This is a genomic window from Streptomyces sp. NPDC015346 (assembly GCF_043078785.1).
Taxonomy (GTDB): Bacteria; Actinomycetota; Actinomycetes; order Streptomycetales; family Streptomycetaceae; genus Streptomyces.
In genome coordinates, this window is the sequence record NZ_JBIBTW010000013.1 from 1 (window position 1) to 109,858 (window position 109,858).

General features: G+C 69.2%; 84 protein-coding genes and 10 pseudogenes. 45 read left to right on the forward strand and 49 right to left on the reverse strand.

The features are described 5' to 3' along the window. The first annotated feature begins 143 nt into the window (after positions 1 to 143). On the forward strand, positions 144 to 890 hold the full coding sequence (locus tag ACF06X_RS32700) for a hypothetical protein (protein WP_392291026.1): 747 nt from the start codon (positions 144 to 146) through the stop codon (positions 888 to 890). A 287-nt stretch (positions 891 to 1,177) separates the two neighbouring features. On the opposite strand, the gene ACF06X_RS32705 is transcribed toward ACF06X_RS32700, so the two are convergent. Together ACF06X_RS32705 and ACF06X_RS32710 are read right to left on the reverse strand one after the other, a co-directional pair. Beyond that, entirely contained in the window at positions 1,178 to 1,360 is a 183-nt protein-coding gene (locus tag ACF06X_RS32705; RefSeq protein WP_392290948.1) for a hypothetical protein, read from the reverse strand. Positions 1,361 to 1,479: 119 nt separating this feature from the next. Continuing rightward, positions 1,480 to 1,998: a hypothetical protein gene (locus ACF06X_RS32710; RefSeq protein WP_392290949.1), complete on the reverse strand. Its 519-nt coding sequence runs from the start codon at positions 1,996 to 1,998 to the stop codon at positions 1,480 to 1,482. Between the two features lie 587 nt (positions 1,999 to 2,585). Between ACF06X_RS32710 and ACF06X_RS32715 the strand changes: the two genes are divergently transcribed. Continuing rightward, positions 2,586 to 3,659, forward strand: coding sequence for a peptidylprolyl isomerase (locus ACF06X_RS32715; protein ID WP_392290950.1), 1,074 nt, complete (start codon positions 2,586 to 2,588; stop codon positions 3,657 to 3,659). Positions 3,660 to 5,095: 1,436 nt separating this feature from the next. Here the strand turns inward: ACF06X_RS32715 and ACF06X_RS32720 are convergent. Together ACF06X_RS32720 and ACF06X_RS32725 are read right to left on the reverse strand one after the other, a co-directional pair. Beyond that, positions 5,096 to 5,323 (reverse strand): annotated as a pseudogene (locus ACF06X_RS32720) (transposase); the annotation flags it as partial. 2 nt (positions 5,324 to 5,325) lie between these two features. After that, positions 5,326 to 5,911, reverse strand: a pseudogene (locus ACF06X_RS32725) (IS21 family transposase); the annotation flags it as partial. Positions 5,912 to 6,786: 875 nt separating this feature from the next. Between ACF06X_RS32725 and ACF06X_RS32730 the strand changes: the two are divergent. The 3 genes and pseudogenes from ACF06X_RS32730 to ACF06X_RS32740 all read left to right on the forward strand — a co-directional run. Then, positions 6,787 to 7,266, forward strand: coding sequence for a hypothetical protein (locus ACF06X_RS32730; RefSeq protein ID WP_392290951.1), 480 nt, complete (start codon positions 6,787 to 6,789; stop codon positions 7,264 to 7,266). 6 nt (positions 7,267 to 7,272) lie between these two features. Then, entirely contained in the window at positions 7,273 to 7,416 is a 144-nt protein-coding gene (locus tag ACF06X_RS32735) for a hypothetical protein (RefSeq protein WP_392290952.1), read from the forward strand. Positions 7,417 to 7,460: 44 nt separating this feature from the next. Then, a pseudogene (locus ACF06X_RS32740) lies at positions 7,461 to 7,731 on the forward strand (hypothetical protein); the annotation flags it as partial. Between the two features lie 383 nt (positions 7,732 to 8,114). Here the strand turns inward: ACF06X_RS32740 and ACF06X_RS32745 are convergent. After that, positions 8,115 to 8,390: a hypothetical protein gene (locus tag ACF06X_RS32745; protein WP_392290953.1), complete on the reverse strand. Its 276-nt coding sequence runs from the start codon at positions 8,388 to 8,390 to the stop codon at positions 8,115 to 8,117. Between the two features lie 32 nt (positions 8,391 to 8,422). Next, on the reverse strand, positions 8,423 to 8,593 hold the full coding sequence (locus tag ACF06X_RS32750; protein WP_392290954.1) for a hypothetical protein: 171 nt from the start codon (positions 8,591 to 8,593) through the stop codon (positions 8,423 to 8,425). A gap of 260 nt (positions 8,594 to 8,853) precedes the next feature. Between ACF06X_RS32750 and ACF06X_RS32755 the strand changes: the two genes are divergently transcribed. After that, positions 8,854 to 10,194, forward strand: coding sequence for a PQQ-binding-like beta-propeller repeat protein (locus tag ACF06X_RS32755; RefSeq protein ID WP_392290955.1), 1,341 nt, complete (start codon positions 8,854 to 8,856; stop codon positions 10,192 to 10,194). A gap of 70 nt (positions 10,195 to 10,264) precedes the next feature. On the opposite strand, the pseudogene ACF06X_RS32760 reads toward ACF06X_RS32755, so the two are convergent. The 9 genes and pseudogenes from ACF06X_RS32760 to ACF06X_RS32800 form a co-directional block, all read right to left on the reverse strand. Then, positions 10,265 to 10,408: pseudogene (locus ACF06X_RS32760) on the reverse strand (transposase); the annotation flags it as partial. Continuing rightward, a pseudogene (locus ACF06X_RS32765) lies at positions 10,408 to 11,551 on the reverse strand (transposase); the annotation flags it as partial. The pseudogenes ACF06X_RS32765 and ACF06X_RS32760, both read right to left, overlap by 1 nt. Before the next feature lie 5 nt (positions 11,552 to 11,556). Further along, the gene (locus ACF06X_RS32770) at positions 11,557 to 12,165 is read right to left on the reverse strand and encodes a hypothetical protein (RefSeq protein WP_392290956.1); all 609 of its coding nucleotides are present in this window, start codon (positions 12,163 to 12,165) and stop codon (positions 11,557 to 11,559) included. 109 nt (positions 12,166 to 12,274) lie between these two features. Next, positions 12,275 to 12,472 carry a hypothetical protein gene (locus ACF06X_RS32775; protein WP_392290957.1) on the reverse strand — a complete coding sequence of 66 codons (198 nt, stop codon included), beginning with the start codon at positions 12,470 to 12,472 and terminating at the stop codon, positions 12,275 to 12,277. Positions 12,473 to 13,036: 564 nt separating this feature from the next. After that, on the reverse strand, positions 13,037 to 13,519 hold the full coding sequence (locus ACF06X_RS32780) for a hypothetical protein (protein ID WP_392290958.1): 483 nt from the start codon (positions 13,517 to 13,519) through the stop codon (positions 13,037 to 13,039). Then, positions 13,516 to 15,375 (reverse strand): glycoside hydrolase family 15 protein, encoded by a 1,860-nt coding sequence (locus ACF06X_RS32785; RefSeq protein WP_392290959.1) that lies wholly within the window; start codon positions 15,373 to 15,375, stop codon positions 13,516 to 13,518. Before ACF06X_RS32785 ends, ACF06X_RS32780 begins: the two co-directional genes overlap by 4 nt. 224 nt (positions 15,376 to 15,599) lie before the next feature. Beyond that, complete coding sequence (locus ACF06X_RS32790) at positions 15,600 to 16,832, reverse strand: NAD(P)/FAD-dependent oxidoreductase (RefSeq protein WP_392290960.1); 1,233 nt, start codon at positions 16,830 to 16,832, stop codon at positions 15,600 to 15,602. 195 nt (positions 16,833 to 17,027) lie between these two features. Continuing rightward, a complete protein-coding gene (gene tal, locus ACF06X_RS32795; RefSeq protein WP_392290961.1) occupies positions 17,028 to 18,143 on the reverse strand; it encodes a transaldolase in 1,116 nt (371 codons plus the stop codon). A 130-nt stretch (positions 18,144 to 18,273) separates the two neighbouring features. Further along, the gene (locus ACF06X_RS32800) at positions 18,274 to 18,711 is read right to left on the reverse strand and encodes a hypothetical protein (protein ID WP_392290962.1); all 438 of its coding nucleotides are present in this window, start codon (positions 18,709 to 18,711) and stop codon (positions 18,274 to 18,276) included. Positions 18,712 to 18,794: 83 nt separating this feature from the next. Between ACF06X_RS32800 and ACF06X_RS32805 the strand changes: the two genes are divergently transcribed. From ACF06X_RS32805 to ACF06X_RS32815, 3 genes are all read left to right on the forward strand, one after another. After that, complete coding sequence (locus tag ACF06X_RS32805; protein ID WP_392290963.1) at positions 18,795 to 19,496, forward strand: helix-turn-helix transcriptional regulator; 702 nt, start codon at positions 18,795 to 18,797, stop codon at positions 19,494 to 19,496. Positions 19,497 to 19,549: 53 nt separating this feature from the next. Beyond that, entirely contained in the window at positions 19,550 to 20,233 is a 684-nt protein-coding gene (gene folE, locus ACF06X_RS32810) for a GTP cyclohydrolase I FolE (protein WP_392290964.1), read from the forward strand. A gap of 365 nt (positions 20,234 to 20,598) precedes the next feature. Further along, positions 20,599 to 21,618, forward strand: a complete 1,020-nt coding sequence (locus ACF06X_RS32815; RefSeq protein WP_392291027.1) for a hypothetical protein — start codon at positions 20,599 to 20,601, stop codon at positions 21,616 to 21,618. Positions 21,619 to 21,645: 27 nt separating this feature from the next. On the opposite strand, the gene ACF06X_RS32820 is transcribed toward ACF06X_RS32815, so the two are convergent. Continuing rightward, positions 21,646 to 22,542, reverse strand: a complete 897-nt coding sequence (locus tag ACF06X_RS32820) for an alpha/beta fold hydrolase (RefSeq protein ID WP_392290965.1) — start codon at positions 22,540 to 22,542, stop codon at positions 21,646 to 21,648. Positions 22,543 to 22,791: 249 nt separating this feature from the next. On the opposite strand from ACF06X_RS32820, the gene ACF06X_RS32825 reads away from it, so the two are divergent. From ACF06X_RS32825 to ACF06X_RS32860, 8 genes are all read left to right on the forward strand, one after another. Continuing rightward, positions 22,792 to 24,339 (forward strand): class I adenylate-forming enzyme family protein, encoded by a 1,548-nt coding sequence (locus tag ACF06X_RS32825; protein ID WP_392290966.1) that lies wholly within the window; start codon positions 22,792 to 22,794, stop codon positions 24,337 to 24,339. Between the two features lie 212 nt (positions 24,340 to 24,551). Further along, positions 24,552 to 24,848, forward strand: coding sequence for a hypothetical protein (locus ACF06X_RS32830; protein ID WP_392290967.1), 297 nt, complete (start codon positions 24,552 to 24,554; stop codon positions 24,846 to 24,848). 1,813 nt (positions 24,849 to 26,661) lie between these two features. Continuing rightward, a complete protein-coding gene (locus ACF06X_RS32835) occupies positions 26,662 to 27,201 on the forward strand; it encodes an ArsR/SmtB family transcription factor (RefSeq protein ID WP_392290968.1) in 540 nt (179 codons plus the stop codon). Beyond that, positions 27,198 to 28,505 (forward strand): MFS transporter, encoded by a 1,308-nt coding sequence (locus ACF06X_RS32840; RefSeq protein ID WP_392290969.1) that lies wholly within the window; start codon positions 27,198 to 27,200, stop codon positions 28,503 to 28,505. Before ACF06X_RS32835 ends, ACF06X_RS32840 begins: the two co-directional genes overlap by 4 nt. Before the next feature lie 632 nt (positions 28,506 to 29,137). Then, positions 29,138 to 29,479: a phosphatase PAP2 family protein gene (locus ACF06X_RS32845; protein ID WP_392291028.1), complete on the forward strand. Its 342-nt coding sequence runs from the start codon at positions 29,138 to 29,140 to the stop codon at positions 29,477 to 29,479. Between the two features lie 11 nt (positions 29,480 to 29,490). After that, positions 29,491 to 29,712, forward strand: a complete 222-nt coding sequence (locus tag ACF06X_RS32850) for a hypothetical protein (RefSeq protein ID WP_392290970.1) — start codon at positions 29,491 to 29,493, stop codon at positions 29,710 to 29,712. A gap of 86 nt (positions 29,713 to 29,798) precedes the next feature. After that, positions 29,799 to 30,089, forward strand: coding sequence for a hypothetical protein (locus ACF06X_RS32855; RefSeq protein ID WP_392290971.1), 291 nt, complete (start codon positions 29,799 to 29,801; stop codon positions 30,087 to 30,089). A 652-nt stretch (positions 30,090 to 30,741) separates the two neighbouring features. Further along, positions 30,742 to 31,125, forward strand: coding sequence for an STAS domain-containing protein (locus tag ACF06X_RS32860; protein ID WP_392290972.1), 384 nt, complete (start codon positions 30,742 to 30,744; stop codon positions 31,123 to 31,125). Between the two features lie 1,308 nt (positions 31,126 to 32,433). On the opposite strand, the gene ACF06X_RS32865 is transcribed toward ACF06X_RS32860, so the two are convergent. Next, the gene (locus ACF06X_RS32865; RefSeq protein WP_392290973.1) at positions 32,434 to 33,351 is read right to left on the reverse strand and encodes a LysR family transcriptional regulator; all 918 of its coding nucleotides are present in this window, start codon (positions 33,349 to 33,351) and stop codon (positions 32,434 to 32,436) included. Positions 33,352 to 33,422: 71 nt separating this feature from the next. Between ACF06X_RS32865 and ACF06X_RS32870 the strand changes: the two genes are divergently transcribed. From ACF06X_RS32870 to ACF06X_RS32885, 4 genes and pseudogenes are all read left to right on the forward strand, one after another. Continuing rightward, positions 33,423 to 34,073 (forward strand): maleylpyruvate isomerase family mycothiol-dependent enzyme, encoded by a 651-nt coding sequence (locus tag ACF06X_RS32870; RefSeq protein ID WP_392290974.1) that lies wholly within the window; start codon positions 33,423 to 33,425, stop codon positions 34,071 to 34,073. A gap of 37 nt (positions 34,074 to 34,110) precedes the next feature. Then, positions 34,111 to 34,629 (forward strand): anthrone oxygenase family protein, encoded by a 519-nt coding sequence (locus ACF06X_RS32875; RefSeq protein ID WP_392290975.1) that lies wholly within the window; start codon positions 34,111 to 34,113, stop codon positions 34,627 to 34,629. Between the two features lie 31 nt (positions 34,630 to 34,660). Then, positions 34,661 to 35,280: pseudogene (locus tag ACF06X_RS32880) on the forward strand (IS5 family transposase); the annotation flags it as partial. 5 nt (positions 35,281 to 35,285) lie between these two features. After that, a pseudogene (locus ACF06X_RS32885) lies at positions 35,286 to 36,191 on the forward strand (tyrosine-type recombinase/integrase); the annotation flags it as partial. 60 nt (positions 36,192 to 36,251) lie between these two features. Here ACF06X_RS32885 and ACF06X_RS32890 read toward each other — a convergent pair. Beyond that, the gene (locus ACF06X_RS32890; RefSeq protein ID WP_392290976.1) at positions 36,252 to 36,494 is read right to left on the reverse strand and encodes a hypothetical protein; all 243 of its coding nucleotides are present in this window, start codon (positions 36,492 to 36,494) and stop codon (positions 36,252 to 36,254) included. Positions 36,495 to 37,542: 1,048 nt separating this feature from the next. On the opposite strand from ACF06X_RS32890, the gene ACF06X_RS32895 reads away from it, so the two are divergent. Continuing rightward, a complete protein-coding gene (locus ACF06X_RS32895) occupies positions 37,543 to 38,127 on the forward strand; it encodes a DinB family protein (protein WP_392290977.1) in 585 nt (194 codons plus the stop codon). A gap of 46 nt (positions 38,128 to 38,173) precedes the next feature. Beyond that, a protein-coding gene (locus tag ACF06X_RS32900) for an IS5 family transposase (protein WP_392290978.1) occupies positions 38,174 to 38,993 on the forward strand; the annotation gives its coding sequence in 2 pieces (ribosomal slippage) (positions 38,174 to 38,520 and positions 38,519 to 38,993; 822 coding nt in all). 378 nt (positions 38,994 to 39,371) lie between these two features. On the opposite strand, the gene ACF06X_RS32905 is transcribed toward ACF06X_RS32900, so the two are convergent. From ACF06X_RS32905 to ACF06X_RS32920, 4 genes are all read right to left on the reverse strand, one after another. Beyond that, positions 39,372 to 39,620 (reverse strand): hypothetical protein, encoded by a 249-nt coding sequence (locus ACF06X_RS32905; RefSeq protein ID WP_392290979.1) that lies wholly within the window; start codon positions 39,618 to 39,620, stop codon positions 39,372 to 39,374. Between the two features lie 1,573 nt (positions 39,621 to 41,193). Further along, complete coding sequence (locus ACF06X_RS32910; RefSeq protein ID WP_392290980.1) at positions 41,194 to 41,640, reverse strand: immunity 26/phosphotriesterase HocA family protein; 447 nt, start codon at positions 41,638 to 41,640, stop codon at positions 41,194 to 41,196. After that, the gene (locus ACF06X_RS32915) at positions 41,637 to 49,841 is read right to left on the reverse strand and encodes a SpvB/TcaC N-terminal domain-containing protein (protein ID WP_392290981.1); all 8,205 of its coding nucleotides are present in this window, start codon (positions 49,839 to 49,841) and stop codon (positions 41,637 to 41,639) included. Before ACF06X_RS32915 ends, ACF06X_RS32910 begins: the two co-directional genes overlap by 4 nt. Positions 49,842 to 50,003: 162 nt before the next feature. Then, positions 50,004 to 60,311, reverse strand: a complete 10,308-nt coding sequence (locus ACF06X_RS32920; RefSeq protein WP_392290982.1) for a neuraminidase-like domain-containing protein — start codon at positions 60,309 to 60,311, stop codon at positions 50,004 to 50,006. A 567-nt stretch (positions 60,312 to 60,878) separates the two neighbouring features. Here ACF06X_RS32920 and ACF06X_RS32925 point away from each other — a divergent pair. Continuing rightward, a complete protein-coding gene (locus ACF06X_RS32925) occupies positions 60,879 to 61,067 on the forward strand; it encodes a hypothetical protein (RefSeq protein ID WP_392291029.1) in 189 nt (62 codons plus the stop codon). A gap of 539 nt (positions 61,068 to 61,606) precedes the next feature. Here ACF06X_RS32925 and ACF06X_RS32930 read toward each other — a convergent pair. The 3 genes and pseudogenes from ACF06X_RS32930 to ACF06X_RS32940 all read right to left on the reverse strand — a co-directional run. Further along, positions 61,607 to 61,998: pseudogene (locus ACF06X_RS32930) on the reverse strand (transposase); the annotation flags it as partial. A 35-nt stretch (positions 61,999 to 62,033) separates the two neighbouring features. Further along, entirely contained in the window at positions 62,034 to 62,981 is a 948-nt protein-coding gene (locus ACF06X_RS32935) for a hypothetical protein (RefSeq protein ID WP_392290983.1), read from the reverse strand. A gap of 289 nt (positions 62,982 to 63,270) precedes the next feature. Next, positions 63,271 to 63,837 (reverse strand): hypothetical protein, encoded by a 567-nt coding sequence (locus ACF06X_RS32940; protein WP_392290984.1) that lies wholly within the window; start codon positions 63,835 to 63,837, stop codon positions 63,271 to 63,273. 302 nt (positions 63,838 to 64,139) lie between these two features. Between ACF06X_RS32940 and ACF06X_RS32945 the strand changes: the two genes are divergently transcribed. After that, the gene (locus ACF06X_RS32945) at positions 64,140 to 64,538 is read left to right on the forward strand and encodes a hypothetical protein (RefSeq protein WP_392290985.1); all 399 of its coding nucleotides are present in this window, start codon (positions 64,140 to 64,142) and stop codon (positions 64,536 to 64,538) included. A gap of 129 nt (positions 64,539 to 64,667) precedes the next feature. Here the strand turns inward: ACF06X_RS32945 and ACF06X_RS32950 are convergent, their stop codons facing one another. From ACF06X_RS32950 to ACF06X_RS32995, 10 genes are all read right to left on the reverse strand, one after another. Further along, entirely contained in the window at positions 64,668 to 65,045 is a 378-nt protein-coding gene (locus tag ACF06X_RS32950; RefSeq protein WP_392290986.1) for a peptidase inhibitor family I36 protein, read from the reverse strand. Next, positions 65,042 to 65,689 (reverse strand): hypothetical protein, encoded by a 648-nt coding sequence (locus ACF06X_RS32955; RefSeq protein ID WP_392290987.1) that lies wholly within the window; start codon positions 65,687 to 65,689, stop codon positions 65,042 to 65,044. The genes ACF06X_RS32950 and ACF06X_RS32955 overlap by 4 nt, the downstream gene beginning before the upstream one ends. 330 nt (positions 65,690 to 66,019) lie before the next feature. After that, positions 66,020 to 66,232 (reverse strand): hypothetical protein, encoded by a 213-nt coding sequence (locus ACF06X_RS32960; protein WP_392290988.1) that lies wholly within the window; start codon positions 66,230 to 66,232, stop codon positions 66,020 to 66,022. Between the two features lie 669 nt (positions 66,233 to 66,901). Next, on the reverse strand, positions 66,902 to 68,368 hold the full coding sequence (locus ACF06X_RS32965) for an NAD(P)/FAD-dependent oxidoreductase (RefSeq protein ID WP_392290989.1): 1,467 nt from the start codon (positions 68,366 to 68,368) through the stop codon (positions 66,902 to 66,904). Beyond that, positions 68,365 to 69,279, reverse strand: coding sequence for an oxygenase MpaB family protein (locus ACF06X_RS32970; RefSeq protein ID WP_392290990.1), 915 nt, complete (start codon positions 69,277 to 69,279; stop codon positions 68,365 to 68,367). The genes ACF06X_RS32965 and ACF06X_RS32970 overlap by 4 nt, the downstream gene beginning before the upstream one ends. Then, on the reverse strand, positions 69,276 to 71,294 hold the full coding sequence (gene uppS / locus ACF06X_RS32975) for a polyprenyl diphosphate synthase (protein WP_392290991.1): 2,019 nt from the start codon (positions 71,292 to 71,294) through the stop codon (positions 69,276 to 69,278). Before uppS (ACF06X_RS32975) ends, ACF06X_RS32970 begins: the two co-directional genes overlap by 4 nt. Positions 71,295 to 71,667: 373 nt before the next feature. Beyond that, positions 71,668 to 72,267: a hypothetical protein gene (locus tag ACF06X_RS32980; RefSeq protein ID WP_392290992.1), complete on the reverse strand. Its 600-nt coding sequence runs from the start codon at positions 72,265 to 72,267 to the stop codon at positions 71,668 to 71,670. A 15-nt stretch (positions 72,268 to 72,282) separates the two neighbouring features. Beyond that, on the reverse strand, positions 72,283 to 74,439 hold the full coding sequence (locus ACF06X_RS32985; RefSeq protein ID WP_392290993.1) for an MMPL family transporter: 2,157 nt from the start codon (positions 74,437 to 74,439) through the stop codon (positions 72,283 to 72,285). Between the two features lie 597 nt (positions 74,440 to 75,036). Then, the gene (locus ACF06X_RS32990) at positions 75,037 to 75,333 is read right to left on the reverse strand and encodes a DUF3759 domain-containing protein (protein WP_392290994.1); all 297 of its coding nucleotides are present in this window, start codon (positions 75,331 to 75,333) and stop codon (positions 75,037 to 75,039) included. A gap of 217 nt (positions 75,334 to 75,550) precedes the next feature. After that, positions 75,551 to 76,033: a hypothetical protein gene (locus ACF06X_RS32995; protein ID WP_392290995.1), complete on the reverse strand. Its 483-nt coding sequence runs from the start codon at positions 76,031 to 76,033 to the stop codon at positions 75,551 to 75,553. A gap of 219 nt (positions 76,034 to 76,252) precedes the next feature. Between ACF06X_RS32995 and ACF06X_RS33000 the strand changes: the two genes are divergently transcribed. Further along, positions 76,253 to 76,867, forward strand: a complete 615-nt coding sequence (locus ACF06X_RS33000) for a class I SAM-dependent methyltransferase (RefSeq protein WP_392290996.1) — start codon at positions 76,253 to 76,255, stop codon at positions 76,865 to 76,867. Here the strand turns inward: ACF06X_RS33000 and ACF06X_RS33005 are convergent. Continuing rightward, positions 76,839 to 77,711: a DUF6454 family protein gene (locus ACF06X_RS33005; protein ID WP_392290997.1), complete on the reverse strand. Its 873-nt coding sequence runs from the start codon at positions 77,709 to 77,711 to the stop codon at positions 76,839 to 76,841. The two genes, ACF06X_RS33000 and ACF06X_RS33005, sit on opposite strands and share 29 nt — an antisense overlap. Before the next feature lie 170 nt (positions 77,712 to 77,881). Here ACF06X_RS33005 and ACF06X_RS33010 point away from each other — a divergent pair, with 170 nt between their 5' ends. The 8 genes from ACF06X_RS33010 to ACF06X_RS33045 all read left to right on the forward strand — a co-directional run bounded on the left by ACF06X_RS33010 (position 77,882) and on the right by ACF06X_RS33045 (position 86,028). Continuing rightward, the gene (locus ACF06X_RS33010) at positions 77,882 to 78,307 is read left to right on the forward strand and encodes a hypothetical protein (protein ID WP_392290998.1); all 426 of its coding nucleotides are present in this window, start codon (positions 77,882 to 77,884) and stop codon (positions 78,305 to 78,307) included. 125 nt (positions 78,308 to 78,432) lie between these two features. Next, the gene (locus ACF06X_RS33015) at positions 78,433 to 79,296 is read left to right on the forward strand and encodes a hypothetical protein (RefSeq protein ID WP_392290999.1); all 864 of its coding nucleotides are present in this window, start codon (positions 78,433 to 78,435) and stop codon (positions 79,294 to 79,296) included. A gap of 115 nt (positions 79,297 to 79,411) precedes the next feature. Continuing rightward, positions 79,412 to 79,603: a hypothetical protein gene (locus ACF06X_RS33020; RefSeq protein ID WP_392291000.1), complete on the forward strand. Its 192-nt coding sequence runs from the start codon at positions 79,412 to 79,414 to the stop codon at positions 79,601 to 79,603. A gap of 509 nt (positions 79,604 to 80,112) precedes the next feature. Further along, positions 80,113 to 80,388: a hypothetical protein gene (locus tag ACF06X_RS33025; protein ID WP_392291001.1), complete on the forward strand. Its 276-nt coding sequence runs from the start codon at positions 80,113 to 80,115 to the stop codon at positions 80,386 to 80,388. 51 nt (positions 80,389 to 80,439) lie between these two features. Then, positions 80,440 to 80,877, forward strand: coding sequence for a hypothetical protein (locus tag ACF06X_RS33030; RefSeq protein WP_392291002.1), 438 nt, complete (start codon positions 80,440 to 80,442; stop codon positions 80,875 to 80,877). Positions 80,878 to 81,284: 407 nt separating this feature from the next. Further along, a complete protein-coding gene (locus tag ACF06X_RS33035) occupies positions 81,285 to 82,808 on the forward strand; it encodes a flavin-containing monooxygenase (protein ID WP_392291003.1) in 1,524 nt (507 codons plus the stop codon). Between the two features lie 45 nt (positions 82,809 to 82,853). Further along, a complete protein-coding gene (gene uppS / locus ACF06X_RS33040) occupies positions 82,854 to 84,674 on the forward strand; it encodes a polyprenyl diphosphate synthase (protein WP_392291004.1) in 1,821 nt (606 codons plus the stop codon). A gap of 52 nt (positions 84,675 to 84,726) precedes the next feature. Beyond that, positions 84,727 to 86,028 (forward strand): cytochrome P450, encoded by a 1,302-nt coding sequence (locus tag ACF06X_RS33045; protein ID WP_392291005.1) that lies wholly within the window; start codon positions 84,727 to 84,729, stop codon positions 86,026 to 86,028. Between the two features lie 117 nt (positions 86,029 to 86,145). On the opposite strand, the gene ACF06X_RS33050 is transcribed toward ACF06X_RS33045, so the two are convergent. Both ACF06X_RS33050 and ACF06X_RS33055 read right to left on the reverse strand, forming a co-directional pair. Beyond that, positions 86,146 to 87,702, reverse strand: coding sequence for an MFS transporter (locus ACF06X_RS33050; RefSeq protein ID WP_392291006.1), 1,557 nt, complete (start codon positions 87,700 to 87,702; stop codon positions 86,146 to 86,148). After that, the gene (locus ACF06X_RS33055; RefSeq protein WP_392291007.1) at positions 87,699 to 88,085 is read right to left on the reverse strand and encodes a hypothetical protein; all 387 of its coding nucleotides are present in this window, start codon (positions 88,083 to 88,085) and stop codon (positions 87,699 to 87,701) included. Before ACF06X_RS33055 ends, ACF06X_RS33050 begins: the two co-directional genes overlap by 4 nt. Before the next feature lie 196 nt (positions 88,086 to 88,281). Here ACF06X_RS33055 and ACF06X_RS33060 point away from each other — a divergent pair, with 196 nt between their 5' ends. Beyond that, the gene (locus ACF06X_RS33060) at positions 88,282 to 88,650 is read left to right on the forward strand and encodes a hypothetical protein (protein WP_392291008.1); all 369 of its coding nucleotides are present in this window, start codon (positions 88,282 to 88,284) and stop codon (positions 88,648 to 88,650) included. On the opposite strand, the gene ACF06X_RS33065 is transcribed toward ACF06X_RS33060, so the two are convergent. Then, positions 88,647 to 89,342, reverse strand: coding sequence for a hypothetical protein (locus ACF06X_RS33065; protein WP_392291009.1), 696 nt, complete (start codon positions 89,340 to 89,342; stop codon positions 88,647 to 88,649). The genes ACF06X_RS33060 and ACF06X_RS33065 overlap by 4 nt on opposite strands. Positions 89,343 to 89,636: 294 nt before the next feature. On the opposite strand from ACF06X_RS33065, the gene ACF06X_RS33070 reads away from it, so the two are divergent. Further along, entirely contained in the window at positions 89,637 to 90,209 is a 573-nt protein-coding gene (locus ACF06X_RS33070; protein WP_392291010.1) for a GNAT family N-acetyltransferase, read from the forward strand. A gap of 243 nt (positions 90,210 to 90,452) precedes the next feature. On the opposite strand, the gene ACF06X_RS33075 is transcribed toward ACF06X_RS33070, so the two are convergent. The 3 genes and pseudogenes from ACF06X_RS33075 to ACF06X_RS33085 all read right to left on the reverse strand — a co-directional run bounded on the left by ACF06X_RS33075 (position 90,453) and on the right by ACF06X_RS33085 (position 92,826). Next, positions 90,453 to 91,370, reverse strand: coding sequence for an RCC1 domain-containing protein (locus ACF06X_RS33075; RefSeq protein ID WP_392291011.1), 918 nt, complete (start codon positions 91,368 to 91,370; stop codon positions 90,453 to 90,455). 119 nt (positions 91,371 to 91,489) lie between these two features. After that, a pseudogene (locus ACF06X_RS33080) lies at positions 91,490 to 91,709 on the reverse strand (transposase); the annotation flags it as partial. Between the two features lie 112 nt (positions 91,710 to 91,821). Continuing rightward, the gene (locus ACF06X_RS33085) at positions 91,822 to 92,826 is read right to left on the reverse strand and encodes a LysR family transcriptional regulator (RefSeq protein ID WP_392291012.1); all 1,005 of its coding nucleotides are present in this window, start codon (positions 92,824 to 92,826) and stop codon (positions 91,822 to 91,824) included. Between the two features lie 89 nt (positions 92,827 to 92,915). Here ACF06X_RS33085 and ACF06X_RS33090 point away from each other — a divergent pair, with 89 nt between their 5' ends. From ACF06X_RS33090 to ACF06X_RS33120, 7 genes are all read left to right on the forward strand, one after another. After that, on the forward strand, positions 92,916 to 93,836 hold the full coding sequence (locus tag ACF06X_RS33090; RefSeq protein WP_392291013.1) for a zinc-binding dehydrogenase: 921 nt from the start codon (positions 92,916 to 92,918) through the stop codon (positions 93,834 to 93,836). Continuing rightward, on the forward strand, positions 93,833 to 94,807 hold the full coding sequence (locus ACF06X_RS33095) for an alpha/beta hydrolase family protein (protein WP_392291014.1): 975 nt from the start codon (positions 93,833 to 93,835) through the stop codon (positions 94,805 to 94,807). Before ACF06X_RS33090 ends, ACF06X_RS33095 begins: the two co-directional genes overlap by 4 nt. Positions 94,808 to 94,820: 13 nt before the next feature. Continuing rightward, on the forward strand, positions 94,821 to 95,474 hold the full coding sequence (locus ACF06X_RS33100; protein WP_392291015.1) for an SDR family NAD(P)-dependent oxidoreductase: 654 nt from the start codon (positions 94,821 to 94,823) through the stop codon (positions 95,472 to 95,474). Further along, the gene (locus ACF06X_RS33105; protein ID WP_392291030.1) at positions 95,398 to 95,637 is read left to right on the forward strand and encodes a peptidase inhibitor family I36 protein; all 240 of its coding nucleotides are present in this window, start codon (positions 95,398 to 95,400) and stop codon (positions 95,635 to 95,637) included. Before ACF06X_RS33100 ends, ACF06X_RS33105 begins: the two co-directional genes overlap by 77 nt. 247 nt (positions 95,638 to 95,884) lie before the next feature. Then, positions 95,885 to 96,334: a transposase gene (locus ACF06X_RS33110; RefSeq protein WP_392291016.1), complete on the forward strand. Its 450-nt coding sequence runs from the start codon at positions 95,885 to 95,887 to the stop codon at positions 96,332 to 96,334. Between the two features lie 851 nt (positions 96,335 to 97,185). Beyond that, on the forward strand, positions 97,186 to 97,278 hold the full coding sequence (locus ACF06X_RS33115) for a putative leader peptide (protein WP_392291017.1): 93 nt from the start codon (positions 97,186 to 97,188) through the stop codon (positions 97,276 to 97,278). Between the two features lie 127 nt (positions 97,279 to 97,405). Then, positions 97,406 to 98,806: a sulfatase gene (locus tag ACF06X_RS33120; RefSeq protein WP_392291018.1), complete on the forward strand. Its 1,401-nt coding sequence runs from the start codon at positions 97,406 to 97,408 to the stop codon at positions 98,804 to 98,806. Positions 98,807 to 99,123: 317 nt separating this feature from the next. Here the strand turns inward: ACF06X_RS33120 and ACF06X_RS33125 are convergent, their stop codons facing one another. Further along, complete coding sequence (locus ACF06X_RS33125; RefSeq protein ID WP_392291019.1) at positions 99,124 to 99,357, reverse strand: helicase associated domain-containing protein; 234 nt, start codon at positions 99,355 to 99,357, stop codon at positions 99,124 to 99,126. Between the two features lie 734 nt (positions 99,358 to 100,091). Between ACF06X_RS33125 and ACF06X_RS33130 the strand changes: the two genes are divergently transcribed. After that, positions 100,092 to 100,817: an abortive infection family protein gene (locus tag ACF06X_RS33130; RefSeq protein WP_392291020.1), complete on the forward strand. Its 726-nt coding sequence runs from the start codon at positions 100,092 to 100,094 to the stop codon at positions 100,815 to 100,817. A gap of 2 nt (positions 100,818 to 100,819) precedes the next feature. Here the strand turns inward: ACF06X_RS33130 and ACF06X_RS33135 are convergent. Continuing rightward, positions 100,820 to 101,574, reverse strand: a pseudogene (locus tag ACF06X_RS33135) (helicase associated domain-containing protein); the annotation flags it as partial. Between the two features lie 236 nt (positions 101,575 to 101,810). Then, positions 101,811 to 102,134 carry a hypothetical protein gene (locus tag ACF06X_RS33140; protein ID WP_392291021.1) on the reverse strand — a complete coding sequence of 108 codons (324 nt, stop codon included), beginning with the start codon at positions 102,132 to 102,134 and terminating at the stop codon, positions 101,811 to 101,813. Between the two features lie 205 nt (positions 102,135 to 102,339). Between ACF06X_RS33140 and ACF06X_RS33145 the strand changes: the two genes are divergently transcribed. Further along, complete coding sequence (locus ACF06X_RS33145) at positions 102,340 to 104,037, forward strand: DUF6119 family protein (RefSeq protein ID WP_392291022.1); 1,698 nt, start codon at positions 102,340 to 102,342, stop codon at positions 104,035 to 104,037. A 128-nt stretch (positions 104,038 to 104,165) separates the two neighbouring features. Here the strand turns inward: ACF06X_RS33145 and ACF06X_RS33150 are convergent, their stop codons facing one another. The 4 genes from ACF06X_RS33150 to ACF06X_RS33165 form a co-directional block, all read right to left on the reverse strand. Next, on the reverse strand, positions 104,166 to 105,848 hold the full coding sequence (locus tag ACF06X_RS33150; protein ID WP_392291023.1) for a DUF3732 domain-containing protein: 1,683 nt from the start codon (positions 105,846 to 105,848) through the stop codon (positions 104,166 to 104,168). Between the two features lie 285 nt (positions 105,849 to 106,133). After that, positions 106,134 to 106,613: a three component ABC system middle component gene (locus ACF06X_RS33155; RefSeq protein ID WP_388700938.1), complete on the reverse strand. Its 480-nt coding sequence runs from the start codon at positions 106,611 to 106,613 to the stop codon at positions 106,134 to 106,136. Then, positions 106,606 to 107,790, reverse strand: a complete 1,185-nt coding sequence (locus ACF06X_RS33160) for an ABC-three component system protein (RefSeq protein WP_392291024.1) — start codon at positions 107,788 to 107,790, stop codon at positions 106,606 to 106,608. The genes ACF06X_RS33155 and ACF06X_RS33160 overlap by 8 nt, the downstream gene beginning before the upstream one ends. Positions 107,791 to 107,836: 46 nt before the next feature. Beyond that, on the reverse strand, positions 107,837 to 109,858 hold a 2,022-nt coding region (locus ACF06X_RS33165), incomplete at its 5' end, for a helicase associated domain-containing protein (RefSeq protein ID WP_392291025.1).

A 109,858-nucleotide genomic window follows, 5' to 3' on the forward strand; every position in this document is an offset into this window, starting at 1 on the left:
AACTCACCCCGGAGCCGTTCCACCTCCCCAAGCCTCATACCGAAGAAGATGCCCACCACCAGGCGAGATCACCCGACGTAACGAAGCACTACTAGAGCGTTTCTTTCGGATCTTGCGAGGCTTGTCATACTTCCCGAGTGGAGATGCAAGCCGAGGAGGCAGCGCGGCGTTGGCTGGCTGATCAGGGTGTCAGCCAGGTGCGCGACGGGTGGGTGAGCGACGAGAAGCCGGACGCGTTGCTCACCGCCAGCCAGGTAGCGCACTCCCGGGCTGGTGATGTGTTCGCCGAAGACCTGGATGCAGCCGACCAGGTGCGGTTGGCTTTCGGGCTGTTGGACCTCCTCGACGAGTACTGGGTCACGTGCGAGATCCGGTTCGCGAACGAGGGTGCGGAGGGTCCCCTGCCGGCCGACGTCCTGTGGGACGGCTACCGTCAGCGGCTGGAGGCGGACCGGGACGCCGAGGCCGTCACCTACTCGCTGTGGGTGGACTGGTTCGAGGACCACGCCACTTCCGCGATGGCCTTCGCCGAGGTTCTCGGTAACGACATCGACCGGGTGGTGGCCGAGCGATCGGAAGCCCTGTTCCGCCGAGCCCGTCGGGTTCTGGAGTGTTCGGGACCGGTGCGTTGGACGGTGAAGGAGCTGACGTACCGCACCGCCATGCGGCTTCCTGCCCTGCACTCGGCCGTCTTCCGCGGCCTCCTGGCGAGCTTCCACGACGTCTACGGCGACCTGGAGCCGGCTGCCGCGCTGGCCCTCCTCGGCCGGTTGGATCTCCCCACGAACACCCAGCACCTTGCCGAACTGCGCCACGTACTTGCCGCCGGGCACAAGAACCACTACCGCAGCCCTGGTGCCTGGGACGATGCGCTTCGCTCCTGCTCCTGAGTCGTTGGCCTGGCAGACCAAAGAAAGATGCCGGCGACATAGAGTCCGGCCAGGTAGATGGTTGCGGTCTTCTCGTAGCGGGTGGCGATGCCCCGCCACTGCTTCAAGCGGTTGATGCAGCGTTCGACGGTGTTGCGCTGCTTGTATGCCTCCTGGTGGGGCTGCCGGACCGGGGCCCAACCACGGTGACGGTCCGGCAGCCCGGGGGCGCGGCGCCGTACGGCGCCGGCGGGCTCCTTGGGTGTGCGGTGCAGGCGCACGGTGGGGGCCATGCCCGCACCGCGCGGTCAGCGCCCGGGCCAGGGATACCGGCGGGCGAGGAGCGTCCACTCCTCGTGCGGTCGGCCGGGCACGGCCCGGCCGTCGCTGGCCCACCGTGCGACGAGTTCGGTGAAGATCGGCTCCAGCTCGGGGCGCGGAACCGTTTCGCTCCCGCCGCGCTGTACGCCGATGACGGGTGTGAGCCGCATCGTCGTTCTCACGCCGGGTTTAACGGAGGCTGAGCTGTCCGGGTTACCCACGGGGGCGGCAGACTTCATTGATGTGACTGAGCGCTCTGTTTGCCACTTGAGCGCGCGGGGAGGATGCCCTAGCGGCCGACGGAGGTCCAGTCGGTGGGGGCGGGCGGTACCGAGCGGCCTGCGGCGTGCTCGCGGAGGCGTCGGGTCAGTTCCAGCAGGTCGTACGCCGGGAAGCTCACCTGAAGTAGCTGGAGGCGAAACCGCGATGGCAGCTTCTCCTGGAACATTGCGGCGTCCATCGGCTTGACGTTCACGTCCCATGCGTCCGGGGCTGCCCAGTGCGTCATCCGGACGTAGAACGCGTCCCGCGGGCCGGCGTTCGCCACGGCCGAGAGGAAGGCCAGGCCGCTGTCGACCGGAAAGTCGATGAGGACCCAGCCGCGCCTGGACTCCACCCACTCCTTCATGTGCGGCAGCTTCTGTGGCCAGTCCGCGTTGCTCTCGCCGATGTCCTGGCAGCAGGTGAAGGTGTCGAACCCGCACTCCCAGATCGCCTGGATCACGGGTGCGAGCTGCTCGTCGATCTGTGCGTGCCGATCGCCCACCTGGACGAGAACGGTGGGATGGGTGCCTTCGTAAGACGTCATCGAGCGAGCATACGAGCGGGGTACGACACCCATCCGGGCAGGTGTCGACCGACCGAGGTGTGCACCGTGTTCTAAGGTCGCACCCGCCGTGCTCACCCTGGCCCACTAAGACGCTCGATGGCCAACGAGAGCGCTCAGTCACAATTGAGGGCGGCGCGAGCTTGGTCGGCGTCCAGGAGTAGGTTGAACTCTTCGAATGCCACGGTCATGACCGCGTCTGGGGTGGCCTCTTGGCCCTCGGGTGCTCGGCGGGCAGTGAGGTGGGCAGCGCCGCGGGCCACGATTTTCTCGCGCTCGGCGTCGTCGAGGGTGTCGTCGTTGAGCGCGGCCAGGACCTGCCGCTACAGCGTCACCGTTCGCTCCCGTACGTCGCGGCGGGCACCGTGGCGGCCGGCTCCGCGGCGCCCAGGCCGGTGTCGTCGTCCTCGCCCGGCGCGGGCCGGCGGCCAAAGGGTCGGCCCTGTCCAGGCAGCAAGGCCCCCAGCGCGTCGCGCCCTTGGCGCGGTGGGGTGCGTAGTTCATGAGCTGATGCTCCCCGCCATCTGGCCCGGGATGCTCCCGGCGCTCTGGAGCGCGGCGAAGTCGGCGTGCGCAGCCGCGGGTTCTATCTGCAGCGTCAGCTGGCGCAAAAGCTGCACAGCAAGCTCATGGAGCGCCCGGACGTGCAGCAGGCGGTGGACTACCTGGCCCGGGACTACGGCATCGACGCCACCGCCGGCTGGAGCTGGTCCGAAGCCCACTGGGCGGGCGGCGTGCCCCTGGTCAACGGGGAGGACTGGACGCCGGTCGCGGTCCTCGACCCGGCGCCCGGCCATGTGGGCGGTGACGCGCTGCAAGTCCCTCATTCGCAGAACATCGGGGGTATTTGTCTCGTCTGCTCCCGCGGATGCCGATATCGAGATCAAGAACTCTGTATCCGCGATGAACGGACTTACATGCTCTCGACTGCTCTGCGCGCTGTGGCCGGCACCGCGATCGCTGCCAGACTCGTCACCTGGGTCGCCATGCCGGCACCCGCTACCGGGCTTGTCGCCGAGGCCTCCAAGCCGTCGACCACGCCGACACCCACGGCCAGGCCTGGGGAGTGCCTGTACGGGGACAACAAGGAACAGGGGGCCAAGGAGGTGGGCAAGCCGCCGGCCAAGCCTCCTTACGCGAGCACTGTGAAGGCCGTGGTCAAGACGAACGTGGGCGACATCAAACTGGATCTGGACGGCAAGAAGGCGCCCTGCACCGTCAACTCTTTCACCTACCTGGCCGGGAAGGACTTCTTCGACCGGACCAACTGCCACCGCCTCACCACTGGGGCCCTGAAAGTCCTGCAATGCGGCGACCCGACCGCCAGCGGCTCGGGCGGGCCGGCCTACAAGTACGGGGAGGAGAACCTCCCCAAGGCCGCCTCCGGCAAGGAGACCGCCGAGTACGCCAAGGGCACCCTGGCCATGGCCAATGCGGGGCCGGGCACCAACGGCAGTCAGTTCTTCATGGTCTACGGCGACAGTGAGCTGCCCCCCAACTACACCGTCTTCGGCAAGGCCACCAGCGGCATGGACCTACTGGAGGAAGTCGCGGATGCCGGATCGGACGATGCCAACGGCGAAGGCGACGGAGCACCCAAGAAGAAGGTCACCATCCAGGACGTGACCATCGCCCAGCGGTAAACCAGCAGTCCGTATGCGCTGCGACCAGCGGCAATCACTCCACTGAGTGGAGTCCACCGGCAGGGAGTGGACGCCATCGACTGGACGATGCCGTGCATCCACCCAGTGCGCACCCGCCGCATTTCCCCTTGACCGCGGCCCGGGTCAAGGAGATACGCGCCGTCCGACCGGCCCGCTCCACCGCGCCGACCCCACCCGATGCGCTCGGCGTGATGTGACCGGTCGCACGAGTGAGCCCTCCCGGTTGGGGGAGGGCTCACTCGTGTGACGGGCAATCTGGGCGCCGACGAACAGGCTCAGGTGGTGGGCCGATGGTGGTCGGAATAGCCGTCTGGTGTTACCACCAGATCACGGTGTACCCGTCGCCGCCTTCACCGCCGGGTCCGCCTGGGGCGGGGACAAAGCCGGGGTTTCCGCCGTCGCCGCCGGTTGCGCCACCGGAGGGCGGCTCGACAATACCGTCAGGAGCCTCGCCGCCCTCAGGGCCGGACCCTGTTTCACCGGCCTCGCCGTTTCGGGTCACACCCCCGGTGGAACAGAAGCCGTTGCCGCCCGCACCGCCTGCTCCATCAGCGCCTCCTGTGCCGCCTCCCTGGCCGCCGGAACCACCGGTCGCGGAGAGCAGCTCGGTAGCGTCCGGGGCGGTCAGCGTCGTCGTACCGCCAGAACCACCGGCGCCGCCGGGAGCCTCGTCGGGGCCGCCAGAACCACCGGCGCCGCCTTCGCCGATATCAATGACGTAGTTCTGCTGAGGGGTGACCGGGATGGCGCACCAGGTGAAGCCACCTGCGCCCCCACCGCCGCCCCAGCCGCCCTGCGTATTGGAGATCCCGCCGCCTCCGCCGCCACCACCGCCGCCGGCCCCCCAGGCCTGGACGAATACCGTGGTGACACCCGCGGGGGGTGTGAACGTCCCGTCGTTGACGAACTCCTCCAGATCGTGGGGGGCAGCGCCTGGCCCAGGAGGCCCAGCGGGGCCGGTAGGTCCAGGAGGTCCAGGAGGTCCAGGGGGACCGGCGGGGCCTGCGGGGCCCCCAGGGCCATTGGGGGGTCGTCCGCCCTGGTCTTCACACCAGGGCTCCCAGTGTTCCCGGCACTTGTCGGGGCCGGCTTCTGCCTGGCGCATCGCTGCCGCCTGCTGGCCGGTGGTCGCCAGCGCGGGGCTGTTGGATCCCAGCAGCGCCAGGGCCAGCGCTGCCATAGCGCTTCCCGCAACCAGTTTTCCCCGCCCGGGGAGTGGGCCGAGCGTTGACCGCGGCCCATGCTCAAGGCTCATGACGTCCCTCCTTGAGGAACTTGAACGGGTGTCGTCCCGAAAGGAATTCGATTCCTGGGAAAGCATCGACCCGCAGACCCATCGCCTTGAGCACCCTGCGAAGAGATCGACCTCTTGGCGGACAGAAGTCCGCTTGCACAGCCTCTACTAACTGATCGTTTCAGAATGCGGTCCGTAGGCGGCGGAGGCATATGAGGCTGCAGGCCAGTTCGAGCGGGCCCTGGTGGAGTTCGGCGCGTCGTTCGTATCGGGTGCGGAGCCGCTTGAACCGGTGCAGCCAGGCGAAGGCGCGCTCGACCACCCAGCGCACCTTGCCCAGTCCGGAGCCGTGGGCGACGCCGCGTCGGGCGTTCACGGGTTTGATGCCGCGCTTCCACAGCAGGCGGCGGCATGCGTGAACGCCTGGCGGTGGCAGTCGAAGAAGGTGGCCAGGTCCTGGCTGGTGGTGAAGCAGCAGAACGGATCGCGCGAGTAGGACAACGTCATATGGAACGAGTAGACCTTCGGGATGCCGACATGGGCGAGGATCTTTCCCTCGTCACCCCAGTCGACCTCGGCCTGGGCCCCGGGCACCACCTCAAACCTGCGGTGAAGGCCCGCCAGTTCACCCGGACTGATGCCCAGTTCCTCCGCGACGCGGGGTCTGGCTTCCTGCAAGTACATCTTGATCCACTGGTAGCTGCCGGTGAACCCGTACTGGGCCACCAGGCGCTCGTGAACACGGCCCCCTTGAGCAAGGTCTCGGCCCGCAACATCGCGTCGATCAGCGGCGCGACCTCAGCCACCACCGCCGGTATGGCTGACTATTGGGAGCCCGCCGCGGTGGCGCGACCGGAGTCTCACCCGACAAGTACTTGCCGACCGTGCGCCGGTTCAGCCCCGTCTCCTTCGCGATCTCCCGCAGGCTCATCGCACCGGACTCATACAGACCGCGAAACCGCCTCAACTCCAACCAGCGATGCGGATCCAAGACCACCCTCGCCGCCCTCCGCCAACCCTGAACAGGACGACAGAAGACTCGCGCGACACCGACCTCACCGCATCAAGAACGGTGCACGTTCATCCGTACACGGTGGTGCTCGTTCACTTGTAGGCTGACAGAGGTCGTCCCACCGAGCACGGTCCGCCCGCCGCTGCCCTTCGACACGCTCCTGCTCGATCTCCTCCGTGCACGGGACGCAGTGCCAGTCGGCCATCGCCTGCTCGGGCTCGCTCATCACCGCCCACACCGTGAGCGGGAACAGCTGCACCAGAACCGCCGGCAGGAGCGTTCCACCAGCGACAGCGCCACCCGCCGTCCGCGCTCGATCCGTTCGTCGCATGTCAGGCACATCCCATCGCCGAAGCTCCTGGCCGGTGCCGGGGCCTCTGGAAGACGGTGCCGCAGTCCTGACACGTACGCCGTCGCAGATCCGTCCGTCGCTGCACTTCCCGGTCGTCACACCGGCCGTATATCCCCCACACCGGGCGTCGGAAGGCGTCGCCGCACGCCGTGCAGGTCCGCCGCGCCTGCATCTGCCGTCGCTGCAGGGCCGACAGCGGCCGCATCTTCGACGATGCCTCCGGGCCCCACAGGGCGACCCGGTCCCCGCACCAGCGGGTGTAGATGTACGCGACCGGACGCTGTCCCGGGCGGGCTTGCGCCGCATGCGGCGCAGCTGGGTCTGCGTCTGCAAGAAGGCTGGCGCCCGGCCGGTGTCGAACACCGAAACCAGCGGGTTCGCGGATTCTGACGGTTCACCTGCCAGGAACCTGCTGGTGGGGTGTGGGTTCTGGGGCGGGGAGTCACGTGGGTTGGTGCGCGATGTGTCAGGCAAGATGAGGGCTCCAATCGGTTGGGGAGGCCGCGGGATGGGTTATGCATTGCAGGCAGTGATCGCGGCAGACGAGTTGCTGCGCGCGGCGTGGCGGGAGGTGCCTGGAGCCCAAGTGGTGCCTCTTGGCCAGGGCCTGTCGCTGATGCCAATGACCGATGAGGTCTTCGACGCCGTCACGGACGGCAGCGACGGAGGAGACCTGGGGTTCTGGCGGTTGCCAGGAGGCTTCGACACGCTGCTGGCTGAGTGGTCCGCTGCGGGGCCGATCGCCTATGTGGAGGCCGAATACTTCGGGGGAGTCGGCGAGCAACGAGCCGCCGTCTGGGCCGACGGCTCGCTCGCGCTGGGGCCGCTGGATGAGCCGACGAAGAAGCGGTTCTCGCGAGCAGTCAGCCCTATCTCCCAGGCCCTGCGGCGGCTCGGCGCACGAAGGAGCCTGGGCGAGGACGAGTTCGAGGCCGTGGGACTGGACCGCCACCGCACCAACGAGGACTGGATCTCCAGCGCCTGCTAGGCCTGGGTGTCTCTGTGCGGGCACTGCGACCAGCGGTTCGTCACCGGCGTCCAGCAAGCCCGGTCGGACGAGCTACCGCACGAGGAGCAGGGCCAGGCCGTGCCCGAGCAGAAGGCCGGCGGAACCTGGCTCTCGCGCTTCCGCAGGTGACGCGACCGGACCCGGCTGTCAGTGGCGGCTGTCAGGCTGAACGGATGGACCGTGATGAGACGGGCAGCTGCTGCGCGGACGGGTCTACGGCGCCGACCACGACCACCCGGGCCCGCGGCCGGACCGGGATTACGCCGAATTGGTCGGCGGCCCGCTCATGGGCTGCTGCTCGACATCACCGGCTGGACAGCGGACGAGATCCAGACCGGCGTCGCGCCGATGACCGAGGTGGGGCAGTTCGGCGCCGGCGGCCGGGCGATGTACGACCCGCGCACCTGCGAGCGGAACCGCTGGGACTGGTCCGGCGACACCCCTGGCCCGCACACAGCGAGAGGCCGTGCCCGAGGTGCCCGAGCAGAAGGCCGGCGGCTGGCTCTCGCGCCTTAGTACCTAGGAGTTGTCCGGTCGATTATGTACGGAGCCAGATGGCGAGGGCTGCTGCGGTCACGGTGCGGCCGCTACAGCTTCACCGCCTCCACCCCAGCCGTCGGTGCCCTGTGCCCGCTGCGTGATCCGGATGCGGCCGGCATGGGGCTCGATGAGGACGACGAGGAGTAGACGCCTTTGGGGCGCCTCCTGCCGGATGCCGGAATGACGGATCGTTGTCCGCGGGCGGCACCGGCCCGGAGCGGCATCTCGGCGGTGTCGTTCCGCGGGTCAGACGGCCAAGGGCGGGCGCGTCGTGCGTGCGGCCATCGTCAGGCTTCGGTCTGCGCCTTGAACCTTTCCATCTCCATTTCGTACCTGGACGCGTCCGTCGCCGCCTGCTCCACGTACGGCCTCCTACCCCTCTCGTCCAGCTCCTTCCGCCTGGCGGCCAGGAGCTTGCCGACCTCACCGAACGACAGAGAGGGGCTTTCGGTCTTGATGCGCTCGCGCCAGTCATGGCTGAAGAACATGTAGGCGCTCAAGGCCCTTCTCGGGGCCCCGGCACGTCGCGGCTTCTTGCCGGACTTCATCGGTGTCGAAGTCATGGAAGTGCTCCGCTCTGCGGTCGGGTGGGCGATCAGTCGGTCTCGGCGCAGGCCAGGACGCTGTCCAGGACGTCGTCGACCGTCTCCCAGTCCTTGACCTCCTCGTACAGGCCGTCGATGTCCAGTTCCATCTCCAGCGCCGAGGCGATGTTGGACAGCGCCGTGTCGTCGGCACCCAGGTCCACGACCAGCCTGCTCTCCATGCCGAGCACGGGAGGGTCCGCCGGTTTGGTCGGTACGGACCCTTCGTTGCGCAGACAGCAGGCCGAGCACGCTGCTAGGTCCTGTCGTCGAATGCCAGGCTCACTGTGCTGTAGATGGTGCGGCCCCTGCGCCTCAGCGTCCTCGGGTGGCAGGGGGTGCTCCTTCCCTCCGGGCGGACCGGCTCTCTATGATGATCGCCGCCGAGGAACGCGGGAGGTCCTGTGGACCGTCGACGGCGACACGCTCGGGGGGAACGGACATGACCGCGCAGGTGGACGACGTGCCGTCGGGCAGACGGACCAGGCGCAGCCTGGCCACGAGGGCGGCTGCCCTCGTCGCCCTGTGTTCACTGACCGCCGGGTGTTTCCTTTTCGGGGACGAGGCTGAGGAGATGGGCGTCGTCTGGGACACCATCGCGGATCCCAAGGCCGAAGAGCAGGGCAACGGAGCCTGGTTGTCGGGCGACACGCTGGTCCGTAGCCGCTTTGACGCGGTCAGCGGGTACAACGCGCGCGACGGCAAGCGGACGTGGGAATACGTGCCGCCCGGCCGCTCGGCGATCTGCCACGCCGCCGCCGACACCAAGAGCTCGGTTCTGGTGCTCACCCGCGACGGGGACGGTGCCACCGCTTCGGCCAAGGGCAAGAGCTGCGCCACCGACGTCGCCCTCGACATGAAGAACGGCCGGGAGCTCTGGCGGGCCCCCCACTCCGTCGCCGAATCCCGCCTCCACTACCTCCAGAGCTCCGAGGTGTCCGTGGGCGGCGGCATCGCCGTAGACGTCAAGGGGGCCGACCTGCGGGCAGTGGACGTGCGCACCGGGAAGCCCCGCTGGAAGGCGGCCCTGCCCAAGGGCTGCGTACCGGGCACGCCCGCGGTGGCCGAGCGGCAGGTCGCCGCCCTTCTCGCCTGCGGCGGTACCGCCGAACCCCGCTACGGCGAGAAGATCCCCACGGACGCCGAACTGCAGGTCGCCGCCTTTGCGCCGGGCAGCGGCGCGCTCCTGTGGTCCACCCCGCTGGGGGGTCGGCTCACCGTCCCCTGGGACGCCCGTGCGGAGTTCGTCTCGGCCGACCCGGTGGTCGTGGCGGCCTCGCGATCCGGGGACTCGGACTCAGGGGCCTACTTCTCCTTCAGCGGCAACGGCCGCCCGAACCCGCCGATCGATTTCAGCGGTCCCTACGGCGAGATCCAGTCGGGCGATCGGCTCACAGCGGCGGTGGACGACAGCAGGCTCTACACCCTGACCTTCCACCGGGTGCGGAACAGCCGAGTCGACGCCCACCGCTTGACTGCCTTCGACCTGGCCACCGGAGAACTTCTCTGGGGAGGCACCGTCGACGACGACCGCCTCGGCCGCCGCACCGCCTACCGCATCCTCCCCCAGGACGGGAAACTCACCGTCCTCACCGTTCCCACCACCGACCATCGGCTCTATGTCCTGGATGCCGCCACGGGCGATCAGCGCGACGCCCACAGCTTCCCCGAGGGCAATGACTCCGTGGACACGGTCTTCGCGTACGAGGACTGGCTCATCGGCGCCCGCCACGGGTCCGACATGGCACCGTCCAAGCCCTTCACCGCCTACAAGCGCCCCTGACCGCCGAGCTCGGAGCCATTACCCCTCGCATGCTTCTGAGGACAACCCTTGATGGTTCTGTCGTCGAATGTCACGCCCACATGAGGAGTGCAGCGAGGGTGACCGCTGCTTCGTAGGAATCGGCGGTCTTGTCGTACCTCGTGGCGATGCCTCGCCACTGCTTGAGACGGTTGAAGCACCGTTCCACGACGTTGCGCTGTTTGTAGGCCTCGCGGCGACGAGTGGCCGGGCGAGGCGGAGCTGGGTGTGGGCGGCGATCACAAGCCAGGTCCAGCGATCGGACGCTGCCGAGTCGCGAAGGCGCGGGCGGGTCCAGCCGACTGCCAGCAGCGGTCCACCTCGGCCGGGGTAGCGCCGGTACGTGACCACCAGAGCCAGACCGGCCGGTTCACCCCGCCGCTGGGCAGCTTCTCGACGGCCAGGCGGATCACGGTGCCCTCGATGATGGGCAGCGGTCCGTCGTGGTCGAGCCAGGCTGCACGGCGGGTCAGCCTGGGGTGGAGCCGGTCCCACGCCTGGGCGGTGGTGGTGCCGTAGCAACGGGTGGCGGTGATGGTCACCGCCTGCTCGGTGCCCCAGGTGGCGATGTCGCCGAAGACGAACTCGCCGCCGTGCTTGGGCGGCCGGCCTCCGGCCGGGTTGGCAGCGGCGAACTCCGCGCGGGTCGGTGCCGAGCGGCGCATCACCCGGTCCGAGCGAAGCCGGCCGAGGACCTGCACCGGCAGGTCGGCCAGCAGGTGGACGATGCGCGGGGCGTCGTAGCCGGCGTCCATCACCACCAGTACCTCCGGATCGCTCGCCTTCCACTGCCCGGCGGCGATCAACCGGCCTATCCTGTCGTGGAGTTGGGTGGTGATGACGGCGGCCAGGCCGGCACCGGGCTCCAGCCGTACCGAGTCCAAGACGGCGGTCCACTAGGTGCGGCCGGTCTCCAGCGTGCCGACGAACGAGTACGGCCAGCCGGGGATCACCTGGTGCTTGGCGTCGCCGCGGCCGTGGGTGTGGCAGAACGACCGGTCCGGGCAGGTCCCAGCGTCCGGCCGCAGCCACGGCGAGACATCCACCGCCAGCATCAAGCGTCCGTCAGCGGCGCGCGGCAGCGGCAGGACGGCCAGCGCGGTCGGCAGCCGACTGGTGTCCAGGCGACCCCGGTTCAGCGCGCGTACAGGGCTCCGTGCCCGCGCCGGTGCTCTGGAGCGACCGCCAGGTCCAACAGGGTCCTCACGGGACCGTCGGTGCACAGCACTGCGTCAGTGAGCTCGAACAGCGCGTCGCGCCTGCCGGTAAGACGGTCGTAGAAGACTCCTCGGAAGAGCGACAGTTCCGCGAGCGGATCGCATTGCACGCCCTGTTCCATCACGCTCACCAGCACGGCCTCTGCGTCAAGTCCTGTACCTCTTTGACCGGCCATTGTTCGGCCCCTGGTTCGCTGTCGTTCCATAGGTGAAAGACCGCCATCGGCTGCTGCGGATCCTCTGTGAGGTAGCCGAGCGTCTTCCCATACAGCGGATTGTTCCCTCCGAACAGCACAGAGGGAGGCCCGAACTCCGCTGTCACGTCAGCCCAGGTACGGTCAACCGCAGCCCACTGCCGGACTTTGCCTGTGAGGGCCTCGTACTCCTCCCCAGTGAGAACCCGATCGGGCTTGAGCCAGCCGCGTCGCTGTGCGAACTCCGCGTACACCGAGGCGACCTCACAGCAGTCGACCGCGGGGAGCACCGCACGGAAGGCGCCGGTGGGGCCTATGGAGGTCCACAGCCCCCGCTCTCCCCAACCCTGCTGCAGCTCGGCCCACGCTTCGGGCTGGCGCTCCACGAACAGCAGGTGGTCAATCAGGATCCGAAAAGCCACCTCACCCCCGAACATCCCTGGCCGACGAAGGGCGAGGTTGAGCTGATCAATGAGATGAGTGTGGATCTCTTCAGCAGCGGCAAGTGGAGTAGGAAGCGTCACTCGCACAGTCTTCCGCATGATGATCACCACGGACCACGTATTCCAATGACGATCACGAGTGGTCAAACGCCAAGCTGAAACCCCGAGCACTGCCATGGCGGCCCCCGGGGTCTCACCTTCGGTTGATTCAATGCTCGCCGGCGCTGTCACGCACAGCGGCCTCCTCCGCGAGGTCGAAGGGGTTGGGGTAGGCGGCCATTTCCTCCAACCGCGTGGCGGCCTTCCGGTAATCCCCAAGGGTGCGGTGGCGGCCGCTCAGGGGCTGCCAGGTGTAGCTGCCCCAGTAATCGTGCCAGTTGCCGTAGAAGGCGGCGTACTGCTCCATCGCGCACTCCTCCCACGCCCTGCGCGTCCAGCCGGCCCGTGCGGCCGGTCGCCGTAGCGGGAGTGCTTGGTCATGTCGACCGGGCCGTGGGCGAGGTGGTGCAGGTGGAGCTCCCACAGCAGCCGTCCGGTGTCGTACTCCCGGTTGTAGATCACGATCCGGCGCCTGGCGAGGGCCTCGGTGAGGCGGGGAAGGACCTCGGATGGCATCGGTGATGCCGCGCTCCTGGGCCGACTGTGCGACAGCCTGCATCTGAAGCAGCAGATCAGCGGTGGCATTGGGCAGGATCCCGCGGGTTTCGGCCGCCCGCTGCCACCGGCGCCGGGCATGCCAGACCGCCTGCCGGTGCGCGGGCGGGCAGTACCGGCGGTCAAAAACAGGCCATGAGCTCCAGCAGGGCACGCATCAGCCATACCTCACCCATATTCGAACGATACGTCCGCCGTTCGGTGACGGCATCCGTCTCTCTGCGGCACGTGCAACACGGGTCGGTGGGCACCTCTGCGCGATCTGCGTGCCCGGGCGACGCACGACCAAGCGCACCGGGACGGCACCACTCGTGCGTCAGGCGTCGAGCGCGGTGAAGCCTCCGACGATCGCGCCGTAGCCGATGTGGGCGCAGACAGTGACCAAGGGTGTGCTCGGTCCGTAGTTGAGCATCAGGAACCCGGGCGGTTCCAGCAGCGCTGTCTGTGGGGCGCTGGTCAGCGGACTGCCCATGCGCGGGTGGACAAGCGGCAGCAGGATGTTGACCAGTGCGGTGCCGGCGAACAGGCCGTGGCCGAGCCCGAACACCGCACCCAGCCACCAGCCGGCCTGGTCGATGGCCACGAAAACGGCGAAGTAGACGAACGCGAAGATCTGGCCGTTGAGGAAGTGCATCAGGTAGCCGATGGCCTTGGCGCGGGTGCGGTTGACGGTCACCGCCGTGCCGAGCAGGAACGGCAGATCCATGCGGGTCAAGCGCAGCTCGCTGGCCGCGCGCAGCGCGGTCGTCAGTGCGAGGGTGCCGACGAAGGCGCCTGTGGCGGTTCCCCACGCGTTCACCGTGGTGCGTCCTTGCTCGCGGCGGTGATGGCGCAGGCGGCGCTGATCAGTGCCAGGTGGCTCAGTCCCTGGGGCAGGTTCCCCAGGAAGTCGCCGGTGGCGGGGTCGATTTCCTCGCTGTAGAGGCCGACGTCGTTGGCGAGGTCGATCAGCTCGTCCATGAGCTCGATGGCCTGCGGGAGGTGGCCGGTGCGGGCGAGGGCTTCGGCGAGCCAGAAGGAGCAGGCGAGGAAGGCACCTTCGCCGCCTGCGAGCCCGTCTTCCCCTGAATACCGCTCGACGTAGGGCCCGTGCCCCAACTGGCGGGCCAGGGTGGTGATCGTGGTCCGCATGCGGTGATCATTGCCGCTGTATCCGTAGAGGTGGCCCAGCAGAACGGCAGCGTCCAAGTCGTCGCCGTCGGCGGCGCGAACGTAACTGTTGCGGCGCTGTGAGAAGCAGCGGGTCTCGATGAACGTGGCGATGGCGTCGCGTTCGCTGTGCCAGCGGGGCAGGTGCCGGTTGGGTATCAGGCCGCGTTCGGCGAGGTCGGCGGCGCGGTCGAGCGCCACCCAGCACATCATCTTCGACTGGGTGAAGTGCCGCGGCGTGCTGCGGACCTCCCAGATGCCCGCATCCGGTTGCTGCCAGGCCGTGCAGACGAGGTCGGCGAGCTCCGCCAGGCGGCGTGCGACGTCCGCATCCAACCCTCCCATGGCCTGGGCGTAGAGCCAGGCGGTTTGCATCAGCTCACCGTAGGTATCCAGCTGGACCTGGCCCACGGCGGCATTGCCGACGCGGACAGGCCCCGAGCCGCGGTAGCCCTCCCAGGGCAGGGTCTTCTCCGGGGTGCGGTGGCCACCGTCCAGCCGGTACAGCACGTTCAGCCGGGGGTGGGTGAGCTGGGAGGCGTGCATCAGCCACCAGAAGTAGGCGTGGGCCTCCGCCGGGCAGCCCAGCCGCAGGAACGCGGCCAGGGTGAAGGCGGAGTCGCGCACCCAGGAGAAGCGGTAGTCCCAGTTGCGCTCGCCGCCGATCTCCTCCGGCAGCGAGCTCGTCACTGCCGCTGCGACCGCACCGGAAGGAGCGTAGACCAGCAGCTTCAGCACCAGCAGGCTGCGCATCACCGCCTGCTGCCACCGCCCGGTGTACAGGCGGTCGTGCGCCCAGCTCTGCCAGGCCGTACGCGTTGCCTCCAGGCGCGCCTCGCACTCGGAGCGGGCGGGCAGGACGAGAGGCTCCTGATGGGCGAAGGGCATCGCAAGCAGTGCACGACGGCCCGCAGCAAGCTCGAAGCGGCCGCTGACGGCATCCCCGTCGCACACGGGCTCGCCTGCCTCCCAGGCACAGACCGCGAGTGCATCGCGTCCGGCTGTCGCCACCGGGACACCGGCGCGCCGGGCGAGCCGGGTGCTGCGGGTGCCGTAGCCGAAGCGGGGCTGCACGCTCCAGGCCAAGGGCACGGAGCCGGACAAGCCGTCCACGCGTCGCAGCAGCTCCCGCATCGGCGTGAGCGTCGCGTCGTCGTGGAGGGTGAGTGCGTCGGTGACCCGCACCGTGCCACCGGCGGTGACGAAGGTCGTCTCCAGGACGTTGGTGCTGGGCGAGTAGCGGCGCTCGGCCCGGTAGGGCACAGATGGTGCGAGCGTGAACCGTCCGCCGCGGGCGCCGTCCAGTACGGCGCCGAACACCGCGGGCGAGTCCAGGTCGGGCAGGCCCAGCCAGTCCACCGCTCCGTCCCGGGCGACCAGAGCGGCAGTGCGGCCGTCACCGATCACCGCGTACTCCCGCAGCGGAGCGTAACCGGCCAGGCGCACACCCCTGGCCGACGGGTCTGGGTGGGTTGCTGTTTCCGCCCAACCGCCGATGCTTCCCATGACTCAACCTTCTCCCGCGGGCTGCTTACGCGCATGGTCCGTACAGCCCAATGGCTCGGGGCTGGGGGGACACGGCACACAGACGGGTGGGAGCTCTCTGCGGAGCGGCTGAACCTGCGGTCGTAGCCGCAGTACCTGGGTCCTCGTACAAGCTGAGAGATCGAACGGAGCTGCGTCTTGGCCCTGGCCTGGCGAACCGATGGCCAACCAGGGGGGGCAGTACGTTACTTGGGGAACTCGTCCAGTGACATATCCGGGTCGCTGAGCCTGCCGGGGTCGACTTGGACCCTCGTGCGGACCAGGTGTTGAATCGACTCGTTGACGTCCCAGACGTTGACGTTCATGCCGGCCAGTACACGGCCCTCGGCAAGCCAGAACGCGATGAACTCGCGGGTGTCTGTTCGGCCCCGGAAGACGACCTGGTCGTAACCGCCGGGCTCGACGTAGCCGGTGTACTCCATGCCCAGGTCGTACTGGTCGGTGAAGAAGTACGGCAGGCGGTCGTAGGTGACGTCCTGGCCCAGCATCGCCTGGGCCGCGACGTGCGGCTGGTTGAGGGCGTTGGCCCAGTGCTCGACGCGGATGTGGCTTCCGAGCAGCGGGTGGAAGGCGTTTGCGACGTCTCCGGCGGCGTGGATGTCCGGGTGGGAGGTGCGAAGGTGGGCGTCGACGCGGATGCCGTTGTGGACGTCGAGGCCGGCGGCGGTGGCGAGCTGGGTGTTGGGGGTGATGCCGACCCCGACGATGACGGCGTCGGCGTCGATGCGGCTGCCGTCTGCCAGCAGCACTCCGTTCGCGTGCCCGCCGATTCCGGTGATCTCGGCGACCTTCACACCGCAGCGAAGATCGACCCCGTGATCGGTGTGCAGGTCGGCGAAGATCTGGGACACCTCGCGGCCCAGCACTCGCAGCAAGGGCAGTTCCGCCGTCTCCAGGACCGTCACCTCCACGCCGGCCGTACGGGCGGCGGCTGCGGTCTCCAGACCGATCCAGCCGGCGCCGATCACCGCGATGCGGGAGGCGGCCTGAAAGGCTTCCTTGATGCGGTCGCTGTCGGAGAGGCGGCGCAGGTAGTGGACCCCGTCGAGGTCGGCTCCGGGTACGGGCAGGCGGCGCGGTGAGGAGCCGGTGGTCAGCAGCAGCATCGCGTAGCCGACCCGACTGCCGTCAGCGAGCGTCACCTGTTGTCCGGCCGGGTCGATCGCGGTGACGGCAGTGCCCAGGTGCAGGTCGACGTCGTGTTCGGCGTACCACTGGGGAGGGTGGACGTAGACCGTCTCACGCTCGTCCTTGCCCAGCAGGTAGCCCTTGGACAGCGGCGGCCGTTCGTAGGGGCGCTCGCTCTCTTCTCCGAGCAGCGCGACAGGGCCGCCGAAGCCCTCTTCCCGGAGGCTCTGTGCTGCGTTGGCACCGGCCAGGCCAGCTCCAACGATCACGAATGCTGAGTTCGCGGTCATGTCCTCTCCTACTGCGTTGGCTCTGCAGGCAGACCGATGGCGGTCCCCTCGGCGAGCCGGCCCCCGTCGGCACCGCATGTGGCTGGCCCCTGCCGGAGTCGGCGCTGCGCTGCGGGTAAGTGAGGTGCTTCCCGGCGTGTCTGCCGATCTGTGGCCGCACGGGGCTGGGGGCCTCAGGTCGGCGGCACGACTGCATCAGGCTGCGGCGCGCTCGGCGTGCAGTTCGGTGTCCAGTTGCTCGAACAGCTCGTTGCCGGAGGCCGTGAACTTGGCTATGCCCTCATCCTCCAGGACACGCACCACCTCGTCATAGGACACGCCGAGCGCCTCCAGGTCATCCAGTACCTGCCGGGCCTGCGCATATGTGCCATGGATGGTGTCCCCCTGAATGCGGCCGTGGTCCGCGACCGCGCGCAGAGTCTGCTCCGACATGGTGTTGACCACGCCTGGCGCCACCAAGCCGTCGACGTAGCGGGTGTCGTCGTAGGCGGGGTCCTTCACCCCCGTGGAAGCCCACAGCGGGCGTTGCGGACGCATCCCGGCCGCCTCCAGGGCTCTCCATCGGTCTGATGCGCGGGCCTGCTCGAAGCGCTGGTAGGCCAGACGTGCGTTGGCGACCGCGGTCTGCCCTCGCAACTCCCGCGCTTCGCGCGTGCTGATCTTGTCCAGCCGGCTGTCGATCTCGGTATCCACCCGGCTGACGAAAAAGGAGGCCACCGACGCGATGGACGCCAGGTCACGTCCCGCCGCGTGTGCTCGGCCTATGCCGTCCAGGAAGGCGCGAAGCACCTGGTCGTAGCGGTTCAGGGAAAAGATCAGCGTCACGTTGATACTGATGCCCTCGGCGAGCGCGGTGCCGATCGCCTCCAGGCCCTCCTGCGTCGCGGGGATCTTCACGAACAGGTTCGGCCGGTCCACCAGCCACCACAGGGCCCGTGCCTCGGCGACCGTTGCCGCCGTGTCGTGGGCGACGCGCGGGTCCACCTCGAGCGACACCCGCCCATCGGCCCCGTCACTCGCCTCGTACACCGGGCGCAGTACGTCGCAGGCCCAGCGCACGTCGAACGCGGTCAGCAGCCTGACGGCTTCCTCGACCCGCACCCCGCGCCGTGCCAGATCGCCGATCTGCTCGTCGTAGCTGGCACCTGAGCGGATCGCCTTGGCAAAGATCGTCGGGTTGCTGGTGATGCCCACCACCCGCTGTTCTCCCACCAGGTCGGCCAGCCGGCCGCCGGCGAGCCGCTCCCGGCTCAGATCATCCAGCCAGACCGCTACACCTTCGGCGGCCAGGCGATCCAGATTCTCACTCATGGCCTTCTCCTTTCGGGCGATGCCCTCTACGTGCTGCCCGCGTCAGTGCTGCCCGGGTCATCTGGGCCATGCGGGTGGGTCGATAGAGGGGCCCACCCGCCTCTCCGCCTTCTGAGGCTGCTGCCTGCCGTCAGTGCGAGGGCCGCTTGCCGTGGTAGCGCTGGGCGAGCCGGGCCAGGGCCACGGCGCCGAGCAGGAGGCCGAAGTCGCGCAGCGCGATGTCGTAGTGCCCGGGAATGGTCAGCAGGCTGATGATGATGCCGGCGAGCCATCCGGCGACCAGCCAGCCCCCGAAGCGCGGGACCACGGCGACGACGATGCCGGCCACGATCTCGATGACTCCGACGGCGTACATGGCCGCCTGGGCGCTGCCCGGAACGATGTCGTTGATCCACGGCGCGAGGTAGACGGGCCAGTCCACGAGCAGGTTCGTGAACTTGTCCAGCCCGAACAGGAACGGCGCCACGGTGAAGCCGGTGCGCAGGATGACGAACGCCTGGTAGCCGGGGTCGGTGAGCGCGGCCCGCCGCGGGGTGACGGACGTGGCGGTGGTGGTGGGGGACGACATGACGCCTTCCTTCTATCGATAACTCTTACTAGCAATAGAAGTACGCGAACCTTCTTTAGTCAATGGTTTTGTGTTTTACACTGATGTTCGTGGACGACTCGAAAGAAGCACCCAGCACCGATGTCTCCGCGGTGGCCGCGCTCGACGAGCCGACCCGCAGGAGCCTCTACGACTACGTCGTGCGCCAACCGGGACCGGTCAGCCGCGACGAGGCCGCCGAAGCCCTCGGCCTTGCCCGGCCGACCGCGGTCTTCCACCTGGACCGCTTGGCCGAGGAATCACTCCTCGACGTCGTCTACGAGCGGCGCAGCGGACGCACCGGCCCGGGAGCCGGCCGGCCGGCCAAGCTGTACAAGCGCTCCGCCAGGCAGGTCACCGTCAGCCTTCCGGAGCGGCACTACGAACTCGCCGGACGGCTCCTCGCCCAGGCCCTGGAGGAATCCGAGGCCACCGGCGAACCGGTGCGGACCGTCCTGCACCGAAAGGCCGAGGAGCTGGGCAGACAGCTCGCCGGACGGAAGCAGGCGGGCGTCTTCGACCTGCTGGAAGGCAACGGGTTCGAACCCCGCTACGACGGTGACGCCATTGTCCTGGGCAACTGCCCCTTCCACGCGCTCGCCCGCGACCACACACAGACCGTGTGCGGCATGAACCTCCACCTGCTCCGCGGCGTGCTGGAAGGACTCGACGAAGAAAGGCTCCAGGCGTGCCTGGAGCCCAGCCCCGGCCGCTGCTGCGTCCGCCTGCAGCCTTCGTCACCGCCTACGAGAGCGCGGCGCCCCTGAGAACGGCCGCCCCTGCCTCCTGCAGGACCTTGCCTACCTACGAGGAGTACGTCATGGACTTCGCCACACCGGCCCCGGACACGGCAGTGGATGAGGCCAGCCGCTCCCCCAGCTTCGCCGCCATCCCCGCGCCCCAGACGACGCCGTCCGTCACCCCGTTGCGCGTCGTTCGCGACACCGGCGGCGTCGATCTGGCCGAAGCCGAACGCGCCGCCACCCAGTTCCTTGATGCGCTCGGCATCGACACCGGCACCGAAAGCCTTCACAACACCCCCGGCCGCATGGCACGCGCCTACGCCGAACTATTCAGCCCGCGCCCCTTCGACCTGACGACTTTCCCCAACGACGAGGGCTACGACGAGCTGGTGCTGGCGCGCAGCATCCCTGTGCGATCGGTGTGCGAGCACCACATGCTGCCCGTCGTCGGCACCGCACACGTCGGCTACCTGCCCGGCCACCGCATCCTCGGCCTGTCCAAACTCGCCCGTGTCGTCGAACACTTCGCCTGCCGCCCCCAGGTTCAAGAACGCCTGACCAAGCAGGTCGCCGACTGGCTGCAGACTCAGCTGGAACCCAAAGGCGTCGGCGTCGTGATCGAAGCCGAACACACCTGCATGACCCTGCGCGGCGTCCAGGCCACCGGCTCCAGCACCCTCACCTCCACCCTCCTCGGCACACTCCGCCACGACGCCCGCTCCCGCGCCGAATTCCTCTCGCTGACCGGCCTGACCGCCTGACAGGTCGCCATGCTCGCGCTCAACGGCTTCCCTCTGGCGATCGACCTGCGCGCGCCGTCCACCGCAACGTCCAGACGGATCTGTTCCGGCCGGGGGTGACGGTGCAGGCGAAGAACGAGCAGCAGCCGGGTCTCGCAGCCCAGATCGCGCCTCCTGTCCCCACGCCCGCAGCCCAGTGAGTACCCGCAAGGCAGAGCCGCAGTTGGCTGGTTCAGCGGTGACGCGGTACGAAATCTTCGACTTCCTGCGCGGGATATCGAGCCCTTGGTGGGGGAGATTGGGCGAGGTCGCGTTCCTGGAGGGCCTCTACGACCTGGACCGACCTACGTCCGAGAACAGCTGGCTTCCGACTGTTCCGCGCTGACATCCAGCAGCACCGGAATAACAACGAAGACCTCGACGACGACTGGATCGTCGAGGACCCTCGGTTGGAGCTCTCCGCAGGACCGGACGAGGTGCTGCTCGCCTTCCTGGCGCGAACCGTCCATCCCGAGGTCGCGGCTGGTGTCGAGGAGGCGACGAAGCGGGTCGAGGAGCTGCACCGCCTGCTCGCACCGGACGGATGGGGTCTGCGTCCACACAAGTTCCTCTCCGGTCGCCCTATCTACACGCCGGTCCGGCTTCCGCCCACGGGCCCGCTGGTCCCGCTGCCGCTGAACGACGACGACACGAGCAAGCTCGATCCGGTCCTCGGGCAGACCTACAGCCTCCTGGACTGCGCGGGCGAGGAGACCGCACGTGACCTGTTGCGCATGGCTGTCCTGACCCTGCGCCGCGACGGTGGCTTCTTCCACCCCATGCCTGGTGACGATTGGACAGAGGAAACCTACGCGGCGGTCCTGACCGTGGAGCGCGAGCTCCAGCCCCACCTGCACCCCGGAGATGAAGGAGGTGATCTGGCGGACACTGGAGTCGCGGGTGAACACGGCGAGGACCGGGAGCACATCGCTGAACCGGCGCGGCCGCCGCTGACCGCGGCCCGCGTCGGGGAGATGACGGTTGGGCTGCGCGAGGCGATGGACGATGTGCGGCGCTCGGTGGCAGTGCTCGCCGCCCGGGTCCGCGACGCGCACGCCGCCCGCGTCTGGGCAGCCGCTCGGCCATGCCTCGTGGGAGTCGTACTGCGTCGCGGAGTTCTGCATCTCCCGCGCGCAGGCGTACCCGGCCGCTGGACGTCGCCCGCGCCCCAGGTGCGTCCACGCCGGTACGCGGCCGGCACCGCGGTGTCTCGCACGCGAGACACCCGCCCGGCCGTCGCGGCCGCGCTCGACTATGGCCTGTCCCGGCGCGCCCTGATCGCAGTTTCCGGCCGTACGGGCGGCGTTGGGGAGCTGATCACCCGCCGCCTCGCCACCCTCGCCCAGCGCCCTGAAGGCACTGGATGAGCCGACGGGACCGGTGTGGCGCCGGGTTCACGCGACTCCGGCGGGAAGCGGTCTCGTGGGCCGCTCGAGCGGGGTGAGGAAGTCCAGGTCGTCCAGGGGCTGGTCAGTGAAGAAGCGCAGGAGGAGTTCGCCGACCTCTCGGCGTCGTTCGAGTGCCGGCAGATGGTCGGTGTCGCGGATGAGGGTGAAGACGCTGCCGTCGATGGTGGCAGCGGCTTCACGACCGAGGTCGGGGCGCGTGAGGGTGTCGTGCTCGCCGGTTGAACAGAGGGCCGGGACGCCGCTCACGCCGCCGTCGGGCAGCCCCGGCCAGTCGATCACACGACGGATGGACGCCAGGTGACGGTCGAAGTCGGGCCCCGTGATGGCCGCCATGTCACGGGCCAGGACGCGGGTGACGGCGGCGCGGTTGCGCACCGTACGGTCGGCCGGGGCCATGAGCGCCTCCACGCTGCGGCGGGCATAACCGTCGGCGTCCCCCGAGGCGAGCGCGTCCGCCATGGCCCGCAGCCCCTCCAGCCCCTCCGGCGGGTAGACGGAGGCGGCTCCCATGAGGGCGAGGCGGGCCAGGCGGCCGGGGTCGCGCTGGGCGAGGTGGTAGGCGACCGGCACTCCGTAGGAGACGGCGAAGAGGTTGACCCGGTCGAGGCCCAAGCGGTCGAGGAGGTCGGTCAGGGCGTCGGCGAGAAAACCGAACCCGTACGTCGCCGGCAGCTGGTCGGCGTTCCCGGAACCGGGCAGCTCCACACTGATGACGGGAGCGGTTTGCGCCCAGGGCCCTTCCAGCCGCCGGTAGGAGTACATGTTCTGGAAGGCGCCGCCGATCACGACGATCGGCTCCGTGCTGGGGGCGGGGCACTGCACGAGACGGCACTGGTAGCCGAAGCCGGAGAAGAAGAAACGGTGCACCTGATCGACAGCCACGAGGACGAACTCCAGACACGGGGACGCGTACCGTGGATCAACGACGTGCCCCTGACATGGTTCTTGCCGCCGGCCCCCGCCCCACACCAACGTGTGGAGCCCTCACCCCCGGTCCGGAAACGACACGCGTGATGACCAGGGCGCGACGGAATCCGGCCGCACCGCTCGCGGGGACCGGGTCGTTGTCCTCGTGCATGGCCCGCCGATCCGCAGGCTGTGCACGACGCACACCGACCCACCGGAGCAGACATGTCACAAGACGAGCGGAACACGGGGACCGGCCGCGGCTTCATCGGTTACGCCGAGGACCTCCTGCAGGTTCTGGCACGGCACCCCGACCGGCCTGCCGTCCTCACCGATGACCGCGGCCCCGTCTCCGCGGGCGAACTGTCCGCCCTCACCTGCCGTCTGGCCCGCGCCCTGCGAGCACGCGGGATCGGACCGGGCCAGACAGTGTCCCTGCTCACCGGCAACACACCGCTCGCCCTGGCCGCCCGCTACGCGGTACCCCTGGCCGGCGCGCGCCTCGTCTACCTCTACGACATCATGCCGCCCAAGGCCCTCGCCCACATCGTCGCCGACGTCGACACGCGCCTGCTGCTCGTCGATTCGAGCCGGCACACCGACCTGGGCCCCCTTCTGTCCCTGGTCGGCGTCCCCGCGGTGGCGTCACTCGGCCCGGCCCCCGGCTGCGACGATCTCGTCGCCACGGCCGCCCTCCACGCTCCCGGCCCCCTGGGCGGACACACCGACCCCCACGCCGACTGGTGCATCCGTCACACCAGCGGCACCACCGGAGTCCCCAAGGCCCTCCAGGTCGCCCACGGCCAGTACAAGCGCTGCCTGGACAGCCTGCACGTCGACGCGGGCGATCCGCCGCGCTTCCTCGCCAACACCCCGCTGTCCCACGTCGCCGGCCTGTGCGCCGACCTGACGCTCCTCCAGGGCGGCAGCGTCGTCCTGCAGCCCGACTTCGACGCCGGCGCGACCCTGGCCGCGGTCGAACGCGACAGCGTCACCCACCTGTGGCTGCTCCCTCCGCTGCTGCACCAGCTTCTCGACCACCCGTCCCTGGCCACCACCGACGTCTCCAGCGTCAAGCGCATCACCTACGGCGGCAGCCCCGCGTCAGCCGCCCGGCTCGGCCGCGCCGCAGAGGTCTTCGGCCCCGTGCTGCACAGCTGGTACGGACAGAGCGAAACGCTCGGCCTCACCGAGGTCCGGCCCGAGGAACACTCCCGCGTCGGCCGCCACGGTCAGATCACCGTGGGCCGCCCCATGCCCGAAGTCGAACTCGTCATCCGTGACACGAACGGCCTGCCTCTTCCTGCCGGCGGCCAGGGCGAGATCTACGCCCGCTCCCCCGGAATGATGCGCGGCTACTGGAAGCAGCCGGAACTCACCGCACAGATCATGCGAGACGGCTGGATCCGGACCGGGGACGTCGGATACCTCGACGACGACGGCTACCTCTTCCTCGTCGGCCGCTGCAACGACCTCATCAAGATCCCGAGCGGTGGCGTCTACCCGAGCGAGGTCGAAGCCGTGCTGCTGACCCACCCGGCCATCGCACAGTGCGCCGTCTTCGGCGTCTGCGACAAAGACGCGGCGGAACACATCCACGCCGCCGTCGTGCCGGCCGCGGACCACCGGATCACCCCCGAGGAACTGCGCGCCCACGTCACCACCCACCTCACCCGCCGATACGCACCCAGCACCGTCCACTTCGTCGCGGACATCCCCCGGACCGCCATCGGCAAACCGGACAAGAACCAGCTCCGAAGCCTGCTCACCTGACGTCGGCCCACCCGTCACAATCGAGCCGGCCCGCTGTTCCACCTGCGCGTCATCTCGCGCTTCTGCGGCACGACCAGGCGCCTGGAAGCAGGCGGCCGTGGCGCCGAACGAACTGCGGCTCCAGCTGGACCCACTCTGCGGTCGTCACATCCTCGCGCCCCATGCTGGGAACCACGAGTCGGCACTGTGACAGTCACATGATCGCCGGACGCATGCCCATGTCCTGGGGAGCGCGCGGCGGCTTCACCGCCACCTTCGAGCACGGTGTGCTGGACGCCACCTCCACCATGGGCTTCGACGGCAAGCCGTCCGGCACCGTCATCGCCTACACCCCCGACGGCCCGCGCGAACTCCAGCTGTCGCCCTCGGACCAATACACGGCCATGATCGAACACGTTATGGACGTGCTGCACGGCAGGGCGGAGAACCAGATCGCTCCGGACAGCGTGCTGGACGCACTCCAGCTCACCCTCGACATCGAGCACAAGGTCAACGCCACCCCGAGATGACCCCTCCACCAAGCTGGAAGGTGCCTTGACCGCCTCATCCCAGTGAAGTGCAGAGAAGGCTTGTTGACTGCACTAACGGTGCTCATGCCCCGGCGAGCCGTGATCCGGGGCAGGGCGGGCGGTCAGACCCTGACCGCCCGTTCTCGATGGCGAGGCCACACCCGCTCGCGCCAGGCGTTCGGGGCCCGGGAAGCGGATCGCCGCGTCGGAAACCCCGAGGAGCGATGGAGGGACGAACTACGCCTGACTATGGGACAGTTCATGATGAGGCGTCACCGGCTGCTGGGGGAAGGGCGGAATATGACGGACGAGGGGGACGGCTGGCTGACGGAGCGCCAGGTGAGCACCTTGTGGCCGGGCGTGGGTACTCGCTCGGTGTATGTGAATGCGCTGGCCCATGGGGTGCGGGTCCGTTCGGAGAGCTGGATGACCACTACGGGCTATGCCGGCAAGAGGTTGTATCACGCCGACGACGTACGCCGAGTAGCCCCGCAGATAGCAGCACAGCCACCCCTCAAGGGGCCGTCCCCGGTGCCGTGCTGTCTGCTGCTGATCGTTCTGGCAGCGGGACCGATCGTGTGGCTGGTGATGGCTATACGAAGCGGGCAGTAGAGGTCAAGTTTGTGGCTGCGCGGGCGGCTCCGAGCCTCAACGTGATGAGGTCTTCGGCCGGCGCTTCGATCACGGCCTCGATCTCCCTGTCGGTCAAGCCCAGATCTTCCAACGCTTCAGGATCGAGGGAGACGCGGAGGACGTTGCCGTCAGGACAGCTTCCCGCACACAGTCATATGAAGTCCCTTTCCCGGCTGTGACCAGGCAGTGCGTGTCCCTTCCCGGGCCGACCTCTTGGGGATCAGGATCTTCCTTTCCCGCCATGAACATCGAGATGAAGCCGCTTCCGTTCTCGCCCTGGGACAAGGGCGGCTTCGGTGAAGTAGCCGTGGGGGTCGGTCTCGGTTCTGGCGGCGCGGGTGGTTAATCGGTAGGTCATGACGGGGTTCCATCAGCGTGTCCGGCTGAGCCACAAGGTGGGAGCGGGCCGGACATTCCACCGCCACACCGAAGCGGTTGGCGGCGACACCAGACGGGACTCGCCTGGCGGGGATCGTGAACTTAGGTGGGGCACGGCGTGGGCATCCACACCGCCCCGCACCGAGCGCAACTGACCCAGACCACCCCATCCGAATGAAGTGCAGAGAAGTCATCGAACTTGCTGTCGATATGGGGTCGGTGGGAACCCGCTCTGCCAGGAGTGCCGTGCCCGCCTTCTGGAGTCGCAGCAGAAGCCGGCCCGTTCCGGAGCCTGACGCCGCATGTTGCAGGAGAGAGCGGTGTCGGGGCGCGGCCCCCGTCGCGGCCCTGATGACCTGAGCCGCACTCCGTACAGCCGAACGTACCCGCCGCTGAGGAGTGAGGCGACTGCTGCGGCCCTCCAGCCGGAGGCGGGAACCGGAGGGCCGCCGACAGGCACGGGTTCCGCGGGTCCTTCTGCGGCCCGTGCACGCGTCGCTTCCTCTACGTCCGCAGGATGTCGCGGGTCACGCGGCACGCGGGTGACCTGAAAGCGCCGCAGCCAGAAGCCGTCCCGGTTGGCCGCCATCGCCCGGCGCCGGGCGGACCGGCTGTATCCGGTGTCCTCTTGTTGTTCTCACATAGCCAGTCGAGCCGCCTTCGGCCCGTTCCGCATTCTCGTCCCCCACACCTCTGACCTATGGAAGTTCGGCCCCGAGGCATAGGGGCTGCCCCAGCGGATTCTGGAGGTCCGCGTGAAATCCGCTTGCTCAATGGTCAAGGATCGTTGACCATTGGTCGCATGGCTACCGATGATCTTCCCGAGACGCTTCACGTCACCACTGACGAGCAGTTGCGCGCCGTCTCCAATCGCACGCGTCACCGGATCATGGCCGTGCTCCGCTTCGAGCCGGCGACGATTACGCAGATCGCCGAGCGGGTCGGCCTCGCGAAGGGGAGTTCCAGCTATCACGTGCGGCTGCTGGAGCGGGCCGGCCTGGTGAAGGTGGTGCGGACACGGAAAGTGCGGGGGGTCACCGAGCGGTACTACGCGATGGCCGCACGCTCGATCGAGCTGCCGGACCCCGGGGTGGGACAGCCCGATGTGCTGATGCGGCATGCGGTGGCGGACCTGGAGGCGTCGCCGGTGGAGGGTGAGCGGCACGTACGGATGGCGCATCTGCGGCTCACCGAGGAGCAGTTCGCGCAGCTGGGGGCGCGGCTGGAGGCACTGGCGGACGAGTACCGGGAGCTGTCCGATCCGTCGCTGCCGGACGCGTCACTCGTCTTCGCACTGTTCCACCCGGCACCGCGCGAGCATGCCGCAGGAGACGCCAAGTGACCTCAAACCTACAGAAGTTGCCGACCGGGTTCGGACGGCTGTGGACTGCGCAGACGGTGTCCTCGCTCGGTGACGGGGTGTCGCATGCCGCGCTGCCGCTGATCGCGTTGACGTTGACGCGAGATCCGATGGCGGTCGCCGTCGTCACGGCCGCCGGGACGCTGCCGTGGCTGCTCTTCGGGGTGCTCGGCGGTGCGCTGGTGGACCGCTGGGACCGTCGGCGCACGATGTGGGGCGTGGACGCGGCGCGTGCCGTGTTGCTCGCGATACCGGCGGCGGCGGCCGCGCTCGACGGCTTGAGCATTCCGCTGCTCGCGGCCGTCGCCTTCCTGCTCGGCCTCGGCGGACTCTTCTTCGACACGGCCGCCACGGCCTATCTGCCGGATCTGCTCGGTCGCGACCCCGCGCTCCTGGAGCGAGCCAACTCTCGTCTGCGCGGCGCCCAGACCGCCATGTCCGGCTTCGCGGGTCCGCCTGCGGGCAGTGCGCTGCTCGCGCTCGGGCGGGCGGTTCCGCTGCTCGCCGACGCGGTGTCGTTCCTGATCTCCGCACTGCTCGTACGGTCGCTTCCCGCCCTACCCCGGCCCGTGCCGGAGACCCGCGAGTCGCTGCTTCGGCAGGCGCGGGCCGGGGCCTCGTACGTCTTCCGGGACCGGTTGCTGCTCGGACTCGCGCTCCGCCCAGCGGTCGGGAACGTCGCCTTCCTCGCTGTGGAGACCGTCCTGGCCCTCTTCGCGCACGACCGTCTCGGCATCGACACCTACGGCTTCGGCCTGCTCCTCACCGCGGAGGCCACCGGCGGTCTGCTCGGTGCGGGCATCGCCTCCTACCTTGGCCGGCGACTCGGCACCGGCACCGCACTGACCTGCACGGCCGCCGTCGAAGGGCTTGCCATTCTAGGCCTGGCCGCCGCCCCGAACCCGTACGTGGCCGGAATGGCGCTCGCCGTCTGCGGGGCCGGCATGGGCGCGACGATGGTGCTCGGACCCTCCCTTCGGCAGGCGATCGTCCCGGCCCACCTGATGGGCCGGGTCGCCTCCACCTCCCGCATGCTGGCCATGTGCGCCGCCCCCGTCGGGGCCTTCCTCGGCGGCTGGCTGGCCACCACGTACGACGTCCGCACCCCGCTCTACGCAGCCGCCGTCCTCCTTCTGGCGATGACGGCCGTCACGGCGTCCATGACCAACAACCGCCGGGTCGAGGCGGCGCTGCGTGCCGCCGCCCCGGCCGGCGGTCCGGCCGGCGGTCCGGATCACCCGGCATCCAAGGATCCCGCCCAGGAGAGTGCACGCGACGTGTCGTGACGCCTGCCGCGAAGGCGTCACAACCATGTCAATGTGTGCCGGCGCAACCGGTGGCCGAGGTCGGCATTGCGAGCTTTCGCCGCCCGGCACGCAGCCGCCCACGCCAAGGCAGCCACCGTCCGCCCCAACGCGTCCTGCCACTGCCGGGCCCAGCGCTGCGAGGCACACGCGGACATCAAAGGGCACTGCGCCGGCGGCGTCGTACTGCTCCTGCGCCATGATCCCAGCATCGGTCGGGTCGGGAAGGTCGAAGAAGTCTGTGAGACCTGCGCCCCGTTGATCCCTCACGCCGCGGTCCTTGCCCGGGCTGCGAACCGTCGGGTAACTGCCGAGCGGCCACCCGGCCCGATGCCGGGCCCTACTCGGCTCAGCGTCCCCAGCGGATTCTCCTCCGCAGGCGCCGCAGCCGATAGCGGTCGTGAATCCGTTCGGCAGCCGCGCCGTGACTTGTTCAAGCCTCGCCGACGCACCGGACAGAGTCATTGACCCGATCCGACGACGAGGAGGTGTGATGAGTCAACCCACGGGCTGCTGGGGTCCGGGATCGCCGCCGGGATGTGGGCCCTCGACGGCCGCGGGTGCGGCGAACGGCAGTGCGCGGAGTGGCTTCCCTCGCGCTGACGTCGGCCACTGTGAACACCCTCGCCAAGGGAGCCGTCCGCCGTGAGCGTCCGCTCATCAACGCGGTGTCACTGGTGCGCCGAGTGCCCCGTCAGCCGTTCTCCAGTTCCTTCCCCTCTGGTCACTCGGCATCCGCGGCGGCCTTCACCGCCGGTGTAGCGCTGGAGTCGCGCGGCTGGGCGGCTGCCGTGCTTCGGGTGGCCGCGTCCGTCGCCTTCTCCCGCCTCTACACCGGAGTCCGCTACCCCAGCGATGTGCTGGTGGGTGCTGGCCTGGGGGAGGGGCGGCCTTTGCGGTCCGGGGTCTCGTCCCGACCCGCGATCTGGTCGCGACGCCCGCGCGGCCGCGCGTGAAGGGGCGAGCGTTGCCCGACGGCGAGGGCCTGGTCGTCGTGGCCAACGCAGCCTCTGGCGCCCAGCCGCAGCTCGTTGATCCCGTACGCCAGCTCAGGACGCTCCTGCCCCGGGCGGAGATCGTCCTGTACGAGGAGAAGATGGGTCCGCTGGCAGAGGTCCTGGAAACGGCCGCGGCAGACGCCGCCAGCCGTGGGGCGGCCTGGGCGCCTGCGGCGGTGACGGAACGGTGAACGCGGCGGTTGAACCGGCCCTCCGACACCGCCGCTGCTGGTCGTGCCCGGGGGCACCTTCAACCACTTCGCGGTGGACCTCGGTCGTGGACACCGTCGCCGAGGCCTGCGCGGCGCTGACCGAGGGCCAGAGCGAGACGGACGGAGCATGCTCGTACTTCCTCAACACCTTCAGCCTCGGTGTCTACCCGGAGCTCGTACGGCTCCGGGAGCGCTGGTCGCCCCGCCTCGGTGGACCCCTGGCGTCGGTGCTCGGCGTGGTGCACGCCCTGCGGACGTCGCGGCCCTGCTCGCCGAGATCAACGGCAGACGCGAGTCGCTGTGGCTTCTATCCGCCGGAAACGGCGCCTACCGCAGCGTGGGTCTCCCCCCACTGAGGCGACACGACCCCGCGGACGGTGTCCTCGACGCGCGCGTCGGGCACGGCGAACGGTTCGCCCGCACCCGGCTGCCCGCCACAGCGGCGGCCCGGGGGACTGGCCCGGACGAGGCTCTACGCGGCTGCCCGGGTCACGTCTCTCCGTGTCTCCGGGCTGCCAGACGGCACGCACATGGCCTACGACGGCGAGGTGGTCCCAGCACCGGGCGCCTTCGGACTCGACTAGCTGCCCTATGCCCTGACCGTCTACCGCCCGCTCACCGACTGAACCGCCCTGGTCATTCGGCGTCACGAAGATCTTGACGATGTGCCCCGGCAGGAGAGGGCTTCCCCGCGTCACCCCCGACCTCATACCGCGCCAGGCGGCAGCAGCGGACCGCGACGGGTCACCAAGGCGGCATGGGGGAGTGGCCTGAGCAGCAGATAGAGGAAACAGTTGACAGGAGGAAACAGTCCTGTGAGATGCTGAAGAGACGCCAGCCTGGTTGCGTGGGAGGCCCCGCGCCGTCCCTGCTGGGCCACTGAGGGTGGCCCGGGACGCGGTACGGGTAGTCTTGCTCGGCTGTGTGCGGCCGCATGCCGCACGCTTGACGGCGCTGATCCTCTCCTGGACGCCGTGATGGGCCCGACCCCCGGATTGAGGGGCGACCGTGCACGATTTCACCGTAACCGTCGAACAGCACCCCGACCTGACCCTGATCAAAGTCGCCGGGGAGATAGACCTCGACACCGCCCCCGCAGTCGACGAGGCCGCGCTCGTGGTCCCACTCGGAGGCAAAACCCTGAGCTTGGACCTGTCACGGGTGCCTTTCATGGACTCCAGCGGCTTGAACCTGCTGCTGCGCCTGCGTCGGCGCATGCTCACAGAAGCCGGCCACCTGGTGGTGACGGGTCTCCAAGAACAGGCGGCCAACCTCCTGCGCCTGACCGGAACTTACGATTTGCTTACCGCGGCTGACGAGGGTGGCCCGACGCTGCCCAACCAGCGAAAATCGCCACTCCAGCGTCGTACGAACCCCACGCCGTCGTGGTGATGTAGATCGAAGTTCTGACGCCAAGCTCGTGTCTACGACCCCTCTGGAGTAACGGCAGCTGTCCCGGAGGGCGGCCGGCCCGCTGCCATTAAGACCCTTCCCTTTCCGATCATCGGAGCGCTGATCCGAGATGAGGGAAGGGAAGATCTGATACTCATGGGCGGTAATCACGCCAGTGCCATGCGTAGGACACGCTCGGGACCAGTGCCGGGATCATCGCCAGGCCCTCGAGAGCATCGTGTTCTCGTTGCGATCGACTCCACGATTGTGCCGGCCTACCCCAGGCAGCCGCTAAGGGCGGGAAAACGCGGACTCGGAAGCCTCCGCGGCGGAGCGATCTACGTCGGCGGCATGGAGGGACGCTGCGCCTACATCTCCGGGTGGATCGAACGCGACGGCCGCAGGTACTCCAACGGTGAGACCTTCTGCCCCTGACCCACATGTCCGTCGCGTTCACCCGGGGATGGCCGGCGGGCCATGCCAACCAGCCTCGGTGTTTCCCCGTGGAGCCCTGCGGTGGTGAGGGATTGGGAAAGGGTGCTCCGTCACGTGCGATGATCCGGCTGTCCAGGGCTCAGATCTCGACGCAGAGAGCGGTGCACTCGGCTGCCTTCGACCGAGTGCACTGCCCCTGCATGTGAATGTTTCTCGGCGGACTCAGCTGCACGCTCCGTACAGCGCACGGCCAAGGCTCACAAAGCCGCTCGATCTCCATCCGCTGGGCGGCGATCTGCGAAAAGCTCGCTCCCATGGCGTGCCCGGGCGGCAAACTCTGAGGTGGGCGGCTTCTTGGTGAAGCGGGCGAGCAGTCGTTCGATGCGGTGCCGGGCCCGATTCACAGCAGATCGCCCTGCAGAACGCGATCCGCGACGCCCGCGCTGCGCCCGCCGCCGCGCGGGACGGAGCGCCGGCCGCGACCGCATCGGCCACCGCGCGCACTGGCGACCACGACCACAACCACGACCAGACGGCGGCCGCGCCGCACGTCATGGACCACCCGGACCGGGACGCCGCTCTCACTCCGGCGCGGCGCGGCGCGCCGCAGCCGTCCACGTCCATCAACAGGCCGCGATGCCCGAGGAGTACCTGGAGGGCCGTACAACCGATCCCGCGACGTGGCTGCCGGCTACGTAGGCGAGCCGAGAGCGCTTGTGGCTCAGCCCGGAGAGCACTCGCTCGTTGCGGGCGCCTGAAATATCGGCGAGTTCTGAGAGCACCCTTTCGGCGTGTCGCGTCGGGTCTCTCTATTGGTTCTTGCCTGAGCGGACAGCCTGGCAAGAACGAAGAGTGACGGCCTGGGCCCTCGCCCTACGGCGTCGCGGCCTTCGGCAGGGCCTCGCCCAATCGGTCGAGGAGCGCCTGGGCCGCAGGGCTCGCGGGTCCGGCGGCGGGCCAGGCGAGGACGATACGGGCACGCATCCGGGGTTCGACGATCTGCAGGGTGCGCAGCGGTCCGCCGAGGTCCGGTTCCTCCTCGCCCAGGGGCAGTACGGCGACGCCCAAGCCTCGGGCGGCGAGTTGCGCGAGGACGTGGGGGGATGCTGCCTCGAAGGCGACTCGGGGGCGGAAACCGGCCTGTGCGCAGGCGCGTTCGAGGGTCGCGCGGACTCCGGTTCCGCGCGGCAGGCAGATCAGCGGGCGGTCCCGCAGATCTGCCAGGGGGACGTTGGGGCGGTCTGTGGGAGTGAGGAGCGGGTCGCCGGGTGCGACGGCGGCGGCGAGCGGAGCGTCGATGACCGTGCGGTAGGCGATGCCGGGCGGGGGTGCTTCCCCGGTGGGTCCGAGGAGGGCGATGTCGATCTCTCCGGACAGGAGTGCGGCCTGCATCCGCTCCGAGGTGTCCTCGGTGAGTGCGATCTCCAGTGCGGGGTGGGCGCTGTGGAAGTCCGCGAGGAACGAGGCGACGTCGAAGGCGTGGCTCGTGGCGCCGGAGACCAGTGCGAGGGTGACCCGGCCGCGCAGCAGTCCGGTGTGCTCGTCAACGGTCTGTCGCACCGCTTCCGCGGCCGCCAGTGCGGCGCGCGCGTACGGCAGGACGGACCGGCCCACCTCGGTCGGGGTCACCGACCGGTTGGACCGGTCGAGCAGGGGCTGACCGAGCTCTTTCTCCAACTGGCGGATCTGGGCGCTGAGGCCGGGCTGGGCCAGATGCAGCCAGGCGGCGGCGCGGGTGAAACCGCCTTCCTCGACGACGGTGACGAAGTAGCGCAGCTGGCGAAGCTCCATAACCAGTGATTCTAGATCGCAGCACATCAATCTATTGGACGTATGTTTCAGTTGGCTGCAGGCTCGATCACATGGAGAACGCGACATCACGCAAGGGCAGGAACGCGAAGGCCAGGGCGTGGATCGCGGCGGAACGCCACGAGCTGGCCGACCTGCTCGACGGCTTGGGGGACGATCAGTGGGACGAGCCGAGCCTCTGCGCGGGATGGCGGGTCCGTGAGGTCGCGGCCCACATGTCGATGGGGTTCCGGCTCTCCCTGCCCGCGACGCTCGGCGAACTGGCCAGGGCGCAGGGGAACCTGCACCGGATGACAGACCGTGTCGCGCGCAGGGACGCGGCCGTACGTTCCACCGCCGAGCTGGCCGCGTTCTTGCGGGAGGGTGCGCACCACCCCTGGAGGCCACCGATCGGCGGGTACACGGCGGCGCTCGGCCACGACGTGGTGCACGGACTGGACATCACCGTCGCTCTCGGCCTCGACCGGCGTGTTCCCAAGGACCGGCTGCGCCTGCTGCTCGACGGGATCCGGCCCAGCGGCCTGAGGTTCTTCGGCGCCGACATCTCCGGAGTGCGGCTGTGCGCCGAGGACCTGGACTGGTCCTACGGATCCGGCTCTCCCGTGTACGGTGCCGCCCAGGACCTCCTCCTGCTCGCCTTCGGACGCAGGCTTCCGAACGGTTGGCTCCGGGGCGAAGCGAGCGGCCGCTTCACCACCGTCTGAACCCGAGTACCGCTCACTCTCGCAAGGAGGCACCACCATGCGCGCCCGTCTGCTCCAGGGACTGTCCCTGCTTTCCACCGGGCTGCTTGCCGGCGCTTTCAGCTACGGCGCCGCGAATCTCGTGCCGACCTTCAACGCCGTGCCACTCGACATGAGACTCGACTTCCACGCCGAGCTGATGAAGATGAACGGGATCACCGTGCAGGGAACCATGGCGATCTCAGCCCTCAGCTCCCTCGCCCTGGCCGCCCTCACGCGCGGCCGGACACGAGTCCTCGCGGCCACGGCAGGGGCCCTGACCGTCGCATCCTTCCTGATCACCCGGTTCGGGAACGTACCGATCAACGGCCGCATCAAGCAGTGGGCCGCCACCGCACCGCCGGCCGACCACGCAGCCATCCTGCACCGCTGGGAACTGTTCAACTACGCTCGCACCCTCACCGCCGTGGTGGCGTTCGCCCTCCTCACCTTCCTGGCCCTGCGAGGGACCGCTCCTTCCCGAGGCTCGCTTGGACGCGAGAGCAAGGCAGCTGATCGGGTCCCTCGCGACGCATGACGAACGTCCCGTGGCAAGCACCCTGACGTTCCTCAAGGGGGTGACGTGCTGGCGGCGCCTGCGGGACTGGACCGAGGCCGGCGTCTGGCCGCTTGCACGCAGTCCTCCTCGCCGAACTCCGCAAGGCAGGTCTGCTGGACATGGACGACGCCGCAATCGGCGCCTCGCACGTCCGGGCCCTGAAAGGGGGGCTCACACCGGAGCTTCGCCGGTCGACCGCGCCCGCCCCGGCAGCAAGCACCACCTGATCACCGACCTCCACGGAACACCCCTTGCCGTCTCCTGACCAGCGGAAACCGTCACGACGTCACCCAACTCATGCCCCTGCTGGATACGACCCCCCGCATCCGTGGCCTGGTGGGCCGGCCCCGTCACCGGCCACGACGGCTGTTCGCCGACCGCGGCTACGCCTACGACAAGTACCTACGCCTCCTGCGGGCCCGAGGCATCACACCGAAGATCGCCCGCAAGGGTGCCGCCCACGGATCCGGCCTGGGAAGGACCAGATGGGTCGTCGAGCGCACCTTCGCCTGGCTCCACCAGTTCAAACGCCTCCGGATCCGCTACGAGACACGAGCCGACCTCCACCTCGGACTGCTCCAACTCGCCTGCAGCATCATCTGCGTGCGACACCTCCCAACCTCATTCTGAAATGGTCTAAGGACGTCCGCACCTTCCTCGACCGGCTCCGCACCACCTGCCAGTGCTGCACCCAGGGACTCGATGCTGTGCGGAAGGCGTGCTGTGCCATCGGCGAGTGTTGCCGGAAGCAACTGTCCGCTTTGACCGTGGCCTACGTGCACTCGGTGCTCAAGTCGGCACTGGAACGCGCCGTCCGCGAAGACGAGTTGCCCCGGAACGTCGCCCGCAACGTCAAGACCACCACGCATCAGCCCAGGCGCTTCCAGCCCCTCACCGCGACAGCCCGCCAGTTCCTCGACGCAGCCCGCGCCGACCGGCTCCACACGCTGTACGAACTCGCCCTCCGCACCGGCCTCCGCAAGGGCGAACTCTTGGGCTTCCGCTGGGAAATCCTCGACCTCACCACCGGAACAGCCAGCATCCGCCGCTCCCTCCAGATCACCCGCACCGGCAGCCTCACGCATCTGCCCACCAAGACCCGGGGGCCCGAGCGCCGTATCGCCCTCCCAACCGAATGCCTCCACTCCCTCAAAGAGCTCAGGGGACGGCAGGACAAGGAGCGTGAGACCGCAGGGTCGGACTGGAGCGACAGCGGGCTCGTCTTCACCACGCCGGCAGGCCAGCCCCTCGACCCGGCCAACTTCCCCCGCCGCTTCCGCGGCTTTCTCAATTGGGCCGGTCTCCACCGCACCCGCTTCCACGACCTGCGTCACTCGACCGCGACCCTGCTCCTGAAGCAGGGCGTGGACCTCGTCGTCATCAAGGAGCTGTTGGGCCACGCCCACATCGGCGTCACTGCCGGCGTCTCCGCCCACGTAAGGCTCCGTCTCCAACACCAAGCCATCGACACCCTGGACGGCGCCCTGGGCCCTGTCAACGGCGACCGCGACCACCCACCCATCGCGGCAGGCGTTCGCTGACGTTGCCGTCAAACGGCGCGAGGCCCTCCCGAGAAACTCGGGAGGGCCTCGTCTCCATGGCTACGAGATTTCCGTCAGCCATTCCCAGTCGCCGGGCCGGGAACGCAGCCGGGTGAATCCCTGTTCGAGGCAGGCGCTCAGGCTGGAGGATTCAGCGCGGATGAATCCTTCGGGTCCCAGCCCCGGACCCGACATCACCAATGTCCAGGGCTCGCCACCTTCCGCCATTCTCTCGTCGTCGACCTTAAGGATCACGGTGACGCCTGAGCGGCCCAACTTCTCCATGAGCTGCTCGATATTCATTCCCTGCCCTCCCATCAATAGCCCCTCAAGGCCGCCGAGATGTCACTGACGTCGTGTAGCTGACCTTTACCTACTCTGTCGATGACACTTCGCAGGTGGGCAGAAGTGGGGCCACTCGTAACGTTGTTTCGTTGCATTAACTGCTCTACGACAGCCTGGGCAGTGCGCTTGTTTCCGTTGTTGAACATGTGACCACCGGCGATATCACGGATCACGACGGCCGTGCGGCGCGGCCTGGCCCTGCGAACGGACCTCATCGCCTACGAGGGCGCACTCCACCTCGCAGCCATCTTGATCTGGATGCGGGTCAGCGTGAGCTGTGCGCTGCCTGGAGGGCCGCCCACTCCAGGGCGGGAAACTCGTAGCCCCAGCGCCTCCGGTACCCACCTATCCCGTGCTCGGAGAGAAGCTCCTCAATCATGGCCATGAAGGCCCCTGCAAATGCCTCTGTTGGCAGCCGACCTGCCCAGACCAGTCTTGCGTCCGACCACCAGGACGACGGCTCGTTCAAGTCCGCGAACTCTCCGATCTGAACGAAGACCTTTTTCTGCTTGGTTAAAGAGGACGCTCGTCCCGCTCGGCTCGTCGAAGAACGTCACGAAGGTCGCACTGCACTCAAGCAGCAGATACCGGACAGCGTTCATGAACCCGGCCAGGACCTCGGGTTCTACATAGGAGGCGTGCACCTTCTGTTCCGCAGCGTTCACGGACCACGACCAGGTGGCCCACCCAGACCCACCGAGCTTCCAGTGCATGCTCTGGCCATGGGCCAAAGAAACGTCGAATGGGCTGTGAAGCATGCCTTCCCCTGCGCCAGGCGGTGCTGGCCCTAGAAATCGCCGAGCCAACCAGGACTCGCTCATGAGCATGACGATGCCACAGGCGGGTCTGAGAGACAGGCTCTAAGACGTTGTCTCACGTGGCAAGTTCCTCGGCTTCTTGTGGCAGCTCAGGGTGCTGGCCATGGCCAGACTTCGGCTGTTCCGGTCGTTGCGGTCCACGCACGGGATCTCGAGGCCGCGAGTAGCCCATGGCAGGCTCATGCCGCATGATCGATGAATTCGCGAAGGACAACCTGCACGGGAGACTGCGGCGGGACTGCGAGGCGCTGCTCTGGAAGCTCGACGGCTTGTCCGAATACGACGCCCGCCGACCGTTGGCAGTGACCGGGAGCAACCTCCTCGGCCTGGTCAAACACGTGGCCAGCGTCGAGGCCAGGTACTTTGGCGAGGTCTTCGACCGCCCTTTCCCGGAACCGCTGCCCCGGTGGCAGGACCACGACGGCAGCGATCTGGGGGCGACTGAGGGCGAGACCCGCGATCAGATCATCGAGTTCTACCGGCGCACGTGGGAACACTCGGACGCGACGATCAACGAGCTTCCCCTCGATGCCCCCGGCCACGTGCTCTGGTGGCCGGATTCCCATTCCAACACGAATCTGTTCGCCGTCATGGTCCACGTCATCGGCGAGACCAACCGGCATGCCGGGCACGCCGACATCCTGCGCGAAGGCGTCGACGGTCGAACCGGGATGCGCCCCGAACATGAGATGCAGATCGATGAGGAAGCCCGCGCCGCCTACTACGCGAAGATCGAGCAGGCCGCCACATCGGCCGCATCGGCCAGAGCATAGAGGTCTGTGCCACGTGACTTGAGGTTCGAGCGGCATGATGGCGGCCGTGAGGGCTGATCTGTCGAAGCGTCTGGTTCCTGATGAGCTCTGGGAGCTGGTCGCCCCACTACTGCCGTCGTTCGCGGCTCGACCGCAAGGTGGCGGGACCGCTCCGCGTGACGAGCGGGCGGTGTTCACGGCTGTGGCGTACATACTGACGAGTGGGTGTGCGTGGTGGCGGTATCTGCCGGAGTCGTTCGGTGTATCGCCGGCCACCGCGCACCGTCGGTTCAGCGTGTGGACCGAGGCCGGACTGTGGCGCAGACGGCATCCGGCAGTGCTGGACGAACTCGGCGTCAGGGGTGAGTTGGACTGGTCGTCCGTGATCGTCGATGCCGCGTCGGTGCGGGCAAAAAGGGGGCTCGCTGACCGGGCCGAATCCGGTCGATCGCGGCAAGAAGGGCAGCAAATTACACGTGCTGTCCGAGGGGCAGGGCCTGCCACTGGTCGTGGCGGTGTCGGGTGCGAACCTGCACGACATCCAGGCGTCCAAGCCGCTCATCCTGAGGATACCGGCCGTCCGCTCCCGGCGCGGACCCAGCCGCAGCCGACCGGTGAAGGTCCGCGCGGATAAGGCGTATTACTCCGCGGAACACCTGCGCTGGCTCCGGGGTCGCCACCTCGTTCCTCGGATCGCCCGGCCCGGCATCGAGTCCGGTGAGCGCCTTGGCCGGCACCGCTGGGAGAGCGAGCGGTCGATCGCCTGGCTCTTTGGCTACCGCCGCCTCACTGTCCGGTACGAGCGAAGAGGCAGCCACTTCATTGCCTTCCTCGGCCTCGCCGCAGCCCTCACCTGCTACAAGAGATTCGCCAAACTCACCACGTGAGACATCCTCTAGAGGCGGTGTTCGTCGCCGCTGCCTACATTCTGATCTTCATTCAGCTCGGTGGTCGACTCGTCGTGACCTAAGTTCTCATTGCCTGCAGGGCTCACGGACAGCTGGAGACGGCCCGTCTGAACTTGACCACGTCGGATGACGCCACCGGTTTGGCGAGCTCAGGTAACCCAGGCCCGCTCCGGGTACGGTTACGACTGCGCCATCCTTCGGTTCGGCTTCGAGCCCCCTTCGGAAAGCGCGAAACCACGGCCTTTGGTCATTTCACGATCAGGTTTGAAACCCACCGTGCAGTCTCTGGCAGCGGCGGCACCGGCGCGGACAGTCTGAGCCCCAAGAGTCGCTGGCCACACCTTTCCGCCTCGTCGGTCAGTCCGGGATCCATCGGACGCGATAGCGCGCCTGGAGCTCGTCGGCAGTCATGCCCCGCCGCTGCGCCCGTTCCTGCTGTTCGGCGGCCTGCTGCGCAGCATCTGGCCCGAGTCCATCGGGGGGAGAGGCGTCGTCGAGGGCGAGCTCGGGTGCCTCCCAGCCTGCCTCGATGTCGGGGATCGGACCGAACGGGGCCGGGCCCAGGCCGGAGACACCGACAAGGTCGGGCGATCCGCTCGTAGACATGAACGTTCCTGTGCGGCCATCGGGGAGAGCCAACCGGCCTGGTGAAGCGTCCCAAGGCCGTCGTCGGTGTCTGTGTGGAGGATCCCGACCCAGGTGGTGTGCCTTTCGTAGGTGAAGTCCGGCACGGTCTCGGGATGAAGCTTGAGTACCAGGGCGGCGATGACCGGTACATCGCGTCCATCGGCGAGTGTGACCGTGCCCTCACCTACATAACGGGTCTTCCCGTCTTCCCACGGCATTGCGCCCCCTTTTGCGTATGCACGGACGCAGATCGTTCCGCATCAGCGTGAAGCAGGCAACCTTACTGGGGTGTGTGGGACCGACGGGTCGGTCGCGTCCGTCTCCGGCTCGGCGGCGGCCTCGTTGAGCCGGTCAGAGAGCCGGTTGCCCTTCGGCATGGGCAGGAGGGACTGCGGCATCCCGTGACCAGGTGTTCCGGACGCACACTGAAGATGTTGAGACGGGCCAGCGCACGGTTGTTCCCGGTCACGACGGCTAGCCGCCACAGTTTCGACATCGTGCCGTCGGGGCGGGTGATCTGCGTCTGCTGCAGGACGTTCATCCCATTGGAGAGATGACCTGCGTCCACGAGGGACTCGGCCAAGTCGTCGCCGCGGGTCTTGCCGGCACGCTCCAGATTCTCGGCGGTGTACCGCTGCATATGGACGGCCACCTCGTACGGCTGCTCGGCGAGAGCGAGTGCCGCCTTGGGCTCGCCGTCCTTCTCCGCAGCCCGGACCACAGGACGCGGCCGCCGGCCGCCGAGGGCGGTGAGGAGGGCCAGGCGCTTGCCTTCGAGTTCCATCACGCAGCGCTCGGCGTCCGCGTGCTTCTGGTGGCCGTCTCCAGGGCTTGGGCGGCGTACGTGTCGTTGGCCAGCCGTGCGGCGGCAGGTCTCCCGCTGGGATCGGTCGCCGGACGAGATGGACCGGGAGGTCCGGGCCGTCCCCATGGTTGGGCCAGCGCCCCCGCTCAGGCGGCGATGGAGGGCTTCACCGGTTCGACGCCGGTCGGGCTGTGCCGCCCAGCCCAGCTCTCCAGCGCCGTACAGCCAGCGTCGCGAGTGGTGCTCGGGTTCGACCGGCGGTCCTGCGGAAGGACGATGTCGAGGACTTGGGCGCGCGGACGGATGTGGTGCTGCCGCCAGTTACGTCTGGATGGGGCCAGCCCCCTTGTGACCCTCGTTGCGCTTCCCGGCGAACAGCCGGCCGACCACGACGACCAACGTCGATGACGACCTGGTGGTTCGTGGAGTATCGGTTGGTTCTTCATCGGTCGGCTGTCAGCTTCGATGCCTCGACACGGCGGCGCGAGCCGGCGCATGGCAGGTTCGTTTTCCGGTCCAGGCTGCGATGGGAGGCCCTGGGACGCCGCCGCGCTCATGCTGACCTCTTGCTGACCCCCGGCCGCGGGGCATGTCCAGGGCCTCAAGCCGGTCATCGCCCCCACGCGGCGGGCGGCACGGGTCGGCTTCGGGGTCCAGCGGTGGGGCGTCGAGGTGACGATCGCCTCGCCGCATGGTTTCCGGCGCCTGCGCATCCGGTGGGAACGGCGCGACGACATCCACGAACGCCTACTCCAGCCGCACCCGCGCGTTCACCTCGTCCTCGTTCGGGAGGCCCAGGAACGTGTCCAGGAGCCGCCCCTCGATGTGCCGCGCGTCCCAGACGGCGGCGCGCTCCAGGCCGACGCACTCCTCGGGGGTGGCGGGGCGTTCGAGGCCCTCTGAGTCGTAGATCAGGCACTCGCGGAAGTCGGCGGCGTCCTGGACGAAGCGGACCACTGGGCGGGCCGCCTCCCCTTCGAGCGGGCGGTGGCCGATCTCCTCCCATCGGTCGCCGGGGCGCAGCCGGACGTTCTGGGTGAACAGGAACGTCGTGGCGTCGAGGGCGTCCAGGTCGTCGGACGGCTCCGTCGTGCGGTAGTCGTAGAAGCCGGTGTACGGCTCTGAGAGCTCCCTGCCGTATCCGTACGAGCCGTCGGGCAGGGGGATCCTGAGGTACGTGCCGGGGCCTGTCATCGCAGCCCCGCGAAGTTCTGCACAAGGTTCTTGAACGGCGTGCCGGTGAAGGGGGCGTACTCGCCGAACTCCAGGACCGCCGCGTGGTGGAACAACTCGCCCATGATGCTGTCCTTGTCTACCCCGCGCTTGTCGTTCTCGGTCAGCCGGGGGCCCGAGTCCGTGTCCGACCACGCGCCGCCCTTGAAGTCCTTGACGCCGAGCCTGGCGGCCTCTTGCATGCCGTGGTGGTCGATGAGCTGCTGCTCCCTTCCCCGGATCGCGAGGTAGCCCAGGTCACGGTAGCGCTCCCCGTAGTTCACCGCGTAGCCGACCGCGAACTGGTCCAGCTCCGCGGGGCCGAACCCCGGGTCCTCCGGCTCGGCACGCTCGTCGACGTGGTGGTTGACGTCCCGGGCCTTCACGGCTGCTTCCGCCTGCGGACGCCAGGGCTTGTTGAGGTCGATGACGGCGCTGGTGCGGCCCGAGTACACGCGCCCGTTCTTGTGCTTCTTCGTGTACGTCACGTACACGCGCCCCAGCCTCGGCTCCCGCCGTTTGCGCTCCGCCTCGGTGGCGGGCTGCGGGATCGGGAACGGACTGTGGATCAGACGCTGGGCCTCCACGGTGGGGAACGCCGATGCCTGGGCGGGAACGCCGAGCGGATTGCCGGACCGCACGATCGCCGCCGACCGCTGCATGTGCAGCTTCACCATGAGCGCCATCGCGTACGCGGCGAGGGCCTGCGCCGCGACGACCGCCGCCACGAGCCCGGCCGCCTCCCCGGAAACGGCGGCGGGCGCGGCGGCAGGCGCGGCTTCCGGGGAGGCGGCCGCGGCGGCCGGCGCCGCCGCCGCGGCAGCGGTCCCGCCGCCGGCGAGGACGGCGGCGTTGCCGCCCCACGCCACGTACGCGCGTTGCAGCGCCGAGGCGGCCACGAACACCGTCTCGGGGTCGATCTGCTCGCGCGCGAGGCGGCCCGAACGGTCGGTGAGGGCGACCGGATTCCCCCGGGCGTACTCGTAGAGGTTCGGTCCGTCGACGAGTCCGGCGGGGTCGGCACTCGTCCAGCGGCCGAGCCAGCAGGCGTAGTACCGCGCTCCGTGCCGGGCGAGCCCCGTCTCCTCATCCCGCTCCATGCCCGTGTAGCGGTACCGCTTCGGTGTCTCCGTACGGCTGCGCACGGCCTGGTACGTCGTGGAGCCGTAGGGCCCGTACTCCTCGTACGAGATGATCCGCGCCCGGTCGTCCAGTTCGAGGCAGGCGGATCCGAGGTGGTTGCCCGCCTGATAGCGGATCAGCAGGGCCGGAGCCGGATCGTCGCCCGCCAGGTCCCGGGTGCGGAGCTCGGTGAGGGCGAAGCGTTCCCGGCCGCCACCGGAGCTCGCCTCGGCTCCGGTGTGGATCGTCTCCCGCTCGAAGACGGCGGTGTCCGGTCCGATTGGGCCCCGGTGCTGCCGCAGCAACTCGAAGTCGCCGAAGTAGATTCGCTCCTCGATCAGTCCCGGCGCCTTCTCCCAGACCTTCCGCACCCGTGCGCCCTCGGCGTCGTACACGGCGTAGGAGACGCCGCCTCCGCCGAGGTCCGCGCGCCGCAGCCGGTCGGTGTGGTCCCAGTGCAGGTTGGGGCCGGGGTCCGCCCCGCCGAGGTGGGGCATCCGGACCATGTTGCCGTGGCGGTCGTGCAGGTAGGGCTCTGAGGTCGGCGGGTTCGCGCCGCCGGCGTTCACGGTCGTGGAGGTCAGCCGGTTGCCGGTCTTCGCGGGTGTGCCGCCGGTCCCGTCCTCCAGGAGGCTGGTCTCGGTGTACGCGTGATCCCGCGTCCAGCCGGCGTTGGCCGGGTCGCTGCCGTGGTGCCGTACCCGCAGGAGGTTCCCGACGAGGTCGTGTACGTGCCGCTCGACGTAGGTCCCCATGGTCTGCCGGGTGTTCGGGTGGTCGAGCCGGCCGTGGAAGGTTCCGTGGGCGTCGGGGGCCGTGGGGGCGTTGCGGGTGCCGTCGGCCCGCTGACCGAGGTGCTCGCGGCCGGTGGCCTGGATCAGGCGGTAGAGGGCGTCGTAGACGTAGTCGTTGTCCGGTTCAACGCGCTGGTTGCGGAAGAACACGGTCTGCTGGGCGTCGTCCTGGATGTGGGTGATGTTCCCGGCCGGGTCGTAGGTGTAGCGCAGGTTCTGCAGGCCGCAGGCAGCGTCCTCCGGAGGCTCCTCGGGTGCGGCGACCGTAGCCGGGGGCGGCCGGGGGTTGTCGCGGTCCTCGGTGAACGTCGGGGCGCGGCTGGTGTAGAGGCGGGTCAGCCGGAAGGTCAGGGGGTCGTACCGGTAGCAGGTCGTGGCGCCGTTGCGGTAGGCGACGCGGAGGCGTCGGCCGGCCGCGTCGTGATCGACGTCGGCGACCCCGACAGGGGAGGGGGCCTCGGTGGCGGGGTCGAGCAGCCCGGTGGGTTTTTCCTCGCGTTCCAGCCAGACGTCGACGCGGTGGAGGAGGCCCGCCTCGTCGAAGGCGGACTGGACGACGTGGTGGCGGTCGGGGCCGAAGCCGCTGTGCGGCAGGACCGCCTGGACGGTCCGGTTGAGCGCGTCGTACCGGGTGCTGTTCGTGAAGGCCTCGTCCTCCAGTGCCGGGTCGGCCGACCAGTCGGGCAGGTCCTGGTAGGCGGCGGCGAGGCGGCGGGTGTGGTGGAGCGGGTTGCCCTTGAAGTCGTAGGCCTCCAAGGGGGAGCCGACGGCGTCGAGGAGGGCGTGGACGGCGACGCCGGCGCCGTCGAAGACCCGCAGGACGCGAGTCCGGAGGTTGAGCCGCCGGGCGCGCTCCTGCTCGGCCTCCGGCGCGTCCGGGGCCGGTTCGCCGTACTCGACGCGCTCGATGAGCACGTCACGCCCGAGGGTGCGGGGGTCGGAGGCGGACTCCCCTTCCGTCACGGTCCCGCGTACGGTCCTGGTCACACGGCGGCGCAGCGCGTCGTAGCCCGTGACGAAGGTGTGTCCGCGGCTGTCCCAGTCGCGGACGGGGTTGCCGAGGACGTCCGGCAGGGTCCACCTGGCTCCGGCCTCCATGCCGCGGTGGTGGAGCCGGTTGCCGAGCATGTCGTGGTCGTAGCGGACGACGACGCGGCCGAGCGGGTCGCCGGCCTGTGCCAGCGCGTCGCGCACCGACAGTTCGTTGCCCTCGACATCGAGTTCGGTTCTGGTGGCGGCGGTCTCCTCGGTGCCGTCGAGGTCGTGGCCAGGGCAGACGACCCGGTTGCGCCGGACGGTGAGGAACGGCCGGCCGTAGGCGTCGAGGTGGGTGGTCGTGGGGGTGTCGACGTGCGCGGCGGCGCGGGTGGCGGCCGCCTGTTCGTGCGGCCCGAGTGTGCCGCCGATCCGCCGAGCGTGCCAGGGCTCCCAGTCGGCGGGTGGCCCGGCGGGCGGCGGGGCAGCGAAGTGGCGTGCCACGAGGCCGCGGACGTCGGGGTCGGTGCGCGGGTCGCCGGTCTGGGTGCCGTGCGGCGCGCAGGTGTCATTGGTGTCGTAGTCGGTGCGGTCCCAGGGGCCGAAGACGGCCTTGTCGTAGGTGTGCTGGGGGTGGAGCGTGGCGACGACGCGGCCGACGGGGTCGTGGAAGAGCACCGAGCTGACGCCGGCCGTGACGTCCGCCTCGAAGGCGGGGGTGGCGGTGAAGAAGGGTTCGTAGCGGCGGACCGGCCTGCCCTTGTTGTCGAAGACCGTCCAGCCGGTGCCGACCCATCGCGGGGTGACCACCGGGCCGCCCTCAGTGAGAGGGCCCGGTTCGGCCCGGGTCTTGTGCTGGACCTCTCGCCCGAAGCCGTCCGAGTAGACGTACGCCGTGCGGATCCGCAGGCCGTGTGGCGGGAGCGGGGCACGGACGTGCGTCTCCCGCTCCAGGGTCACCACGACGGCGGGCCCGCCGAGCCGGCGGAATCGGTCGAGGTCGTGGACGACGCGGGTGGTGGCGCCCGCGAGGAGCCCGACCGCCGTCGCGTCCGGGTCGGGCGCGGTCAGCAGGGCATCGAGCTGGTCCGGCGTCGGGTCGGTGACGAAGCCCTCCAGGGTGTCGCCCTCGGCAGGCGCCGGCGCGGCCTTGCCCAGGAGGGCGCTGCCGACGACCAGGCCGAGGGCGTCGAAGGCGACCTCCGTCCGGTTGTGGTTGGCGTCGGCGACGAGCCGCGGCTGGAGGACGCGGTAGTCGTTCGCCTCCACCGTGGTCGAGTTACCGAGGGCGTCGCGGACCGCGACGGCCAGCAGGTCGTCGCCGTCGAGGTCGACGAAGGCGTCCTGTCCGAAGGGGTCGCGGTAGCGGCGCGCGGTGAAGTAGTGCTGTCGCGCCCGGGCGAGTTCGGTCGCGGCGGAGTCCTGGGGGTCAGCGGAGAAGTACGACCGGCCGGAGGGCAGCCACCAGTGACCGTCGGGGTCGGTCGCGGGAAACCGGCCGTCGTCCGTCAGTGTCCGGCTCGCGAGGTAGCCGCCCCGGTCGCCTCCGGTTCCGGCGAGCACGTCCGCCGGTTCCGGGAGCAGCGCCTCCGCCGATTCGCCCGGGCGCGGCCGGCTGAAGACGCCGGCCAGGAGACCGGGGGTGAAGGCGAGCCTGTAGGTCTCTCCGGCGAGGCCACGCGGTTCCAGGTGTCCCAGCGGCAGCAGCCGGGACAGGTCGTCGCTCCGGAGTAGGGTGCGGACCTGAGCGACGGGCCGCCGGCAGGGGCCCGCGGCGGGCGGCTCCTCGTACGCCACCTCGCGGGCGAAGCGGTGGCGCAGCCGTCCCCCGGCCCCGGGATCGGGCTCCACGAGGTCGTCGGCGAGGAAACGCCCGCGCGGTCCCGTGGGCGCGTATCCGGTCAGTTCGAAGGTGCGGGTCTCGCACACCACCGGTGTGCGTCGCGCACCGGGGAGGTCGACCGCGTTGGTGACGGATCGCTCGGTGTACGTGATCAGCGGGGTCGTCTGCTTCGCCCGGTCGTCGGGGTGGAGCGTTGCCAGGCCGGGGTGGGGGATCTCGCGGGGGGTGCCGTCGTCGTCGACCGTGAGGAGGTGCGTGCGGCGCCCGTAGCCGATCACGGCTTCCTTGAGGACGGCTCCGTGCGGGTCGACCTCGAGGGTGATCGTGTGCCGAGTGCGCGGGTCGGCGGGTTCCCGCTCGTAGTGGTGGCCGAGGGCCTCGCGGAGGTGGACGTCGAAGACGGCGTGCGCGTGCGCTCCGCGTGGTTGCAGGCGGCGCACGGTGAAGTTCTGCTCGGTGACGGTGTACGGGGTACGGGCGCGGGCCGCCTCGGCCGGGGTGGCCCCGGGCGGGGCGTCGTCGGCGTAGATCTCGCGGCGCAACAGGGCGCCCTTCAGCGCGCGGCACGCCTGCCGTTCCTCCTCGGCGTCGAGACCGGGGGGCAGGGGGGTGTCGTCGAGGAGGATCTCTCGGGCGGCCTCCGGAGTGAGGCCGGGTTCGCGGTAGTACTCGTCTTGGTGGTGGCGGGAGACCTCCTCCCGGTCCGGCCGCGCGCCGGTGTGGAACCAGGACGTGACGCGCACGGGCGGGACGTCCGACGCGTCGCCCGTCTCGTCCGCCTCCGCTCCGCCGAGCGCCGCGAGCTCCTCGGTGTCCCACTGCTCGACCATGCCGAATCCGCAGAACTCGCGCTCGGTGCCGTCGTAGTGACCGTGGTGGTAGCGGTAGCGCGTGGTGAGCCGGTTGCCGCTCACGTGGTCGTACGTCTCCACGCGGGCGATCACATGGACGGGGAACGGCAGCCGGCCGATCCACGGCCGGCCCTCGTACTTGTCCCGCAGGTAGAAGGCGGTCGAGGGGGCGTAGCTCAGCCGTGTCTCGGCGCCGAGGTTGTTCACGATGCCGGTGAGCAGATGGGGTTTGGCACCGCCCATGAGGTTGACGAACCGCAGGGGGCGAGCGGCGTCGCCGGCCAGAGGGGAGGACCAGACGAGGCAGGTCGTGCCGTTGCCGAGGAGATCGGTCACGGAGACGTGCGTGGTGTCGTCGATCCGCGGGAAGACGCTCAATTCCCGTGGCGCGCTCCAGCCGTTGCCGGACTGGTTGAAGCAGAGTCTCACGCCGTCGCGGTGCAGGTAGACGAGGTCGGCGGTGCCGGATCCGTCGATGTCGGCCAGGTGCAGGCGCCGGTAATCGAAGGCGTCCGGGTGGTCGAACCAGGGTGCGTTCTCCATCGTGACCTTCGCGCCGAAGCGCCCGTGACCGAGGCCGGGCCAGTAGCAGACCTCACCGTTGCGGACGCGGACGAGGTCGGAGAGGCCGTCGCCGCTGAGGTCGGCGAGGTGGAGGGAGGCGGCGTCGTCGCTGAAGAGGGCCCTCGGCCCGTGCTCCTCGTCGAGGGCAGCGGCGATCCGCCCGGCGGCCTCGAAGCCGTCCTCCCCCAGTGACCGGTACCAGACGAGTGCCCCGTCCTCGGCCGCGAGGAGGTCGGCGCGGCCGTCTCCATCGAGGTCGGACAGTCGGACGTTCGCGCCGTTCAGGGGGACGCCGGGCAGGGCGGCGAACGGCCGGAAGGGCTGCCAGTCCTCACCTTCGTCGTGCTCGTACAGGCCCGGCGCCGTCCCGCCCGTGACGACCAGGTCCATGAGGCCGTCGCCCGCGAGGTCGACGAAGTCCGCACCGCTGCCGGGCGGCACCGCCGGCATGGTGCGGACCAGTTCGAGCGGGGCGAAGCGGACGCGGGTCCCGTGGCTCTCCATGGTGGTGGGATCCGGTAGCGGGCTGATGAGGCGCTTGTAGTACCACGCGTCGGATTGTTGGGTGAGCACCCCCGCGATTCCCTCGCCGTGGAGGTCGGCCCACCGGTACGTCGTACCGTCGACGCCGGCGGGGAGGTTCACCGTCGACGCCGGGTCGACGGTCTCGACCGTGTCCCGCACGGCCGGCTCGGCATAGGTGAACTCCACCGGGGGCATGCTGCGGCCGGTGTATCCGGTGCCGTCGCGGCGGTAGCCCAGCTGTGTCACGCTCCGCAGGTACGAGTAGACGGGGACGTCCACCGCGGCCGGATCGCCCGCGCCTCCGTAGGCGAGGTCGGTGGAGCGCACGAGGCAGTCGACCCCGACGCCGCTCGCCTCGGTGCCCGGAAAGTGGTGGAACATCAGGACGCGCCGGCACCGTCGGGCGGTCCGCACCTCGAACCCGGCGCGGTACGAGGAGAAGGGGTCCGGGCGCACCGGCCACGGGTGGCGCAGTGCGCCGTCGGCGTCGGTGGACGTGTGGTCGCGGGGGCCGGGAGCGTCGGGGTCGTGGTCGCCGTAGTCGAGCACGACCTCGAACATCCAGCCGCCCTCGGCGACGGCGGGGTCCAGGAAGTGCGGGCGCTCACCGGCCGCGTCGAGGGCGGACCGCCGGTTGCCGTAGAGGACGCGCTTCACGTACCGGTTGGCAGTACGGCGGGGGTCGTCGCGGGGGCCCCGGTTGCGCTCCTGCGGCGCGGCCAGGTCGACGCCTGTGCCGTCCTCGGGCCTGTACCGGAAGAGGACGGCGTTGCCCGTGTCGTCGCGGCTCTCGCAGATCAGCCAGCTGAAGATGCGTCGCGGGTCGCCGGGGTCGGCGATCCGGTGCGCGGCGTCAAGCCCGTACACGGTGAGGACGTTGTCCTTCGAGACCGAGCGCCAGTGGACGTCGCCCTCGGGGGCGCCGCCCTCGGCCGAGGCGAGGGCGGTCCAGCGCTCGATGCGAGCGTACGCCCCCTCGATCCGGGGCCGGTAGCGGCGGATCCGGTAACCCGCGATCTCGTCCTCGTGGACCACCGGCCGACCGGCCGGGTCGCGCACCCAACCGCCGTCTGGGTCCCGCGCGTGGCCGGGGTGGGCGGCCACCCAGCTGCCGTCGGGGTCCTGCCGGTGGACCGGCACCAGGTCCTCCGCGCCCGAGAGGGCGAACACGTCGGAGTCGGTGGCGTCCTCGTAGGTCGGCAGCCTCTTGTCCGTCCTCCGCGTCACCGACGGGGCCGACAGGCTCCAGCCGAGCCCGAAGGGGCCGTTGCCCATGCCGGAGTCGTAGGAGAGCGCGAGTTCGGGGCCGAACCCGTTGCGGCCCGGGCTCGTGGCGACCGGGACCAAGACCGATCCGGTGCCCGTCGCTGGGTGGGCGGTGAACCGCTCGCCGATGCCCCGGATGGCTCCGCCGCCCTTGGGGAGCGCCACTTGGGGCGCGCTGACGACGAACCGCCGTGCGTCCGGACCCTCACCAATCCCGGTGCCCTCGCTCTTCTCGTCCGTCATGCGCGCTCACCTCCCGGCAGTGTCACGTCGTCCTGCCACACGGGCAGCAGGTCCACGAAGGCGTCCAGGGCCGAAACATCCGCTTTATGCATGGTTACCCCACTTCCAGGGGAAGGAGACGGATTCCGGGCGATGCTCAGGGAGCTGGGTGCGTCATGGGACCTACGGGGTCAGCGTGAAGCGATAGTCGCAGAGCAGGATCAGGTCGTGGGGCGGGGTGAACGTCTCGGCTGGGACCGTCACGGCGATCTCCCACGGGGCGTCCTCGGCGTCGGTGATGGGCTGGTCCAGGTCTCCTTCGTGGCGGTGGACGGTCAGGTCCGGAGCGTCCGGGCTACCGCCCGCGGTGAGGGTGAAGGTCCGCTCCGGTCCAGCGCCGGCCACCGGGTCCTTGATGGAGAGCCGGAATTCCGGCAGGGCGGTGCCGGTGGAGAAGACGGAGAGGCGGGTCACGCTCACCTCGCCGCGGGCGGCGAAGTAGGGGAACCGCCGTTTCGAGACGGGCAGGGAAAGGAGGCGCTCGGCTCCGGCGGGGGTGTTGAGGAAGCGATGCCAGGCGTCCGGGAACTCGTGGCGCACGCTGATCATGCGGGTGAGGACGGCGGGCGTACCTGGCTCCGCTCCTTCGCCCGAGAAGGTCTCTCGCAGCGATTCGACGGCCCTCTCCCGGAGCGGAGCGCCGCCGTCGCGGGCGGTGTAGCGCACATGCATGATCAGGTCGGAGATGCTGTCGTAGTCGAACTGGCGGAAATCAGCGGGAAGTTCGAAACGCCAACGGGAGATGGCGCCGGCTCCCTCGAAGGGGAGGTACCGGTCGTCGCGGAAGTCGAGCTCGAACATCCCGCCGTCGTTCTGCCCGCCGCTCGTGGCGATCGACTGGATGGGCACGAGGTCGCGGACGAAGCGGGGATCGTTCTCCTCCGTGCGCTCGGCGTACGTGCTCCCGCCCGTCGCCCTGGCCCGGAGCCGGTTGGCCAGGAGTGTGAGGGTCCCGGAGACTCCCGTATAGGGACCCGCGACGCAGGGGACGCTGAGCGAGACTGTCTTGACCCGGCGGAAGTAGTGGCCGGGGAAGTCCAGGTCGAAGAGGGTCTCCGGCACCTCGAACTCGCAGGACCCGGTGGCCCGAAGCCGCAGCAGCGCCTCGGGGTCGAGCTGGAGCAGGGAGATGTGCCGGGTCAGTTCCAGCTCCCGGGTGCTCTGCTCCTCGTACGCCCGCTCCAGCCGGCGCAGTGCGAGGTGCAGCCGGTCCCCGGCGAGGAGGCCCTTGCGCAGGCTGTCCCAGCTTCCCGCCTCGGCGACGGGCGAGGGCGACTGCGGGCCGGTCGCGTCGGTGATGCCCAGCTCGAAGCGGTAGCTCCGTTCGGCCTGCTTGGCGAGGTCCTGGGCGAGCTGGAAGGCCCGCAGGTACAGGGCGGCGCTCTCGCGTTCCATCCAGCCGTAGAGCTCTTCGTCGGTGTACTTGTCCTTCAGGAACCGTTCGGCTTCGGCGGCTTGCTCGATCTGGAGGGTGTGGACGTCGCGTTCGGCCTCGCCGAGCGCCTTGCGGATCTGGGCGGCGATCATCTCCCGGTCGGTCTGGGCGATGTGATGCACGGCGGAGTTGCGCTGGTAGGCGTGGTCCTGTTCGCGCCAGACGACGCCCGCGAGCTTCTGCGCCAGGGAGGACTTGAAGGCGTGCCACCGGCCCACGGCGTCGAGGACCTTGGCCACCGAGGTGGCACCGGCGGCGAGGGCCATGCCGCCGAGCACCGCGCCGCCGCCCACGCCCACCGGCTTGACGGCGATCTCGAACTGAGGAATGAGGTTGAGGAGGGGCGCGATGCCCTCGGCCACGGCACCCGCCATGGCGTGCGTCGTGGCGAGGAAGGCCTGGAACAGCTCGTCCTGTTCGTAGGTGAGCATCTTCGCGCCGCTCTGCAGCGAGACCACGTCGACGGACCCGGCGGCGGCGCCGATCGCGGCGCCGACGGCCGCCCCGAGCGGTCCGGAGACCAGCCCGCCCGCGGCTCCGATCGCCTCGCCCGCGATGGAGATCTTGCCGCCGTCCGAGAGCTCGAACCGGCCCGTCGGCGTGTACAGCGGTGTCCCGCCGACGGATGGGCGCGTCTTCGGGGTGTCGGGCGGCTGAGGCTCCTCCGCGACCGTCGGGGGCTGCTCGCCGAGGAGGCGACTGTAGTGGAAGAGCTGGTGGATCGCGGTGTCTCGGGCGGCTCGGAGCGCCCCGACGGCCGCGTCCGCCTCGGCGATCTGCCAGTCCTTGATCACGGTCATGGCTTCGAGGAGGGAGTTCTCGTGCCGGGCGCGCATCGCGGCCAGGGCCTCGCCGTCCTTCTTCTCCTGGGCGGCCAGCATGGCCGCGCCGAAGGTCTGGACCTCAGCGCACATCTCGATGGCGCGGCGCAGCAGAACGCGGAAGCGGTGCCGAGGCGCGGGGGCGGCGAGGTCCGCGACCACATCGGCGATCTCGACGCCGGCCGCTGCGGCCCGGACCAGCAGGGCCGGGTCGAGGGGAGGTTCGAACAATGGCAGTTGGCGCACGACGCCACTGATGTTCATGCAGTGCCGGATCTTGAAGAGCCGATCCTCGACGACGTCCCAGTATCTGAGCACCTTGTCGTTCTGCGGGATGCAGAAGTACAGTGCCCGCCCCATGCCGAGGAGGACCGACACCCCGGTCGGCGCGCTGCCGGGTAGAGGCGGGATCAGGGAGGCGAAGGGCAGCCGGTTCTCGAGGTCGGCGAGGGCGTTGCCCGCCTCGTCGAGACGGGGCCGGAGTTCGGCGAAGCTCTGCGCGGCGCTGCGGGCGGCCCGGTCGACGGTCTCGGGGCGCTTCCCGAGGAGGCGGGCGGCGAGGACGTACAGCTGGGTGGCCTCGTTGATGGACTCGATGGTGTCGCGGGTGAACAGTTGGTCGCCCCAGGCGATCAGGTTGTCCAGGTACCTCATCACCACGTACTTCTGGTACGCGGCGGGCCGCAGACGCGCCACGCGGTGGGGCTGGAAGGGATGCTCGGCCAGCGCGCGCAGCTGGTCGACGACGCGCTGTTCCTCGGGGCTGTTCCGCTCTCCCGGTGTGATGCGGGCGAACAAGTCCTCGAGGGACTCCGGGCCGGTCTCGCGCAACGGCTTGACGCGCCAGAAGCGGCGGGAGCCGCCCTCGGGCGAGTCGTCCGTGGGGTCGAAGACGTAGTGGAACCAGCGCTGCGCCTCAGCGAAGCGCTGGTGCCGGCTGAGTCGAGTGGCGAGGAGCAGCGGCACGTGAAAGAAGAGCTCCCAGTTGTAGCCGGAGTAGGCGCCGCCGGGATCGAAGTCGACGCCGTGCCCGGGGTGCGGCTCCAGGACCCGCCCGGCCACCGGCCGGAAGGCGTCGGCGAACGGAGGCGTGGTGAGGGACTGGGTGTCGAGGCTGAACAGGCCCGCCGGGCCCTGGCGTTCCAGCCGCTCGACGAAGGTGCTCAGGTGGGGATGGAAGAAGGTGACCCAGCGGGTGTCCACCGTCAGCGGCAGTTTCAGGTCGCCGATGACCGCACCGGCGAGCGCCGCGCGCGCTGCGGGGCTCAGGCTCTCCACGACGCCCGTCGGGACGGGACGGAGGAGCCCATCGGTGCGGGCGGCGTCGGTGAACGGGCCGAGCAGCGCCTCGCCCACGACCGGTAGGGCGGTGAGGGCCATCAAGGGGCGGACGGCCGCCGTCGGGGTGGCCGGCGCGGCTGGCTCAAGCCGGGACACGGCCTTGCGTACCACTCCGGGGAGCAGCAGACGGTCGGCGGTCCGCCAGGGGGAGGAGTCGATCACGAGGTCGTGCGGACCGGGCAGTACGGGGCGGGGACGGTGGGCCTCGCGGCGGAGCAGTTCGCCGAGCGACCGGCGGACACCGGGGTCGAGCCCCACCCTGGGGATGCGGAGCAGCGGGAACTCGGTCCGTTCCCGCAGGTGGACCAGATACCCGTGTCGGTCGTCCTGGTAGAAGAACATCGTGTCGAGCGGCGGCAGGTCGTGCTGGGCGGCGGGGGTCACGCTGAACAGGGGGGCCTGGTCGAGGACGCGGACGGGCGGGATCATCCTGCGTTCGGTCGATCCCAGGTTCAACGCCCCGCCCGAGTGCTGCCGCTGGAACCTGCCGGTCCCGATGTTCAGGGGGCGGCGGACGGTGGCAGGGCGGAAGATGAAGACAGGGGCCGCGCTGGGGTCGCTGAAGACGACGTCGAAGCCGTGTCCGTCGAAGGGGTACACGGGGGTCTCGCTGCCACGCATGATCATCTCGACGTTCAGGACGTCGCCGTCGATCCTGGACCGCAGCCGCATGTTCTTCGGCAGCCCGGCGACGTCGTCCACGGTGCGCTCGCGCGGCGGGGAGGACGTCCCCTTGCCGGCCTTGCCGATCCTCCGCACCGGTCGCGCCGCCGGCGCGGGCCATTCGACGAAGTCCGTGGTGACCTGCTTGGGCGACCAGTCGCCGTTCTCGTAGGAGCTCCAGGCGAGTTTGACCTCCCAGTAGACCAGGGGCTCGGCGAGCTCCATGCGGTCGGAGGTGACCGTCGTGCCGACGAGCTTGCTCTTACGGGTCTTCTTCACGAACTGGGGCCAGAAGAGGAATAGTCTCCCTCTCCAGACGGCAGGCAGCAGGTGGACTCCGCTCAGCCCGGTCGCGTCCTCCTTCTCCACGCCCTCGATGTCGACGGGCACGGGTTCCCAGGGTGTCCACTCGATGCCGTCGATCTGCCGGCGGTAGAAGTAGGCGCGGGGCACGCCGGTACGGGTGCGCCCGAAGACGTGGAGGAGGGCCTTGCCGTCCCGGGTGTGCGCGTGGAACCCGCACACCTCCAGGTTGGCGACGCTCTCCGTCCTGCGCAGGTAGCCGAGGAGGCCGCGCCGGACGGTGTCCGGGCTGACGTCCGCCTGGAGGAGATCCGCCTCCAGCTCTTTGAAGAACGGGCTCTTGTCGTCGCGGAGTTCGGGCTCGATCCAGTTCTCGGGGAAGAGGAAGATGCGCCGGTTGGGCTCCCACAGCCCGTACATCCGGTGCCATTCCCATTCCCGGGCGTCGATGTCACCGGGTCTGACGTCCGGGTCCAGGTTGAGCAGACACCGCTGGACGAAGAGCTGGACGGAGGAGATGGCCTGCTTGAGGCGTGAGGTGAGCATGCAGGCGCTCATCTCGACGTCGATCAGCAAGTGTTCGAAAAGCTCGCCGGGCGACCGGGCGCCGAGGAGCGCCGACACACGGGCCACGAGCGCGTCGCGCTGCCGTTCCCGCAGCGGGTTGTTGAGGGTGCGCGCCACGTCGAGCCAGGCCTCGTGGTCGTACTTGGCCTTGACCGCGTCAACGGCGCCCTGGGGAAGCAGCTCGCGCGCCTCAGAGCCCACCCAGGACCTGAGGACGGTCGGAGCGACCCCGATCCCGCGGGCGAGTCGGATGGCCTTCTCCAGTTGGAGGAGGGTTCTTGTGCTGGAAAGGTCGTCGACGGTCCTTCCGCAGGCGGTGAGCGCGTCCGTCCAGGTGGCCTCGTCCCACGCGGAGGCCGCCGCGAGGGCCTGGAGACGTTCCTCCGGGGGTGCGGCAAGCACGTCGGCCAGGCGGCTGGGGCCTGGTGTGAGCCGATCCCGCAGACCGACGTACTCCGCAAGCCGCAGGTGGGCGGCGAACCCCTCGGGGTTGGGGGTGGTCACCAGCGAGGCGGGGTCGAACCCGCCGTCGCCGTTGCCCCGGGCGCTCAGCCGGCGGAGTTCGTCGGCGGTCAGGGACAGCGTACGGGTGACGAGCGCGAGGCGGTGCAGCCGGATGTAGGGGACGTCGAGGCCCAGGGGCGGCACGGGCGGCTGCTGGGATTGCGCCCCGCCCTGCCGGGCCGTGTCCTGTCGGGCCGGGGATCCGTGGCCCTCGGCGTCCGGCCCGGGCGGCGGATCGGTCGAGACCATGCGGCGCAGGAAGTCGCCGATCGCACTCTCCTCCGGCTGGTCGAGGGATTCCAGTACGGCCGGTTCGTCGAGGAACGCGCGCAGGACGTCCGCGGGGGTGCCGAGAGCCTGGCCGAGCGTCTGGTGCACGTGGGTGCGGGCGATGATCCGGTGCAGGAGGGGCAACAGCCCTTCGGCGGCCGTCAGGCGGCGGGTCGCCTTCGTCGCCTCGTCCGCGGAGGAGTCGCCGAGCGGGCAGGGGTCCGGGAAGACGGCCAGGGCCGCGGCGCGGGCGAGCTCCGGCTCGTCGGGGTGGGCGGCGACGAACGCGCCGCGGAGCTGCGCCACGGGGTCCGGGTACGGCTGCCGCTGCGCGGAACCGTGGGTTCCCTTCCCCGGCGCGTACGGCCCCGGCGGCTGCTCCGCCGCGTACGGTCCTGGCGCCGTCTGCCCCTGCGGATACGTCGTCTGCGCGGTGTGCCCCTTGTCGGGCGCAGTGGCAGGCGGTCGCCCGTAACGGCCCTCGACGAGATCGAGGGCGGCCGTGGTGGCCTCCGCTCCGGCGAGGAGGGCGAGCTTGCCGCGCAACCAGTCGGCGGTCGGCTCGTCGGGCAGGGAGTGTTCCCTAGCGATCTCCGACCAGGCCGCGCCAAGCGAGGCCGCCAGCGCGTTGAGCTCGGCCGCCGTCGGGGCGAGGGCGTCGGGCCCCGGAGGCGGTTCGCCATACAGGTAATTCAGTTGCGGGATCGTGGCCCCGGAACCGGCACACTCCCCGGCGAGCGCCGCAAAGTCGAGCGCCGCCTGCGGGGTGGCGAAGGGGTCCGCGCCCGAGAGCCGCAGCAGGGCACAGAGGTCGGTGACGCGCAGGTCGAGGAGGCGGGCCAGCAGGACGTGGCGGTGCAGGACGGACAGGTTCGCCAGGGACAGCGGGCGGCGGTCCGGATCCGGATCGAGCGCGCCCCGCCTGACCGCCTCCGCGGTGACGGCGGCGAGCTCGGTCTCGGTGATCCGCAGGGCAGCGAGGATCGCCGGTGCCTTGTCCTGGAGGCGGGGCCTGCTCTCCTCCGGCCGGTCCATGGCGACGAGCTCGTCCCCGCCCGGGCGCACCCCGAAGTCGGGGTCGAGGGGGTTGGACACGGCGGGGTTTTGGAAGAGCCGCGGGTAGGGCCCGGTCGCCCCGTGGGTGTCCAGGGTGCGCCACAGACTCAGCAGCGTGATCACATCGGTGTCGTGGCCGGCCCGAAGGCGGAGCATCCGGCCGATCTCGGCGAGCGTCCCGGGCGAGACTTCGCCGCGGCCCGTGCCGAAGGCGAGAAGCACGGTGTCGAGCTCGGTGGTCGTCCAGCCGAGCTTCCGCCAGAGGCGGACGAAGACGGCGATGCGCCGCAGTTCGTCGCCGGTCAGCGCGGAGCCGTCGAGGTGCTGGAGACGCAGGCTGTCGACGTCGCAGTCCTGGCCCCGGTCGGAGTGGAGCACGATCAGCTGGGCGATCCGCTCGGGCGGGAAGTCGGCGTCGAGGCGGGCCGTGAGCTCTTCGGGCGTACGGTCCCGGGCCGCGAGCTTCGTGGTGAGCTCCGGGCCGGCGGTTCGTTGTGCGTCCAGGAACTGCCGGAGGTCGGCGCTGCTGATGCCGAAGTCGGCGAAGAGCGCATCGAGCCCGGCGTACAGGGGCTGGGCGGGGCTGATGAAGCGGCAGTTGAGGACGGCGACCAGTTCGGTGAGGTTCAGGGCGGTGCGGTCAAGGAACGAGGGGACGTCCATGGAGACCGCAGACTCGCCGTCGGCGGGGCCGTAGAGCTCGGTCAGCTCGACGAAGCGGGTCTCGCCGGAGAAGTCGTGTCCGGTGATGATCTCGTGCTCGCGGGCGGAGATGCCGAGCCGCTCCGCGAGGGCCTCGCGGTGGCGGGCACGGCGGGCGACGTCGTCTGCGGCGGCGGTTCCGTTCGTGCTGTCGTCGGCGCTCGCGGAGGCATCGGTGGCCTCCGGCGGGAAGACGTCGAGGAGTTCGGCCCGGTCGACGCTCAGGTGGCCTAGGTAGGCCCGGGTCGTGTCGAGCGTGCGATCGTAGGGCAGGGACGGCGGAAACGCGGCCTTGGCCAGCCGTTCGTACGCCTCCTTCCGTACGTGGCGGGGAGTGGCGCGTAGCTCCTCGCTCGTCTCGTCGGTCACGTCGTGTGCGGCCGAGGCGGCGGGTCGCCCGCCCTCGGCCACGCAGCTCTCCAGGATCTCGTTGACGAGGTCGACGTAGGGCAGCGCGGTCTCGGTGTTCTCGCAGGACAGCTTGAGCTGCGCGAGGTCGGGGCGGCGGCCCAGGAGCACGTCCAGCGGGGTCCTGGCCTGGTCCGGCGCGTTGCGCCGGTCGAGGAAGAGCAGCAGGTCCACGAAGTAGGCGGCGGGACTGAGCCAGGAGCGGCAGTGACCGCAGGAGCAACCACCGGAGCCCGGGAACATCCGGGCCCAGGTGGGGACCTCCTTGACCGCGGCCGACACCGCGAGCGGGGTGGCGTCGGCGGCGAGCTGGTGGGCGTGCAGGGCGAGCAGCATGTTGGCGGCGGTGACCATCTCAGCCCGCCGGTACGTGAGGGCGGCCTCGGACCTGCCTCCCAGGTCCTCCTGATAGGCCCGGACGAAGCCGCGGAGGGTGAGCTTGCTGGTGATGTCGTACGCCGATCGGTACGGGCTCCGCAGGAGGTTTTCGACGGCGGCTTCCCCCGTGCTGATCCGGAAGAGCCGCTGGAGGCGGGCGACCTCGCCGAGGACCGTGGCCCGTTCGGCTCCGTTACCCGTGGCGAGGGAGGCGAACTCGGCGACCGGCGAGGTGGCCAGGTCGAAGTCGTCACGGGTGAGGACCGCCTTCTTGAGGAAGGCGACGGTCCGGGCCGACAGCAGGGATTCGTCGCCCCGGTCGGCGAGGTTGGCGACCCTGCGCGCGACGGCGGCCGTGGGGAAGGCGTTGCGGAGCAGGCTCAGGATGCCGTCGGCGTAGAGCTCGCGCCGGGCCGCTTCGTCCTCGGCGGGCAGATCCTCGGGCACCTGGACGTCGGGCTGGGCGGCGAGGGTGCGCACCGTGGCGGCGTCGAGGCCGAGGGCGAGTGAGCGCATCGACGTGGCGCCGGGGACGGCGGCCAGCGCCTTAATCATGGCCACGTTGTCGCCCGTAAGGGAGGCGAGCTGAGTGACGAAGGCGATGCGGTCGTGGTGGTCCCCGAACTCCTCGTGGGTACGGAGGGCGTCGGTGAAGTCCGTGTGGGTGCCGGTGAAGCCGGCGGCGAAGTTCACGAGGCCGATGCGTTGGCCCTCGTCGTCGACCGTGAGGGACAGCACCTCGCGCAGCGAGGCCCGGCCAGCGGGCGCCTCGTCGAGCACCTGGACCGGGGCGAGCCGCTGAACGGCGGCGATGGCGGAGGTCACCCGGGCCGGTTCCGGCCGCGGAATCCAGTTTAGGGCAGCGGCCCGTTCCACGGCGGCGGTGAGGGCGGTGGCCCGGGCGACGGCGAGGCTCCGCATGTCGACGAAGCCGCCGGCCCGCACCAGGGCGTAGAGGACGGGGACGGGTACGGGTTCCGGCAGCTGCCGGGCCAGTCGGCAGGCGACGAAGAAGTCTTCGACGAGTCCGTCGTCGAGGCCGGTCTCCCTGGCGGCGAAGGTGATGTCGCGGTGGCCCTCCTCATCGAGCCGGGCCGCCAGCGCGCACACCGCCTCCTCGCGGGCGGCGTCGTCCCCGTCGGCCGGAAGGCTGCGGGGCATCAGCGTCGCGAGGGCGCGCCAGGTGCTCTCGTACTGCGACGGTCCCGAGGTGATCGGTGAGGCGCCGTCGACGAGCAGCCGTACGATCTCCGCCCGGCGGGCCGGGATGCCGAGGAGGAGGTCGTCCTCGCTCACCGGGTGTTCCTCGGTGACGGTCTCGCCGTCGGTCAGGCGCAGGAGACGAAAGGGGACATGCCGGTCGAGTTCGTCGCGGGTGACGACGAAGACGAGGTCGGGGGCGATCTCCGTCTCCGGTCCCGCGGTGGCGTCCCCGCCGAACTGTGCGGGCGTGTAGCGGATCTCAAACCAGCCGCTCTCGCCGGTCTCCTCGTCGGGGCGGGTGAAGGCCTTGCCGAGCAGCTGTCCCCTGTCGTTCTCCTCCCCGCGTCCGAAGAAGAGGTCACGGTCGAACGCGCTGACAAGCACCCGGTCGACCGGGCCGTCCGGTCCGACGACCTGGCCCCGGATGGTCCAGGGGCCCCCGGCGCCGGCTGCGGCCAGGGTCGTCGCCGTGGCGGCGTGCGGCGTGACGCCGCCGAGCCGGATCAGCCGCTGGTTCAACGCCAGGGCCGTGGGAGTGTCGACCTCACCGGTCGCGGGCCGGATCTCACTCCTCTCCTGGAACAACCGCACGAGTCCCCGCGTGGTCACCCCGTACTCCGGCACGGCGCGCTCCACCTCCAGGCCGGCGGCGACATCACGGCGCCCTTCGGGCTCCATCTCGAACTCCCCGAGGTCGAGGAGGAACAGGAGGACGCCCTGGAGGTTCCGCACGGCGCCGGCGGAGCTTGCGGGGGTGACAGGCGGACGGATTTGCTGCACGGGGGTTACTCCGATGGTGGGCACGGCTGCCGCGGACGGCCCGGCGGTAGGGGCAGGTCCACGGACGCGCCCCTGGGAGACCCGTGGCAGGGTCTCGGAGGGAGTGCTTCCCGTAGGGCGCCGACGGCTCCCAGAATTCACCCGGTCAGTCCGTCGCCCCTGCTGCCTCCGAACGGCCGCGAGGCACCCCTGTCCGGGCAGGCGACGCACCCGCGATGATGGTGCTGATGCCACCAGCAAGGCGTTGGGCCGCACTGCTTGCGGGAGGCATGTTCGAGAGCTAGCGACGGCATCGAGGCGGGACTGCAAGAACGGCTGTCCGCGATGCACGCCTGCGGCGCTAAAGCGAAACGCGGCGTTTGGGGATTCGACAAACTCGTTTTGAGTCTCTCAGGAGGGGCGCTCTGACCTGCACGGCCAGCCGAGGTTACATGCCTTGATGATCGTTGGACAGCCACCGGATCTCGATCTGAGGGGCCGACGCAGGTCATGAGACCGTGCCAGGTGGCCCCCGCGACTATGAGGAGGGGACATGAGTTCCTCTGACGTTGCTGTTCTGACGCCTGCATCGAGGAGTTCAACAAGCTCTGGCGGGAGAGCAAGTACTCGTATGTGATCTTCACCCTCACCGACGATCTCAAGGAGGTCGTGGTTGAGAAGACCTCGGACGAGGGCAACTACGAGGCGTTCTCAAGGACCTCCCCGAGAGTGAGTGCCGATATGCGGTCTACGGCCTCGCGGGCTCGAACGGGTTGACAGCGCCCGGGCCAAGGCCAAGTTGACCTACGTCGGAGCGCGGGGCGCTTTCCTCAAGCGCCTCGAAGGCGTCGACGTGATCATTAACGGGAGCGATCGCGCCGACGTCTCTCACGAGACGGTATCGGCGAGGGTCGGTCGGCAGCTGCCCTAGCTGAGGCGGCGGCCGACCAGCATGACCAGGGTTAGCCCCCCCGGGGCACTGCATTACCGGAGGCGCTGACTTCCAGCGGCTTGCCTCTTTGGGTAACCTGCACCCGGCGTCGACGCCCTTCACCGCTGCCGTTCGTTATGTGGCCGCAGCAAGGACTGGGGCGGCATGGAAGGGCGTGTGGTCGCGGATCATGGCCCAAAGGACGTTGACGCGGCGCCGCGCGAGGGAGAAGACGGCTTGCTTGTGCCTCTTGCCCTCCTTCCTCTTCCGGCCGTAGTACGCCTTCGACGGGGCAGAAGAACACGCTGACCTGAGCGGAGAACCGGCCCCGGCCCCGTGCCCGGCGCTGGCGTCCGCGTCGCCGACCGGCTGGCCGTCCGCCGCACGGCCAGCCGGGGATCATCTGGTGCTTGGCGTCGCCGCGGCCGTGGGTGTGGCAGAACGACCGGTCCGGGCAGGTCCCAGCGTCCGGCCGCAGCCACGGCGAGACATCCACCGCCAGCACCAAGCGTCCGTCAGCGGCGCGCGGCAGCGGCAGGACGGCCAGCGCGGTCGGCAGCCGACTGGTGTCCAGGCGACCCCGGTTCAGCGCGCGTACAGGACTCCGTGCCCGCGCCGGTGCTCTGGAGCGAGCGCCAGGTCCAACAGAGTCCTCACGGGACCGTCGGTGCACAGCACTGCGCCAGTGAGCTCGAACAGCGCGTCGCGCCTGCCGGTAAGGCAGTCGTAGAAGACTCCTCGGAAGAGCGACAGTTCCGCGAGCGGATCGCACTGCAATCGAAGACAGCGGAGTCCGGCCAGCGCCGCGTTTCTCAGACCATCCCACTAAGCTCCAGGTGCCTGTCCCAGCACCGCCGGCAGATGTCCTCTTCTGCCTGGGGGACGAAATATTCGAGGCAGCTGCACAGACGCAGGCTGGTGAAGACCGCAGTGCAGTTGAAGCACATGTCGATCGGCTCCCCCGGGGAGGCCGCGGTGCGCACGCCAACGATCAGCGCTCGAGTCCAGCAGTCGGGGCAGTCACCCGAGGAGACATGGTCCTCGATGCTCGTCGTCTCGAAGGTCTCCGCGTAGGCGTACGCGAGGTCTTCGCTGTCCTCCCAGGCGCGTGGGCAGAAGTGGCATCTGCTGCCCTCCTGCTCCACAACAAGTGCCCATTCGTGACAGGAAGGACATTGCACCGTCGTACTGGCGAACGTCTTGAGCTCCTCACGCAAGCGGGTTCGCCGAACCTTCACAAAGGTGACGATGTCCCGCACGCCAAGGCGTACGGCGTCCATCTCGGCCTGCATGGCAGCGAGCTGCTCATCTCCCAGAGCGGGTAGCAGATGCTCATCCACGAACCGCATGAGGAAGTCGAGCACGCTCGCTGCTCGCTTCTCCACCAGCGCGACGGTCTCCTGAAGACCCCAGTGCTGCAGGCGGTTGCGGAGCTTTGCGAGCTCCTCCACCGCTTCGCGGTCGCCTTTTCCGATGGGAACCCCGACCATGTCGTCGAGCCTGCGCATCGACTCAGCGACTGTGGCGCTCTCAAATTCGCCCCGGTCGTACTTCTCCTTGGTGCACCTGCTGACGTCTTTCACGACCAGTGACCAGTGCTCTATCTGCAAGCGTGCTTTAACCAGCACCTCGGTGGCCGCCTGAAGGTGAAGGACCGCGTACTTCAGGTCTCGCGGGGAGACCTCTGCGTCGGGCCGTGCAAGCCGCGCGACTACCTCCGAGAGGTAGTCGATGCCGTTCGGCACGGGCAGGAAGTCCACACGGGCACCGTCAGTGCCTCCGCTTCTCCTGCCAGGAGATGTTCCTCGGCTCATGTCCATCCCCCACCGAATCGCCGCTATACCTCGATCAACCGACCAGAAGGGAAGACTAACCAGCGTCCAGATGGATCATGACTGCAGAGGGGCCGTCACGCATTGCTCACAAGGCTGTGCCTCGCGCTCAGTCGACGAGAACGTCCTCACACCGAAGGCCCCGGGGAATCTTCCATGACGTCCTCGGGGCCCAGCTCGGGGTTCGCACCGTCCAAGGATGCTTCGACCTCCGCCGTCACACCGTGACCGGCTGCGGCTCCTCCAAGACCTCGGCGACCTTCCGCGCCAGCGCCGCGACATGCGGCGGTAGGTAGCTGTCCAGAGCCTCGACGTCCTCGCAGATCCGGGCCTTCAGCCCGTGCAGGCACGCCTCGGTCAACAGCCGCATCGGATCGGCCTGGGACATCAGGCCCCCTTCCGCGTAGCTCTGACCCGACGAGAACCTCCGCAGCGCGCTGCGGTCGTCGTCCGCGGGGCGCGGGCCACCGAGCATCCCGGCGACCTTCTGCCGGTCCGATTCCCGCGGGCCGGTCGCCCGGCTGCGCTGCTGCCGGGTCTGGAGGTAGGACGCGAGCGTGTCCATCGAGATGTCGGTGTGCTGCTGGCAGTACGCGGCGATCAGCATGGACGCCATGTCCATCGTGTCGGAGGCGTCCGTGGCGCGGATCAGCGTCATCCGCTTCCAGTCGTGCGCGAAGCCGGGCTCGGTGTACTGCAGGACCTCCTGGCAGTTCGTGACCGCCTCGGAGACGAGCTGGTGAACCGCCTGCCGCAGCGGCTCAGGCATAGGGGTGCTTTCCATGACCGCACGCTAGATGGGCCGTACCGTCGGATCTCGCAGTCGCGGCCCCCGGCTCACCTGGACGGACTACGCTCGAAATCGGCCCGCGCCGGAATGGGGTGCGCGGGACAGGCTCCGGTCCCCGTGACGGGACGCAGTACGGCCCGGGGCCGTCCCCCCGCGCACGGGCCCAACGGCGCCTAGAACCCATTCATCCGGTTCTACACGCCAGTTCGTGTCGATACGCTGCCGTTCATGGGTGGCCTTGAGGACGAGATCAGAGCGACGAGGCAGCCGAAATCCAACAGCTTCTCGTGGAGGCCGTGGAGCGGCTCAGGCCCTACGGCTCCGAGGTCCTGGTGCAGGTGAAGCCCGCGACCTTCGGCGGGGAGTGCACCGCGAACGGTCAGCGTTTCCGCCGCATCGCGCAGCAGCGGTGCTGGCAGCTCGCCCACCTCTCCGGCCGTCGGCTGGATGAGGCCGGCGACCTGGAAGACGACTGGATGGAGTCGCCGGTCCTGCTGCTGGAAGATGGCACGGCGGGCCACTTCTGGCTGGACAACGACATCAGCCCGCAGCGCGAGGGCGAGTACGTGTCCTGCCACGCCCGGGACCCGCTCACGGTGCGCACGTTCCCGGGCAGCTCGAACCGGGAGCTGCCCGTACTGCTGAAGCGGTACCTGGGCGAAGCCGTGGTGCGCTACGAACGCGACGGCCGGTGACGAAGGGCGTGGGCACCGACACCGGCGCCCACGCCCTTCATCACCAGCTCAGGCCCAGTCGAGCCCGAGGCCGGCCAACGCGGCGAGCTTGCCGGTGCGTGGCATGCCCCCGGGTGTTGGGGTTGGGTGTCAGCAGCCGTGGGCCCATCGGTGGGAGTCGCCGCGGTCGTTGGCGACGCCGTTCCAGTGGACCTCCTGGCCGGGGGCGAGGCAGATGGTCATGTCGCCGCCCTGCCAGGCGTCCTCGTAGACCTGCACGAAGGCCGGGACCCCCGGGCCTACGATGCCATGGTTGGCCCAGGAGGAGTCGGCGTCGGCGATCGGGGCCTCCCACCAGCCGTCGTCGCCGTGCCAGTTCGCCCGCTGGCCCTGGTAGTCGCCGTGTTCCCAGGCGCAGAAGTGGCCGGACGGGCAGTCGGCCGCGCCGGCCGGGGCGGCCGCGGCGAGGCTGCCGGTGAGGATGAGGAAGGCCGCGGCGGCGGAGGTGAACAGCCTGCTGAGGGTCATGAGGTTGGGTTTCCTTTCCGTTGGGGGGTGGGGCGGTCGGCCAGGAGGCCGGCCGCATGCCGCACTGCGCGGTCGCGCAGGCGGTCGTAGGTGGTGATCTCGTCGCGGTGCGCGGCGCGGACCTGCGCGAGCCGGGCCGGCTCCAGCCGGGCCCGCAGCGCCTCGAGCCCGCTGGCAATACATGAGGTGTCGTGGTCCTCGCAGGCGGCCCGGCGGGCGAGCGCGGCCCGGTAGGCGGGATCCTCACGCAGCAGGGCATGGGCTGCGGGGCGCAGGTTGTTGACGGTGACCTGGGCGTTAAACCAGCGTTTCTGGTCGCCGTAGAGGTAGCGGTGGGCTTCGGCCAGGCAGCCGTCGGTGTGGGCGCGGACGGTGTAGCCGGTGGCGAGCGTGATCGACAGCTCGGCAGGTCCGGTCCCGAACAGCACCTCTTGCCGCGGGGGCGGCCCGGCAGCGCCCCGGGCGTGCAGGCACTGGTCCACGAGAACCTGCTCCGCGGACGCGATCAGGTCGCTGCGGCCCTGCTCCGAGGCGGGCAGTGCCGGGCGCGGCCGTGCCGTACAGGCCCCGGCGAACAGCACCGTCAGGGCGACGGCCACCAGGGCCCGGCCCGCAGCCCGCGCCGAAGGAGCGTTGATCGTCACACCGCTTCAAACGATCACGTGGTGCCGAGGGCACGGGCAGCCGAGCCGACGACTGACGTCCTGCAGTTATGGGCCCGTGGGCCGGGGGTTGGCTCACGGGCCGTCAGCCCGGGAAGGGAATCATGCGCCGGGATCGGTGGCACCGACGTGCGTCCGGAGTTCGACCTCCGCGCGGTCGTGGCGTGGCTCCTCGCCCACGACAAGATCGAAATCCCCACGGGCGTACCGGCGGCCTCGCTGCTCCTGGCCGGCACCGGGGGAGCAGCGCACCGGTTCCGGCTGGACGACCCGTGGCTCGTCTATCGGAGCTTCAGGTCCGGGGAGTACGCCTCAGAGGACGCCGCTGACGGGGTTGGGAACGCTGACGACGTTCCCTTCTTCCAGGACGCCCACCTCCAGTGCCCCGTTGATGTCGATGTCGGCCACGCCGCCGAGCGGGTCGACGTGCACATCCGCGTGGGCGGGCGCCGCGAGGGCAACCGCTCCCGCGGCGAGCAACAGGCCTGTGGCGGTGGTCTTCACGGCACGCCGAAGAGTGTTCATGGTGGTTCCCTTCGATGGAGGAGTGCGCCGGTGGTTTCCGCGCGCTGCCCCTTTCAACGGGGAGGGATCTTCGGGGTCACGCGGGACGCCGCGGGTCCACCGACTTGGCCTGGCCACATGACCGGCAGTGACGGACGTGGGGGCGCAGCGATCAGACCCGGCCGGCAGCCCGGCTAGTCGGCTGCGTCGAAGAAGATCGGCGCCTTCACCCTGTCGCTCCCGATAAAGGGGGATCACAGCGCTATCTGCCCTCGGCCAGGGGCTGGTGTGTTAACTGCACTGCGGCCATTGGCCAGGGCAATCCCGAGCCCTCATGGAGAGGTATGAAGGGCGGTGACTTCGGTGTACGTGCTCACAACCAGCTGCACGCCGACGCCGTGAAATGGAGGACACCGGACGGGCTTTCGGCGGCGTGAAGGAAGCCGTCTTCGACATCCTGGCAGGCAGGCCCACCCTGCGCGACGTCGTCGGGGATACGGACGAGGGTTGATTGTCGCCCGCCGCGGCCCGCCTGCCCCCCTGCAGGGCGGACCGTCTGGCCAGGGGTGCGGTGGGCCCCATTCCGGCTGTCTGTGAGGATACGGGCACAGGGGTGCCGCAGCCCCGGCCCGAAGCCTCTTACCCGAGGGTGCGTGCCACCCGAGACCGACCGGCGGTCGTCGGCCGACGTCAGATTCCGTGGTCCGTTTCCCGCGCGGTCAAGCGATCGGCGCGATCACGCGTGGTCCGGTTGGCCTGGTCGGGGAGTGCGGCCCGGCAGGTGGCGGCGGCGAGCATGGCCCGTTCCTGCGGTGTGAGGGGCGGTTCGGGGGGCAGTGGCTGCCTGCTGCCGTACAAGGCGGCAAGAGCGATGCGGGGGGTCATGATGCGGCTGATCGGGCTGCTGGAGGACAGTACGTCGGCGATCGCCCGGGTGATGGCGGGGCAGGTGGTGGAGGCGTTCATGAGCCGTTCGTGGCTGTGTCTGATGAGCCGCAGACCGGCTTCGGGCAGCGCGGTGTTGTGGTAGAGCAGACCGATGATCTCGCCGACGGTCCATGCCTGTTGGGTCAGGCGGTTGATGGAGCGCTGAATCTCGGGGGTGCTGCAGGGCCGGGGGTCGCCCGCGAGTCCGTGGGCGAGGGCGAGGGCGCTGCGGGCGGTGATGGACATGCCCTGGGCGAGGACGGGGTTGTAGGTGGCTGCGGCGTCGCCGAGGACGATGAACCCTTCGGGCCAGCGGCGGGCGGGGCCGAAGTGGCGGCGGCGCCAGTGCAGGCCCCGGACCGCGTGGACGGGACCGGCAGGCCGGGCACCGGTAAGCAGGTCGCCGATGAGGGGGTGGCGCAGCCGGTGTGCGAAGGGCGTGAACCGGTCGTCGTCCATGTCGTGACGGTCCTCGTCGCCGCCGAGGAGGACCACATGCCACAACCCGTCCTCGACGGGCGCGAGAACACCGGCGCGCAGCGGGCCGGGTGCACAGAAGTCCGGCAGCAGCGAGACCAGGGGGAAGGCGGCGGCGCTGGGCGGGGCGTGGAAGGACCGGGTGGCGTAGGTGGCCTTCCATCGTCGGGTCGTTTCCCTGACCTTTGGCAGCCCGAGGGCCGTGAGCCAGTGGGGGGCGCGGGAGCCGCGGCCGGTGGCGTCGATGACCAGGTCTGCGTGCAGTGTGCTCGTCTGGCCGGTCCGGCGGTCGCGGAGCACAGCGCCGGTGACGCGGCACCGATCGCCGAGGAGCCCCTCCACGTGGCTACCGGTTCGCAAAGTGATGCTCGGTTCGGACAGCACTCGCGTGCGTACGACGTAGTCCAGCAGGTCCCGGCTGCTGGAGAGCGTGTACTGCCCGGTGGGCGTCCGGGGCAGCCATTGGTGTCCGGCCAGCCACAACTGCTCGCTGAGACAGTCGGATCGCTGGACACCGTGGGCGAGCCACTGCTCGGTGATGCCGGGAAGGAGTTCCTCGGCCGCCCGGACGCCGCCCGAGCACAGAATGTGGACACTTCTGGCCTGTGGCACGCCGGGACGGGGCGCAGGCGCGTCCGGAAGGGCGTCGCGTTCGATGATGGTGACTCGGTCCACGTGACGGGCGGCCGCCGCCGCGGCCAGGGTGCCGGCCAGACTTCCTCCGAGGATGACGGCGTGCGTGAGTGCGGTCACGGGTGCTTCCTGTCAGTGATTGTCGGGATATCTGCTCGGCGGGTTCGCCGTGTCCGTGGGACGGCCGCATTCGCCGGCAGAGTGTGGGCCCCTGCGCGGTGGTTGCTCACGGTCTGCGCTGCGCATGGCATGCAACGCAGGCGGTAGGGCAGGGCGTTCAAGAAGAGTGCTGCGGCTCGGGCGGTCAGGCGGTACACCGGGTGGACCGCCGCCAGGCCCATCGCGGTGGCGGCCGGCGAGGGGAGCAGCGCGACCGTCACCCGGATCAGGTGAGGGAACAACAGGCGCCCCAGCGTGCGCCAGCACACCGTTCCCACGCGCGATCTCCCGACGAAGGCCGGCGGAGTCAGGGTTGCCGGGCCGAGGAGCTCCTCGACGCACGGCGTCGCTTCGAGAATGGGCAGCATCGTGGCGTAGTAGGCGGTGAAGGCGTCGAAATCCGGTGGAAGGTGCTGCTCACGCAGCCCGAGGTGTCGTCCCGTCGTCCGCCACTCGGTGTAGAGCTGGTCGCGTTCTCGGGATGTGAGGGGCGTTCCGCTGAGCTCGGTGAGAGTGATCAGGCTGTCGAGGTAGGTGGCGTGGACCCACAGGAACAGCTCGGGCTGCAGCGCGTGGTAGCGCAGGCCGTGCCGGTCCGTGCCGTGCATGTCCCGGTGCCCGTACCGCAGTGTGCGGCCGAGCGCCGCGCCGTCAGCGGGGTCGGCGTAGATGAGGCGTTGCAGCTGGTCGAGGGTGCGGTACGCCCGTTTCCACGGGTCTTCCCGGTAGGCGGAGTGCTGTTCGACGCCGGCGGACACGGCGGGGTGGGCGACCTGCAGGAGCAGGGCCCGCGGCCACACGAGCAGGAAGGACCAGAGCCCGAACCAGCGGCCCCACACGGGCGCAGCCTCCTGTTCCTCGTGAACGGTCATGACCGCGTGGTGGACGTCACGGCGTCCTGGGCTGTGGCGACTTGCGGGGTCGGTGATGCGGATTCCTGGCCGCTGCCCGGTGCCTCACAAAGCCCGTCGGCGGGGAGGCTTTCGGTGGCTTCGGGCCGCTGGAGGGGGACCGCGCCGTGGCGGCGGTTGCGTCCGGCGTACTCCACCAGGGCGGCCCACAGGTCGCGCCGGTCGAAGTCGGGCCACAGGGTGTCGGTGAAGTGCAGTTCGGCGTAGGCGGCCTGCCAGGGGAGGAAGTTGGACGTGCGCTGTTCGCCACCGGTGCGGATCAGCAGGTCCACGTCCGGCAGGTCGGGCTGGTGGAGGTAGCGGGCGAAGGCACGCTCGGAGACGCGGGAGGGGTCGACGCGGCCGGCTACCGCGTCCAGGGCGAGCGTCGCGGCGGCTTGGGTGAGCTCGGCACGGCCGCCGTAGTTGAGGCACATCGTGAGGTTCAGCCCGGTCCGGGTACAGGTGTCGCGTTCCAGTGCGGTCAGGGCCGCGGCGAGCTCGGGAGGGGCCCCGGCCGAGATCCCGGCCCAGCGGATCCGCACGTCCATCGCGGCGATCGCCCGCTCTTGGTCGTCCGGGGCGGCGAAGGAGCCGGTGAACAGCTCCATCAGCCCCTCGAGTTCCTGGACGGAGCGCTTCCAGTTCTCGGTGGAGAGCATGTACACCGTCAGGTGGCTCAGCCCGATCTCCAGGGCGCCGCAGACCACGTCCGTCAGCATCGTGAGGCCGGCGTGGTGTCCTTCGGAGCGGGAAAGGCCGCGGTCGGTGGCCCACCGGCCGTTGCCGTCCATGATGATCGCCACGTGCCGGGGAAGGCTGTCCGCAGGCAGCTGCGGGGGGCGGGCCCCGGAAGGATGCGGCGTGGGTGGCCGGGGAGACGAGGACTGGGGCCTTGCGGCGGGGGAGGGCTTCGCCGACGAGGCAGGGCGGGCCAGGGGCGGGGTCGGGGCGGGATCGTGCCGGCCGACGGAGACCGGGCACAGACTCCATGCCAGCGCGGCCCGCAGACGGGCAGAGCTCATGGTGCGTACCCGGGCAGTGCGGGACAGCGCGGGCCGGCTGCGCCGCAGGGGATTGCCGGTCCGCCGGATGCCGGCCAGCCGGGCCCTGCACAACGCGGTGACCGTCTGGATACCGATGGTGAGTGCCGGATGCAGTCCGCCGGACAGCGGTGCCGCTGTGGTGAACCAGCGCTCAGCCCGTACCGCCAGCTCGGCCACCATCGCCCGCACGGCGGGCGTGCACCGGCCCGCGAGAAGGTCATCGGCACGCACGCCGAACTCCTCGAGTGCCTCATCCGGCAGCATCACACGCCCTTGAGCGGCATCCTGGCCGAGGTCCTCCAGGGTGTCGGTGAGACTGAAGGCATCGAGCCACAACTGCCAGGAGCGCAGCTCGACACCGCCGAGGTGGTACGGCACGGGGGCGGCCGGTCCCTGTACGGCCACCAGATTGCGCAAGGTGCCCATCCACCCGTTCAGGTCCATGTGCCCGATCCGGACCGGGACGGACATGCCGGCCCCGTTGAGCACCAGGGCGCCCTGCATGACGTACAGGGCGTTGACGGCCTGCGAGTAGCTGCTCCACTCGTCCCAGGTGGTGAAACGCCGCCCTTCGATGTCCTGGTGATGGGCGGCCAGCACCCGGTGCCAGCCTGCGGCGGGCAGATTCCACTGGTGCAGGGTGTGGACGACGGCATACCGCACCGGGTCGTCGCTGGTTCCCTGACGCAAGTCTTCCTCCAGATCGGACACCCACCCCTTGAGCCGGGCAGCGCGGCCTTCCGGATCGTCCGGGCCGGTGTCGGCAAGGTCGTCGGTGACCCGTCCGCACGCGTACAGCGCCCACATCGCCGGGCGGAGTGCGGGCAGCATCAGCTGCGAGACGGCGTACTCCACGCCGCCCGCCCGCTGGGTGATCAGGCGACACGCCTCATAGGCCCGGATCAGCCGGGGGTCTTGGATGGCGGCCTTGCGGTAGACCGAGGACAACACGAGGGCTCCTTACGGCTCGGCCACCAGGGGCACGGCAGGCGCCAAGAGGCACGAGCGGGGGTCATGCCGATACAGGAAGGCGGGACCGGTCAACGACGTGAGACCGAAGCGACCGATAAGGGGATGAGGCGCACGCAGGCGGTCCACCTTGCGAGGACACTGCCCTCGTCGCTCGGTGCCCGCTCAACCGCGCGAACCCGCTCCACGCAACGGCCGGACCTCTTCCGTCACCCGATTGCGGTTTCACGGCCCTGCGGACAGGACCGGCAGGAGCTCGCCTCTCGTGCGCCGTTGCCCCCCCGCCCGCCGCGTCGAGCCGGCCCACAAGCCGCCGGGGGGCAGGCTGCCGCGGTGAGAGGCGGGCAGGGGCGGCTCAGCGCAGGAACTTGAGCTTTCCGGCGGCCCGCAGACTGTGCAGTCCCCGGCCCGTGCAGGTGCTGACGTCGCTGGTGGGCGTAGCGCTGCCCGACAGTGTCGTGCCCTTGAGAGCGCCGGAGGTGACCTTCCCGCCCAGAAGCGCGTCGCCCGGGTTGTAGCTGCTGACAGCGCGTCGTGCTCCCTGGATGGTGGAGGTGCCTGTCTTGCGGCCGGCGGCGTCGTGCCAGGTGATGGTGGCGGATCCCTTGATGTCGCGGGCGCTGGTGCAGCCGGTCTGGGCGGTGCCCTGCGAGGTGAGGGTGCCGCTGTGCAGGCGCGCTACGCGCTTGCCGTGGGTATCGGTACAGCCCGTCAGCCTCAGGGTCGCGGTGATGCGCGTAGAGCGCTGCCGGAGCGTGAGCGGGGGCGTGAACGTGATGGGACGATCCGCAGAGGTCGCCACCTTGCACGTCAGAGCAGCAGAACCCGCCTTGGCCGGCGCGGCGGCCTGGGGGGAATGAGCGGAGGCCGGGACGGAGAGAGCGGCGGCCAGGAGAAGCGCGCCGGCCATCGTGTAGCGGCGCGTAGTGCTGGTGATGCCCGTGGGGCTGGTCATGTGGCGGTGTTTCCTTCACTGGGGAGAGGACGGTTCGGTCTCGGCAGTCCCGACCGCGGAGCTGCCGGTACGGGGAGCGGGAAGTGGGTGTGCCTGAGCCGGCGGCGTCGGCCAGAGGCGGGAGAAGGGGCGAGGCAGCCACCAGTTGCGGTGGCCGAGCAGCTCCATCAGGGCGGGCACGACCACGAGCCGGATGAGGGTGGCATCCAGCAGGACCGCGACCGCGACGAGGAAGCCGAGCTGCTGGATCTCCTGGCGGTGGGTGGTGACCAGACCCGCGAAGACCAGAGCCATGACGGCGGCGGCCAGCGTGATGGGCCGGGCTGTCGAGCTCACCCCCTGCGCGACCGCCTCACGGCAGGTGAGCCCCTTGCGGTAGAGCTCGGTGATGCGGTGGACGAGGAACACCTCGTAGTCCAGGGACAGGCCGAAGACGATCGTCAATGCCAGCAGCGGCACGCCGTAGTTCACCGTCTGCCCCATCACCGCGACGAGCAGCCCCAACGCGGCGCCGGTGGACAGCACGTTCATGGCGATCGCCTTCAACGGCAGCAGCAGACTGCGGAAGATGACGAGCATGAGCACGAACGCGCCGAGGAGAACAAGCACGGCGACCTGCCACAGGGCATGGTCGGTGGCGTGCCGCAGATCGACGACGGTGGCCGATTGACCGCCCCGCAGGACGGTCTGCCCGGGGGGCAGCGTGCGGACCGCCAGCTGGTGAATGTCATCGACGAGGGCGCCTGCCCCGGGGTGGTCCACCGGGATGCCGTCGGCCACGGCGACCACGGTCAGGTCCCGGCCGTTGTCCAGCGCGATCGCCGTCGTGACCCGTGGATCGGCATGGAGCGCTTCCGTCAGTTCCAGCGTGTCGACCGGACCCTGGCCGGGTGGATGCGGCAGGGCCAGGAGCGTCACGTTCGCCAGATGGTCCTTCTCCATCTGCACCAGCGCGGCACCTGCCTGCGTATGCGCCAGCGAGGCACGGTCCAGATCCACCCCCAGCCGCAGCCCCGTCGCCGGCGCGGCCACGGCACCGAGGAGAACCACCGCACCGATCAGGTACGGCCACGGCCGGCGCATCAGCTCACGTGACCACCGCACCCACGGCGCGGAACCGGCACCGGCCCGCCGGACACGGCCACGCGACAGCAGCGGATCGAGACGCGGCAGCAACGCCGGCAACAAGGTCGTCGCGACCGCGGCGGTGACGACCGTGGCTAGGCCGGCCGCGAGAGCGAGCGTCCGGATGAACTCCAGCGGCACCGTCAGCAGCGCAGCATTGGCGACGATGACCGCCCCGGCACACCACAACACCGCCCGTCCGACCGTGCCCATCGCCCGGGCGGCGGCCTCGTCCACCGCACAGCCCTCATCACGGGCCTGCCGGTAACGGGTGAGCAGCAACAGCGAGTAGTCCAGCCCCAGTCCGAGACTCACGGTCGTGGCCACGATCAGCGTGATCGTGTCGACCGGTACCGCCCAGCTCAGCGCGGCCAGCACTCCCGCGCTGACCAGCACACCCACCCCGGCCGCCGCGAGGACCAGTACGGCGGCTCCCACGTACCCCAGCCCAAACACCAGCAGGGCCAACGCGGCCGGCACGGTCACCGCTTCGACGAAGCGCAGGTCGCGCATGTCCGTGGCGATGAGCTCGCTCACCACGGGGGTCGGCCCGGTGACCGCCACTGTGACACGGCCCTCAGAACCGGCCGCCACCGCACGCTGGGCCGCCGCGCTCAGCACCGGAATGGTCCGCAGCCGCTCCTCGGCCTCCCCCCGCAGCCCCACAAGGAGATAGGCGTGCCGTGCGTCCTGCTGCGGGTGGTGCGGCACCGCCAGGACGTGCCCTGCCCCAGGCACGGCAGTCACAGCCTGCGCGGCGGAGGACATCGCCCGTTGATACACCGCGTCTTCATGCGTCAGGGTCCGGGAGGAGAAGACGAGAACGATCTGCTCGCCGCCCAGCGCCGGCATGCGCTCCTCGACGATCTCGGAGGCACGCTGCGACGAACTGCCCTCCGCAAGCAAGGGCCCCGTACCCCCGAGCTGCCCGAGACTGACGGGCACAACCAACGCAGCGGCCACAGCCGCGACGACCCACGCAAGCAGACTCCACCGCGTCGTGCGCGAGCGGAGCCGGGAGCCGGCCCCTGGCTCGGACTGGACCACGACATCCTCAGAGGCAGGCACACACGATCAACGATCGCCCCCACACAACGTCCCGCACCACTCCCCCAAACGTGTCACGGGCACGAGGTCGGGTGACTCCCTTGACCTCAGCCTCCTTCGCCAGGCGCAGCCGCGTGAGGCGGTGCGGCGACCGCACCGACCACAAGAGGGCCACCCGGATCTCGGCCTTCCCGCTCCGTGGAAGTCTCGTGAGATCCGGTGCAAGGAGCCATGGGACTGCGCTCGGGTTGGTGCAGAGAAGGTCAGTCGACTGCACCAGGTCAGTGGTCGACTCGACAGCCGCTGGCGGTGCTGGGCGACGCCCGGTGTCGGAACGGTTCCGCTCAGGGTCGGGTGGGTTATGGGTGGTCTGGAGTGGCCGGCCCGGTTACGGGGCGCTGCCGCCGAGCACGGGCGGGGTGTAGTCCGGGCATGGCGTGGCGTACGAGGGGCCGGAACCGTGCCTGCGCAGGCGGTACGACTGGTGCCCACATCACACTTGGGGGTGACATGAAGCGGGGCCGTCACCGGTCGGTGACGGCCCCAAGGCCGGCGCAACGCTGCACCGTCGCTCCGATCGTGACTTGCGAACAGCCCTCAGCGGCCGTCAGCGAGGTGCTGCTCGACGAGCTCCCTGGCCTCGTGCTTCGCCCCTTCTCGGTCAACGAAGTCGAGACCCTTGGTTTCTACGATGCGGTCGATGAACGCAGCGGAGTATGCCTCGAGGAGTTGATTGGCCTGTGCGGGATCGTCCTTCGACTGGCCGCGTTCGTACGCCTTGGCTGCGTCGTATACGGCGGCGCGAGCCAGAAGCTCATGACTCAGCTGCGCGTTGTGATCGGCCTCCATGACCTTCTCGTAATCGGGTGCATAGACAGCGAAAACGTCCGACATACCCATTGAGGCTCCTCATGGTTTCAATGCTCGCCCGGACTGCAGGCCGGCCTGGTACATGCCAGGCACGGGGTGTCAGCGTAGTGACGCTGTGTCAGGAGTGGTAGACGGTTCCCGGTCGGGGTAATGCCCATGGTGTCTCTAAAAGATCGTCCCGCAACGTGTGGCACGCCACGGTCGGAGCAGTACCAGTCCTGGTCTGGTGCGGGGTGTGCTGTCAGCTGGTGCCGATGTCGTAGACCATTTTCTTGCCGTACCCGTAGAGGTTGAAGGGCTGGCTGGTGGCGCCGACCTGGAACTCCACCGTCTCCCCGCTCTTGCGGGTCCCCTCGAAGGTGAGGTGCTGCGGCATGTCGTCACACCAGAATGCCTTGTGCGACCAGCTCTTGGACGAGCCGGCGTAGCGGAGGTTGACCGACTGCGCGGTCGCGGCACCCGCACCGCACCAGGCGTTGAGCTCGCCCTCGACGGTGTAGCCGGTGGGGCCCTTCGGCTTGACGGTGCCGATGAAGTGGACCTCGTAGTTCGGGTGTCCGTAGTAGACGTCGACCTTGCGGGTGACGGCGTGGGCCGGTGCCGCGCTCGTCATGGGCAGTACGAGGGCGGCGAGAGCTGTCACGGCTGTGGCCAGGCGCCGGCCCCGGGAGCGCACGGGCGTGTCGGCATCAGCAGGTGCTTCGAGCATGGAGATCTTGTTCACGCGTGCTCAACGAGCAGGCGACAGCGGTGTTACTGCGGTAGCCCTGTCCGCTTTGCCGCGCGTCTGGACGGCCCTGGGAACCCGTCCGTGGACCAACAGCGGTTTCCGCCCCCGCGCGCGGATTTGGGCGCCTTCGGCCAGAGGTTCTTTCCGGCCGTTCCGTCAGGGGTAGAGCACCTGCTGTTTGCCTGTTGTTCGGGCGGGGGTAGCTCTCGGGGCATGCGTGACTTAGTGCGGGAGCAGTACTACCGGCATCGTGCCCCGGTCTACGACGAGACCAGCTATCGCGGCGACCCCGTGGTGAACGCCGGCCTGGACCGGGAAACCGCCGACATCGGGAAGCTGCTCACCGCGCTGCCCGCGGGCCGGGCGCTCGAGGTGGCGTGCGGGACCGGCGTGTGGACCCAGTTCCTCCGCGGCCCGGTCGTCGCCCTGGACCAGAGCGCGGAGATGCTGGAGCTGACCCGCGCCCGGGTACCCTCGGCGCAGAGGGTGCGGGCCTTGTTCCCGCCCCTGCCGTTCGCCACCGGAGCCTTCGACCGCATCGTCACCGCGAACTTCTACGGGCTGCTGCGGCCCGAGGAGCGGGCCGTGTTCCTCGCCGAGGCCCGCCGCACGGCGCGCGAGCTGATCGTGATCGACCTGCGCAGCGACAGCGAGGCGCACGAGGAGAAGATAGAAGTGCGCTCGGTGGCCGACGCCACGTACCCCATCTACCGGCGCCGGTTCACCCCGCGGAGCCTGTCCTCGGAGCTGAACGGCGAGCTGATGTACGAGGGGCTGTACTTCCTCGCCGTCCGGGTCGTCATGGAGCCAGCGGCGTCTCAAGGGTGATCAGGTGCGACTCGCCGGCCGTCTCCCCGTCGTCGGGGACGGCGAACATACGAAGGACGCGCCCGTCCGTCTCCAGGTGCACCGCGTTGTACGTGACCACGCGGCCGGCCGGTGAGAGCACGGTCACCGGCGCTTCGTGCTCGATGCGGCCGGAGGCGATGTCGACGACGGCGATCCCGCCGAGGCTGAAGACCCCGCCCCCGGCAAGGGGGTACTCCGCGATGCCCGTGCACACCATGTGGCCGCCGCCCGCGCTCACACAGGTCTGGTAGTCGACGAAGTGGCTCTTGTTCTCGACCCGGTGGGTGAGCTTGCCGTCGACCGTGAACGTGAGCAGCCGCCGCGAACCCCAGGTGACGGCGTGCAGCAGGCCGCTGTGGCGGTCGCGCACGATCCCGCCGATGTGGTCGTCGAACCGGAATGCCTCCCGTACCTCCAGGGTGTCGGGGTCCACCTGATAGACGATGGAATGGGAGTCGGGCCGGTACTCCGCCGCCGGCACCCACAGGGATTCACCGTCGAAGTCGATACCACCCGGGTGGTAGATCGTTCCCTCGCCCACGCTCACCCGGCCCAGCTCCGCACCGTCGGCGTCCGTGACGAACACATGGCCCTGGCCTCGGCCGGGGGTTCGGTCGTAGCCGTCGACGGACTTGTCATGGAAGCGGGTCGCTTCGGTGATCTCCGCCGTGGACACGTACAGGCGGTGGTCAGGGCCGCGCGTGATGCCTTGAGGGTGGTGAGCGGGGAAGTCCAGCGGCACCCGCCCGACCACCGTCCAGGGCGTGCTCCGGGTCAGCTGCCGCACCGCCACGACGACGGCTTCGTTCGAGTCGTCACACACACCCGTAGACACTGCGGAATCAGAAAGGCTCATAACCCGGTGAACGAGACCCTCCCCGTCCCGTAACGGTAGCCATGCCCCGCGCACCGGTCCGGCAGGAGCTCATCCTGGAGCTTCAGCGCCCCATAGCTGTGCTTACCGCTTAGAACTGGCCAGCCTCGCCTTTGTCGTTGGTGCAGAGAAGGTTCAAGGTTCGCCCCCGGCACACCACGGAGGCGATCATCGGCGGCATCACCGGCGCCCTGAGCCGACCGCAGATCCTCGTTCTCGGCCGTTACGACGAAGACGACCGGCTGCGCCCCGTGGGCGGGACCGTGCCGCTGGGGCCGGACGCAGCCGGCCAGCTCGCCGGTCACCTACAGCCAGCCGGCCCGGATCTTCCATGGCCCGGCGCCCGCTTCTCCTCCACCTGGGGCAGCCGCGAACCCTTGGACGTCACCCTGGTCGTCCCCGAGGTGGTCGGGGAAGTCGACGCCGACACCGCCATCGACCGCGGGGCCTGGCGCCACCCCATGCGATTCGTCCGGCCGCGCCTGGACGCCCTTGTGGCCGACATGCCCCCATTTGGCTCGGGCACCACCCCTGCGGCCGACTGAAGCCGAAAGGAGCCGGGGTGGCCGTGGGCAGCGTGGAGGTGAAGGGTGGGAGGACTTCGACTGGGTGGTGTGGAGGCTGGAGGTCCAAGACCCATCGCAGCTCGCCGGCGAGGACCCGGACCTCGATGAGCGTACCCACGGACTACGAGTCCTACGACAGCGGAACGCCCTACTACGCCTGGTGGGTGCGCCTGCCCGCGGTCGAGCACGCCCGACGCGGCAAGGACGGCTTGCCGCTGGTCCTGGCTCCGATCCGGGAGTACCTGGACGGCCAGGTGCCCGGCGGTCTGGAGTGGGAGATCAGCCCGGACCGGGAGCTGACGTACGAGCACGCCGCCAGCGCAGCCCTGCGCACTGCCTACACGGACGTGATCAACCCCTTCGAGCAGGCGCTGATGCCGCTGCGTATCGATGGCGCCGCCGACCTGGAGCCGCGGGCCAAGGTCTGGAGGTGGGAGGATCACCTGTTGGTCGGCACGTTCGACCTGTGGTTGTGCAACGACCCGGACGGCCCACAGACCTGGTTGGTGGTCAGTGTCGGACTGTGGACCGAGCCGCAGCTGTTCGACGAAGAGCCCGCCGCCCGTCTCGGTCACTTCGACTTCACCCCGCACCACCCGCTGCTGTTCCTGCCGCGCCCGCCGGGACCTGCGACCTTCACCGCCCGGGTGACCGGGGGCGCCTTCCCTCACAAGAGCACCTCGCGCACGAAGGCCGCCGACACGATCGGCGTGGCCCACCAGCGGACCGCGAACGACCCGGCCGTCCCGGCCGCCCGCGTCAGGCGTGATCTCATGACGCTGCTGCCCGACCTGCCCGACCTGCCGACCTGCCCACCGAGCACTAAGGGAGAGGGACCCGGTGCCGTCGTACGCGAAGGACCCCCGCTGCATCGCCATGGCCGAGATCCTTGTCCCCCTGCTGCGCCGGGCCTGCCCCGATGGCGCCGGCGGGTAGGGCGGCTACTACCAGGTGAACCTGGACGATGAGGAGGCTGTGGGGCTGGGTGGGGTGGAGCTGATCCGGGCCGCGATGCGCAAGGCGGCCAGGCAGCTGGGCTGGTAGGTCACCACCCTCGGGTGGATCGGCACCCGCAACGGCACCATGGTCGCCGTCCAGGACAAGCGCGAGGTACCCGAGCCGTATCGGGCCGTGGTCGATGAGGCGATGAACGACAAGCTGCGCGCGGTGCTCCACAAGGTCTGGGGCGAACCGGGCCCGGCGCCCGTGCAGCGCGGCTCGGTCCCGCTGATGACGCAGGAGTTCCGCGCGGCCGTCCCCCACAGCGGCACCTGACCCGGACGACGCGCTCGACGGGTCCTCCAGCCACTGCTCGACGTTGGTATGGTGCGCGCCCGCTGGCAGCAGCTCGTCCGGATCCGCGCCTGCTGTCTGCCTACCGGGCCGCGCAGCTGGAGCAGTGGCATGACGACGACTTCACCGCGCCCCACGCGACCGTGCTGTTGCCCACCGTGCTGGGGCGCTTCCCCGGAGCCCCGCCCGTCTCTGTGCGGGGACTGTGACCGGCGGTTCGTCACCGACCTCCAGCAAGCCAGGTGGGACGAGCACCAGCATGAAGAGCGGGGCCAGGCCGTGCCCGAGCAGAAGGCCGGCGGATGGCTCTCCCGCTTCCGCCCCGGGCAAGCCCCCTGACCGCCGGGCAAGCCTCCTACCAGCCGCGGGGGCAAGCCCCGGTGGTCGTGGGCAAGCCCCCTCGAACGGGGGCTTGCCCACAGCCGTCACAGCACGCTGAGCTGGGCAAGCCGGGCCGGACATCCCCGCCTCGGCCGGTGGAGGAGGGTGCGGTGCGCAGGTTCGAGACGGGCCGGACGGTCGTAGGGCGCGACGTACACCGCTGCGGCCGGGTGTGGAGCGAGCAGGCGCTGCGGGTCATCGACGACACCGGCGAGGCGCTGGTGACCGCCTGCGCACCGGGGGCCGAAGCCCGCTGGCCCTCCCTGTACGCCAAGGCCCCCGGCAGCAGAAGGATGCTCGGCAGGGGCCTCGCCTGGACGAATCGACCGCTGCTGCGATGTCCCGGGGCTGGTGGGCTCGTTGTACTGGTTGCCTTCCGGCTGTGAGCCGGAAGGCCGGGGTTCCCGCCCCGACTTCTGACAGGTGAGGAGATGCCCATGCACAAGATGATGGTGACCACATTGGTGGCCTTGGCCGTCGCCGCCACTGGACTGGGGCTGCAGGCTCCGGCCAGCGCCAATCCGACCCGCACCCCGGCTGTGTCCGTGCAGAACAATGTCACTCTGACGTATGAGGAGCCGGTGCGCGACGGCCAGGGCCGCATCACCTGGGGATGGTCGCTGAGCAACAACAGTGGCGACGCGGTCGCCGAGGTTGTGCTGACCCACCAGGTGACCCCCACGATGCCGGTGTCCTCCAGCGTGCCCTGTGAAGGCACGGCGGAGAAGATCACCTGCAAGTTCGGTGAGCTGGAGGCCGGTGGAGTACGGATGGGCGAGGTCGTGGGTGAGGGGACTGCGGACCAGATCGAGACTGCTGAAATCCGAGGCGCCGTCACCTGGACAGCCGGTTCCGAACCCGAACCGGCTACCTGAGCCTGGGCGCCGGCGCTGTTCGACCGGCAGCAGGCCTAGGTGCAGTGGCGTTTCGGCGGTGAATGACAGGGCTCGGGGGAGTGAACTGCTGTGTGCCTGATCGGGCTCGGTGCAGCGCAGCACCTCCTGGCACTTCGCGACTGCTTCGGAGACCAGCTGATGAATTGCCCGGCGCAGCGCACCGCAGCCCGTGAACCCCGCATCTCTGACTCGGTTACAACCTGCACACAACGCGAAGCGGGCCTAAGCCTGAGTGGCTATCAGCGGCTCCTCAAGGGAGGAAACACGAGGCGGGGGCAGATCCGGGCTGCTGCCGACATGTTCCGGCTCGGTGCGGGTGAAGGTATCAGTGATCGTGGAGCCGGCGAGAGCAAGTTGCCTGACTCCCTGTAGGTGAAGGAAGGCCAGTGAGTGAGGCTGCGCATCCGCCGGCGCGTATCGCCATTATCGGTGCTGGGGTCTCTGGTTTGTGTCTAGCGTTGAAGCTCAAGGCCGCCCATCACGATGATTTCGTCGTCTACGAGAAAGCGGAGACCATCGGTGGTGTCTGGCGGGACAACTCCTATCCGGGGCTGTCGTGCGACATCCCGTCACGCACGTACTGCTATTCCTTCGCCCCCAACTCTGAGTGGACGTCCTACTTCTCCAGTGGACCGGAAATCCTCCGGTACCTGAATGATGTCGCCGATGCCCACGGGGTTCGGTCCCATCTGCGCGTCGGAGAGGAGGTGACTACTGCGGCGTTTCACGATGGAGCGTGGTCGCTGACCACTGCCAGCGGGACAGTCCACCGGCACGACTTCCTGATCTGTGCGACGGGGGTTCTCGTGCGGCCGAAAGTCCCGGACCTTCCCGGCCTTGACACCTTCGAAGGCGCGGCCTTCCATTCATCCCGCTGGGACCATTCCGTCGACACCGCAGGGCGTCGCATCGCTGTGGTCGGGACAGGCTCCACCGGCGTGCAGATCACCTGCGCGCTGGCCGGGACAGCGAAGCACTTCTTCCTGTTCCAACGCTCGCCGCAGTGGGTGTTTCCCAAGCCGAACAAGGCGTACACGCGGCTGACCAAGTCCGCTCACCGGCACCTTCCCGCTTTCACCCGTCTTGCGGATGGCCTTTGGCGCCGCGCCTTCGAGAAGACCATCAGCACCGCGGTGGTGAAGCGGGGCTGGCAGCGGTGGGTGCTTGCTCAGGGCTGCCGTCTGGCTCTGCTGCAGGTGCGCTCGCCAGAACTGCGCCGGCGCCTCACTCCCGACTATCCGCCGTTGTGCAAGCGGCTGGTCGCCGCCGCGGGTTTCTATCGTGCCGTCCAACGCGCCAACGTCTCCGTGGTCTGCGACTCGATCGAGCGGATCACACCCAACGGCATCGTCACAAAGAACGGCACTGCCTGCGATGTAGACATCATCGTTTTCGCCACCGGCTTTCAGGCCGATGCTTACATGCGGCCCATGACGATCACGGGACTGGATGGCGTCACCCTCGACGACGCGTGGGCCGACGGGCCACGGGGCTACCAGACCGTCGCGCTGCCGGGGTTCCCCAATCTGTTCATGCTCGCGGGTCCCAACAGCCCGTTCTCCAACGAGTCCGTCATGCGCACCGCCGAGACGCAGGCCGACTACATCATGAAATGGATCCGCCTGTTCAACGAGGGGACGGTGCGCTGGGCCGCCCCCACTCAGGAAGCAACGGACTGCTTCAATGCCGCCGTGCGTAGGGCCCTGCCAGGAACCACCTTCTCTGCCGGGTGCGCCTCCTGGTACCAGGACACTCAAGGAGTTCCGGTGGTCTGGCCATGGTCGGTCCGTGCGCACCGTTCCATGCTGGCCCGTGTCGAGTCCGACCACTTCCATATCGAGCCCGGGCCCCGCTCGCCGCGTCGCCCGAGGCCAGGAGACGGACCCGGGCCAAGCACTTTGCCACGATGAGCCCGCGGCGGGGCTCTCGGGTGATGTAGCACGCGCGGCCGTGCCGTGAAGCGGCTCGCGTCGGTTAGGGGATCGCCAAGAAGAGACGGTGGCGGGAGCTCCATGCCAGGAAAATCTGAGCGCACGACTGACGTACGCGCCTCCTATCGTGAGTGTCGCCGGATCGTTCGCGCGGGGCGTCCCACCGAGTACGCGCTCATCCAGCTCATGCCGCCGCAGCTGCGGCCTGCGGGCTGGGCCATGTACGCCGCCTTCTTCACCGCTGATGACCTGATCGACGAAGGGGAGGGCAGTGCGGGAGAGCGTGTCAGGCGGCTGGAGACGTGGGTCCGGGCCTTACGGGCGGACGTGGCGCGCGGTGCGAGCGAGGATTTGGTGCGGCGGGCCCTGGTGGACACGGTGCTGCGCTGGGACGTCCATCTCGAAGCGCTCGAAGGTTCCCTCATCGCGCTGGGCCAGGACGCAGAGGGTCCGGGCCGGGTGGCGACCTGGGCGGATTGGCGTGCGCGGGTCCAGGCGCAGAACACCAGCTGGGTCGGGCAGAGCATGTGGCTGCTGGAGCGGGCTGGGGTTCCTACACCGGGGCGGCTGAAGCAGCTGGCCGGGTTCAGCCGGTTCCTCGACGGCATGTACCTCACCGACACTCTCGCCGACCTCGCGGACGACATCGCCCGCGGCGTAGTGGCTCTTCCGGATGAGCTTCTGGACCTGTTCCCGGGCGCCGAGGCGGACCTGCTGGCGCGCCGCTGGACGCCGCCGGTGCGAGAGCTGCTCGGCCATCTCCTCAGTCAGGCCCGGCGATGGCTGCGCGTCGGCCACAGCGAACTAGGTCATCAGTTCCATCCGGGAGCAAAGATTTTCCTGGAAACCGTGGCCGAGTTCTTCATGGCGAGGCTGAACGCGGTCGAGCAGGGTGGGCGGGCGGTGCTGCGCCGGCCGTCGCATCCCGGCCTGCTGGCGCGATGGCGCATCCTCGGACCGGCCCGCATCAAGTTCTTTCTGCTTCGCCGGCTCGTCCCGGCCCCCGGTGTGCCCGACCTGGCACAGGCTTCCCCGCCGGTGAGCGCCGCACCCGGCAGCACGGCGGAAGCACCCGCCCCCCGGCCGGTGCCCCCGCACACCAGCGGAGCCCGACCACCAGCGCTCGCCCGCACGCACCTTCCCCAGCATGTCGCGATCATCATGGACGGCAACGGGCGCTGGGCCGCCGGTCGCGGACTACCACGCGGCGACGGTCACCAGGCAGGCCTCACGGCACTGTGGGACGTGATCTACGGCGCCCTGGAGATCGGACTGCCCCAGCTGACCGTCTACACCTTCTCCTCAGAGAACTGGAAGCGCCCTGTCGAGGAGGTCTCCCAGCTGTTCCAGACGATCCAGGACGAGCTGGCGGCAGGACGGCTACTGAACTACGACTTGCAACTGCGCTGGATTGGTGACGAGCAGGGCCTGCCCACCGAGCTCGTCCAGCTCCTGCTCGACCACGAACGCGCCACCCGTACCCGCACTGGTCTCGTCCTCAACCTGTGCCTGAACTACGGAGGCCGTATCGAACTCGCCCACGCCACCACCGCGGCGGTCCGTGCCGCCCTTGCCGGCACCCTCGAACCGGAAGCAGCGGTGTCTCCACGTGATTTCGTGCGGTTCCTGCCGTACGCCGGTCTGCCGGACGTCGATCTGCTGTGGCGCACCGGAGGTGAGCGGCGTATCTCCAACTTCCTGCCCTGGCACATCACCTACGCCGAACTCCACTTCACCGACACGCCTTGGCCGGACGTCGACCGCAGGGATCTGTGGTCGGCGGTCACTGAGTACGGCCGGCGCATGCGCCGCTACGGCGCCGCACCGAACCGAGAATCATCGTGACGGGATCCCGTACACGCGCCCTTCACACGCCATTGACCCGGAAGAGCCCCGCATGACCGAAAAGTTGCGCTCTCAGCCCCTCGCCGCTACCGCCGCTCCGCCGATTCTTTTCGGCCGCTTCCTCATCGGCCCGCGTTACATGAAGCGCCGCTTTGCCCGTCACGGCGAAATCGTCCCCAGTTGGGAGCCGGGCGTCGGTAGAGCCGTATGGCTGCGCGACCCGCATCTGATCGAGCAGGTCCTGCGCAGCCCCGCAGCGGAATCCAACACACTCGGCCGCCTCCTGGGACGCGCGCTGGGTTCGACGACAATGCTGAATCAGCTCAGCGGCGAACAGCACCACACCGTACGGCGGCTGATGATCCCCACCATGCGCGGCGACGCCCTCCCCCGCTGCCAAGAAGCCACTGCCGCCGCGGCACAGCGCATGGCAAACGCCTGCCCGCTGGACAAGCCGTTCCGCTTGCTCCCCCTGCTGGCGGCGGCCGTCGCCGAGGCCAACGTCAGAGCGTGCGTCGGCGTCGACGACCCGCACCTGCTGCGAACCTGGGTCAAGACGGTCCTTCGCCTCCGCAAGACCTCTACCCACCCCTTGGTCGTGGCCTACTCACTGGGCGCGCTGCCCTGGAACCCCATGGCCCACTGGGCCCGGCGTGACTGTATCGACCTGGTACGACAGGAAGTCGCACGCCGGCGCCGCGCGGGTGCCGCTCACGACGATGCCTTGGGACACCTGCTGACATCTGCCGGCGAGGAGCTGACCGACGATGTGCTGTGCGATCAGACCGTCTTCTATCTGCTCGCCGGCCAGGTAACCGCCCTTGCCGCGGCCTGGGTCATCGAGCGCGCCGTACGCCAACCACACATCTGGGAACGGCTGACCGCCGAGGCATCAGCGCAGGACAACGACGCCCCCTACACGGACGCAGTCGTCCGCGAAGCACTACGTCTGCGCCCCCCGCTCACGGTCATCCCCTGGCTACTGCACGAACCCTGCGAGATCGGCAGCTACCAGGTACCGGCCGGAACGTACGTCGTGGCCAGCCTTTGGGATCTGCACCGCCACCCTGATCTGTATCCCGACCCAGAGGCGTTCCGACCTGAACGGTTCTTGCAAGTCAGGCCCCCGCGCGGGACCTGGCTGCCCTTTGGCGTGGGTCCACACGCCTGCATCGGCGGCCAGCTGGCCCTACTCCAGGTCAAAGTACTTCTGCACGCGCTCATCGGCCGTGGGCACCTCCTTCCGGCTCTGCGACGGGACGAGGGCATCGGCCACCGTTCAAGCACGGAGACCCACCCCGCCCAGGGGTGCCGCGTCATCCTGCGCCCGCCGTCCCCGCGGAGAAATCGCTGACTTCTCCGCGGTTCACCTGCTCATCGTCAGACCGAGTCGTACCAGCGCTTTCATGACTCTCGCCCGCAGATGAGGCTCCTGGAAAGTGGCTCTGTCCGAAGCCGTCCGCCATGCAGATCAAGTCCATCGGTGCACCGGTGGCAAGGCTCCGCTGCGCTCTCGCTCCCTGTGCCCGGGAAGACCCCAAGCGGCCACAGCGGCCGCGACAAGGACGATGACGCCGGCAACGATCGCGGTCATCGTCATGGCATCGATGAACGCGCTGCGGGCAGCGCCCATCACCACGCTTCGCCCCGGCTCATCCAGGCGCGCGGCATAGGCGGGGAGGGTCGCCAGCCCTCCTTCAGCAATCAACGCCGGCACGTGGGTACCGGCCTGCTGTAGGGAGGCCGTCACATGCGAGGTGAAACCTGCGGCCAGCACGGAGCCCTGGACCGCGACCCCCAACGCTGAACCGATCTGGCGGGTCGCGTCGTTGACCGCTGAACCCAGGCCGGCTCGCTGTGACGGAACGGCACCCATGACCGCCTCGGTGGCTGCCGCGGCCACCATGCCCGATCCCACCCCGGTGATCAGCTGGAACACCGCGCTGCGCGTGTAGCCGGAGGCCGGGTCCGAGCCGGCCAGTACGGTGAAACCGGCAGCAACGATCAGCAGCCCGACGACGATGGGTACCTTCTCACTCCAGCGCGTCACGACAGGTACCGCGATCCCAGCGCCCGCCGCCAGGCCGACCGGCAGGGGAAGCGTACGTACACCGGCCTCCCACGGGCTGTAACCCAGGACGCCCTGCAGGTAGAGAGTGAGTACGTACAAGGCACCGAACATGGCAAATGACATCAGCGCCAATGAGGCGGCACACAGCCCGATACGGGGCACTCCCAGTAGGTACAACGGCAGCATCGGCGCGCGAGCCCGCCACTGATGGACGACAAATGCGGCCATGAGCACCACCGCAACGCCGTAGCCCGTGAGCGTTGCCGTGCTGAGCCAGCCACGGTGCGGGCTTTCGATGATCGCCCACACCAAGGTGAGCAAACTCGATGCCGACAGGACCGCGCCAAGCACGTCAAAACGACCATCGCGCCGCGGACACCGTGACTCCGGCACCACAGCGGCGGCGAGGACGACAGTGACGACAGCCAAAGGCAGGTTGACCCAGAACCCGGCTCGCCAGGAGAACTGCTCCACGAGCCACCCGCCGATGACCGGGCCCGACAAACCTCCCAGGCCACCGACCGCCGCCCAGACGGCGATCGCCCGGCGGCGCAGATGCGGTTCGGGGAACAGGTCGTGGATAACGGCCAGGGTGGCAGGCATCAAAAGGGCTGCACCCGCCCCCATCGCACAACGCGCAGCAATGATCTGCCACGGTGCCGAGGCCAGCGCCCCGAAAACAGAGGCGACAGCGCAGACGCTCACCCCAGAGACGAAAGAACGACGGCGTCCCCATGCGTCCGTGAAAGCACCGACAGCCAGGACCGACCCTCCCAGCACCAGCGCGTAACCGTCGACAATCCACTGCACCTGGGCAGTCGATGCCCCTACCTCACGCTGAACGGCGGGTACAGCGACATTGAGGACAGTCAGGTCCATACCCAGCATGAACAGGCCCAGACACACCACTGCTGCCGCACAGGCCCGCAGCGACACCGGCTGGAGCACGCCGCTCACACCGCCAGCCCCACGACAGACGTGGTTTCGCTCGAGAGTTGACCGACGAGGTCCTCCGCTTGCTCAGGCAGGTACATGTGACCACTGGTGAACAGACGGGCCTCGGCCGCGCCTGTCACCAGGTGATTCCAGGCAAACAAGTCCTCGATGCAGGGGCCGCGATCTTCATCGCCGCCGAACAAAGCGAGCGGAACGTCCATGGGCGGCTCCTTGCGGTGCTGGTAATACAGGAGCACCAGGAGATCAGCCAGGAGAGGTGTACGGACGGCCGCCATCAGACGGCGGTCAGCGAGCAGATGCTCCGGAAGGGGAGCGACAAGGTCGGCAAGCCCGTCCAGGCCCCGCGTCAAACGCTGCGGCAAGGCGGCCCTGTCAGCCAGCACAACCCGCTCCGGCGATGCCCGCGTAAGCCTCGCCCGCAGGCGTGATGGCTGACATGGATCGGCACACCTTTCAGTGAGCGGACTAAAGCCCTCACAACTGGCGTCAGTAGGCGGGAGCGATCCTTACAGCCGACGGCCGTCCCACGCAGCTCAACACTCGCCAGATCATCGACATCACACCCACGTGCTACGTGGGATGGGCAAGCTTCGCAAGCTTGTCCGGCGGATCATGCCGGGTGACCCACCGGCGCTGAACCTGGTCGAGCGGTGGTTCGCCGAACTCACGCAGAAGAAGCTCAAGCGCGGCGTCCACCGCTCCGACGAACCCTCGCACCTGCTTCCGGGACAGAGCCCCGGCTGTCCTCGTAACCCTCTGGGCCTCGTCGATACGCTCAGGCGCCACGGTGTTCCGGCCCGAGCGGCCCGCAATACGGCCATGATCGAAGCCATCGCCGATATCCCACCGATCGTGATGGCAGACCTGTTCGGTATCCAGCCCCACACCGCCAACCGCTGGGCACAGCTGGTCAGCGAAAGCTGGTCCCACTACCTCACCGCCCTCTAGGAGAGAACCCATTGGGGTGGGTGCCCGGGGTCGGCCGGGCAGGCGAAGACGTGCAGGTCCCGGTCCCGGCCGAAGCGGAGCCGGGTCGGTTGGGCAACGGACCGGCCGCCCTGGATCGAGGCCTTCCCCCGCAGGGACGGGTCGCGCTCCTCCCGAGGCACCCAGCTGTGCGAGCCGGCGTCCATCTCGTCGCTGCCGGCGGTCAGTAGCAGTCGCATCGGGGTCGGGCAGGATTCGCAGCTGATGGCTATCGGGCCCGTCGACGCCCAGCTCGGAAAGCCGCCCACCCGCCAGCCGGGCGGGATCGACAGGTCGAACTGGTAGCTGGGGGCCTCAGGGCCGTGTTCCGCGGCCTGGGAGTCGTCCCACGCGTCGATGCGGGCGATCAGAGAGGCAGGCAGCGTGTCGTCCTCCGCCCAGGGATAGGTGTCCACCTCTTCGGGATGCAGGGCACACGGCTCGGGGAGTTCGTGCTCCCATCGCAGCATGGGCACTTCGGGCGGAGCGGCGAGGAAGCGTTCCGCTCGCTCGGTCTCTGCGGCCCGCCGCCACCGCAGGTGAAAACGGCGCTCCAGGTACGGACCCTGATTGAACGGGCAACGGAAGATCTGCACCAGATCCGCACCGTCGGGCCCGGCCGCCAGGGCTGGGATGTCCCGGCGGAAGAACTGGGCGAGGCCTACGAACGGCACCGTTCCGTCTCCCCCGGGCGTTCCGGAGCCCGGCCACGGCTGGCTCCGCGGCCAGACGCCGGCGGCCCGGGCACAGCGGATCTCGTCCGGCTCGTACGGTCCGGTACAGGACGAGGCTGGCCGGCGCCCGAGGGTGCGTCAGTACGGCCGCCGTCTGCTCGGCATGCCGGGACGGTACTGCGGACTCACTCACCGCCCATGCGGCGCGTTCGGCGTCACCGGGGACGTACGCGCCCCCGACCGTCCGGATAAACGGATGGTCGGGGGCGAGCGGGACGGGGCAGGATGCTCCGCATGACATTGCCCACCCCCGAGCTGCACACCGCCCGCCTGCGACTGAGGCCGTTCACCGATGCCGACGCGGCGCCGCTCTACGCGCTGCACAGCAGCGCCAACGTGCTGCGCTACTGGGACTCCCCGCCTTGGACCGAACCGGCCCGCGCCCAGCGCTTCATCGCGACCTGTCGGACGATCGAGGAGGAAGGCACGGGAGCGCGGGTGGCCGTCGACCGCGTCTCCGACGGCGCGTTCATCGGCTGGTGCGGCCTGACCAGCTGGAACCCGGACTTCCGCAGCGCGTCCCTGGGCTACGTCTTCGACGCCGCCGCCTGGGGCCACGGCTACGCCACGGAGACCGCGCACGCCGTCCTGCGGTGGGCGTTCGACACCCTGGACCTGAACCGCGTCCAGGCCGAGACCGACACCCGCAACGTGGCGTCCGCCCGGGTCCTGGAGAAGCTCGGCTTCGTCCGCGAAGGCACCCTCCGCGAGGACTGCGTCGTCAACGGCGACGTCTCCGACTCCTGGGTCTTCGGCCTCCTCCGCCGCGAGTGGCACCCGACGGCCACGCCGACAGCCGGCCGCTAGGACCGAGACCTGCCCGCCTTTCAGTCCGCAACCCCCACCAAGGTCACCGTGGGCCGCTCCGGCGAGCTCAACGTCTTCGCTGGCCCCACCGATCCCGACCATCCGAACCGCTGGAGCATCCAGTAGCTCGTAGGGTCCGCCCGGAGCGGCAACATTCTCATCGGCGTGCGCGGATGCTGTCGCTTCTCGCGAACATCGAACACGCCGCGGCCCGGGTCCCTCCCGAATCACTGAGGACTGGAATCAGAATGAGGTCTCTGTGGCTCGGGAATGACGGTGTGTCAGTTCGCATTGGCGTGGCCCGGAGGCCTGTGGAAGCTGGACTCCGGACCAGTCATCGACCTCGCACTGTCTATCGGCATTGTTCCCTGTGGTCACGACTGTGCCGTTGGCACGCAAACCGAGGGTGTGCGTTGAACCGGCCGCCACGGCGACAATGTCGCACCAATCGCCGACTTCGCACTGTCCGTAGCTGTTGTCTCCTGCTGCGAGGACCCGTCCGGACGCAGTGACCCCGACGGTGTGGTAGCTGCCCGCGCCGAGCGCCACCACGTCTTCCCACTGATCGACCTCGCACGCCCCGGTTCCCCGGTCTCCGGTCGCTACTGCCCGCCCGTCGGCTCTGAGGCCGACGGTATGGAGATACCCGGCCGAAATGGCGGCTAGGTCACGCCACCCTTCAACGGCACACTGCCGTCGTCGGTTGTTCCCCGTGGCCAGCGCAGAACCGTCCGACCGGACGCCGACCGAGTGCCAGTCACCACACGAGAGGACGACCATCTCGCGCCAGGACTGTACGTCGCACTGTCCTTCTGAACTCCGGCCAACTGCTAGCACGCGGCCATTTGCGAGTAGCCCGAGCGTGCGGCGCCAGCCTGCGGCCACGGCCGTGATGTCTCGCCATCCGGCGACATCACATTGCCCATCGCCATTCCACCCCGTTGCCAGAACCGTACCGTCCGACCGAAGTCCCACCGTATGAGACCTGCCCGTGTTCGTCGCGGTATGGACGTTGCCAGCTGCCACCGCGACGACGTCTTTCCATCGCTCGACACGACATTCAGCGGCTGCGGTATTGCCCACGGCGAGAACGGTTCCATCCCAGCGCCGTCCGACCGAATGACGCCTTCCGGCCGCCAGCACCGACGCGTTAGCGAGCATTCCGCCTCCTTGTGCTGGCGCGAGTTCGCGACATGGGATTCCACCCTACTTGGCACTGGAATCAGAGCGGCATCCTCAGTCATCGCCAGCAGATGACGGCACAACCGAGTGTGATCACCGAGTGTGATGAAGGCCTGGTGAATGTCGTCGCGGATCTCCCAGCGGAGGCGTAGGCGGCGGAATCAGTGCAGTAGTGCCATGGCACCTTCCACGACCCAGCGGTGTACGCCGAGTCCGGAGCCGTCCTTCGGTGCCGCGCCGGGCGATGTGCGGGGTGATTTCGAACCGACGGACCTGGTCGCGGTAGCTCTCGTGGTCGTAGCCGCGGTCGGCGTAGAGGCGCTGGGTCACGTCGTTGCGGTTGCCGCCGGTCAGCCTGGCGGCCAGCGGGATGCCGTGGGCCTCGACGATCACGAGCGTCGAGGACGCCCGCTGTTGGACTGTGTGTCGGTCAGGTTCGAGGACGCTCGAACGTGCGCTTGCTGACGCCGGCACCCTGGGCGGCGCCACGCTGCTTACCTTGGCGCCGGGGATGGTTCGTAGGCGGTTCGGGCAGCCAGTCGCGGGCCGGGTCGTACTCAAGCCATCTCCTTCGCCCAGCTTCTCCCGCGCAGGCGGCGGTGAGGCGGTTCAGTCCCGGGTGCCCGTTGCCGGTGCGCCACAGCAGCGACCAGGCGTACAGCGGCGTGGGATCGACCAGAGGGACGGAGCGCAACCCGGGGGCCTCCGGCAGGGGCACATCGGCAGGTACCAGCGAGAAGCGGCGCGGGTCTTCCGCCACCTCGGTGAGGAAGTGGGTGAGCCCTAGGTTGATGCTTGTGGCCGTGTTCTGGATGCCGAATCGGTCGGCGAACCGGTGGAGGAAGTCGAGCCGGTCCAGCGCGCCGGGTGCCCACAGCGTGCTGTCGCGCAATTGGTCCGGTCGCAGCGCCGGTTCGGGTGCGAGTGGATGGTCCGCGCTCAGTACGGCGTCCACCGGTTCGAGGCGGACGAGGCGGTGTGCCAGCCCGGCGCGCAGCGGAGGGTGGGCTCGGCCGAAGGCGGCATCGATCTCGCCGTGCAGCAGTGTCGTCGTCACCGACGGCAGATCGCGCCCGTGCCCCAGAGCCAGTTCCCCGGCCCGTCCGGCAACCTGGGCCAGCCTTCGCATCGGCGCGTAGAGGTGCCCCCAGACGTCTACGCGCAGCGGACGTTCCTTCCCGACTGCCGCCGCGACTGCGGCGTCGGCGGCGGCCACAGTCTGCCGGGCCGGTGCGAGAAAACGCTGTCCGGCCTCGGTGAGGCGTACCCCGTTGCCGCCTCGCTGGAACAGCTTGGTGCCGAGCAGGGATTCCAGCCGCGCGATCCTCTTGGACAGTGCCTGCTGGGAGATCGCGAGTGTCCCGGCGGCCCGTCCGAAGTGCAGTTCCTCGGCGGTGCGCACGAAGGCACGTACGTGCGCCACGTCGAGGTCCATGGCTCCCACCATAGGTGACAACCGAAGGTTGTCGGCTGTGCTTGTTCGTTGTTGGATCGCGGGGCGGCCGCGGGGGTTGCATCCTCCCCATGCAAAGACTGATTCCCACGGGGGCAGCGGCGCGCCCGGTCGCCTTTGCCGAGGTCCCCCAACCCGTACCGGAGCCCGGTGAGGCACTGATCAAAGTCGAGGCGTTCGCCCCGAACCGGGGCGAGACGTTCCTTCTCGAACACCCCCGGCCGGAGCTGCTGCCCGGCAAGGACGTCGCAGGTCTTGTCGTACAGGCGGCAGCTGACGGCTCCGGGCCCGGCATCGGCACCCGTGTGGTCGGGCACCCGGCGCAGGGCGGCTGGGCCGAGTACGCCGCCGTGCCCACGCACTCGCTCGCGGTACTCCCGGACACCATCGACAGCGTACGGGCGGCGGCTCTGCCCCTGGCCGGGATCACTGCCCTGCGGCTGCTGCGTACGGCCGGTTCCCTGGCCGGCCGCCGGGTGCTGCTGACCGGCGCCTCAGGTGGCGTCGGCCACTACGTCACAGAGCTCGCCGTTGGGGCCGGAGCCGAGCTGACCGCCGTGACGGCCACTCCTGAGCGCGGCGAGCGGCTCGCGGAACTGGGTGCGAACGTGGTGCACGAGGTCACGGCGGCTCAGGGGCCGTTCGATGTCGTGCTGGAGTCCACGGGCGGGCCGGATCTGGCACTCGCCCTGTCGAAGGTGCGCCCGGGCGGCATGCTCGTCTGGTTCGGCCAGGCCAGCCGCACCCCGGTGTCCCTCGACTTCTTCCAACTCCTCGGCGGACCCGAGCGCGTCACGATCCAGCACTTCCACTACGCCGGCGCCCCTTACGACTCCGATCTCTCGGCACTGGTGAGCCTCGTGGAACAGGGCCGGCTGCACCCGGAGATCGGCCGCATCTGTGACTGGGCACAGACCGCCAACACCTTGGTCGACCTACGAGAGCGCCGGATATGCGGCAAGGCCGTCCTGTTGACCGGAGGAGCACGATGAACGCCACCGAGTTCGCCGCCGCCCAGTGGACGCGCGCCACCGGTGCGGGCTTGGACCCGCACGAGTACCAACGCGTCACCGAGGGCCTCACCTCCGTCGCCGACTGGGGACCGTCCTTCCTACGCACCGGACACAGCTACCTTCAGCGCGCGGAGAATGCGGGATCATCCCTCTCAGCGGGTGAGTACCTGCTGATGGCGGCCCGGTGGTTCCACCTGGCCACCTTGGCGCCGTACGCGGAAGCACATCGTGCTGCCGTCGAGGCGGATCACGCCTTGAGCCGGGCGCTCACCGTGCTGGAGCCCAGTGCGCGGCGGGTGAGTGGCCAGGGATTCACCGGCTGGCTGCGTGGCCCCGCCGACGCGCCGGGGACCGTGGTCGTCGTCCTCGGCCTGGACTCGGCCAAGGAGGAGTTCCTCGATCTGGTGTCCGCACTGCTGGCCAGGGGTCTGGCGGTGTTCGCGATGGACGGCCCCGGACAGGGCGTGCTCGCGGCCACCACAACCTTCGTGCCGGACTACGAGCGGGTCATAGGCCGGTTCGTCGACGCCCTCGGCGTCGCACGCATCGGGCTCGTCGGCCTGAGTCTGGGCGGCTATTTCGCGGCTCGGGCCGCGGCGCTGGAGCCGCGCGTGGCGGCCGTCGCCACCGTCAGCGGTCCCTTCCGCCTCGATTGGCATGAACTACCCCCGCCGGTACTGGACATCATGGCCCAACGCATCGGAGGAGCCGACGCCGCCCACGAGTTCGTACGCCATGCGGACCTCGCCGCCTTGGCACCCCGCATCGCGGCCCCGCTGCTGGTTGTGGACGGTGGTCAGGATGTCATCCCCGGCGTGACGAACGGCGAGCCCCTGGCCCGTCTGGCGCCGCGCAGCGCCTACCTGTCGTCCCGCACGGCGACCACCTGCTTGGTAACGCGCGGCCCGACTGGCTGCCCCACCTCAGCGACCATCTCACGCACACCCTGATGGGAACACCAGCATGAACCGCTTCACCGGGAAGATCGTTCTCATCACCGGCGGCACCAGCGGCATGGGCTTGGCGACCGCACACCGCCTCGTCGCCGAAGGCGCCCATGTCATCGTCACCAGCCGTACCCGCGCACGGGTGGACTCCGCAGTCCACCAGCTCGGCCCCAACGCTTCGGGGATCGTGGCCGATGCCGCCGACCTCGGCGCGGTGGACGCGCTGATGGAGACCGTCCGGGACCGTCACGGACAGCTGGACAGCCTCTTCGCGAACGCGGGCACCGGCACGTTCCTGCCGTTCCAGAACATCACCGAACCTGACTTCGACCACGGCATCGACGTCAACTTCAAGGGCGTGTTCTTCACCGTCCAAAAGGCACTGCCGCTGCTGGCGGACGGAGGCTCGATCGTCATCAACGCGTCCTGGACCCTCCACCGGGGCAACAGCGTCCTGACCCTCTACTCGGCCACGAAAGCCGCCGTGCACAACCTGGCCCGAACCCTCGCCGCAGCGCTTGGCTGTTGGTGGACTGATGGCTACGGCGGGGCCGACGGAAGCTGTCGGTGGCTGCCCAACGGGCAAGCTCTGCCTGTACTCGGGCAGGAACTACTCGGGGCTCTTCTTCACGATGGCCAGCACTCAGGCGTGCCTGCACATCAATGGTGACGTTCGGTCCTACGTGAACAATCTTCCGGTGCAGGTGCGGATGTACAGGTGGAGCACTAGTGGGTACTGGGAGGAGGCTACAGTCCGTGCGGGGGGCTTCAGCAGCGACACCGGTAACCACCCCTTCTGGGATCGCCCCTGCACGGGCGGCGTGGCTCCCTGAGCGCCTGTCGCGAACTGATCGTTTGAGCGGCGGGACCGGAACTCGCGAAGTGACCCGCATGGGCAGGACTTCTTGATAGCAGCGGAGGCGTCAACGCCCAGCCGCATCAAGAGGTCCTGTCATGCCGTTGCACGCGTCCACGCCCTCCGCTGTCACGCCGGATGAGAAAACTCGCTGTTCATACGTGGCCTGCCGGTTCGGCCACGGCGCCGAGCGCCCCGTACGTCTCCGCTGGTACACCTCGGACATGACGGACGCGGAGTGGCAGGCCATCGAGCCGCTGCCGCCCTGGCCCGCCTGGCTGGACGGCTACGGCGGGCACCCGGAGGAGTACTGCCGCCGCCTGGTCGTCGACGCCCTGTGCTACATCGCGGACAACGGCTGCAAGTGGCGCAACCTGCCCATCGACTACGGCATCCCCTGGAAGACGCTGCACGGGATCTTCACACGCTGGAACCGCGAGGGCTTCACCCTCGCCTTCCACAACGACCTGCGCGAGAAGGTCCGCCGGGCCGAGGGGCGCCGCCGTGACCAGGGGGATCGTTTCCTCGATGGCCGCGGCCGCGTAGGCGGGAGTCTGCGGTCAAACCACGGAGCTGCCCGCCGGCAAGGGTTAGCGAGCGAGGGTCAGGACAAGGGCCAGCGCGGTAGCAGCGGTGAACCAGGTGATCATGACGGCCCGCACGGCGGATGCTGAGTCACCGGTGACCAGCCCGCCCACCCGATGCCACGCAGCGGATACTTGCTGCGCCGTCTCGCCGTGGGCTTCGTCGAAGGACAGCAGGTTGGTGCAGTGAGAGCAGGGCGCTTCGTCGGCGCCGCGCCAGTGGGCGCGGTCCAGTACCGCGTGGTGTGGGGTCCGCATGCTTGCTCCAACCCGCCGATCGGGCCTTGCGTAATGCGCCCGCGCGGTGTCGTCACCCGATCGCTATCTTGCCCATACCCCGGGCATAGGCGAGCCGCATGCGAGATCACGCCCCGGACCCTGTGCCTCCGTAGTGCCGCAGCCGCGCCCAGCCGTCTTTCGGGCATCACCGGAATCACGGGGCCGTCATCGCGTGACACAGAGAGGCGGTCTGCGGTTGGCATCGGGAGGTGGCCCGGTTGCTCGTGGTCGTTGAGCCGGCGGTGGCAGGGTGGGCGGCGACCCGGTGCGGAGCTGCTGAGCCTCGGGGCGCCGTGAGGGTGAGCGCGTTCGCGTGTCGTCGGCTGCAGGACTCGCGTCGTCCTCCGCGGCCCGCCGGGGGAAGAGACGCTCTGGTGCGTCGTCAGTGGCACCCCGGCGGAGGTGTCACCGACCCCGCATACCTGGTGCTGCGGCCTCCGGCACACCGCCGCCGCACTCCAAGCCCGGCCACCGCAGGGGGCATAGGCAGGCAGCGCGCGGGAAGGTCTTCGAGCCGGCCGGGGGGCGCACCAGGGGTGCGCCGAACAACGAGGACGGCGTGGGTAGCCAGCATGGGCGGTGTGTCGATCATGCGAACTACGCGCGTCAACCTGTTCCGGCACCGTTGACGCCCCCGCCCGCCCCGGCGAGACTCCTGGCCCATGCAGCCCCTGCGTGACCGCTCGGTCACCCTCGTCCAGCGCCGGCACGTGGACCTTCTCCGTGTCGCGAGCGCGGCCTGTCGCTGCCCCTGACCAGCCGGCCTTCCCGCTCCACCGGCCACAGCCGCACTCTCCTTCGCCCGCCCGCCAGAGGCGCCGTCCCCGCCTAGCGGGCCCCGGAGGCATGCCTGTACATCCGCACGCCCTTCTGGAGACTCGTATGTCCACGCCCCTGTCCCGCCGCGCCCTCGGCGGGGCCGCCGCCAGTGTCGCCGCCGCGGCCACCCTCGGTGCCACCGCACCCTCCGCGCAGGCGATCCCGACCGAACCGCGGGAGCGCCTCTTCCGCGCCGCGCACCCGCGCCGCCACTCCCGGCGGCCCAACATCCTCTTCATCCTGGGCGACGACCTGGGCTGGGCGGACCTCTCCTCCTACGGCTCCCCGCACATCCGCACCCCCCACCTGGACCGCCTCGCCCGCGGCGGCGTCCGCTTCACCGACGCCTACTCCGGCTCCGCGACCTGCTCGCCCACCCGCTTCAGCCTCTACACCGGCCGCTACCCGGGTCGTACGAAGGGAGGCCTCGCCGAGCCGATCGCCGACAAGTCGGTCGGCCTCGAGCCCACCCACCCCACGCTCGCCTCGCTGCTGCGGGACTCCGGTTACGCCACCGCTCTCATCGGCAAGTGGCACTGCGGATACCTTCCCGACTACTCCCCGACCCGCTCCGGCTGGGACGAGTTCTTCGGCAACTTCGGCGGAGCCCTGGAGTACTACTCCAAGCTCGGCCTCGGCGGCGAGTACGACCTCTACGAGGGCGACGCCGAGTACAAGGACCTGCGCTACTACACCCGGATCCTGACCGAGCGGGCGAGCGAGTACGTCAGCCGCGACCACGAGAGGCCCTGGCTGCTCAACCTCAACTTCACCACCCCGCACTGGCCCTGGATCGCCGACGGCGACGAGGAGACCAGCGCCGAGATCGTCCGCCGGATCAAGGCCGGCGACCGTTCCGCCCTCTGGCACCAGGACGGTGGATCGATCGAGAAGTACAGGGAGATGGTCGAAGGACTCGACCGCTCGATCGGGCAGATCCTCGACGTGCTGAAGCGCTCCGGCCAGGACCAGGACACCCTCGTCTTCTTCGCCAGCGACAACGGCGGGGAGCGCTTCTCCTACAACTGGCCGCTCGCCGGAAACAAGGGCTCCCTCCAGGAGGGCGGCATTCGCGTTCCGTCGATCCTGCGCTGGCCTGCGCGGATCGACGGCGGCCAGGTCAGCGACCTGCCGGTGTTCACGCCCGACTGGACGGCGACCCTCCTCGACCTGGCCGGCGCCCGTCCCCACCCGGCGTACCCCCTCGACGGCATCAGCCTCGCCGGGCACCTGCTCCATGGCGCCGAGGTGCCCGAGAGAGACCTCTTCTGGCGAGTGCGGGGCGAGCGGGCACTGCGCCGCGGCGACTGGAAGTACTACCGCGGCAAGTCCGGCCGGGACCAGCTCTTCCACCTGTCCGAGGACACCCGCGAGCAGGCGGACCGAGCACCCTTCGAACAGGCACGGCTCTCCGAGCTACGGGCCGCCTGGGAGCGCATCGACGCGGGGCTCCTTCGCTACTGAGCGCCGTCGGTGCGCGCGGTGAGCCCGGCCCCCTGGAGCCGTCGTTCAGATCGAGGGTGGGAGCGCAGATCGCCGGGCTTGCGCTCCCCTCGCCGTCCCGCGCCGTGCGTGACCGACGACGGGTGCCGGTGAGGGGAGGCGCGGCCGCCACCGGCCCTGGCGGCCGATGACGGTCCGTCTGTTCCACCCTCGGACACGCGTCATCATGGCGACGTGGACAGCACGCGGGCGCCGACGCCCGTATGCGATCTGGTCGGGGCACGCATGATGCGCCGGCTGGTGCGCGACGGCGGCGACCGCGGCGATGACGATGGCCGTCAGGTCCATCGCATGCCGATGGCGGAGAGTTGTTCGATGCGATCCGGCGACAGCGTTGCTGCCCTGCTCCGCTGTTTCCCGATCCACGCGCCAAGCCGAAGCTCCCGCACCTCCCGGTCCTCGGCGCTGCCACCGGTCCCGTCGCCACCGATGACGATCCGCTCGATGTGCTTGCGCGGCACCCGAAGGGGTCCTTCGCGCTCGTAGTACTGCTTGGCGGCGGTGAGGTGCATTTGTTGGCCTGCGTACGGCGCGGGGTCAGCTTCTCGGCCTCGGCCGCGGGCTCGATCCCGAGGACGTGTTCGCACATCCATTGCTGGACGGTGGGAGGGCGAAGCCGGTCCGGCCGATCATCTGGCGCTTGAGCATCTTGATTCGGTTGACGTGTCATTGCGACGACGCCGGAGCTCCAGGGCAGGGTGAGCCCGGCGATGACGGCATCGCGGTCACGCTCGATGCCTGCGGCGGGGGTGTGGAGGCCGGGGAGGTCCCGGCTCGGCCTCGGCAGGTCGCGCGAGCGACCGGACCGGGTGTGGGCAGACGAGGGGTACGACTCCCGCAGTAGCCGTTCCTACCTGTGCCTCCCGCAGTTCGGAAACTGGATACGCTTTCGCAGCTGGCCTGTGCGCTGGCCCTCAGCCGGGAAGAGCCCGGGACGAATCAGGGGGATGAGATGACCACCACGAAAACCTCAAGGACGGCAGCGTCCGGGTCCGTCCGGACGCCGGGCAACCCTGTCGCCCTCTTTAGCGACGAGGCGTCCGCAGTGACGAAGGCTTTGCCCGGCGCGGCCCGGCACCTGCCGCGGCCTTTGGACAGCCTGACCTGGCAGGAGCCCCCCGCCTTGGAGGACGGGGACGACGACGCGCGGTAACCGTACGGTAGGGGCCGGCCGCCTCTCACTTAACGGCTGATTCGACCGGGCGCCGGAACAGCACTGCATCAACAACGACGACTGGCTGCCCGAATGGGTGTTCACCGACGCCCCTTCGGGCTCAGCGGCCCCTCCCCACAGCCGCTGTTGAACTTCCTCGCCGAAATGCTCCATCCCGTGGTGCGGCGTGACCCGGCTGAAGTCAAACGCCTGGCCGAGAAGCTCAACGGCATCCTTACCAAGGACGGCTTCGAGCTCTACCCGACCGGATACATCAGCGGGCTGCCGGTCTACGCCGGCGGCCCCCGCGCGTCCTTCCACGGCGCCCGACCGGACTTGAAGTTCGAAGCACGCCCCTTGCTGACCAACCCCCGTGTGCTCCACGAACACCAAGAGCGCATCAGGGCTGGCCTGGAACGCGACCCGGCCGCAGCGATCGCCTCCTGCAAAGAACTCGTCGAAAGCCTCTGCAAGATCATCCTGGAACACCAGGACATCGAGTTCCCGCCCGGAGAAGACCTGCCACCGCTGTTCAAGCGCGTCACGACGCTGCTGGGCCTGAACGCCGACGCCGTCGCCGACCACGCCAAGGCCAGCGCCACGGTGGTCAAGATCCTGCGCACCCTCACCACGACAGTGCAGGGCTTTGCCGAGCTGCGTAACCAGCTCGGACTCGGCCACGGGCGAACCGCACCGAGCCCGGCACTTACCCGCCACGCCCGGCTGGCTCTGAACAGCACGGTGACCGTGACGGAGTTCGTGCTCGACACTTGGCAGGATCGCATCGAGCGAGGCAAACTCCCGCCTCGTTCTCAATAGCGTTACGCCCACTCCATGCCCAGCCCCTGTAGTGCGTTCAGCTGCTCAGCTGTGAGTTTGTCCCGCCTGGTTTTGGTGTTGGAGACTCATACGCCGAGCTTGACGGTCACCGGCTCCGTCTCGCCGTCGACGGCGGGCTGCTCGCTGTGCCCTCTCGGCACGGGCCGGTGGGCGCCTTCCCGCTCGACCCATTGTGCGAGGGCGGCCAGGCCGCGTTGGAAGGCTTGCTGTGCCTTGCTGGGGCCCTTCGTCGTACGAGGAGCCGCGGGGGCGGGAGATGGTGCCTCAAGGGGCTTGATGCCCAGCGCGGTGAGGCGTTCCTGCTGTTCGACGGAGAGCTGCGCCCAGGTGCCCGGTTTCCGCTGCTGCTGGAGCCATCGTCCGATGTCATCGCCCTCAAACAGCACCCCACTTCGATGGCCGGCAGGACGCCATCGGCGTCGACGAGGTCGGCGAGTACGCGGTAGTGGCGTTGCCAGTCGAGTGGCCAGGGGCAGTTCCAGTCCGGGTCGATCGCGGCCAGCTGCTGCGCGCGTACGGCGGCCCGTTCGGGGTCATTGCCGAGACCGCCTGTGTGGCGAAGGTTGGCCATGTGCTGCCCGATGGGCACCATCGCCTCACCTTCGCCCCAGACGGCGTCCTGCCGGGGTGCGAGGTGCCCGGTGGCCCGGTGGTAGGACCGGAACTCGGCGAGTTTGTTCTCCCACGCTTCGTCGCCGGGTTCCCACACCATCCCGGCGTCGTCGAGGAGCTCTTTGCTGTCGTCGCCCAATCATTCTGCGGGGCTGCTGTGGATACGAGCTGCGGTTTCTCAGTTTTGTGGGCGGTCTTCCTGGCAGGCAGGGCCCTCACAGTGCGGGGCAGCGTTCGGCAGTAGCTGCCTGACCTGCGCTTATATGCTGCGTGCAGGTTGATCGAGCGTTGCGCAGTTTTCGTGGGTCGCTACTTGAGATGCCGGGTGGGGCGGCGCTGGGTGCTCCGCGGTGTGTGTGACTAGAACCCGGGCCCTGGGTCGCCGCCGGCCTGTTGGCATTTCGTTGCAGCGTCGAGCCAATCACCTGCTGGTTCGATGGCCTGCTCGCGTTCAATGCCGGAGTCCACTTTTCCGTCAGCGGGGCGGGCTTCGTCGGCGATGTCGTGTGCCCGCTGGCACGGATCTGATGATGGGCCAGACTGCTCAGCGAGACCGCCGATGACGCTGAATGAGAGGGCGATGACCGCTGCCGCGGCCATCATCAGGCCTGCGCTCCGGTCCTGCATGAGGCGCGGCAGGTGGCGCTGCCAGCGGAAGTACGGGATGTGGTCCCGGCCGTTCACGGTGCTCCCTATCGGGTGGGGGGATGCATTCCCGAAGGTACCTGCTGAATCCGACGTCAGACGGTGAGTAGTCCGAGGAGCCTCTCGGTGGATGCTCTGTGGAGCTTCCGTCCGTCCGGCATTCCCCTTGGGGCCGGATAGAGGAGTTCGGTGGTGAAGACGGCGCCCTGTCTGCTTTCGTAGTGTCTTCAACTGCTTCGCGTGTGTGGAGGCTGTCTTGGGTAGTAGCCGCACGTCCCGATCCGCCACCCGTAAGTCCACCCTCCACCGGCTCAGGCCCTCCGAGGGCACCACCCCGGAACTGTGCACGTTCGTCCGCGAGAGATACCTCGACAGTGAGGATTACCAGGTCAGAGAGTTCACCCGCCAGGGGATGGAGGGCTTGCTGATCACCGGAGGCGTTCCCCGAGAGCGCGCCGACTGGTGCAGTGCGGTGGAATCCATCACCGGACTGGACGTCAAGGAACGCAGCCGCGCCGCGGCGGGACTCATTCTCATGCGCACCGGCCGCGGCACCTACGCGCTGAGCTACGGGGTGGGGCAGCACATGCTGGATCCCTACTTCCGTGACGACGAGTTCGGATTGGAGTTTGCGACCCGCTGCCTCGACGACGACGGGGTCATCAAAATCCGCAACCAGATCATGGACGGCAGAGGCCGGGTCGACGAGTACTCGGTGTCACGGGGTGAACGGATCGACGACTTTGGTCTGGACCGTTTCGGTGCCGTCGTCCGCCGCATATGCGGCACGGTGAGCGGACTGTCGCTGACGTCCCTGGAGGCTGGCAGGACACGACAGGTCCGCGTCGAGTGCTCACAGGCCACCATCAAGCTTCCCCTTGCCACCACCGTGGAACAGTTCCTGAGCGACCTGCAGGCGATCGAGGACGTGTGTGCAAGACCTGATCCGCTGCCCCAGCTGCGTTTTGTCAGCAGGGTTCACACCCTCGACAGCCGCAGCCAGAAGGCGGTGCAGGCCCAGGCCATCCTGGAAAGGCACCTTGCGGACCCGGACAGTCCCCGACTGACCATTGGGATTCCTGACTCGTGCCAGGAAAGCTACAGCTCTGCCCAGGCGTTCCGCGTCAGACGAGGCACCCGCACGATCGAGACGAACGACCTTGAGCTGCACCACCTGCTGCAGTTCGTACAGAACAAGCCTGAGGGAGAACGGCTCAAAGCCCTCGGCGACGTACGGGTCACCATGTTCAGCGACGATGATTTCCTGACCCCGGCCAGCGTCACCACCAACGGGAAAGAGTGGCTCATCGCCGACATCACGATGGGCACAGACCGCCTGTTCTACGGCAACGGTAAATGGTTCGAGGTAGGGGCCGGCTTCCTTGAGACCCTGGAAGAAGAACTCACCGCCCTGTTCACCCAGCCGCAGACGGTCACCCTCCCGCGGTGGACCAAGGGCCCACTCGATTCCAAAGGCCGCGACTCTCACGACGAGGACTGGTTCAACCACCAAGCGGCGAAGCCGGACGGGTACCTACTCTTCGACAAGAAAGACATTGTCACGGCGAAGTTCAGGGGAGGAGGCCTGGAGATTTGCGACGTTCTCGGCCCCGAGAACCAACTGATCTGCATCAAGAAGGCACCCGCCAGCACGGCCCCCCTCAACCACCTCTTCGCCCAGGGCGTGGTCGCCGTCGAGACGCTGCGCAGCGACGTTGAAGTACGGACCAAATTCCTTGACCAGGTCGCCACACACACGCCGGACCACCGCCTGCTCGACGACTTCGGCACGCTCCGGGTGGTCTTCGGGATCCTTCTGAAGGATGGCCAGGACATCCGTGTTGACTCGCTCTTCGCATTCGCCCAGGTCTCGCTGCTCCAAGCAGTCAGGCGGCTGCGCGCGATGAACGCGGAGGTAGAAGTCGTGGCTATTCGCCGCTGACGCACGGAGCCGCTCCCTCGCCTGCATGCTGCCGATCGAGTCGGCGGCGCGATGGCGCGGGCGGAAACCTGTTGTCGGTTCTGTTCGGGTGGATGCCGAGGATGGAGAGTAGGGAGGGTGCCGCCTGGCTATGGGGTGGGCTGGTCATCGAGCCAGATGGTGGGGATGAGTTTTTCGCCGTTGCGCCAGTTGTAGCGGATGGAGTCCTGGTACCAGTCGTGGGGCAGGTCCGCGTGGTCGCTGACGATCATTTGGAAGTTCGGGGACAGTTCCCTGACGACCTGGTGCATGAGTTCGAAGAGGCGCGTGACGGTCACTCGGTCTTCGTCCAGGGCGAGGTCTTCCAGCCGTCCGCGCTGTTTGGCCATGTCAGAGGGGTAGTAGGGCTGGGTGGGCTGATCGAGCATGAGGAAGCGGGGGACGGGCCGGCTGTTGAGGACGAAATACTGGTGGAGGGCGAGGTGTGCGGCGACGTGGTAACCGACGTGGTTCTTGCCGCTGCCGATGCGGAGCAGTTCGGTGATGCCTTGAGGGGTGTCGGCGACGATGGTGAGCTTTTTGAGGTCCAGACGGACCAGGCGGTCGCCGTGTTCGAGTTTCAGGGTTCGGGCGTGGCCGGTCATCTTGCCGCTGAGGTAGCTGAGGCCGTGGGTGAGCTTGTCGTCGATGGTCTCGGTATCGAGCTGTTCTTCGAGGCCTTGGACGAGCCGCTGGGCGACGGCGACGGCTGACTCCAGGCGCTGGAGGTGGCCGCTGTCGGACGTGGTGTTGATCTGGCTCAGGTAGGCGCTGATCCTGCCGCGGGTGTAGGCCTGGGCTTCGGCTTGTCCTAGGAGGCCGGCCTGCTGGTTGCGCTGTTCGGCGAGGATGCTGAGGGCGCCTTCGATGCCGCGGAGCTGTTCGCGTAGGCGCATCGCCGTCTGCTCGATCGCGCGCAGGGCCTGCTCGCGGCGGGGCTGGACGGTTCGGACGCTGTCGAGCTGCCCTCGGAGGTCTGCGAGGGTGGTGTGCATATCGGAGACGGTGGGGTCGGGCTCGTCCAGCTCGTTTCCGCACAGGGGGCAGCTGTGTTCGCCGGGGAAGCCGTCGGGTACGAGGTTCAGCGCCGATAGACGTGACATGCCGCGGGCGACGGCGCCGGTGTAGCCGGCAGCCTGTGTCTCCAGATCGTTCAGGAGCTGGCGTTCCTCTGCGAGGGAGCGCAGCTGCCGCCGGAGAGCCGCTGACTGCGCGGTGAGCAGGAGCTCCTGCCGCCGCTGTTCCTCGTCCGCGTTGTCCGGGGTGGGCCGGAAGGAAGCAGCCTGCTGCAGGACCTCGATAACGGCTGCTCTGTCGGAGGTGTCGACATTGCTGTCCGTGAGCAGTCCATGGACGCGGGCTTCACCGAGAAGGGATTCAAGGCGGGCCTCAATGCCTTGGTTCGCTTCCTGGGCGGCTTTGAGGTCGTTCTCGGCGCGGCGGAGGGCGCGTTTGGCCTGGGTCAGCTGCTGCTGGAGCGCGGCCTGGTCCTCGGGGACCGCGCCGAGGAAATAGGGGATCGTGGCCTTGAGGCTCTCCGGGATGCCGCGCTCGTTCTGCCGGTGGAACAGCGCCCGCTTGGAAGCGACTTCGTCCTGGTTCTGCAGGCAGAGCAGGACGGCGTGCCCGAGGTTGGCGCTGAGCGGGGAGAGCAGGCTCCCCGGCGCCGGCTCGCTGCGGGTGTCTCCGATACCGATCCGGCGTCCGAGCTGCTGGCGCAACTGTGTGGAGTCGATGTTGACACGGAGGTCGGCCAGCTCCGGGATACCGAGGTCGTTGCCGACCTCGAACATGGCGTTGGTGACAGACTTGGCGCCGGGGCGAGGCGCCGGCCGTGCGACGAGGATGTGGGTGTCGGGAAGCTGCAGGATGACTGCATACCACGCGACGTGTTGAAGATCGGGCTGATCGGGAGCGTGGCTTCGTCCCTGCCGAGGCAGAAATCGACGATGTCGAGCAGCGCGCTCTTGCCTGTCTGGGAGGTGCCGGTGACGATATTGAGCTCGCCGAGCCGGAAGTCCAGGACGCGCTTTTCGCCGCTCTTGCTGTAGAGGATGATCGACCGGATCTGCACCAGCTCAGGGTCTCACGCCCAGCAGCGCGAATATGGTGGAGGGGTTGTCGGACTTGGCGGTCCAGCGGCCTATCAATGATGCGGCCTTGATCAGGTCGGCGAGTTCGCCCTCGGTACGGGACTTCGACGGAATCCTGCTCTTGAGGGAGCCCTGCTCGATGGTGAGCATCTGATGGCGGAGCCCGAAGCGCAGGCCTTCCCGTACGGCGGGTGCCAGTGAGGTGCTGCGAGCGGCAAGGCCTGCGACGAGTGCCGGGTGGTCCGCCACCCAGTTCGTCAGATGGGTGCGCGTCGAGGTGGGCAGCGCTCGCCGCGTTGGCCGGTGCAGGACCAGCGGGGCCACGACGAAGGCCATCGGCCACGGCATCAGCCTGCCGGAGGCCTCCCGCTCGTAGTCGCGTGCCGCGGTGGCTGCGACGGCGGCGACGAGGGCAGGGTTGAGGAAGGCGGCGCTGGCTTGCGGCCGCTGGCTCCAGCTAGGCACGCGCGGCCCGAATCAGGTTCTTCACCCGTGCCTCGAAGTCGGGGTGCCACCCGACCCGTCCGCGGTCGGCCAGTTCGTGGTGCTTGCCCCGGGAGAAGAACGCCTCGTCGTACGCTTCACGGATTCGGTACCGGGTCTGGTCCAGGGTTTTGCGCAGCAGCGCCTTGCCTGCCTGCTCCTGCTCCCGGTCGGTGGCATCTTCGTCCAGGTCGTCGAGCATCCAGTCGAACTCCCGCTGCCACTCGTCGGCGAGGTTGTCTTCGAACCGTGCCAGCTCGTCGAGGTCCACCAGGTCGTCTTCGAGCCAGGCCACGGTCTGGGTGTAGGCGCGGTAATAGTCCACCATCGCCTTGTTCAACTGGCGGCCGGCGCCCACCCAGCGCAACTGGTGGACGAAGCAGGCATCGGCCAGCTCGGTCTCGGCCTCCTGCGGGAAGTCCTCGCGGTCCACCAGTGTGGGCAGTCTGTCGGAGGTGTAGTCGTCGCGGATGCGACTGATGCGCTGCATCAGCCGGGTCACGGAGACGCTGGTGTGCCGCTTCTGAAGCATGTCCACGGTTTGCTCGTACCACCACGCCCACAGCTGCCGCATGAAGGAGTCGGCGTGCCCGTCGGGAAGCGCGGCCCTGAGCTTCACCCGTACCTGCGCGTCGAGGTCGTCGATGGACGGCGAACCGTCGATGACCCTCATCCGCTGTACGAAGACGGCACGTTGCGCTGGCTGAAGGGCGAGGAAGGCTGCTCGTGTGTCCTTCGTGTCCTTGGCCTTCGACTCCTGCGCGGCGGCGATGAGTAGGTCAAGGGCCTGTGCGGGTGCTGGATTGGGTGCCTTGAGCGCGGCCATAGCCGTACCCGGCCGGGCCTGCTGCGTGGTGACCAGGGTCAGCATGGGGCCGTACTCGTCACCTGGGGCATGTGTGTCCATCCAGGACTGGATGGTCCGCCATACGTCGTCGTCTTTGTCGCCGAGTGACCGCACACTGCGGATGTGGTGCTTGACCTGCAGCATCTCAACGGGCCGACCGTCTTCTTCCCATGCAACGTCGTCGTGGAGCTCCAGGCTGATCGCCCCGTCCGGGCGATCTTCTTGTCCCCGCAGCAGCTCAAGGAGGGCGAGCTGCGCCTGGAAGATATAGCCCAGGGCCGACGCAGATGCCTCATGCGCGGAGGACGCCATGCCCACAGTCTCCCGATTCCGATATCGACCTGTCCAGGGCACCACATTAATCGAACGCACGTCTGATGGTCGCGGTGTTGGCGATTCTATCCGGGTGGATGCCGATGGTGGTGAGGAGGTGCTGTTGCTGGGGGTGCAGGCGTGGCCAGTTGCGGTGTTGGGTCTGGACCCATGTGGTGATGCGTGGCGGGTAGGGCTGGCTGGTGCGGTGGCAGGTCTGGGCTTGGTGGTAGGTGCGGTGCCAGTGGTAGGGCCAGGGCGGGTTCCACCAGGGGTCGATGGCGTCGAGGGTGTGCAGGGTGGTGGGGGAGAGGCGGCGTCGGCCGGCTTTGCGGCGTTGCTGGATCAGCCATGCCCCCAGAGGGAACCCGTCATGGTGCGTGCTCTTGGGGACGCAGAGGTTGCCGGTCTCGTTGGCCCAGGCGCGGGCGTGGGCCAGGCCGGGGCTTGGCGGGTAGGCGCGGGTCGCTTCGCGGCGCCGTGCGGGTTCCCGGTCTTCCGGGGTGATGCCGATGTCGGTGAGGAGCACGCGCTGTTGCGGGTGGAGCCGGCACCAGGCGCCGCGTTGAACGGACGCCCAGGAGCTCGTGCCCGCACTGACGGGTGTGGTGCGGGCGTAGTGCCAGGCGCGCTGCCAGCGCATGGGCCAGGGCGGGTTCCACCAGGGGTCGAGCATGGTCAAGGCGCGGTGAACGGCGTATGGGGTGTTCGCGTTATGGGTCAGAAGGCGTTGTCGGGCGAGCCAGGATCCCAGGGGGAAGCCGTCGTGGACGGCGCAGTACGGCGTTGCCAGACTGCCGTGCGCGGCTGTGTAGCCGCGGGCGTGCTCGAGCGCGGTCTCGGCGTACGGGGTGACGGGCCGGGTGCGGGTGCTTTCCTCGGTGAGGCCGATGTCGGCCAGGAGGCGCTGCTGGCCGGGATGCAGGTCGTCGTAGCGGGTGATCTGCTGGCGTAGCCAGGCGCGTTCGGCGGGGGCGAGGCTGCGGAACTCGTGCATGGTGTCTGGCTGGTGGCCGGCCTGGACCTGATGGTGGATGGGCTGCCAGGCACGTTGCCACGCCAGGCTCCAGGGCGGGCACCACCATGGATCGACAGCGGTCAGGGCCATCGTCGCGGCGCACTCAGGCGCGCCCTTGTCGGCATCGGTTCGGGCGTGCTGGCGTTGTCGGCGTAGCCACCGCCCCAGCTCGAACCCGTCGTGGACGGTGCTGATCACGGTGGCGAGAGTGCCGTGTGTGGAGTGATAGGAACGTGCGTAGCCGAGTCCGACGGGGAAGTCGGCTTCGCGTTCGGCGGGCCGTGCGGCCGCGCTGCGGGCCCGGTCCGCGGCCAGCCCGATCCGGGCAAGGAGGTCCTGCTGGCCGGGCTGGAGTGTGTCGTACTGGGCGCACTGGCTGGTCAGCCACGTGGCGAGTGCGCTGCTGGTGCCGGGGAATCCGGCCGCGGCGTCCAGGACGTGACCGTCTCCGATGTGGGTGTATGCCTGGTGCCAGGAGCGCTGCCACTTCAGGGCCCAGGGCGGGTTCCACCAGGGGTCGATTGCCGACAGTGCCAGCGCTCGGGGTGAGGGAGCGCCATGACGCAGCTGGTAGGCCCGGTCTTTGCTGCGCTGGTTGGCCAGCCACTGCCCTAGCTTGAATCCGTCGTGGACGGTGTCGGCGGTCGCGGTCACCAGCGTGCCGTGGGTGCGGGCAAAGGCACGTGCACCCGCGAGGGTGCGCTCGAAGTGGGTGGCCATGTGCTTGCGGCGAGGCCGGGCCGCCCGTGCGGCCTCGGGGGTGAGGCCGATGTCGGACAGCAGACGCTGCTGCGCGGGGTGCAGGTCGTCATAGCCTGTGCACTGGATGTAGAGCCATTCACCCAGGCCGAAGCTGGTGGCGGGGAAGCCGCGCTCGGGCCGAAGGCCGCCCCGGGCGCGGGCATGGTCACGGGCTTCGTAGTAGGTACGCTGCCACATCACCGTCCAAGGCGGTCGCCACCACGGATCCAGCACCTCGAGTTCCGCGACGTGTTCGGGCGGTACCGCGGGGGATTTCCGGTGGTTGGACAGCCACCGGCCCAGTGCAAA

Coding starts and splice junctions, on each gene's coding strand:
- ACF06X_RS32890 (WP_392290976.1), bottom strand. CDS start 36,494: ATGAATATCGAGCAGCTCATGGAGAAGTTGGGCCGCTCAGGCGTCACC.
- ACF06X_RS32980 (WP_392290992.1), bottom strand. CDS start 72,267: ATGACCAGCCCCACGGGCATCACCAGCACTACGCGCCGCTACACGATG.
- ACF06X_RS33115 (WP_392291017.1), top strand. CDS start 97,186: ATGCAGCCCCTGCGTGACCGCTCGGTCACCCTCGTCCAGCGCCGGCAC.
- ACF06X_RS33150 (WP_392291023.1), bottom strand. CDS start 105,848: ATGTTCGAGGTCGGCAACGACCTCGGTATCCCGGAGCTGGCCGACCTC.
- ACF06X_RS33085 (WP_392291012.1), bottom strand. CDS start 92,826: ATGGACCTCGACGTGGCGCACGTACGTGCCTTCGTGCGCACCGCCGAG.
- ACF06X_RS32950 (WP_392290986.1), bottom strand. CDS start 65,045: ATGACCCTCAGCAGGCTGTTCACCTCCGCCGCCGCGGCCTTCCTCATC.
- ACF06X_RS32730 (WP_392290951.1), top strand. CDS start 6,787: ATGGGTTATGCATTGCAGGCAGTGATCGCGGCAGACGAGTTGCTGCGC.
- ACF06X_RS32940 (WP_392290984.1), bottom strand. CDS start 63,837: ATGGAAAGCACCCCTATGCCTGAGCCGCTGCGGCAGGCGGTTCACCAG.
- ACF06X_RS32905 (WP_392290979.1), bottom strand. CDS start 39,620: ATGTCTACGAGCGGATCGCCCGACCTTGTCGGTGTCTCCGGCCTGGGC.
- ACF06X_RS32870 (WP_392290974.1), top strand. CDS start 33,423: ATGGAGAACGCGACATCACGCAAGGGCAGGAACGCGAAGGCCAGGGCG.
- ACF06X_RS33030 (WP_392291002.1), top strand. CDS start 80,440: ATGCACAAGATGATGGTGACCACATTGGTGGCCTTGGCCGTCGCCGCC.
- ACF06X_RS33160 (WP_392291024.1), bottom strand. CDS start 107,790: ATGGCGTCCTCCGCGCATGAGGCATCTGCGTCGGCCCTGGGCTATATC.
- ACF06X_RS33090 (WP_392291013.1), top strand. CDS start 92,916: ATGCAAAGACTGATTCCCACGGGGGCAGCGGCGCGCCCGGTCGCCTTT.
- ACF06X_RS32805 (WP_392290963.1), top strand. CDS start 18,795: ATGTTCGTGGACGACTCGAAAGAAGCACCCAGCACCGATGTCTCCGCG.
- ACF06X_RS32875 (WP_392290975.1), top strand. CDS start 34,111: ATGCGCGCCCGTCTGCTCCAGGGACTGTCCCTGCTTTCCACCGGGCTG.
- ACF06X_RS33130 (WP_392291020.1), top strand. CDS start 100,092: ATGGGTGTTCACCGACGCCCCTTCGGGCTCAGCGGCCCCTCCCCACAG.
- ACF06X_RS33000 (WP_392290996.1), top strand. CDS start 76,253: ATGCGTGACTTAGTGCGGGAGCAGTACTACCGGCATCGTGCCCCGGTC.
- ACF06X_RS32865 (WP_392290973.1), bottom strand. CDS start 33,351: ATGGAGCTTCGCCAGCTGCGCTACTTCGTCACCGTCGTCGAGGAAGGC.
- ACF06X_RS33075 (WP_392291011.1), bottom strand. CDS start 91,370: ATGCTCGCTAACGCGTCGGTGCTGGCGGCCGGAAGGCGTCATTCGGTC.
- ACF06X_RS33045 (WP_392291005.1), top strand. CDS start 84,727: ATGACCGAAAAGTTGCGCTCTCAGCCCCTCGCCGCTACCGCCGCTCCG.
- ACF06X_RS32745 (WP_392290953.1), bottom strand. CDS start 8,390: ATGACTTCGACACCGATGAAGTCCGGCAAGAAGCCGCGACGTGCCGGG.
- ACF06X_RS32750 (WP_392290954.1), bottom strand. CDS start 8,593: ATGGAGAGCAGGCTGGTCGTGGACCTGGGTGCCGACGACACGGCGCTG.
- ACF06X_RS32755 (WP_392290955.1), top strand. CDS start 8,854: ATGACCGCGCAGGTGGACGACGTGCCGTCGGGCAGACGGACCAGGCGC.
- ACF06X_RS32830 (WP_392290967.1), top strand. CDS start 24,552: ATGCCCATGTCCTGGGGAGCGCGCGGCGGCTTCACCGCCACCTTCGAG.
- ACF06X_RS33125 (WP_392291019.1), bottom strand. CDS start 99,357: ATGCACCTCACCGCCGCCAAGCAGTACTACGAGCGCGAAGGACCCCTT.
- ACF06X_RS32835 (WP_392290968.1), top strand. CDS start 26,662: ATGGCTACCGATGATCTTCCCGAGACGCTTCACGTCACCACTGACGAG.
- ACF06X_RS32895 (WP_392290977.1), top strand. CDS start 37,543: ATGATCGATGAATTCGCGAAGGACAACCTGCACGGGAGACTGCGGCGG.
- ACF06X_RS32915 (WP_392290981.1), bottom strand. CDS start 49,841: ATGACGGACGAGAAGAGCGAGGGCACCGGGATTGGTGAGGGTCCGGAC.
- ACF06X_RS33070 (WP_392291010.1), top strand. CDS start 89,637: ATGACATTGCCCACCCCCGAGCTGCACACCGCCCGCCTGCGACTGAGG.
- ACF06X_RS32775 (WP_392290957.1), bottom strand. CDS start 12,472: ATGGAGCAGTACGCCGCCTTCTACGGCAACTGGCACGATTACTGGGGC.
- ACF06X_RS32990 (WP_392290994.1), bottom strand. CDS start 75,333: ATGTCGGACGTTTTCGCTGTCTATGCACCCGATTACGAGAAGGTCATG.
- ACF06X_RS33015 (WP_392290999.1), top strand. CDS start 78,433: ATGAGCGTACCCACGGACTACGAGTCCTACGACAGCGGAACGCCCTAC.
- ACF06X_RS33110 (WP_392291016.1), top strand. CDS start 95,885: ATGACGGACGCGGAGTGGCAGGCCATCGAGCCGCTGCCGCCCTGGCCC.
- ACF06X_RS32970 (WP_392290990.1), bottom strand. CDS start 69,279: ATGACCGTTCACGAGGAACAGGAGGCTGCGCCCGTGTGGGGCCGCTGG.
- ACF06X_RS32790 (WP_392290960.1), bottom strand. CDS start 16,832: ATGACCGCGAACTCAGCATTCGTGATCGTTGGAGCTGGCCTGGCCGGT.
- ACF06X_RS33060 (WP_392291008.1), top strand. CDS start 88,282: ATGGGCAAGCTTCGCAAGCTTGTCCGGCGGATCATGCCGGGTGACCCA.
- ACF06X_RS32910 (WP_392290980.1), bottom strand. CDS start 41,640: ATGACAGGCCCCGGCACGTACCTCAGGATCCCCCTGCCCGACGGCTCG.
- ACF06X_RS33100 (WP_392291015.1), top strand. CDS start 94,821: ATGAACCGCTTCACCGGGAAGATCGTTCTCATCACCGGCGGCACCAGC.
- ACF06X_RS32710 (WP_392290949.1), bottom strand. CDS start 1,998: ATGACGTCTTACGAAGGCACCCATCCCACCGTTCTCGTCCAGGTGGGC.
- ACF06X_RS33120 (WP_392291018.1), top strand. CDS start 97,406: ATGTCCACGCCCCTGTCCCGCCGCGCCCTCGGCGGGGCCGCCGCCAGT.
- ACF06X_RS32800 (WP_392290962.1), bottom strand. CDS start 18,711: ATGTCGTCCCCCACCACCACCGCCACGTCCGTCACCCCGCGGCGGGCC.
- ACF06X_RS33095 (WP_392291014.1), top strand. CDS start 93,833: ATGAACGCCACCGAGTTCGCCGCCGCCCAGTGGACGCGCGCCACCGGT.
- tal (WP_392290961.1), bottom strand. CDS start 18,143: ATGAGTGAGAATCTGGATCGCCTGGCCGCCGAAGGTGTAGCGGTCTGG.
- ACF06X_RS32705 (WP_392290948.1), bottom strand. CDS start 1,360: ATGCGGCTCACACCCGTCATCGGCGTACAGCGCGGCGGGAGCGAAACG.
- ACF06X_RS32700 (WP_392291026.1), top strand. CDS start 144: ATGCAAGCCGAGGAGGCAGCGCGGCGTTGGCTGGCTGATCAGGGTGTC.
- ACF06X_RS32785 (WP_392290959.1), bottom strand. CDS start 15,375: ATGGGAAGCATCGGCGGTTGGGCGGAAACAGCAACCCACCCAGACCCG.
- ACF06X_RS32770 (WP_392290956.1), bottom strand. CDS start 12,165: ATGCGGAAGACTGTGCGAGTGACGCTTCCTACTCCACTTGCCGCTGCT.
- ACF06X_RS33020 (WP_392291000.1), top strand. CDS start 79,412: ATGGTCGCCGTCCAGGACAAGCGCGAGGTACCCGAGCCGTATCGGGCC.
- ACF06X_RS32825 (WP_392290966.1), top strand. CDS start 22,792: ATGTCACAAGACGAGCGGAACACGGGGACCGGCCGCGGCTTCATCGGT.
- folE (WP_392290964.1), top strand. CDS start 19,550: ATGGACTTCGCCACACCGGCCCCGGACACGGCAGTGGATGAGGCCAGC.
- ACF06X_RS32960 (WP_392290988.1), bottom strand. CDS start 66,232: ATGAACACTCTTCGGCGTGCCGTGAAGACCACCGCCACAGGCCTGTTG.